General features: G+C 45.6%; 117 protein-coding genes, 3 pseudogenes and 3 riboswitches. Of the genes and pseudogenes, 78 read left to right on the plus strand and 42 right to left on the minus strand.

The features are described 5' to 3' along the window. A partial coding sequence (locus M3N64_RS06450) for a hypothetical protein (RefSeq protein ID WP_249099878.1) occupies nt 1-551 on the plus strand: 551 nt, incomplete at its 5' end. Between the two features lie 231 nt (nt 552-782). On the opposite strand, the gene M3N64_RS06455 is transcribed toward M3N64_RS06450, so the two are convergent. From M3N64_RS06455 to M3N64_RS06465, 3 genes are read right to left on the minus strand one after another with little or no spacing between them, the layout of a single operon-like run. Then, nucleotides 783-863: a hypothetical protein gene (locus M3N64_RS06455; RefSeq protein WP_249100281.1), complete on the minus strand. Its 81-nt coding sequence runs from the start codon at nt 861-863 to the stop codon at nt 783-785. Between the two features lie 41 nt (nt 864-904). Beyond that, the gene (locus M3N64_RS06460) at nt 905-1,084 is read right to left on the minus strand and encodes a type II toxin-antitoxin system RelE/ParE family toxin (RefSeq protein WP_249099883.1); all 180 of its coding nucleotides are present in this window, start codon (nt 1,082-1,084) and stop codon (nt 905-907) included. Then, a complete protein-coding gene (locus M3N64_RS06465) occupies nt 1,077-1,409 on the minus strand; it encodes a type II toxin-antitoxin system Phd/YefM family antitoxin (RefSeq protein WP_368389902.1) in 333 nt (110 codons plus the stop codon). Before M3N64_RS06465 ends, M3N64_RS06460 begins: the two co-directional genes overlap by 8 nt. An 883-nt stretch (nt 1,410-2,292) precedes the next feature. Between M3N64_RS06465 and M3N64_RS06470 the strand changes: the two genes are divergently transcribed. The 10 genes and pseudogenes from M3N64_RS06470 to M3N64_RS06515 all read left to right on the plus strand — a co-directional run bounded on the left by M3N64_RS06470 (nt 2,293) and on the right by M3N64_RS06515 (nt 10,965). Beyond that, nucleotides 2,293-2,703: a MerR family transcriptional regulator gene (locus M3N64_RS06470; protein ID WP_249099886.1), complete on the plus strand. Its 411-nt coding sequence runs from the start codon at nt 2,293-2,295 to the stop codon at nt 2,701-2,703. A gap of 4 nt (nt 2,704-2,707) precedes the next feature. Beyond that, nucleotides 2,708-3,886 carry an MFS transporter gene (locus tag M3N64_RS06475; RefSeq protein WP_249099890.1) on the plus strand — a complete coding sequence of 393 codons (1,179 nt, stop codon included), beginning with the start codon at nt 2,708-2,710 and terminating at the stop codon, nt 3,884-3,886. Between the two features lie 506 nt (nt 3,887-4,392). Further along, nucleotides 4,393-4,781 (plus strand): annotated as a pseudogene (tnpA, locus tag M3N64_RS06480) (IS200/IS605 family transposase). A gap of 532 nt (nt 4,782-5,313) precedes the next feature. After that, nucleotides 5,314-5,580 (plus strand): hypothetical protein, encoded by a 267-nt coding sequence (locus tag M3N64_RS06485; RefSeq protein WP_249099893.1) that lies wholly within the window; start codon nt 5,314-5,316, stop codon nt 5,578-5,580. 88 nt (nt 5,581-5,668) lie between these two features. Then, the gene (locus M3N64_RS06490; protein WP_249099901.1) at nt 5,669-6,532 is read left to right on the plus strand and encodes an McbB family protein; all 864 of its coding nucleotides are present in this window, start codon (nt 5,669-5,671) and stop codon (nt 6,530-6,532) included. Further along, nucleotides 6,522-7,334 carry a nitroreductase family protein gene (locus M3N64_RS06495; RefSeq protein WP_249099904.1) on the plus strand — a complete coding sequence of 271 codons (813 nt, stop codon included), beginning with the start codon at nt 6,522-6,524 and terminating at the stop codon, nt 7,332-7,334. The genes M3N64_RS06490 and M3N64_RS06495 overlap by 11 nt, the downstream gene beginning before the upstream one ends. After that, nucleotides 7,312-8,364, plus strand: coding sequence for a YcaO-like family protein (locus M3N64_RS06500; RefSeq protein ID WP_249099907.1), 1,053 nt, complete (start codon nt 7,312-7,314; stop codon nt 8,362-8,364). Before M3N64_RS06495 ends, M3N64_RS06500 begins: the two co-directional genes overlap by 23 nt. Nucleotides 8,365-8,377: 13 nt before the next feature. Then, nucleotides 8,378-9,481, plus strand: coding sequence for a YcaO-like family protein (locus M3N64_RS06505; RefSeq protein ID WP_249099909.1), 1,104 nt, complete (start codon nt 8,378-8,380; stop codon nt 9,479-9,481). A 16-nt stretch (nt 9,482-9,497) separates the two neighbouring features. Beyond that, nucleotides 9,498-10,262 carry a hypothetical protein gene (locus tag M3N64_RS06510; protein WP_249099912.1) on the plus strand — a complete coding sequence of 255 codons (765 nt, stop codon included), beginning with the start codon at nt 9,498-9,500 and terminating at the stop codon, nt 10,260-10,262. Between the two features lie 10 nt (nt 10,263-10,272). Further along, nucleotides 10,273-10,965, plus strand: a complete 693-nt coding sequence (locus M3N64_RS06515) for an ATP-binding cassette domain-containing protein (protein ID WP_249099915.1) — start codon at nt 10,273-10,275, stop codon at nt 10,963-10,965. A 128-nt stretch (nt 10,966-11,093) separates the two neighbouring features. On the opposite strand, the gene M3N64_RS06520 is transcribed toward M3N64_RS06515, so the two are convergent. The 3 genes from M3N64_RS06520 to M3N64_RS06530 all read right to left on the minus strand — a co-directional run bounded on the left by M3N64_RS06520 (nt 11,094) and on the right by M3N64_RS06530 (nt 13,785). Then, nucleotides 11,094-11,648, minus strand: coding sequence for a hydrolase (locus M3N64_RS06520; RefSeq protein ID WP_249099918.1), 555 nt, complete (start codon nt 11,646-11,648; stop codon nt 11,094-11,096). Nucleotides 11,649-11,650: 2 nt separating this feature from the next. Further along, complete coding sequence (locus M3N64_RS06525) at nt 11,651-12,871, minus strand: multidrug efflux MFS transporter (RefSeq protein WP_249099920.1); 1,221 nt, start codon at nt 12,869-12,871, stop codon at nt 11,651-11,653. Nucleotides 12,872-12,960: 89 nt separating this feature from the next. After that, nucleotides 12,961-13,785, minus strand: coding sequence for an AraC family transcriptional regulator (locus M3N64_RS06530; RefSeq protein ID WP_249099923.1), 825 nt, complete (start codon nt 13,783-13,785; stop codon nt 12,961-12,963). A 345-nt stretch (nt 13,786-14,130) separates the two neighbouring features. Between M3N64_RS06530 and M3N64_RS06535 the strand changes: the two genes are divergently transcribed. From M3N64_RS06535 to M3N64_RS06610, 16 genes and pseudogenes are all read left to right on the plus strand, one after another. Next, the gene (locus M3N64_RS06535; protein WP_249099926.1) at nt 14,131-14,502 is read left to right on the plus strand and encodes an iron chaperone; all 372 of its coding nucleotides are present in this window, start codon (nt 14,131-14,133) and stop codon (nt 14,500-14,502) included. Nucleotides 14,503-14,684: 182 nt separating this feature from the next. Then, nucleotides 14,685-14,831: riboswitch (cyclic di-AMP (ydaO/yuaA leader) on the plus strand. Between the two features lie 212 nt (nt 14,832-15,043). Further along, nucleotides 15,044-17,077, plus strand: coding sequence for a KUP/HAK/KT family potassium transporter (locus M3N64_RS06540; RefSeq protein ID WP_249099929.1), 2,034 nt, complete (start codon nt 15,044-15,046; stop codon nt 17,075-17,077). A gap of 829 nt (nt 17,078-17,906) precedes the next feature. After that, the gene (locus M3N64_RS06545; protein ID WP_249099931.1) at nt 17,907-18,716 is read left to right on the plus strand and encodes a pyrroline-5-carboxylate reductase family protein; all 810 of its coding nucleotides are present in this window, start codon (nt 17,907-17,909) and stop codon (nt 18,714-18,716) included. A 2-nt stretch (nt 18,717-18,718) separates the two neighbouring features. Then, entirely contained in the window at nt 18,719-19,489 is a 771-nt protein-coding gene (locus M3N64_RS06550) for a VOC family protein (RefSeq protein WP_249099934.1), read from the plus strand. 14 nt (nt 19,490-19,503) lie between these two features. Then, nucleotides 19,504-20,385: a transporter substrate-binding domain-containing protein gene (locus M3N64_RS06555; RefSeq protein ID WP_249099937.1), complete on the plus strand. Its 882-nt coding sequence runs from the start codon at nt 19,504-19,506 to the stop codon at nt 20,383-20,385. A 97-nt stretch (nt 20,386-20,482) separates the two neighbouring features. After that, a complete protein-coding gene (locus M3N64_RS06560) occupies nt 20,483-21,181 on the plus strand; it encodes an amino acid ABC transporter permease (protein ID WP_249099941.1) in 699 nt (232 codons plus the stop codon). A 14-nt stretch (nt 21,182-21,195) separates the two neighbouring features. Beyond that, entirely contained in the window at nt 21,196-22,011 is an 816-nt protein-coding gene (locus M3N64_RS06565; RefSeq protein ID WP_249099943.1) for an amino acid ABC transporter permease, read from the plus strand. Continuing rightward, nucleotides 21,977-22,717 carry an amino acid ABC transporter ATP-binding protein gene (locus M3N64_RS06570; RefSeq protein ID WP_249099946.1) on the plus strand — a complete coding sequence of 247 codons (741 nt, stop codon included), beginning with the start codon at nt 21,977-21,979 and terminating at the stop codon, nt 22,715-22,717. Before M3N64_RS06565 ends, M3N64_RS06570 begins: the two co-directional genes overlap by 35 nt. Nucleotides 22,718-22,756: 39 nt before the next feature. Then, complete coding sequence (locus M3N64_RS06575) at nt 22,757-23,500, plus strand: SDR family NAD(P)-dependent oxidoreductase (RefSeq protein WP_249099949.1); 744 nt, start codon at nt 22,757-22,759, stop codon at nt 23,498-23,500. Nucleotides 23,501-23,632: 132 nt separating this feature from the next. Further along, complete coding sequence (locus M3N64_RS06580; RefSeq protein ID WP_249099951.1) at nt 23,633-24,646, plus strand: uroporphyrinogen decarboxylase family protein; 1,014 nt, start codon at nt 23,633-23,635, stop codon at nt 24,644-24,646. Between the two features lie 360 nt (nt 24,647-25,006). After that, a pseudogene (locus tag M3N64_RS06585) lies at nt 25,007-25,816 on the plus strand (DUF896 domain-containing protein); the annotation flags it as partial. A gap of 54 nt (nt 25,817-25,870) precedes the next feature. After that, on the plus strand, nt 25,871-26,854 hold the full coding sequence (locus M3N64_RS06590; protein ID WP_368389903.1) for a ring-cleaving dioxygenase: 984 nt from the start codon (nt 25,871-25,873) through the stop codon (nt 26,852-26,854). A gap of 82 nt (nt 26,855-26,936) precedes the next feature. Continuing rightward, on the plus strand, nt 26,937-27,404 hold the full coding sequence (locus tag M3N64_RS06595; RefSeq protein WP_249099955.1) for a MarR family winged helix-turn-helix transcriptional regulator: 468 nt from the start codon (nt 26,937-26,939) through the stop codon (nt 27,402-27,404). Nucleotides 27,405-27,772: 368 nt separating this feature from the next. Beyond that, nucleotides 27,773-28,351 carry a DNA-3-methyladenine glycosylase I gene (locus M3N64_RS06600; protein ID WP_249099958.1) on the plus strand — a complete coding sequence of 193 codons (579 nt, stop codon included), beginning with the start codon at nt 27,773-27,775 and terminating at the stop codon, nt 28,349-28,351. 12 nt (nt 28,352-28,363) lie between these two features. Further along, nucleotides 28,364-28,735 (plus strand): WYL domain-containing protein, encoded by a 372-nt coding sequence (locus tag M3N64_RS06605; protein WP_249099961.1) that lies wholly within the window; start codon nt 28,364-28,366, stop codon nt 28,733-28,735. 19 nt (nt 28,736-28,754) lie between these two features. Further along, a complete protein-coding gene (locus tag M3N64_RS06610; protein WP_249099963.1) occupies nt 28,755-29,369 on the plus strand; it encodes a GyrI-like domain-containing protein in 615 nt (204 codons plus the stop codon). A gap of 182 nt (nt 29,370-29,551) precedes the next feature. On the opposite strand, the gene M3N64_RS06615 is transcribed toward M3N64_RS06610, so the two are convergent. The 3 genes from M3N64_RS06615 to M3N64_RS06625 are packed head-to-tail and all read right to left on the minus strand — an operon-like array spanning nt 29,552 to nt 31,417. Beyond that, complete coding sequence (locus M3N64_RS06615; RefSeq protein ID WP_249099967.1) at nt 29,552-30,142, minus strand: ferric reductase-like transmembrane domain-containing protein; 591 nt, start codon at nt 30,140-30,142, stop codon at nt 29,552-29,554. After that, nucleotides 30,114-31,058: an FAD:protein FMN transferase gene (locus tag M3N64_RS06620; RefSeq protein ID WP_249099970.1), complete on the minus strand. Its 945-nt coding sequence runs from the start codon at nt 31,056-31,058 to the stop codon at nt 30,114-30,116. Before M3N64_RS06620 ends, M3N64_RS06615 begins: the two co-directional genes overlap by 29 nt. Before the next feature lie 32 nt (nt 31,059-31,090). Continuing rightward, entirely contained in the window at nt 31,091-31,417 is a 327-nt protein-coding gene (locus M3N64_RS06625; protein ID WP_249099972.1) for a hypothetical protein, read from the minus strand. Between the two features lie 138 nt (nt 31,418-31,555). Between M3N64_RS06625 and M3N64_RS06630 the strand changes: the two genes are divergently transcribed. The 3 genes from M3N64_RS06630 to M3N64_RS06640 all read left to right on the plus strand — a co-directional run bounded on the left by M3N64_RS06630 (nt 31,556) and on the right by M3N64_RS06640 (nt 36,816). Then, entirely contained in the window at nt 31,556-33,988 is a 2,433-nt protein-coding gene (locus M3N64_RS06630; protein WP_249099975.1) for a Xaa-Pro dipeptidyl-peptidase, read from the plus strand. 13 nt (nt 33,989-34,001) lie between these two features. Continuing rightward, nucleotides 34,002-34,598 (plus strand): DJ-1/PfpI family protein, encoded by a 597-nt coding sequence (locus tag M3N64_RS06635; RefSeq protein WP_249099977.1) that lies wholly within the window; start codon nt 34,002-34,004, stop codon nt 34,596-34,598. 649 nt (nt 34,599-35,247) lie between these two features. Further along, on the plus strand, nt 35,248-36,816 hold the full coding sequence (locus tag M3N64_RS06640; RefSeq protein ID WP_249099982.1) for a Vga family ABC-F type ribosomal protection protein: 1,569 nt from the start codon (nt 35,248-35,250) through the stop codon (nt 36,814-36,816). 118 nt (nt 36,817-36,934) lie between these two features. Here M3N64_RS06640 and M3N64_RS06645 read toward each other — a convergent pair whose 3' ends face one another. Beyond that, nucleotides 36,935-38,647 (minus strand): AAA family ATPase, encoded by a 1,713-nt coding sequence (locus M3N64_RS06645; RefSeq protein ID WP_249099984.1) that lies wholly within the window; start codon nt 38,645-38,647, stop codon nt 36,935-36,937. A 420-nt stretch (nt 38,648-39,067) separates the two neighbouring features. On the opposite strand from M3N64_RS06645, the gene M3N64_RS06650 reads away from it, so the two are divergent. The 3 genes and pseudogenes from M3N64_RS06650 to M3N64_RS06660 all read left to right on the plus strand — a co-directional run bounded on the left by M3N64_RS06650 (nt 39,068) and on the right by M3N64_RS06660 (nt 42,452). Then, on the plus strand, nt 39,068-40,225 hold the full coding sequence (locus tag M3N64_RS06650) for a pyridoxal phosphate-dependent aminotransferase (RefSeq protein ID WP_249099987.1): 1,158 nt from the start codon (nt 39,068-39,070) through the stop codon (nt 40,223-40,225). Nucleotides 40,226-40,287: 62 nt separating this feature from the next. Further along, nucleotides 40,288-40,761 (plus strand): annotated as a pseudogene (locus tag M3N64_RS06655) (flavin reductase family protein). Between the two features lie 332 nt (nt 40,762-41,093). Next, nucleotides 41,094-42,452, plus strand: a complete 1,359-nt coding sequence (locus M3N64_RS06660; RefSeq protein ID WP_249099990.1) for an aspartate kinase — start codon at nt 41,094-41,096, stop codon at nt 42,450-42,452. 131 nt (nt 42,453-42,583) lie between these two features. Here M3N64_RS06660 and M3N64_RS06665 read toward each other — a convergent pair whose 3' ends face one another. After that, nucleotides 42,584-43,942, minus strand: a complete 1,359-nt coding sequence (locus M3N64_RS06665) for an MFS transporter (RefSeq protein WP_249099994.1) — start codon at nt 43,940-43,942, stop codon at nt 42,584-42,586. Nucleotides 43,943-44,127: 185 nt separating this feature from the next. On the opposite strand from M3N64_RS06665, the gene M3N64_RS06670 reads away from it, so the two are divergent. After that, entirely contained in the window at nt 44,128-44,559 is a 432-nt protein-coding gene (locus M3N64_RS06670) for a coiled-coil domain-containing protein (protein ID WP_249099996.1), read from the plus strand. Nucleotides 44,560-44,680: 121 nt separating this feature from the next. Here the strand turns inward: M3N64_RS06670 and pdxR are convergent, their stop codons facing one another. Then, complete coding sequence (pdxR, locus tag M3N64_RS06675) at nt 44,681-46,084, minus strand: MocR-like pyridoxine biosynthesis transcription factor PdxR (protein WP_249099999.1); 1,404 nt, start codon at nt 46,082-46,084, stop codon at nt 44,681-44,683. A gap of 108 nt (nt 46,085-46,192) precedes the next feature. Here pdxR and M3N64_RS06680 point away from each other — a divergent pair, with 108 nt between their 5' ends. Beyond that, nucleotides 46,193-46,741, plus strand: coding sequence for a pyridoxamine 5'-phosphate oxidase family protein (locus M3N64_RS06680; protein ID WP_249100002.1), 549 nt, complete (start codon nt 46,193-46,195; stop codon nt 46,739-46,741). Between the two features lie 385 nt (nt 46,742-47,126). Here M3N64_RS06680 and M3N64_RS06685 read toward each other — a convergent pair whose 3' ends face one another. Both M3N64_RS06685 and hemG read right to left on the minus strand, forming a co-directional pair. Then, nucleotides 47,127-47,285, minus strand: coding sequence for a hypothetical protein (locus M3N64_RS06685; protein WP_249100005.1), 159 nt, complete (start codon nt 47,283-47,285; stop codon nt 47,127-47,129). A 22-nt stretch (nt 47,286-47,307) separates the two neighbouring features. Next, the gene (gene hemG, locus M3N64_RS06690; protein ID WP_249100008.1) at nt 47,308-48,690 is read right to left on the minus strand and encodes a protoporphyrinogen oxidase; all 1,383 of its coding nucleotides are present in this window, start codon (nt 48,688-48,690) and stop codon (nt 47,308-47,310) included. A 144-nt stretch (nt 48,691-48,834) separates the two neighbouring features. On the opposite strand from hemG, the gene M3N64_RS06695 reads away from it, so the two are divergent. Then, on the plus strand, nt 48,835-49,680 hold the full coding sequence (locus M3N64_RS06695) for a pentapeptide repeat-containing protein (protein WP_438271007.1): 846 nt from the start codon (nt 48,835-48,837) through the stop codon (nt 49,678-49,680). A gap of 20 nt (nt 49,681-49,700) precedes the next feature. On the opposite strand, the gene M3N64_RS06700 is transcribed toward M3N64_RS06695, so the two are convergent. Further along, a complete protein-coding gene (locus tag M3N64_RS06700; RefSeq protein WP_249100012.1) occupies nt 49,701-50,510 on the minus strand; it encodes a ZIP family metal transporter in 810 nt (269 codons plus the stop codon). Nucleotides 50,511-51,047: 537 nt separating this feature from the next. Here M3N64_RS06700 and M3N64_RS06705 point away from each other — a divergent pair. The 3 genes from M3N64_RS06705 to M3N64_RS06715 all read left to right on the plus strand — a co-directional run bounded on the left by M3N64_RS06705 (nt 51,048) and on the right by M3N64_RS06715 (nt 53,745). Further along, nucleotides 51,048-52,103 carry a LysM peptidoglycan-binding domain-containing protein gene (locus M3N64_RS06705; RefSeq protein WP_249100015.1) on the plus strand — a complete coding sequence of 352 codons (1,056 nt, stop codon included), beginning with the start codon at nt 51,048-51,050 and terminating at the stop codon, nt 52,101-52,103. Between the two features lie 661 nt (nt 52,104-52,764). After that, nucleotides 52,765-53,484, plus strand: coding sequence for a YczE/YyaS/YitT family protein (locus M3N64_RS06710; RefSeq protein WP_249100018.1), 720 nt, complete (start codon nt 52,765-52,767; stop codon nt 53,482-53,484). 105 nt (nt 53,485-53,589) lie between these two features. Beyond that, nucleotides 53,590-53,745 carry a DUF1540 domain-containing protein gene (locus tag M3N64_RS06715; RefSeq protein ID WP_249100021.1) on the plus strand — a complete coding sequence of 52 codons (156 nt, stop codon included), beginning with the start codon at nt 53,590-53,592 and terminating at the stop codon, nt 53,743-53,745. Between the two features lie 98 nt (nt 53,746-53,843). Here M3N64_RS06715 and M3N64_RS06720 read toward each other — a convergent pair whose 3' ends face one another. The 3 genes from M3N64_RS06720 to M3N64_RS06730 are packed head-to-tail and all read right to left on the minus strand — an operon-like array spanning nt 53,844 to nt 54,858. Then, a complete protein-coding gene (locus M3N64_RS06720) occupies nt 53,844-54,206 on the minus strand; it encodes a DUF488 domain-containing protein (RefSeq protein WP_249100024.1) in 363 nt (120 codons plus the stop codon). A gap of 32 nt (nt 54,207-54,238) precedes the next feature. Then, complete coding sequence (locus tag M3N64_RS06725) at nt 54,239-54,514, minus strand: ferredoxin (RefSeq protein WP_368389900.1); 276 nt, start codon at nt 54,512-54,514, stop codon at nt 54,239-54,241. Nucleotides 54,515-54,543: 29 nt separating this feature from the next. Then, on the minus strand, nt 54,544-54,858 hold the full coding sequence (locus M3N64_RS06730) for a cupin domain-containing protein (protein ID WP_249100027.1): 315 nt from the start codon (nt 54,856-54,858) through the stop codon (nt 54,544-54,546). A gap of 233 nt (nt 54,859-55,091) precedes the next feature. Between M3N64_RS06730 and M3N64_RS06735 the strand changes: the two genes are divergently transcribed. Both M3N64_RS06735 and M3N64_RS06740 read left to right on the plus strand, forming a co-directional pair. Further along, nucleotides 55,092-55,751 carry a Crp/Fnr family transcriptional regulator gene (locus tag M3N64_RS06735; RefSeq protein ID WP_249100031.1) on the plus strand — a complete coding sequence of 220 codons (660 nt, stop codon included), beginning with the start codon at nt 55,092-55,094 and terminating at the stop codon, nt 55,749-55,751. Nucleotides 55,752-55,829: 78 nt separating this feature from the next. Further along, nucleotides 55,830-56,387 (plus strand): cysteine hydrolase family protein, encoded by a 558-nt coding sequence (locus M3N64_RS06740; protein ID WP_249100034.1) that lies wholly within the window; start codon nt 55,830-55,832, stop codon nt 56,385-56,387. An 86-nt stretch (nt 56,388-56,473) separates the two neighbouring features. Here the strand turns inward: M3N64_RS06740 and M3N64_RS06745 are convergent, their stop codons facing one another. Further along, nucleotides 56,474-57,106, minus strand: coding sequence for an NADPH-dependent F420 reductase (locus tag M3N64_RS06745; RefSeq protein WP_249100036.1), 633 nt, complete (start codon nt 57,104-57,106; stop codon nt 56,474-56,476). A 509-nt stretch (nt 57,107-57,615) separates the two neighbouring features. Here M3N64_RS06745 and M3N64_RS06750 point away from each other — a divergent pair. The 5 genes from M3N64_RS06750 (at nt 57,616) to M3N64_RS06770 (ending at nt 62,973) form a co-directional block, all read left to right on the plus strand. Next, entirely contained in the window at nt 57,616-58,605 is a 990-nt protein-coding gene (locus M3N64_RS06750; protein WP_249100039.1) for a glycosyltransferase family 2 protein, read from the plus strand. After that, nucleotides 58,580-58,921, plus strand: coding sequence for an EamA family transporter (locus tag M3N64_RS06755; protein ID WP_249100042.1), 342 nt, complete (start codon nt 58,580-58,582; stop codon nt 58,919-58,921). The genes M3N64_RS06750 and M3N64_RS06755 overlap by 26 nt, the downstream gene beginning before the upstream one ends. A gap of 2 nt (nt 58,922-58,923) precedes the next feature. After that, nucleotides 58,924-59,247: an EamA family transporter gene (locus M3N64_RS06760; protein ID WP_249100045.1), complete on the plus strand. Its 324-nt coding sequence runs from the start codon at nt 58,924-58,926 to the stop codon at nt 59,245-59,247. Between the two features lie 41 nt (nt 59,248-59,288). Beyond that, nucleotides 59,289-61,136 (plus strand): DUF6020 family protein, encoded by a 1,848-nt coding sequence (locus tag M3N64_RS06765; RefSeq protein ID WP_249100047.1) that lies wholly within the window; start codon nt 59,289-59,291, stop codon nt 61,134-61,136. A gap of 598 nt (nt 61,137-61,734) precedes the next feature. After that, entirely contained in the window at nt 61,735-62,973 is a 1,239-nt protein-coding gene (locus M3N64_RS06770) for an MDR family MFS transporter (protein WP_249100050.1), read from the plus strand. A 65-nt stretch (nt 62,974-63,038) separates the two neighbouring features. Here the strand turns inward: M3N64_RS06770 and M3N64_RS06775 are convergent, their stop codons facing one another. Together M3N64_RS06775 and nfsA are read right to left on the minus strand one after the other, a co-directional pair. Then, entirely contained in the window at nt 63,039-63,542 is a 504-nt protein-coding gene (locus M3N64_RS06775; protein ID WP_249100053.1) for a DUF2628 domain-containing protein, read from the minus strand. 100 nt (nt 63,543-63,642) lie between these two features. Further along, nucleotides 63,643-64,392, minus strand: a complete 750-nt coding sequence (nfsA, locus tag M3N64_RS06780; protein ID WP_249100056.1) for an oxygen-insensitive NADPH nitroreductase — start codon at nt 64,390-64,392, stop codon at nt 63,643-63,645. Nucleotides 64,393-64,715: 323 nt separating this feature from the next. On the opposite strand from nfsA, the gene M3N64_RS06785 reads away from it, so the two are divergent. The 4 genes from M3N64_RS06785 to M3N64_RS06800 all read left to right on the plus strand — a co-directional run bounded on the left by M3N64_RS06785 (nt 64,716) and on the right by M3N64_RS06800 (nt 68,387). Next, entirely contained in the window at nt 64,716-65,138 is a 423-nt protein-coding gene (locus M3N64_RS06785; protein WP_249100059.1) for a GNAT family N-acetyltransferase, read from the plus strand. A gap of 547 nt (nt 65,139-65,685) precedes the next feature. Then, nucleotides 65,686-66,885: a pyridoxal phosphate-dependent aminotransferase gene (locus tag M3N64_RS06790; RefSeq protein WP_249100062.1), complete on the plus strand. Its 1,200-nt coding sequence runs from the start codon at nt 65,686-65,688 to the stop codon at nt 66,883-66,885. Continuing rightward, nucleotides 66,882-67,892 (plus strand): D-2-hydroxyacid dehydrogenase, encoded by a 1,011-nt coding sequence (locus M3N64_RS06795; protein ID WP_249100065.1) that lies wholly within the window; start codon nt 66,882-66,884, stop codon nt 67,890-67,892. The genes M3N64_RS06790 and M3N64_RS06795 overlap by 4 nt, the downstream gene beginning before the upstream one ends. Before the next feature lie 30 nt (nt 67,893-67,922). After that, on the plus strand, nt 67,923-68,387 hold the full coding sequence (locus M3N64_RS06800) for a GNAT family N-acetyltransferase (protein WP_249100067.1): 465 nt from the start codon (nt 67,923-67,925) through the stop codon (nt 68,385-68,387). Between the two features lie 106 nt (nt 68,388-68,493). Here M3N64_RS06800 and M3N64_RS06805 read toward each other — a convergent pair whose 3' ends face one another. Beyond that, on the minus strand, nt 68,494-69,060 hold the full coding sequence (locus M3N64_RS06805; protein ID WP_249100070.1) for a biotin transporter BioY: 567 nt from the start codon (nt 69,058-69,060) through the stop codon (nt 68,494-68,496). Nucleotides 69,061-69,355: 295 nt separating this feature from the next. On the opposite strand from M3N64_RS06805, the gene M3N64_RS06810 reads away from it, so the two are divergent. Both M3N64_RS06810 and M3N64_RS06815 read left to right on the plus strand, forming a co-directional pair. Continuing rightward, nucleotides 69,356-70,861 (plus strand): aminotransferase-like domain-containing protein, encoded by a 1,506-nt coding sequence (locus tag M3N64_RS06810; protein ID WP_249100073.1) that lies wholly within the window; start codon nt 69,356-69,358, stop codon nt 70,859-70,861. Between the two features lie 91 nt (nt 70,862-70,952). Next, nucleotides 70,953-72,134, plus strand: a complete 1,182-nt coding sequence (locus tag M3N64_RS06815) for an aminotransferase-like domain-containing protein (RefSeq protein ID WP_249100074.1) — start codon at nt 70,953-70,955, stop codon at nt 72,132-72,134. A 51-nt stretch (nt 72,135-72,185) separates the two neighbouring features. On the opposite strand, the gene M3N64_RS06820 is transcribed toward M3N64_RS06815, so the two are convergent. After that, nucleotides 72,186-72,755 carry a helix-turn-helix domain-containing protein gene (locus M3N64_RS06820; protein ID WP_249100076.1) on the minus strand — a complete coding sequence of 190 codons (570 nt, stop codon included), beginning with the start codon at nt 72,753-72,755 and terminating at the stop codon, nt 72,186-72,188. A gap of 119 nt (nt 72,756-72,874) precedes the next feature. Between M3N64_RS06820 and M3N64_RS06825 the strand changes: the two genes are divergently transcribed. Both M3N64_RS06825 and M3N64_RS06830 read left to right on the plus strand, forming a co-directional pair. Then, a complete protein-coding gene (locus M3N64_RS06825) occupies nt 72,875-73,564 on the plus strand; it encodes an AzlC family ABC transporter permease (protein ID WP_249100079.1) in 690 nt (229 codons plus the stop codon). Next, on the plus strand, nt 73,557-73,874 hold the full coding sequence (locus M3N64_RS06830) for an AzlD domain-containing protein (RefSeq protein WP_249100082.1): 318 nt from the start codon (nt 73,557-73,559) through the stop codon (nt 73,872-73,874). Before M3N64_RS06825 ends, M3N64_RS06830 begins: the two co-directional genes overlap by 8 nt. Nucleotides 73,875-74,157: 283 nt before the next feature. Here the strand turns inward: M3N64_RS06830 and M3N64_RS06835 are convergent, their stop codons facing one another. Genes M3N64_RS06835 through M3N64_RS06845 form a run of 3 tightly spaced genes read right to left on the minus strand, consistent with a single transcriptional unit; the run spans nt 74,158 to nt 77,073 of the window. Then, nucleotides 74,158-74,583 (minus strand): MarR family winged helix-turn-helix transcriptional regulator, encoded by a 426-nt coding sequence (locus M3N64_RS06835; protein ID WP_249100085.1) that lies wholly within the window; start codon nt 74,581-74,583, stop codon nt 74,158-74,160. 9 nt (nt 74,584-74,592) lie between these two features. Continuing rightward, the gene (locus M3N64_RS06840) at nt 74,593-76,398 is read right to left on the minus strand and encodes a DHA2 family efflux MFS transporter permease subunit (RefSeq protein ID WP_249100088.1); all 1,806 of its coding nucleotides are present in this window, start codon (nt 76,396-76,398) and stop codon (nt 74,593-74,595) included. A gap of 18 nt (nt 76,399-76,416) precedes the next feature. Next, nucleotides 76,417-77,073, minus strand: coding sequence for an HlyD family secretion protein (locus M3N64_RS06845; protein WP_249100091.1), 657 nt, complete (start codon nt 77,071-77,073; stop codon nt 76,417-76,419). Between the two features lie 237 nt (nt 77,074-77,310). Between M3N64_RS06845 and M3N64_RS06850 the strand changes: the two genes are divergently transcribed. After that, nucleotides 77,311-78,300, plus strand: coding sequence for an asparaginase (locus M3N64_RS06850; protein ID WP_249100093.1), 990 nt, complete (start codon nt 77,311-77,313; stop codon nt 78,298-78,300). Between the two features lie 125 nt (nt 78,301-78,425). Here the strand turns inward: M3N64_RS06850 and M3N64_RS06855 are convergent, their stop codons facing one another. Beyond that, nucleotides 78,426-79,022 (minus strand): TetR/AcrR family transcriptional regulator, encoded by a 597-nt coding sequence (locus tag M3N64_RS06855; protein ID WP_249100097.1) that lies wholly within the window; start codon nt 79,020-79,022, stop codon nt 78,426-78,428. A gap of 168 nt (nt 79,023-79,190) precedes the next feature. Between M3N64_RS06855 and M3N64_RS06860 the strand changes: the two genes are divergently transcribed. Next, the gene (locus M3N64_RS06860) at nt 79,191-80,654 is read left to right on the plus strand and encodes a DHA2 family efflux MFS transporter permease subunit (protein ID WP_249100102.1); all 1,464 of its coding nucleotides are present in this window, start codon (nt 79,191-79,193) and stop codon (nt 80,652-80,654) included. Nucleotides 80,655-80,830: 176 nt separating this feature from the next. Here M3N64_RS06860 and M3N64_RS06865 read toward each other — a convergent pair whose 3' ends face one another. The 6 genes from M3N64_RS06865 to M3N64_RS06890 form a co-directional block, all read right to left on the minus strand. Continuing rightward, the gene (locus M3N64_RS06865; RefSeq protein ID WP_249100105.1) at nt 80,831-81,196 is read right to left on the minus strand and encodes a fluoride efflux transporter FluC; all 366 of its coding nucleotides are present in this window, start codon (nt 81,194-81,196) and stop codon (nt 80,831-80,833) included. Then, nucleotides 81,193-81,579, minus strand: a complete 387-nt coding sequence (locus M3N64_RS06870) for a fluoride efflux transporter FluC (protein ID WP_249100109.1) — start codon at nt 81,577-81,579, stop codon at nt 81,193-81,195. Before M3N64_RS06870 ends, M3N64_RS06865 begins: the two co-directional genes overlap by 4 nt. Before the next feature lie 56 nt (nt 81,580-81,635). Further along, nucleotides 81,636-81,700, minus strand: a riboswitch (Fluoride riboswitch). A gap of 49 nt (nt 81,701-81,749) precedes the next feature. Then, on the minus strand, nt 81,750-82,844 hold the full coding sequence (locus tag M3N64_RS06875; RefSeq protein WP_249100112.1) for a metallophosphoesterase: 1,095 nt from the start codon (nt 82,842-82,844) through the stop codon (nt 81,750-81,752). Between the two features lie 144 nt (nt 82,845-82,988). Continuing rightward, on the minus strand, nt 82,989-83,435 hold the full coding sequence (locus M3N64_RS06880) for a ferritin family protein (RefSeq protein ID WP_249100115.1): 447 nt from the start codon (nt 83,433-83,435) through the stop codon (nt 82,989-82,991). Nucleotides 83,436-83,525: 90 nt separating this feature from the next. Then, a complete protein-coding gene (locus M3N64_RS06885) occupies nt 83,526-84,572 on the minus strand; it encodes a DUF1648 domain-containing protein (protein WP_249100119.1) in 1,047 nt (348 codons plus the stop codon). Beyond that, complete coding sequence (locus M3N64_RS06890) at nt 84,569-84,958, minus strand: GntR family transcriptional regulator (RefSeq protein ID WP_249100122.1); 390 nt, start codon at nt 84,956-84,958, stop codon at nt 84,569-84,571. Before M3N64_RS06890 ends, M3N64_RS06885 begins: the two co-directional genes overlap by 4 nt. Before the next feature lie 374 nt (nt 84,959-85,332). Between M3N64_RS06890 and M3N64_RS06895 the strand changes: the two genes are divergently transcribed. The 5 genes from M3N64_RS06895 to M3N64_RS06915 all read left to right on the plus strand — a co-directional run bounded on the left by M3N64_RS06895 (nt 85,333) and on the right by M3N64_RS06915 (nt 90,083). Beyond that, the gene (locus M3N64_RS06895) at nt 85,333-86,256 is read left to right on the plus strand and encodes a ketopantoate reductase family protein (protein ID WP_249100125.1); all 924 of its coding nucleotides are present in this window, start codon (nt 85,333-85,335) and stop codon (nt 86,254-86,256) included. A 41-nt stretch (nt 86,257-86,297) separates the two neighbouring features. Next, nucleotides 86,298-86,834, plus strand: a complete 537-nt coding sequence (locus M3N64_RS06900) for a DUF1835 domain-containing protein (protein WP_249100129.1) — start codon at nt 86,298-86,300, stop codon at nt 86,832-86,834. Nucleotides 86,835-86,844: 10 nt separating this feature from the next. Next, entirely contained in the window at nt 86,845-87,321 is a 477-nt protein-coding gene (locus tag M3N64_RS06905) for a DUF3658 domain-containing protein (protein WP_249100132.1), read from the plus strand. 13 nt (nt 87,322-87,334) lie between these two features. Next, on the plus strand, nt 87,335-88,363 hold the full coding sequence (locus M3N64_RS06910; protein ID WP_249100135.1) for an NADH:flavin oxidoreductase/NADH oxidase: 1,029 nt from the start codon (nt 87,335-87,337) through the stop codon (nt 88,361-88,363). 277 nt (nt 88,364-88,640) lie between these two features. After that, nucleotides 88,641-90,083: an MDR family MFS transporter gene (locus tag M3N64_RS06915; protein WP_249100139.1), complete on the plus strand. Its 1,443-nt coding sequence runs from the start codon at nt 88,641-88,643 to the stop codon at nt 90,081-90,083. Nucleotides 90,084-90,132: 49 nt separating this feature from the next. Here the strand turns inward: M3N64_RS06915 and M3N64_RS06920 are convergent, their stop codons facing one another. Further along, on the minus strand, nt 90,133-90,468 hold the full coding sequence (locus tag M3N64_RS06920) for a MarR family transcriptional regulator (RefSeq protein WP_249100142.1): 336 nt from the start codon (nt 90,466-90,468) through the stop codon (nt 90,133-90,135). A gap of 104 nt (nt 90,469-90,572) precedes the next feature. On the opposite strand from M3N64_RS06920, the gene M3N64_RS14285 reads away from it, so the two are divergent. Together M3N64_RS14285 and M3N64_RS06925 are read left to right on the plus strand one after the other, a co-directional pair. Further along, the gene (locus M3N64_RS14285; RefSeq protein WP_497007933.1) at nt 90,573-90,776 is read left to right on the plus strand and encodes a hypothetical protein; all 204 of its coding nucleotides are present in this window, start codon (nt 90,573-90,575) and stop codon (nt 90,774-90,776) included. Between the two features lie 65 nt (nt 90,777-90,841). Next, nucleotides 90,842-92,215 carry an amino acid permease gene (locus M3N64_RS06925; protein ID WP_249100145.1) on the plus strand — a complete coding sequence of 458 codons (1,374 nt, stop codon included), beginning with the start codon at nt 90,842-90,844 and terminating at the stop codon, nt 92,213-92,215. Between the two features lie 136 nt (nt 92,216-92,351). On the opposite strand, the gene M3N64_RS06930 is transcribed toward M3N64_RS06925, so the two are convergent. Beyond that, a complete protein-coding gene (locus tag M3N64_RS06930; protein ID WP_249100147.1) occupies nt 92,352-92,945 on the minus strand; it encodes a cupin domain-containing protein in 594 nt (197 codons plus the stop codon). Nucleotides 92,946-93,026: 81 nt separating this feature from the next. Next, nucleotides 93,027-93,905, minus strand: a complete 879-nt coding sequence (locus M3N64_RS06935) for a cation diffusion facilitator family transporter (RefSeq protein ID WP_249100150.1) — start codon at nt 93,903-93,905, stop codon at nt 93,027-93,029. A 123-nt stretch (nt 93,906-94,028) separates the two neighbouring features. On the opposite strand from M3N64_RS06935, the gene M3N64_RS06940 reads away from it, so the two are divergent. Together M3N64_RS06940 and trpB are read left to right on the plus strand one after the other, a co-directional pair. Next, a complete protein-coding gene (locus tag M3N64_RS06940; protein ID WP_249100153.1) occupies nt 94,029-94,385 on the plus strand; it encodes a DUF2500 domain-containing protein in 357 nt (118 codons plus the stop codon). Between the two features lie 165 nt (nt 94,386-94,550). Then, nucleotides 94,551-95,726 carry a tryptophan synthase subunit beta gene (gene trpB / locus M3N64_RS06945; RefSeq protein ID WP_249100156.1) on the plus strand — a complete coding sequence of 392 codons (1,176 nt, stop codon included), beginning with the start codon at nt 94,551-94,553 and terminating at the stop codon, nt 95,724-95,726. 115 nt (nt 95,727-95,841) lie between these two features. Here trpB and M3N64_RS06950 read toward each other — a convergent pair whose 3' ends face one another. Then, the gene (locus M3N64_RS06950) at nt 95,842-96,288 is read right to left on the minus strand and encodes a hypothetical protein (protein ID WP_249100160.1); all 447 of its coding nucleotides are present in this window, start codon (nt 96,286-96,288) and stop codon (nt 95,842-95,844) included. Between the two features lie 293 nt (nt 96,289-96,581). Here M3N64_RS06950 and M3N64_RS14190 point away from each other — a divergent pair, with 293 nt between their 5' ends. Next, entirely contained in the window at nt 96,582-96,941 is a 360-nt protein-coding gene (locus M3N64_RS14190; protein ID WP_368389901.1) for a GNAT family N-acetyltransferase, read from the plus strand. Nucleotides 96,942-97,141: 200 nt separating this feature from the next. Here the strand turns inward: M3N64_RS14190 and M3N64_RS06960 are convergent, their stop codons facing one another. Continuing rightward, on the minus strand, nt 97,142-97,780 hold the full coding sequence (locus tag M3N64_RS06960; RefSeq protein WP_249100163.1) for an alpha/beta hydrolase: 639 nt from the start codon (nt 97,778-97,780) through the stop codon (nt 97,142-97,144). 135 nt (nt 97,781-97,915) lie between these two features. On the opposite strand from M3N64_RS06960, the gene M3N64_RS06965 reads away from it, so the two are divergent. The 5 genes from M3N64_RS06965 to htpX all read left to right on the plus strand — a co-directional run bounded on the left by M3N64_RS06965 (nt 97,916) and on the right by htpX (nt 102,561). Next, the gene (locus tag M3N64_RS06965; RefSeq protein WP_249100166.1) at nt 97,916-98,557 is read left to right on the plus strand and encodes an NUDIX hydrolase N-terminal domain-containing protein; all 642 of its coding nucleotides are present in this window, start codon (nt 97,916-97,918) and stop codon (nt 98,555-98,557) included. A 135-nt stretch (nt 98,558-98,692) separates the two neighbouring features. Continuing rightward, complete coding sequence (locus M3N64_RS06970) at nt 98,693-99,325, plus strand: MBL fold metallo-hydrolase (RefSeq protein ID WP_249100169.1); 633 nt, start codon at nt 98,693-98,695, stop codon at nt 99,323-99,325. Between the two features lie 155 nt (nt 99,326-99,480). Further along, the gene (locus tag M3N64_RS06975; RefSeq protein WP_249100172.1) at nt 99,481-100,260 is read left to right on the plus strand and encodes a tyrosine-protein phosphatase; all 780 of its coding nucleotides are present in this window, start codon (nt 99,481-99,483) and stop codon (nt 100,258-100,260) included. An 849-nt stretch (nt 100,261-101,109) separates the two neighbouring features. Continuing rightward, nucleotides 101,110-101,655 (plus strand): LemA family protein, encoded by a 546-nt coding sequence (locus tag M3N64_RS06980; protein ID WP_249100176.1) that lies wholly within the window; start codon nt 101,110-101,112, stop codon nt 101,653-101,655. A gap of 15 nt (nt 101,656-101,670) precedes the next feature. Next, nucleotides 101,671-102,561 (plus strand): zinc metalloprotease HtpX, encoded by an 891-nt coding sequence (htpX, locus tag M3N64_RS06985; RefSeq protein ID WP_249100179.1) that lies wholly within the window; start codon nt 101,671-101,673, stop codon nt 102,559-102,561. Between the two features lie 32 nt (nt 102,562-102,593). On the opposite strand, the gene M3N64_RS06990 is transcribed toward htpX, so the two are convergent. The 3 genes from M3N64_RS06990 to M3N64_RS07000 form a co-directional block, all read right to left on the minus strand. Then, the gene (locus M3N64_RS06990; RefSeq protein ID WP_249100182.1) at nt 102,594-103,163 is read right to left on the minus strand and encodes a TetR/AcrR family transcriptional regulator; all 570 of its coding nucleotides are present in this window, start codon (nt 103,161-103,163) and stop codon (nt 102,594-102,596) included. 2 nt (nt 103,164-103,165) lie between these two features. Then, nucleotides 103,166-103,879 (minus strand): MBL fold metallo-hydrolase, encoded by a 714-nt coding sequence (locus M3N64_RS06995; protein ID WP_249100185.1) that lies wholly within the window; start codon nt 103,877-103,879, stop codon nt 103,166-103,168. A 274-nt stretch (nt 103,880-104,153) separates the two neighbouring features. Next, a complete protein-coding gene (locus tag M3N64_RS07000; RefSeq protein WP_249100189.1) occupies nt 104,154-107,084 on the minus strand; it encodes an insulinase family protein in 2,931 nt (976 codons plus the stop codon). A gap of 772 nt (nt 107,085-107,856) precedes the next feature. Beyond that, a riboswitch (SAM riboswitch) is annotated at nt 107,857-107,963 on the plus strand. Nucleotides 107,964-108,125: 162 nt separating this feature from the next. Between M3N64_RS07000 and M3N64_RS07005 the strand changes: the two genes are divergently transcribed. From M3N64_RS07005 to M3N64_RS07025, 5 genes are all read left to right on the plus strand, one after another. Next, on the plus strand, nt 108,126-109,835 hold the full coding sequence (locus M3N64_RS07005) for a peptide ABC transporter substrate-binding protein (RefSeq protein ID WP_249100192.1): 1,710 nt from the start codon (nt 108,126-108,128) through the stop codon (nt 109,833-109,835). A 106-nt stretch (nt 109,836-109,941) separates the two neighbouring features. Beyond that, entirely contained in the window at nt 109,942-110,898 is a 957-nt protein-coding gene (locus tag M3N64_RS07010; protein ID WP_249100194.1) for an ABC transporter permease, read from the plus strand. Between the two features lie 10 nt (nt 110,899-110,908). Continuing rightward, nucleotides 110,909-111,823, plus strand: coding sequence for an ABC transporter permease (locus M3N64_RS07015; protein WP_249100197.1), 915 nt, complete (start codon nt 110,909-110,911; stop codon nt 111,821-111,823). Nucleotides 111,824-111,836: 13 nt separating this feature from the next. Beyond that, a complete protein-coding gene (locus M3N64_RS07020; RefSeq protein ID WP_249100200.1) occupies nt 111,837-112,841 on the plus strand; it encodes an ABC transporter ATP-binding protein in 1,005 nt (334 codons plus the stop codon). A gap of 23 nt (nt 112,842-112,864) precedes the next feature. After that, nucleotides 112,865-113,209, plus strand: a complete 345-nt coding sequence (locus tag M3N64_RS07025; RefSeq protein WP_249100203.1) for a hypothetical protein — start codon at nt 112,865-112,867, stop codon at nt 113,207-113,209. A 239-nt stretch (nt 113,210-113,448) separates the two neighbouring features. On the opposite strand, the gene hemH is transcribed toward M3N64_RS07025, so the two are convergent. Next, nucleotides 113,449-114,429: a ferrochelatase gene (gene hemH / locus M3N64_RS07030; protein ID WP_249100207.1), complete on the minus strand. Its 981-nt coding sequence runs from the start codon at nt 114,427-114,429 to the stop codon at nt 113,449-113,451. Between the two features lie 219 nt (nt 114,430-114,648). On the opposite strand from hemH, the gene M3N64_RS07035 reads away from it, so the two are divergent. Together M3N64_RS07035 and M3N64_RS07040 are read left to right on the plus strand one after the other, a co-directional pair. Continuing rightward, a complete protein-coding gene (locus tag M3N64_RS07035; RefSeq protein WP_249100211.1) occupies nt 114,649-114,840 on the plus strand; it encodes a nucleoside/nucleotide kinase family protein in 192 nt (63 codons plus the stop codon). Nucleotides 114,841-114,882: 42 nt separating this feature from the next. Beyond that, the gene (locus tag M3N64_RS07040; RefSeq protein ID WP_249100214.1) at nt 114,883-115,152 is read left to right on the plus strand and encodes a P-loop NTPase family protein; all 270 of its coding nucleotides are present in this window, start codon (nt 114,883-114,885) and stop codon (nt 115,150-115,152) included. Nucleotides 115,153-115,343: the final 191 nt, after the last annotated feature.

A 115,343-nucleotide genomic window follows, 5' to 3' on the forward strand; every position in this document is an offset into this window, starting at 1 on the left:
ATTTAACTAGAGAAGAATACTATAATTCTATTAATTCGTCCACGATTGAGTATAATACGAATACTACAGATAATTCCCCTGTCGATAAAAAAGGTAATAGTAATGCAATAACTCCTGCGGAAATTCCCATTGTGACAACCTATAAATACAAAGAAAAAAAGAGCACTAAATACTATGGAGATCGCATAAAAGTATCTGCATGGGTAAAAGCTGGTTCTAAATCAGCACTTATTAGTCATTCAGTACAATATTCTGTTACAATAAGCGCATCATATAGTGTTACGGCAGGAAGTCAACAATCAGCGATAAAGCATGGAGCATCTTTTACTATAACTTCAGCCAAGACTAATGCTAATACTTATGGGTTGTATGTAAGTGCACATCGTACGGGAGCAATTTATTTTAAGCCATATAAACGTAAAACATCAGGCACATTGACACAGTATAATAATTATGTAGGTAAAGTAAATAGTAAATCAGTGTACGCTCGTTCTGCCATTAAGTTGAAATCAGGGGAAGCTGATGGAATATATTATATAGTTTATAAATAATTACCAGCGTTTTATAAACACATTCGTTCCTTTATACCATAATGTGGTGTAAATCCAGTATCGCAGCATCAAATATTAGACAGGCTAAATGATAGTGTAAATAAATTTCGGTTTGTTTCTGAATACAAATCAAGCCTTCACTTGACAAGTGGAGTGAGTCCACTGGTGCCTTAAGCATAACTGGAAAAGGACTTTCGCATGACACTCCTTGCTTTTCATCCTTTTTCAGACTTAGTTCTGATCAAGATATAGATGAATATCACGGCTTCCGTGCAGAATACAGTGGATTTCGATGACATCGCCATCCACCATATAGAAAACGAGGTACTTGTCAACTGGAATCCGGCGGTATATCAGATGAAACTGCCCGCCGGTATGGATTCGTACATTTCCGGAAATTCGGCAAGCTCATGAATTTTTTCAATAATACGGTCGTATTGCTGTACCGCTGTCGATTCGTAGTACTGCATCAGATAGTCCACGATACCTTCGAGATCCCTGACCACGATGGGCAGCATAACGATCTTATACATTTTTACTTCCCGTTTGGTCTGTCAACTTTTTCCGCAACTTCCGCGAAACATCGGTAAAATCGTAACGGGTATGATCGCTTTCCGCCAGTGTTTCGGCTTCATGCAAGGCTGTTTCGATGCGCTTGGCTGATCGGATATCTTCATACTGTTCCAGACCCATGACAACCATATCGCCATGACCGTTTTTCGTCAGGAACACCGGCTCCGCCTCTTCATGAACAATGCGGGAAATTTCAGAAAAATTATTTTGTAAGTCTGAGATCGGTCGAATATTCGGCGTGATTAACTCACCTCCAATGATTTTATCGTAGTTATGATAAAATATCTATTCGAGCAAAATGAGGGAATGCTTCCAAAGCGGAAAAGTTGTCCGAAAAATATCGGTTTTGTGTGTGGTCTGTAGAAAGAACGATATTCTTTCATACCGTCCGGTAGGGCGCTTGACCATGGTAAAGATCTGCCGGCATGCTGTCATTCACCCTCTTGACACAGGACACTTCATGTTGGATACCCTATGTGCATCAAATCTAATAGAATTGGTTAAGAAAAAAGAGTGAAGCGATCTGATTGCAGACCCTCACTCTTTTTGCATACTTCTATGATGAAATTTAGACCTTAGTTATTGAAGGAGCGCCAGCACTTCTTCAGTCGTCCGTACTTTACCGATTCTCGGGAAATATGGGTGATGCAGTGGCTGTAAAAAGTAAATAGTTTAGTTTCCAAAAGCGTGGTCTAAATTCACCGTCTTTAGACGGTATCCGCTTTTTCAAAGACACAAACGTTAATGAATAAGTTTTCATACTTCGAATGTTATGATATATCTATATTCTCAAACATTTATGTACTGTTTATTATTGGTTTTAATTCTTCTCAATCACTTTGTAATTCTTTTACTTGTACCTTTAAAGATTCGATACGATCAACTATTTGTTCAATAAAGCAGCTTTGATATCATTGTTCATAATCACTATTATCACTAATTTTTCATTCTGGCTTAATTTCTCCCATGAACTTTTTTGTGATAAAGAACAAAGGTCTTTTTTCGGGGATGTTTTCCTTCTTTTCAAGTGACGTTGCTGCGTATATCAGGATAAACTGGAACCTCACTGGATTTGGGAAAATACTTTTGAAAGTTCAGTTAATGAAATTGGGTTGACCTTAACATCAATGTCAGGGTATATCATGTCACAGTGAAGGGAGGGTGTGGAATGAAAATTAGTGAACTTTCGAAAAGAACTGGGGTAAGTGCGCGATCACTGCGCTATTACGAAGAAAAGGAGCTGCTTCATTCTGCGAGAACGGATAATGGTTATCGAGATTACGATGAGTCCACTGTTGACCAAGTTCGAACGATTCAGCTTTATTTCAGTCTTGGATTGAATTCTGATCAAATCAGCCAGGTCGTTAACTGTGATCCTATTGTTTTTCCTTATGATAAATTAGTTTGTTCTGAAGTGATTGAGGTTTATAAGGAAAAAATTAGCGAGGTCAGTCAGCAGATTGAAGAGCTTAAAGCTATTCAAAGTCGGCTTGAAGAAAGAATGGTATTAACTCTCCGATCCTTAGAAGCAGAAAAAGAAAAGCATCAATTGGCTATTCGTGATGAGGGGCAGTGCTAAAATCATGAATTTAAATCGATCAAAAAGATTGAGTGCCCTGATCGCCCTGTATCTGAGTGTTTTCATTATCGGAACGGCTGAACTGCTTCCCATGGGCCTGCTGCTGCCTTTAGCTCAAGATCTTCATATCGGCCTTTCACTGACTGGAATGCTTGTCACCGGCTATGCCTTGGGTGTAGCCATCGGTGGACCGCCTATTTTTGTCTTGACAGGACGGTTGCCTCGAAAAACTCTGCTTTGTCTCTTTCTTCTTGTGTTCACTATTGGTGGTGCAATCTGCACATTCGCCACAACATTCTGGATGCTGTTGCTTGGCAGAATCATCAGTTCATTCGCGCATGGTATCTTTTTTGGCATGGCCGTCTTAACTGCCAAAGATCTTGCCACTGCGGAAAAAGGAGGGACCTATATCTCAATCGTGATGATGGGGATTACCCTGTCCGTGATTTTTGGCGCCCCGGCAGGAGCCTTCATTGGCATTCAATTGGGGTGGCGTGCGGCATTTCTGGTGATTACTTTGCTTTCCGTGCTGACTCTAATTCTTTTATTTGTCGGGCTTCCAGACCTGTCCAGGCTTGAAAAGGTGTCTCTGAAAGATCAACTGATGAAACTGGGAAACGGCCAATTCATTGCTGCGTTTCTCGCAACAACATTTTGTATCGGTGGTTTTTTTGCGGGATTCACTTACATTAGTCCGTTATTAGAAAAGATTACGGGTTTTTCAGCCCATTCCATTTCGATCATTCTTTTCATTTTTGGTATCGGTGCAATCGTTGGCAATCTTATCGGCGGCAAACAAGCGGACAAGAACTTGAGAAGAGCTATTTTCACAGGGACATCTTTACTTATTCTTTCCCTGATTATGCTGTTTGTTGTCAACCACATGAAGCTGGCCTCCGTGATTGCTATTTTCATCTTGGGTGTTGCTTCGTATGGAATCATGACACCTTTTCAACTACTCATGCTTCAGAAATCAGCAGGAGCTGAGGAACTTGCTGCAACAATCAATATCTCTGCTTTTAATTTAGGTAATGCCATCGGTCCTTTGATTGGCAGTCTTACATTAATCTGCGGATGGGGATTAAAAATAATCCCTCTGACAGGTGCAATAACCGTGTTCGTTGGTTTGTTGCTTAGTGTCTGGTGTCAGGCAAAAGAAGGGTCCAAACAAAAAAATGTATGAGCGGCTTGCTCAATACATATCAACCAGAGGAGTGTAAAACTGATCGCCGTTGATTTGAACTATTTTTCAGAACGGTGAGATTCTGAATGTTAATGGTGGATGGTTATTTGGAAGATAGCATACGGGACACTTTGCTGGAGATCCATGCGGATTAAATCCGGATGCTGATCCGCGATTTTTTAAAATAGAATTGATTAAGAAAAAAGAGTGAAGCGATCTGATTGCAGACCCTCACTCTTTTTGCATGCCTTTATAATGTAAAACTTAGACCCTATTACAGAACCGCCAGCACTTCTTCGGTTGTTCGTACTTTGCTGATTCGCGGGAAAATATGAGTGATGCAGTGGAGTGGCTGTAAAAAGTAAATAGTTTAGTTTCCAAAAGCGTGGTCTAAACTCACCGTCTTTAGACGGTATCCGCTTTTATCCTTATCTTTTCTGTCCATACTTTTGCTAGAGTTGAAAAGTATGGACGGTTATTAGAAAAGCGGCCATGCGGTCTATGATATCAAGTATCATGTGATCTGGGTGACCCAATATCGCTATCAGGTGTTGGTGGTCCAGTCGCGTTCGACTGCGTGAACTCATCCGACAGGGATGTGAATCCCGTGGAGTCACCATCCTGCAGGGGAACATAGGCAAGGATATCCATTTGCTGATTTCATATTCGCCGAGCCTTGCACCGAGTAAAATCATGCAGTATCTGAAAGAACGCTCATCCCAATTGCTTCAGGATGAGTTTCCAGAACTCAAAAAAAGGTACCAGGGGCAGCATCTATGGTCGAGAGGTTATTTCTGCGCGACCGTCGGCAACGTGACCGAAGAAATCATTCGAAAATTATATTGCGAACCAGTCGGATAAGGTCAAGAACGACATGTTCAAGATTGACGACTGAGTTCTCAGTCAGCATTCAGTATGCTATGAGCACAAGGTCTTTCAGAAGACTTCAGTCTTGAATGGCGACTTTAAGTCATTTAGTCAAATTTGCTTTATTGTATTGAAATACAAAATCAAAAGAAGATCTCAAAAATCAATTTTTTGACTATAAGATACCCCTCTTAAAAGGTAGAGATGAATACTAAATGATGAGATGTCACAATTTGCAGCAACTGTCCAATATTGAAAAGTTGTACCGATCATGAAGTCGGTCAGAAATGCTGATGTCCCTACCAAATTTGTATCTGGCATCGCGATCTGATTGCTAGTCGGATAATAAGAGATAGGACAGATTTCAATGCTTCTTTAACAAAAAATTTTTTAATAATGGGAAGAAATTTTGTTCAGTATTGTCGATACATTAAGAGATTAAATCTTTCATAGGTTTGGTATAAAAAATTTAATTTCATCGACATTAAACGACAACATTTTCAGAATAAGTAAAATATACTTAAAATGTAAAAAATATTATATTTTAAGGAGTGATAGATATGAGTCAACTGTTATCACTGGAGAAAAGCATAGAAGGAGTGCCTGAGAATGAACGCTCTTTACCTGTTCGTAACACGAAGACATCAGATAAACCTGGAATGAAGTCATTTAAACAACATGAGGTAAGAAGATTTGGCGTAGGGGGTAAAGTTGGGGAAATTCGTAATGCTAGTGGTGGTGGTGGAACAACTATTGTTCTTTGCTGTTCATGTAGCGGAAGTGCTTTTTATAAGGATGTTGAGGCTTTCCATCCTAAGAAATCCTAATAATATGATAAAAGTGACTTATTTCTGTATTGCATTTTAGAGTACAAGAATATAGTCACTTTATTTTACTTTATTGGAGGTATTATACATGGAATATGAAATACAACCATTTTTTCTATATAAGGGTAAGAAAAAAACTGTTTTACAAAATATTAATGGTGCTGTTGATTTAAATGATAGAACGTTGATAAATTTATTAACGAGTTGGGATTCTGAACAAAAAAAGGTAATTTCCTATGATGAATTGAGGATGGTTTTTACAGAATCAATTCAAGAGTTATTAGATTTTTTAGATGATAATGGGATTATTAAAGAGAAAATAAAAAAAGAGTACTCAATAAAACGTATAATCATTTTGGCAGATGACGCAGAAATTAGGCTGAATATAAAACAAATGCTTTTAGAATTAAATGCAAAAGAGATTAGACTTTATATTGTTGAAAAAAAGGAAATAATAGATTTAGTATTGTCTTCAAATGATCTATTAATAGTCTCGTTAACAAAATTTAAACCGCGCTTTGCTGATTACATAAAAGAAAGGGTTATAAAAAGTAACTCAGTATTGTTGATGGGATATTGTTATGCAAATAATTATTATATCGATAATTTATATAAACATGATTGGTATCTTCCGTGTCATACATGCAATTTCGAAAATTTAAAGAATCAACTGCGTATAAATAATGGCTCATCAATAAATTATCAACAACTACTAGATATAATATATAAATCAGACGAAGATACAACTATATCATATCCAATAAGTCATTTAAACAAAAATCTAATAAGTATAGAACTTTATAAAAAAGTGGCATCTTTCATTGGTGATGGTCAATTTACTTTTTTGTCACCAGATGAATATAACGATATTGAGATGATTCAATTAAAGGACAGCAACATCATCAAGGATAGTTCATTTCATTGGGAACTGTGTGATTGCTATGAAAAATAATGACAAAAAGATTGTAGCGGATCAATTGAAAAACGAAATTTATGATCGAAGTATGTTTAATTATGTAGAAAAATTTCATCAAAAGACTGCCTGGGTTACGCCGTTTAATTGGACTTTTAAAGAGTCAGTATTTGATTGGCAAAGGTTACTTGAATATACTGATGAACTGCCTGATAACTACATATCAAAAGTAGAACTGCCTATAGATAAAGATATTCCATGCTTTGACGGACCACGTTCAACAAGAATTTATAACAAAGAAGCTACAATCAGCAAAAAAAAATTTAGTGATATTTTATTTAACGCTTTTGGACGCTATAGAGGATTGGGATCCAAAAATTATCCCTCTGGTGGTGGATTATATCCAATTATCCCCATGCTTATTTTATTGGAGGGAAGTGCTATAGAAGGTGTTGAAAATCCTGGCATCTATGTTTATGATTCTTCAAAATTAGAACTACTATTAATAAAAAGAATTAATAACAAAAATAAACAAAATATTCTAGTCAATGTGAATTCAATAAATCCAGGATTTGCATTATCAAACATTGCTTTTATATATGTCATTGATATGGAAAGAGCGCTTATTAAGTATGGAGTGAGAGGATATAGGCATGCATGTATTGAGATAGGTTTAGCAATGGAGAGTTTAATAATGGCGTATCGAAATATTGATTCATCTTTGGGGGATTGTGTATGGTCAGGATTTAATGATAATGCTCTGACCGTTGCATGCGGATTGAATGTAAGACTAACGCCAATAGGGATGCTGCAATGGTTTGGCAAAAGAAAGGAAGTATAAAGTGTATTTTGAAAGGTTTCCAAGCGATAATTTTAATATTTGTGATAAAAAATTTTTCAATAATATTGATTATTTTGCTTATACAAAAATGGGAGCTCTACAAAATTTCGGCATGGAAAATCCTCTAGATTGTGGTTCTTTTGGAAAAACGAAAAAAGAGGCTTTGAACAAATCTATTTCAGAATCCATTGAAAGACGAAGCTTGCTGGCTTATAAGAATAGAGATTTCAAGACAGCTCTAAATGTTATGGATGGGTCACTAAAAAAAGTTCAATATGAAAATTACTTCTTTTCAAAGAAAAACATTACAGACACGACAGCAACTGCATGTGATACTGTACCATCTAGGGCGGTCATATCTGCTATTGCTGAACTTATTGAAAAAAATTCCACCTTTCTTTTTTGGTATAACAATGAAGGATACGAAGTTGATTCAAATCAAACGGAAAAATTTGTACTCCGATATGGATTCAGAGAGTTCAAGTATAAAATGTATATTAATTTATCGTTCTATCCTTTTATTGTTGCTTATGTTGTTTTGTATAAAAAAGAGCTACCTTTAATTATCGGGACAGGGTCAGGAACTAATTATACTAATGCTATCTACAAGGCGATGAGAGAAGCTAATTTTTTATTTAAAGTTGAGTCTAGCATGAATATTAAAGCTGAAATTCTTGGTATACAGGTTGATAAGTACACATTAGCAAAGGAAAAATCTTTAAAAAGTGTTGAAACACGATTAAAGTTAAAATCCTATCCTAAACGAAGTTTGAGTCTACATGAAATCAACTATAAAGATAAAAAACAACATTTATCAATTCTTAAAATGGCATTAAGTAAATATACTAATGAGGTCAATATATTTCCTATTAATTTATTTAATAATCGATTAACTTTTAAAATATATTCGCCGGATCTTATTAGCTATGTGCCCTTTAAATTCAATCTGAGGTTTGATAAGAAAATATATTCTAGAATTAAATTAAGAAAAGAGGACATATTAAACTTTCCAGAATTACCCATTATGTAAGGGGGAGAAGATTATGTACTTAATAAATAATCATAGTAATGGAATGCCCTTTTTATTATATTCCGTTAATATTGAAGATGCCAAATTCCCAAGTGTTGACACATATGAAACTTCAATTTTATCAGTAACAATTAAAAATGCAACAGGAAATTCGGTTGATTTTAATAAAAGAAACTCTCTGTTTGCAGCCTTCGGAGAATTTAACGAGAGACTTTCGATGTATCATTCGACACAAAATAGTATACCTAAAATACAGGCATTTTCCATGAATGAAACTCCCTCAACATTTATTGAGCCAACTAAAATCTATTTAAATCTAAATATGAAATCTTTGTCAGGCTATGATAAAGAGTTTCAAGATTCTTGCGGTGTTGCATCACAAATTAATTCAAACGCATCAATGCTTGCTAGTTTACTGGAATTTGCAGAGAGGCAATCTCTAATTGCAACTTGGTTAGGAAAGCAAAAGAGAAAGAGGTATAAATTTAAAGATATACTTTATCATTTGAATCAAAATGATATACTTTTTTCAAAGACACAAACGTTAATGAATAAGTTTTCATACTTCGAATGTTATGATATATCTATATTCTCAAACATTTATGTACTGTTTATTATTGGTTTTAATTCTGAACACTATGCACTTGGGTTATCTGCTGGTAATAGTTTTTTGGATGCGTATAGCGGGGCATTAAAAGAATTTTTCCAATGCTATTTTGCATCTCAAAGAATTATAGGCAATACAAGTGCGGAAAAAATAGATCTATATAAAGATTATTATTTAAATATCACGATTCAGGATTTTTATGATAGCTACAAGTTTTTAGAGGAAAGTGATACACTTTATTTACATGAAAATGATTTGTTTGATTTGACGGATAATCAATTATGCATACAAGCGATCCTTGAAAGTTTTAAAATGCTTGGTATTCACTCTTATATTGTAAGCATCCCCCCGCATAATAAACAAACTAGATTAAAAATCACAAAAGTTTATTCGCCTGATGCATTTCCACATATGTATGTACCCTTGTTAGAACCAGAAAGATACAGGATATGCAAACTGCTTAATATGAATAAATTTCCTAACAAAGGGAAGCAAATTCCTTTTCCTTGAAAAGAGGGTATAAAGAATGAACTTGAAAATAATATACAATTATTTTAAAGTATTCAATAAAATTATTTGGTCAGAAAAGATTCCTTTTATCTATACACTTGTTGCACCTGCTCTTTTTTTTGTTTTTTCTAATTTCTCATTGTATGGAGAAAAACACATTGATGGTTCCCATTTGGTACTAAAAGGAGCCAATTATTTTGGATATATTATTGTTAGCGTCATGGTAAACGGAATTTCATTACAATTGTTGAATTTCCGAGAAAATGGATCATTAAAAACATTCACCATGATTTCAGGTGGAAATAAACATCTAGTGATTAGTGGTTTAATTGTGAGTGAGTTATTTTTTGGGCTCATCTGCAGCACTATTTTTTCCACTTTAGTATCTACATTTGATTTTCATTCTTTCTTCTTTATTTTATTAACCTCACTTTTCATATACCTTATTTCAGGCATTCCGATTGCTTTTTTGGTGCTTTTTATGGCGGTTCTGAAAGTTAGGGCAAATACTATGGGAACAGTCTCAAATTTATTGGTTATTTTATTTATATGGATTGCAGCAGTTCGGAGAGATACGGGTAATTTCCTGGGGGAATATTTATATGGGTTAATCCCTAATGATTATGTGACACAAGTGGTTATATTTATTGTTCGCTCATTTCAAGGAACCTTCTCTTTAAGTGGGTTATATATATTAATTGCAGTTACAGTAACTTACATAGTTATTGGAACATGGTCTTTATCAAAGATACAAATAAATTCAATTTATATGCGAAATTAAGGTGAACTAAATGAAAATTGAATTAAAAGATATTAATTTTTCATATGCAGGAAGTCCTTTGTTTAAAGGCCTTGATATGGTTGTAGAACCCGGTAAGTTAAATTTATTGATTGGTTATAATGGAGCGGGGAAAACAACCCTTTTTGATATGTTGACAGGCATAATCACTCCTCAATCAGGTAAAATAGATGGACTTCCGGGAAAAGAAAAAATTCTTTATCAAACGCAAGCACCCGCACTTTTTGGAGTTTTATCGGGTAGGGATTTACAAAACTTTATTTTTGGTACATCTAACGGATATACTCCAATTGATATCACTTCATTGTCTGATCGGCTACAAGATTTATATGAGAAATTAATGAATAAAAAGATTAGCGTAATGTCTGTAGGGGAACGCCGTTGGTTATTAACTCTGATCGAAACGCATCTAGATAAAAAGTTGTTCCTGTTTGATGAACCAACGAGCGGTGTAGATCCGGTATCACGGCGTCAAATATTAGACAGGCTAAATGATATTGTAAATGGTTCCGACAGAATTGTAATAGCATCTACTCATGAATTAAGAGATTACGAGTCCGTAGCAAGTAATATTTTTTTATTAAACAAGGGGTGTATCCGAACTTTTCAGTCATTTAGTGACTTCGTTGAAATTTCCCCAAGTAAAGACCCAAATGAAGCGTTTGAACGGTATGTAGAAGATTGATTTAGATAAGCAACTATCAATAAAGCAGAATCAAATGATGCTGTTGATTAAGAAAAAAAGAGTGAAGCGATCTGATTGCAGACCCTCACTCTTTTTGCATGCCTTTGTAATGTAAAACTTAGACCCTATTACAGAACCGCCAGCACTTCTTCGGTTGTTCGTACTTTGCCGATTCGCGGGAAAATATGGGTGATGCAGTGATCATGTTCTTCCTTAGTCGACGCAGTCATCGCATCCTCGACAAAGATTTGATGATAGCCGTGCGCATACGCTTCCCGCGCCGTTGTATCAACGCCGATCCCGGTTGAAATGCCGCAGAGCACCAGGGTGTCGATGCCGCGGCGACGCAGCTGCAAGTCCAGGTCGGTTCCATAAAAGGCGCCCCACTGCCGTTTTGTGATTTGATACGTATTTTGAAAGGCATCCAGCTCGGGTACATAGTGATCCCACCCGTCAGGCAACCCCGACGCAGGCTGACTTGAATCCGTCTGGGGAACAAGCCAATCTTTTCCATCAAAGGAAGAGACTCGGACAAGTGCAACAAAGGATCCATTGGTTGTAAATGCGTGTACCAGTTTCATCGTCCTTTCAACCACTTGCGCACCAGTATATGGGGCGCGTTGACTGTTCACAATCCCGTTTTGCAGATCAATAACTACTAAAGCGGTCTTCTCTTTATTCATTTTTATCGCTCCTCATTCAGGTGTTGTATGCGAATGGCCTGCGCGTTGACTTGCCGGTAGACGCGCCAATAAACCCACAGGCCATTCATAAGCAGCAAGGCGGCAGTGACAAAAAATACCGCACGAATACTTAGCCATGCGGCAATCTGGCCGCCAAAAACAGATCCGCCGAAAACACCCAAATACATGGCGGACATACTAAATCCAAATACGCGGCCGGTCAGCGCGGCTGGCGTGATTTTTCGAATCATAATATTCACGGAAGGCATTAACCCGCCGGCAGTCAGACCGAACAGAAATCGGAGCGCGATCAATTGCCATGGCGCAGTGACAAAACCTTGCGGGATAAAAAGCAGTCCGGCCGTAAAAAGCATCATTACCATAACCTTATGTGCGCCAATCCGATCGGACAGCTTTCCTAAGCGTGGTGCAGCGATAATATTTGCGAGCCCCGAAGCGGAAAAAGCAAGTCCGGACAGCAGGGCGAGATGACTGCTGCTTGTCAGGTGCCCCATGAACACCGTCACAACCGGCTCAACAGAATATAAAGCGATGGTTAAGATAAAGGCGGTCACAAACAGGGTAACGGTTAGTCCTTTTTCCGGAATCTGATTCCAAATATCCTTAGCATGCCGAACTTTTTTATCAGTTCGCTTGAACGACTCCTTCACGAAGAAAAGCGTCGTGAAAAAGGAAACCATCATTAGTGAACCAGTCATAAAAAATACGTTTTGCAACCCAAAATGTTCGCTCAGAAACCCGCCGATCAGCGGACCGATCAGCGAACCGGCAATGTTGGCGGTTGACAGAGTGCCCAGCGCCCATCCGGCATGTTCCTGATCCGTCTGGGTCGCGATCAGAGTCGTACAGGCTGTGCTGTAACCGGTGATCACGCCTTGCAGCAGGCGAAGCCCGATCAGTACGGCGACATTGGGGGCAAACCCCATGCAGCCGATCACAACCGCCATGCCCAGACTGGCCCGAAGCAGCATAGGCTTGCGGCCAAACTTATCGGCCACCGATCCCCAGATGGGTGAGAAAATAGCGGACAAGATAAAGGTACTGCCAAAAGCAATGCCGGATAGCTGAGCGATGGCCGCTTCATGAGTCACACCAAGATGCCTGATGTACAGCGGCAGTACGGGTGCGATCTGGCTCATGCCAATCCCTGTCGCAAACATGCCAAACCAGCAAACCACTAAATTTTTTTTCCAAATCGGCATGATCCGCGCCTCCGAGATTCAAGTATAGGATGAATAATCACACCCAATAGTTTAAACACGGATTAGCGGCCGATCCATGGTTAATCCTGTTATCCATGGACATTTTTGCGGTAATATTCGATTGGACTGATCCCTTCTGATCGTTTAAAAAGCCGGCTGAAATAAAATTCGTCCGCAAAGCCAAGCAAATGAGCCACTTCCTTGACTTTGTAATCGCCGTCAAGAAGCAGCTCCTTCGCTTTGTCAATTTTCATCTGGTTAAAATAGGAAATGACCGAGTAACCGGTGCTTTCTTTAAAGATTCTGGTCAGATACGTCGACGACAATTGAACACGTTCGGCTAGCGCTTTCAAAGTGATGTGCTTCGACAGATTCCTTTGCATATAGGTGACGATTGTCTCTACCTTTAGTGAGCTTGAATAATTTTGATTTTGCCTTCTGACATTTTCTGCAATGGCAATGAGCAGTTGTTGCAGCAGAGTCCGTGCGGCAAAAGCGTATCCGGGTCTTTTTTTATCCCAATAGGTAGTCAAGCGTCGAAATAGTGCTTCGACTTCGTAGTAATCGATTAGTACTCTTGCCGTTTTTCGCATCAGCTTTTTCGTGCCCTCACGGATCGCCCATTGACTTTGACTCCATACGATCTCCGCGCAGCTGAAATGAACGGATAAGAAACCGCCAGGGCCCGCTTCGGCCGCGAACATATGATGAAATCCGGGAGGGATGTAGCAAAGCATGCCTTTTTTTATTGAATAATGCCGTTGATCAATGGTTATGGTTCCGGCCCCGCCGGTAAAAAGGATGAGTTCATGGTGGGACAGTGTGCGACTGATCGTTCGCGGTGCGTGCTCCTTATTATCGAAGGATCTGTGGTTGCAATAATGAATATGGAAAAAAAGCTGATCGGACAACATGGACTCACCCGCTTTTCGAAAGTAGAGACTTGCTCTTGCTTTCAGTTATTATAGCGCTTCATCTGAAAATCTGTACCATGATTACTTTTGCGTCTCACGAAGCGCGTCAGCACCCGAGCAACTGCGCAGTCATTTACCGGTGATAAAAAAGAATGTGATATTATTTATTTGATCAAGGTGTTTGATTTGCAAGTTATCTGAGCATGATCGATATCTAGGTCATGAATAATGAATGTCTTCAACGTAAAATGAATGAAAATCCGGAATGTACCGCCTGTTTTTTTTAATACTTATTTCGACGGACTTTTCATTTTCTGACAGAATATATATGAGAGGGTTGATGGGATGAATGTTTTTGCTGAATGTTTAGCGCATATTGATTCACCGCAAAATCGGGATCGGATGGACGAAGTGCTGTTCTGGGTAGCAAGGCAGTTCCCACAATTAAAACCGGAAATAAAGTGGAATCAGCCAATGTTTACCGATCACGGTACCTTTATCATTGGTTTCAGCACTTCCAAGAAACACATGGCTGTTTCACCCGAGCGCGCAGGGATTGTTCGGTTTTCAAAAGAAATTGTACAGGCAGGTTATGAATGTACCAAACAGCTGATTCGCGTGCCGTGGAATCGGCCGGTCGATTTTTCACTGCTTGAGCAAATGATTGCCTTTAATATAGAAGATAAAGCGGAGTGTTCCACTTTCTGGCGAAAATAAAAGTGTTCCGAGGACGCTGCCACTGTTTTAGAATGTTTTTAAGCTTAAGGACCATGTTGCTATTCTCATGGTGTTTAGCCTATGACTGAAGCAGAGCCTCACAGCAGACCGAACTCAGATCGATGTCAATTTTTTCTTTACAGAATGGCACTCAAGGCGTATAATTTCAACGAAAATTAATTCATTCTTATTCGCTGAATCCGCAAGGAGCGGGGGAACCAATGTGTGATGACTGACATCACTCGGGGTGAATCCTTCAACGCAAGGACGGGCTACTCTCATGGTCCGAATCCGACAGCTAACCTCGTAAGCGTCAGGAGAGAGGATGTGAACGAATGATCGAGAATTAATTCGACCACGAGGCTGATCCTCCGTGGTCTTTTTGCTGCTTCTTTTTGCGCAGTTAAATGTCTGCTGACTGAAGTTCTGCCCCGACCCGGAGGCATGTTGCTTAGTAACGGATTCCTGTCCTTTAATATGGATGGCAGATTCATCAGTCATTGATAGGTTAAAATTTTTAAAGAGGAGTTCACTAAAGATTATGGGCAAAAAAATGGTCCGGCCTTTGTCGCTTGGCGGCATGTTGGTAACATTGGGGATTGTCTACGGGGATATCGGTACTTCGCCGCTCTATGTCATGAATGCGATCATTTCTGATGCTGGAAAAATGCAGGATGCGATCCCTGAATATATTATAGGTTCCGTTTCACTGATCTTCTGGACCCTGATGCTCATCACAACTGTAAAATATGTATTGATCGCCATGCGTGCGGATAATAATCATGAGGGCGGTATATTTGCCCTGTATGCGTTGATTCGCGGGAGGGCGCGCTGGCTGATTTACCCTGCGCTTATAGGTGGGGCTGCATTGCTGGCAGATGGGACGCTGACTCCGGCCGTTTCTGTAACCTCAGCGATTGAGGGACTGAAGGGGCAGCAGATTGGTCCGCTGGCATTCAGTAATGACCAGATCGTGGTTGTGTTTATCGTGACGATGATTCTGTTGGGTGTTTTTTTAATTCAGCACTTCGGTACGGAAATGATCGGACGCTCATTCGGACCGATCATGCTTTTATGGTTTCTTTTCATTGGCGCCATGGGTTTTATGAATATGCTTGCACATCTGGAAATTCTAAAGGCATTTTCCCCATATTATGCGATTCAGTTTTTATTCAGTCCGGTTAATAAAGCAGGTCTTTTTATTCTTGGCAGTGTTTTTCTGGCAACGACCGGAGCGGAAGCTCTGTATTCGGATATGGGGCATGTCGGAAAGAAGAATATCTATGGAAGCTGGCCTTTTGTGTATCTGATGCTGATGCTGAGTTACCTGGGCCAGGGAGCCTGGGTGATCGGGCATTATCAGAATGCCGTATATCGCCATCTCTCTGATATCAATCCATTTTATGAGATGATTCCAGGGCAAACAAGGTTATTTGCTATTGTGCTTGCCACCTTAGCTGCGATCATTGCTTCTCAGGCTCTGATTACCGGCAGCTTTACATTGGTTAATGAAGCCATTGGCCTGAAATTTCTGCCGCGGATGCTGATTAAACGTCCGGGGGATATTCGCAGCCAGATGTATATTTCAACGGTCAATTGGCTTTTATGTGTCATTACTGTGGGCATCGTCTGGCTGTTTCAAACATCGCAGCACATGGAAGCGGCTTATGGATTAGCCATTACCATCACGATGCTGATGACGACACTGCTGCTGTTTGCATTCATTAAGGATCGGATGAATCTATTTGCTGCGTCCGGAATGGTTCTGTTTTTCGGTACGATTGAACTGCTTTTTCTGGCGGCAAGTCTGGTTAAGTTTGCCCATGGCGGCTATTTAACCCTCCTTATTACGCTGCTTATTCTTATGGTTATGGTCGTATGGTACTTTGGCAATAAACGGCGCGAGAAGTATGAACGTACAAGTGAATACGTTTCGCTGATGGATTACCGAAAGCAGCTTATTCAACTGAGCAATGACAATTCGGAGCCTCTCTATGCGGCGAACTTAGTCTATATGACCATCGTCGGCCCGCATTACAGTATTAAACGTAAAGTGCTGTACTCGATTCTGGACAAACGTCCGAAACGGGCCAAGGTGTACTGGTTTGTGACAGTTAATGAAACCGATGCACCCTATGAGAGTCAATATACCGTTGATATGCTCGGCACGCGAAATATCATCAGTGTACAACTCTATCTTGGCTTTAAAAATTCACAGCATGTCAATGTCTATGTCCGGCAAATTGTTAATGACCTTATTGACCAGAATATCATTGACTCACAATATCCAAAATATACAACACTTAAAAATCGGCGTGTGGGTGATTTTAAGTTTGTGGTCACGACGCAGCAGCTGATGGATTTGGCAACAGATCCGAAAATGAACCGTCTGGATCGCCTATTGATTGGCGGACGTATTTTTCTGCAGAACATTACGACGTCGCCGGCAATCTGGTACGGGCTAAAATTCAGCGAAGTAGTTGAAGAAGCAGTTCCGCTGGTTCTTTATGACCCCAAAGTTTTACATCTGAATCAAAAAGAAGTACGCCACGCGGTCCAAAATACAGATAAATAATTATAGGAAGTCTCGAAGCTTTAAAACTTTGAGACTTCTTTTTTATAAGAAAGTATATCATTTTGACCCATATGAAAACCAATAAACCAGTGTCTTATCGAGAATCAAAGCGGAGTCCGAGACGCTTGCGGAGCGTTCCTGTTGATCAGCGAGCCAGGGAAGACCCCGCAGGAATTTGCCAGCCTGAGGAGGCTTCCGAATCGCCCGCGGCAAGCGAGCAACTGAAGCGTCGATTCAGTACTGTAAAGACACGAACCCATTCGATTACACAGTGTAAAAGGAACTTCCACTAACTAATGTAAGGGAATTCTCAATAACTATAAGGAACTTTCGCTGGTTGAAAAGAAACTTCCACTAAAGACGTGCACGTCCTGTGCACAACGCGGAAGCCACCGCATTCTGCGGAAGTAAGAACCGGGCGCTTTTTGCCCGGTTTTTCTTAAAAACAATAGCAAAAAAATGCAATGAATTGCAGTATATAAACATTGATTTTTCGGCGAAATAATGATAAATTATATCTATTCATAGAATTCTGAAAATATAAAAGAGATGATTGATCGTTTACCTGTCTGTTTTACATAATGAATGAAACCGACATGTACTGACAAGGATAAATGGTGAATTTAATAGAAGGATCAAGGACACTATTAAGTTCATACTGACCGGATAAAAGTTAATTGACATTTCTAATCCATACTATTAGTATATGATATACAACTTTTATTTGTAATGCGATAATAGCTACATAATTGATTAAGAGATGCACAGCTAAGTTTCAGAAACTTAACTGATTTTTTTTCAAATAAGAAGAATTGGGGAGAAGGGGAAAATGACAAAGTCACTGTATGCCATTGGTGGCGGGCAAATGGTGGAAGCCATCATTCGTGCCTCATTAAAAAATCGGGCAATTGATTCTGAGACAACCTATGTCGTCGATATCAGTCCGAATCGGGTGCGCCATTTGGCGGAAACGTATCATGTCAATGCCAGCAGCGAATTTCATGCTGACGCTTTGGATGCAGCCGATCTGATTCTGCTTGGTGTTCGGCCGCAGGACGATTGGGCAGGCATTGCAAAAAAAATAGGTGTGAGCGGGAAAAAGAAAACGTTGATCTCAATTGTTGCCGGGGTCACCGTGAAACAATTGACAGAAGCACTTGGAGATGAGGATTATCCGATTGTCCGCATTATTCCCAATACGCTGACGGATACGGGATTCGGCGTTTCCGGCGCAGCATTGAACGGTGCAGCGAAACGGGAGAACGTTGATGAATTTCTAAGAAGTTTCGGGAAAGTCGATTATATTCCTGAGAAACAAATTGACATTTATACAGGGTACGCGATTGCGGGCCCAAATTACGTGTACAATTTTTATCTAGCCTTGACTAACGCAGGTGTGCTTGGTGGATTATCGAGAAAACAGGCGAACGATATTGCGCTTGAAAATCTGCAGGGTGCAGCAAAAATGCTGGAAATCACCGGCAAACACCCTTATGAGTTACTGGATATCAATAATTCGGCCGGCGGCGTCGGTATTGCAGCACAGCATGAACTGGATGCCAGCGATTTCGCAGCAGGCGTTCAGAACGCAGTGCTCGCCGCCATTAAACGGACAACCGAATTGGGGAAGGAGCATTGAGCATGGCCGCGTTGAATTGGGATCACACGATGATTAATGTTCAGGATATCGATGCGGCCGCGAAATTTTTCGGAGATCATGGCATTATTTTTGCACGCGGCGGCCGGCATGAGAAGTGGGGAACGGAAAACGCCCTGGGTTATTTTGGTTTAAATTATATCGAACTGATTTCTGTTTATGATAAAGGGCGAGCCGGTAGATTTTCGCGCTTCGATGCTTCAGCCGTCTATGATGCAGTTCAGGATTACCAGAGCGGGACCCAGCGAATAAACACGATTGCGATTCGTACGACCGATATTAAAGCAACACATAGCCGTCTGAAAAAAGCAGGGCTCAAGGTTAATGCTATCGAAGAAGGCCAGCGTCTGGACGAACAGGGCAATCTGATCACGTGGTCGATCTTTTTCATTGACAACACGGTTGACGGCTTGCCATATCCGTTTTTTATTCAATGGCAGGGCAGCGATCAGGAACGCCAGCAAAAGCTCAAGGAAAAAGGGCTGATCGTGCAGCATCCGGCCGGAGATCTTGTAGTCAGGCAGGCGCTTATTCATGTGCCGGATCCGGAAAAGGTTGCCAGAACCTGGGGAGAATTAACGGAAAAAGCGCCTGAGCATATAGCTGACGGATATCAGATTTTACTTGGTGATCGTCTGCTGCTTTTTAAGCAGGGGACGGAGAACCGAATCGTTCAACTGAATTTTGAAGGTGCGGAACATTCATTGAAGTATCAGATACTGACCTATGAACATATTAAATTTTTATTCATCTGAGGGGGATTCACAGCATGAAAAAACTGGACAAAATTATTATTAGTATTGTAGCTGCGGCGGTCATTATCTTTGCGATCATATATTTTGCTGGTAATCAAGGTTCAAATCAGGCAAAAAATACGGACAAGGCAAGCTCCGATCAGCCTAAAGTCATTAAGGTCGCTTATGCAACGACCAATTTCCCGATTACTTATCAAAACAGCAAAAAGCAGGGTGACGGTTATGACGTTGCCGTGATGCGTGAAGTGGACAAGTTACTGCCTCAGTACAAATTCGAGTATGTGGGGACCAGTGATGACGATGTTCTGATTGGTGTTAAGAGCGGCAAGTACGCGGTTGGTGTCAAAAACGTGTTCTACACCGCGGATCGTGCCAAAACCTATCTCTTTCCGAAAAATTACTTAGGTGTCAGTGATTCAGGTTTTGTGGTCAGAACGAAAGATAAGGATAAATTCGGCGGTTTGGCAAAGCTCGCAAATAATAACGGTAAATTGGTTCCGATTGCGCCGCAGAATGGTCAATATGCCGTCATCGCTGACTACAACAAGAATCACAGCCCTAAGATCGATCTGGGCAGTGCCGATACATTTGTCGTTTCGGATGCACTGAAATGGGTAAATGAAGGTCGCTATGATGCTTTCTTTGCCATCCGCCCAATGTTCGAAGCCAATGTGGAAAAGAAAAATGGAGCAAATGCAGATCTGAAGGGTAAGTTAACGTATGTGACATTAGGCGGAATTAAAACATATCCGCTGTTTAACAAGGATCAGAAAGCATTGGCTGCGGCTTACGACAAAGCAATTAAGAAAGTAATCAGCTCTGGCAAGGCATCTGAACTTTCTGAAAAATATTTTGGACAGGATAACTTTAAACTGCTGAATAAGCCTTTTGAATAATTTAAGTATCTTTTTTCTCACTGCGGGCTTTTCACCGCTTGCGACAAGTTACCAACGCTTTAATAGCATCAAGTAAAAAATGGGTGAGGTTGTGTAAATGGAGAATGTCAGACTCATCATTAATTTCTTAGGCCAGTTGCTCCCTGCCATTAACATTACCTTGGTTGTATCCGTATCGTCGATCATTTTGGGCAGTCTGCTCGGTTTAGGTCTGGCAGCGGCCAAAAAAAGTGAATCAGCTATTTTGCGCGTTATTTCAGCAGTCTATGTGAGTGTGATTCGTGCCACTCCCTCGATTATCATGATTTTTGTTGTGTATTACGGCATGCCGCTTCTTTTCAGCGGATGGTTTCATGTGAACATTGAAGGCTGGAACCGTATGTACTTTGTCATTATTGCGCTGACACTGCTCTTTTCAGCGCCGGTTTCGGAAATCATGCGTTCAGCCTATGAGTCGGTCTCAAAAGGACAGATGGAGGCGGGACTGATGGTCGGTATGACGCCGTTTCAGACCTTTTATCGGATTCTTCTGCCTCAGGCCTTTGTTGTTGCGCTGCCTAATTTTGCAAACTCGGTCATTAACCTTTTGAAAGAAGGCGCGCTGACCTTCACGATCGGGGTTGTTGACATGGTTGCCAAGGCGCAGATGATTGTGGCCAATAATTCGGGCGGTTATGCCTGGCAGACTTACTGTGCGCTCGCTTTAATCTACTGGGTGATTTCACTGGCGATTGATAAGGGAGTCACTTTGGTTGAAAAATCCTATCAGGCAAAAAGAAAGACGATTGCCGCTTAAGGGGAGCATCTTACATGTCATTAAATACAGATTTTATGGGTAAAGTTGCTCAGACAGCCATTCAGGGTGTTCCCGTCACGCTGCAAATTGTACTCGTTGCATTATTGATTTCATTGCCGATCGGTTGTCTTTTTGCCTTAATCAGAATTTATCGAATTAAAGGCCTGGAACAATTGGTAAAGCTCTATGTCTCTTTCGTCAGAGGGACACCGATTATCGCGCAGATTCTGATCGTCTACAGTGCGTTTCCAAGTCTGCTCAATATGTTCATTGGCAAGGTTGCCTTTAGCATCAACCCTATCTATTATGCGTATATTGTCTTCACTTTGAACAGCATCGCAACCTTGACGGAAGTATTCCGCTCGGCGCTGCAGACCGTTGATAAAGGACAGATGGAAGCCGGGCTGATGGTTGGTATGCAGCCGCGCCAGACGTTTTGGCGGATTATTTTCCCGCAGGCACTGATCTCGGCATTGCCCAATATTACGAATGCGGCGTTATATCTGATTAAGAATTCGTCACTGGCGTTCATTATGTCTGTTAAAGATATTACTGCGATCGCAAAAACTGAAGCGGCGTTCAACTATAATTTTCTGGAAGCCTATTTAGTGGTCTGGGTTTACTATCTGATTATCTGTTATAGTGCTGAAGTGATCTTTTACCTGCTTGAACGTTACTTCAGCAAATTTCGAAGATCGACGAAGAAAACGACCTTCTTTAACTGGAAACCGCTGAGTATCAGACAGCCGGACCTGTCAGCGGACGCGGATTTAGCAAAAGGCGGGAGGGACGAGCATGCTCAAAATAGACCATTTAAAAAAAGGTTATGAAGGCAATGAAATTTTAAAGGGGATCAGTCTGGATGTGAACAAAGGCGATGTTATTTCGATTATCGGCCCAAGCGGTTCAGGAAAAACAACGCTTCTGCGCAATATTACCACCCTGGAACGTGCGGATGGCGGACATATTCAATTTGCCGGCGTGGACAAAGACTTTCAAAAATTAAGCAGCCAGGACATTCAGACGATTCGCCGCAATGTAGGCTTTGTATTCCAGAACTATAATCTTTTTAATAATAAGACCGCTTTGCAGAATATCACCGAAGGACTAATCGTTGCACGAAAAGTGAAAAAAAGCGAGGCAGAGAAAATAGCATTGAAAGCGCTGGAACGTGTCGGACTTTCAGATCGCCAGAATCACTATCCGTCACAGCTCTCCGGCGGACAGCAGCAGCGTGTTGGTATTGCGCGGGCAGTCGCGCTGAATCCGCAGGTCATTTTCTTTGATGAACCGACTTCTGCGTTGGATCCGGAACTGGTGGGCGAAGTGCTGAAAGTCATGCGCGATTTAGCTGAATCGGGAACAACAATGGTTGTTGTCACGCACCAGATGAATTTTGCACGCCATGTCTCCAATAAAGTGATTTTTATGGCGGATGGATACATTGTTGAGCAGGGATCACCGGAAGAGGTCTTTGCGCATCCTTCAGAGACAAGGACCAAGGAATTTCTGACCGATATTTTAGCAAATGTGTAATCAGCTTTTGTAATCCACGATTAAAGGAGATATAAGCAGGTGGCAAACGAAGAAAAACAGGTCATCGTGACTGGCGCAAGCAGCGGCATTGGCCGCGCTGCCGCCATTGAACTGGCACAGAGAGGTTATACTGTTCATCTGATCGGCCGAAATAAAGAACGCCTGGCTGATGTTCAGACAAAAACAACGATTAACGGTGTTCAGAGTCAGGTTTACCCGCTGGAATTAATGGATAAGGATGCCGTTAAACAAACGTTTGATGAAATTTATGAAAAAGCCGGACGGATCGACGGTCTGGTGAATTCCGCAGGCATTTTTTATACGACGAATGTTCTCGATTACAGCGACCCGTCCTGGAAAGAAATCATGGATGTCAACTATTATGGCACACTGTATCCGAGCCTGGCATTGCTTCCAAAACTGCTGGATCAGGGCTTCGGCAGTATCGTGAATGTCACTTCGGTAGATGCTTTTGACGGCATCCGGAATTATGATGCCTACGCGGCTTCAAAAGGCGCGGTGACCAGCCTGACCAAAACACTGGCTCTTGAAGGCGCTTCAAGAAATGTACGGGTGAATGCGGTTGTCCCAGGCATTACCGATACGGAAATGACACATGAACGGCTCTTGGAGAATATTGAGAAATACCGTACAAAAGTGCCCATGCAGCGTGCGGCTCAGGCTTTTGAAGTTGCAAAGCCGATCGCCTTTCTTATTTCTGATGATGCCAGCTACATTACCGGTCAGAGTCTTCATGTCAATGGAGGCTGGCGTCTGGCATAAATAGTTCCGTATGCTTCGACTATATGGCTTTCGTCACCATGAGTTGGCTCATTCGCTATTTTGCTGATGATGAGCCATAAAATAAACAGTAAAGTTTAGCAGTGCCCATTCTATAAATGCAGGTGATTTCAAGTGGCAGAAAACAAGCATCAGGTACTTCTTGACACACTGGATAACAAACCGACAGATCGGATCCTGGCAAGTTTCTGGCATCATTTTCTGCAAGATGAACGGCAGCAGGTTCTTGGATATCGTGACCGGAACTCCATTGACAAAGTTATTAAGCTGCAGCAAAGTTTCTATGATCGCTATCGTCCGGATTTTACAAAAATTATGAGTGACAATTTCTTTTTACACCCAGGCGTCATTGACCATACATTCGAAAGTGCTGACGATTTAAAAAAGATTCAGCACATCGATCCGAAAGATCCGTGGATCACGCGTCAGGTTGCGGCGATTAAAGCAATTGTTGATCATTATGACGGTGAAATCGGGAGCTTTTATAATATTTTTTCTCCATGGTATCAGTTGCGTCTTCGATTCGAAATTTTTGAACACGATACTGAAAAGATTTACCGTTTCTTCAAAGAAGACGCCCAGACACTTGCCAATGCCTTTGAAATTCTGGCCGACGATTTGATTGTATTGAGTACACAATTAATTAAGGAATCAGGGATTGACGGCATCTATCTGTGCGTGCAGCAGCCCCAGGATTCGTTGATCAGTACAAAGCAATGGCAGCAGTACGTACAGCCGGCTGAAGTAAAGTTGCTGCGAGCTGTTCAGAAAGTTCATGATTACAATATGATTCATATTTGCGGCTTTGAGGGCAAACGTAACCGGCTTGGGGATTATAAGAATTATCCGGTCAAAGCATTTCACTGGGCTTCCTATGTCGAAAACGTCTCGCTGAAAGATGGGAAAAAATTTTTCGGAGATCGGGCAGTCATGGGCGGCTTTGAAAATACGGAAAACGGTGTTTTTTATAAAGGTACGAAAGAAGAGGTTCAGTCTGAAGCGAAACGGCTGCTCATTGACAACGGTCGTCAAGGCATACTGCTCAGTGCAGACTGCAGCATTCCTTTCGATACGGACGATGCACGCATTGCCTGGGTTTCGGAAGCAGCCAACCGTTCAGCAGGCTGACCGCGCGTTAAGCCGGTGAGGACAATGCGCCTTCTGATTAATTTAACAGCTAAAAGTGTTAAAAAATGGGACTGATTGAGGCGGTCTCATTTTTTTAATAAGAAAGGTGCGCCCGCGGTAAGCAAGCAGCCGCAGTGATGATGCCAATTATAGAAACAGATCAACGATTCATGCTGGGAACAGGCGATGACCGGTAATCGTGTTTAACCTTTCAGACCGGTAAATCCGCTAAATCATGATTGGAAATTAAAAAACCGGGTGCGGTCTCTCTGATGATGCAGGACACATTCTTGACAAAAATGTGACATTGTTATATTATTATCTCGAATTCGAGATAATAATGTGGGGGGGTGCAAAAAAATGACGTATCATTATTTTTTTAAAGAAGTTAAAACGAATGAAGTGCCCGTCCTCGTTCTTTTTCATGGGACGGGTGGTGATGAACATGATCTGGTTCCACTTGCAGAGGCAATGGCTCCAGAGGCCGCCATCCTCAGTTTACGGGGAAATCGGAAAGAGAACGGTATGAATCGTTTCTTCAATCGTTACCCAGATGGACGGATCGATGTAGATGATCTGACTCGGGAAACTGAAACGCTGGATCAATTTTTAACCGCATTCAGGGAAGAAAACAAGATGACTGACCGAACAATGATTGCACTGGGTTACTCGAACGGTGCCAATCTGATTGTCAGTTCATTCCATCTTCACCATCCAGTGTTTGACGGTGCCATCTTATTCCATGGAATGGATTACCGATCCGATGAACCATTGGCGGATCTGTCAGGAATCCCTGTTTTTACAGCATCAGGAGAAAATGATCCGTTTGTGCCGCAAGATGTGGCAAAAACGATGATTGAGCGATTCAAGACAGTCGGAGCGAAAGTGACCGATCACTGGTCGAGTACCGGACATCAATTGGCTGAAGAGGAATTTTATGCGGCGCGGGAATGGTATCAGTCACTGGCCGGAGAAACGGACGCGTTGAAGCATCTGCTTCGCTCGATCAACAGTCTTGCCCGGCTGTCACGAGAACGAGCGCTTACAAAAGATGAACTGGAAATGCAGCGGGAATTGCGGGCGCGGTATCTGAAGATTTTTCGTGAAGGTTTCAGGCAGCATCTCCTTAATGTGAAGTTCTATGATCATAAAGGAAACGAAATAACCCCTGATAAAGTCAAAACCATTCAAAACGGTCAGGATCAGTTAAGGGATCAGAAACGGATTGCAAAGCTATCGAATCTAAAGGAGGACGAATCCACGAGAAATTTACTAGGCCTGCATCATATATCCATGGTCACCAGCGATGCGAAGAAAAATATTGCTTTCTATACTCAGGTGCTCGGTATGCGGTTAGTCAAAAAAACGGTCAACCAGGATGATCTTTCGGTCTACCATTTTTATTACGCGGATACGAAGGGGACGCCGGGGACCACTTTGACTTTCTTTGATTTTCCCAATACATCGGCAACCAGAAAGGGAACCAATTCCATCTCCCGTGTCTCACTTCGCGTGCCAAGCGATCAGTCTCTTGAATTCTGGAGCCATCGTTTTGTTGAACTGGATGTCACGCATCATGAGATTACTTCTTTGTTCGGGCATAAAGTGCTGGAGTTTGAGGATTTCGACGGCACGCCGCTGCGGCTTGTTTCAGATGAAAAAGACAAAGGCGTTGCAGGAGGCATACCATGGACCGGCGGGACGGTACCGGTGGAACATGCCATTCTCGGGCTCGGTCCGGTCACGCTAACAGTATCTCGGCCTGAGCTGGTGCGTGCTTTTCTGGAAAAGGTACTTCACCTCAGAGAAACAGCAAGGGAAAATGACAAAATCCTGTTTGAAACGGGTGAAGGCGGTCACGGTGCACAGGTTATTCTACAGGAAGACAGCGTGCATGCACCGGAATTGCCGGGTTACGGAAGTGTGCATCATCTTGCATTCCGCGTGGTGGATCGGACTGCACTCGATGAATGGATCAGAGTCATTGAACAGACCGGTCTGCCGAACTCCGGCGCCGTCGATCGATTCTATTTTCAGTCCCTGTATGTACGTGAATATAACGGAATTCTCTTTGAATTTGCAACGGATGGTCCGGGATTCGCTACGGATGAAGATGAAGACAAGCTTGGCGAACGGCTGGCACTGCCATCTTTTCTGGAAGGCAGACGTGCGCTCATTGAAAAACAGCTGAAGCCGCTTGATGACTGACATATTCTGATTTAATTTGACATCTTGATATACCTGTCCGATAATATCTCTATCTCGAAATAATTAGTTAGGGTGAACGAAGATGGCGAAAGAAGGGCAGCAACAACCGATTGACGAAAGGGAGATCTCTTTGAAACTTCTTATCGTTCTGATGCGTGCAGCACAGTCTGTTCGAAAAGGCATTGAAGCGGATATCAGGCATCATGGACTAAATCTGACTGCGTTCTCTGTTCTTGAACTGCTCTATCACAAAGGAGATCAGCCGATTCAGCAGATCAGCGGTAAAATTCTGATTGCCAGCAGCAGCACCACTTATGTTGTTGATCAGTTACAAAAGAAACGGCTGATCATAAGGAAACCATGTCCGGGAGACCGTCGGGTGACATTCGCATCATTAACGGATGAAGGCCGTTCATTGATGGAGCGTATTTTTCCAAAACACAGAGAGGCTGTGCATGCATTGCTTGGCGGGCTGCCTGCGGAGGAGAAAAAGACGTTGATTGACATGCTGAAGAAACTTGGGCTTTTCGCGGCGGATCAATTGGGCTGACAGTGCGCAATGCAGCTGTGTGGCGTGTCGGTTCAACATCTCGAATTCGTAATAAATAGCGTATAAGTTCCAAATCCAGGAGATATCGATTCAAACGCATTCAGTGGAAAGCAAGGAATGATCAGTTGAATAGGGCGTAAAACAGGCATCCGTTTTGAAGCATTTTCTCAAAAATGGATGCCTGTTAACGTACGAGGATGAATGGAAAATCCAGTATGGTGCGAAAATCATCGAACATCAATGATTTTCATTGAAATATGACATACTGTTGTCTTATTAACTGAATTATAATAGAAACAGGCTTTCAGGAAGCAGAGCGCATGATCGCATGCTCCTGATACCGAAATTAAAATGATAAAGGAGCCATTATGGAATCTTCGTGCTCATGGGCAAGTCTGAACGAATGCATGCGTCTCTATCATGATACAGAATGGTGCAGACCTTCGCATGATGACCGCTATCTGTTCGAAATGCTTGTTCTGGAAGGTGCGCAGGCCGGGCTGTCCTGGTCAATCGTGCTGAATAAAAGAGAAGCATACAGAGAAGCGTTCAATCAGTTTGATATTTCTTATTGCGCGCAGCTAAGTGATTCTGATCTCGAACGGATAAAAACCGATTCAGGAATTATTAAAAACATGCTGAAAATCAGGTCTGTACGGAGTAATGCTTCTGCAGTACTTGCCGTTCAGCGCGCGTTCGGCAGTTTTTCCAATTATTTATGGAGTTTTGTCGATCATCGACCGATCATTTCACATTGGACAGATGAGCGTGAAGTTCCTGCCGAGAGTGAACTGTCGCGGAAGCTAAGCAAAGATTTAAAAAAGAGAGGCTTTAAATTCGTCGGGCCGGTAATTGTCTACTCGTATTTGCAGGCGATTGGTATTGTCGATGACCATAAGATAAGCTGTCCGTTCCATACGAGAAACAGATCAGAGAAGAACAGGTGACATGCTGTGCCAATGAACAGACTGTTTGGCATTGTCTATTGTTTACTGGAAAAAAGAAAGGTTACAGCCCGTGAGCTGGCTGACCATTTTGAACGGAAAATCCCGGAGAAAATCTGGGATCATCTGGATTGGGCAGAGGTACAGAAAGTTACGTTAAAGATTAAATTTGATCAGTCGGTTGCTTTCAGGGTTTTTGATGAGTTCGATCCGGACTGCATTCGGGAAGATAAAGACGGATATTTTACAGTCGAAACCACTTATCCTGAAAATGAATGGGTGTACAGCTATCTTTTGTCGTTCGGCAGCCATGCCGAAGTCATGGAACCCAGCTACGTTCGTGCGCGCATGAAGAAAAAATTCGCTGAGGGTCTGGCCCTATACTAAGATAGATAAGGAGAAAATAATGGATAAACTGGATTATAAAAAAGTGTTCAAAGACTTGTATCTTCCCAAACAGAAGCCGGTGATCGTGGACATTCCGTCCATGAACTTTGTGATGATTGAGGGAAGCGGCGATCCGAATGGTACGTTGTTTGCTCAGGCAACAGCCGCGCTGTACAGTCTTAGTTATGCGGTGAAAATGTCCTATAAAAACCATACGGTTCCAGATGGCTATTATGATTATGTCGTTTTTCCGCTTGAAGGTGTATGGGATCTTCTGGATCGCGCATTGCCGCCAACTGTGAAGAGTAATTATAAATATACACTAATGATCCGTCAGCCTGACTTTCTTACCGAGTCTCTTTTTAAACATTTCCTGTCAGAGGTCAAGAAGAAGAAACCCAATCCTCTTTTGGACAAATTAAGTTTTTCATCGTTTGAAGAAGGGCGTTGCTGCCAGATGCTTCATGTTGGGAGCTATGATGACGAACCGGCAAGCTTTGCGCATATGGAAGCTTTTTGCACAGAACAGGAGTACAAGCGACTGTCCAGAAAGCATCGCGAGATTTATCTTTCCGATCCGAGAAGGGTGGTTCCTGAGAAACGGAGAACGGTGCTTCGATTTCAGGTGAAATGAACACGTGCAAAAAGTTTTGACGGTCCGAAGCAAGTATATGTTTTAAGGATACAGTATGAGTACGCTGGCGCCCTTGCCAGAGACTTGGTGAAGTCAAGTTTGCAAGCAGATCTATGTTTTGTTTTGCAAGTAACAACGATTTGCAAAGGCAACCCAGATGCGAAAAGCTGCCGCATCTGGGTTTAGCTGCGCGTTGACTGCTCAATCGGTTTTGCCGGTATCGGTCTGGGCTCACGTATGGCGATTCGGAATGCCAGAGCCAGAACGGCAGTGGCTGCTGTCACAATGTAAATCGTCAGCATGAGTGGCTGATGTGTATCCGGCCCGAGCAGAATGCCGTGGAGGAAAGCGGCGGCAAACGCCGGGAAGGCAAGAAAGTGAATGGCCTTCCATGTCTTTCGCCCGAGCGCCTTCATGTAATCCGAAGTGACGATCAGCAGGATGAACGTATCCAGTGCCAGAACACCGATTCCGATTAACAGTGGATGCGTACTGGATGTGAACGGAATCAGGACATTCCAGATGGAGAAAGATTCATAAGTACTGAATACGAGTACCAGACCGTGAATCATGCCAAGCAGTATGCCGAACCAGCCGGCAGATTGATGAATGAGATTTATGCGGGCACGGGTGCTCGCTTTCATAAATGAGTAGTGGGCGCTCATCCCTGTGATGACTGAAGCAAAAAGCAATAAATAGGAAGTGATGCCGGCGGCACGGGATACGTTCCAGACCGGCATCAGTTCATTGACTGATGCAAGCAATGTGTTCATTTGTGCTCAATCCCTTCGACACGTAATCATGAAAGGCACCGGCAATGGCTAATGTACCGTCTGATTTAAGCCCGACCATGCCAAGTTCCGGGTGATTCTCCGCTGCCCACCGCACGCCTTCTTCCCATCCTAAAACAATCAGACATTTGGCATAAACTTCAGCATGCGTCAGATCTGGCGCAAGCACGCTGACCTGGAGCAGATCCGACTGTGCGCTTTGGTGGGTGCGCGGGTCGAGAATGTGATGATAAGTGCGGCCTTTTCTATCTTTCCAGCTGCGTCTGACTGTGCTGCTTGTTGCGATGCCTGCCGGACGATTCAGTTCGAAGGAAAACAGACGCTGATTCCAGGATTCAGGAGCGGAAATGGACACGGTCCATTTTTTTTCAGGCATTCCCCAGACAATGAGATCGCCGCCAGCGGCAATGCCTCCAAAGGCGATCAGTTGTTTTTGCAGTTGATGAACGGCCTGCTGGGCGGCCCATCCCTTGCCAATACCACCAAGATCCAGCGCTGCCCCGTGCATGGTAATCATTTTCATACGCGGATTAATGGAAGCGGGCGCAGTGGCTTCAGGTGAGGGATCTGAGCGCTCCGCCGGTTCCCATTCACTGGTGCGTATTTTTTCAAAGCTTCGGTCGTAACCGATGCGGCACAGGTCGCGGCCAAGATATGGGTTGAACAAACCATCGGTTTCATGATAAAAGTGGTCGGCGCAGGCCACAGCTTCAAATAAAAGCTCACTTGGCAGAAAAGGTATGTTTTTGGTTTGATTCAGCTGAGATAGCTCACTGTCCGCTTTGAAGCGGCTGAGTGTGCTTTCCGCATAACAGAACCATTTTTCTGTTTGAAGGCTCTGCTTCTCGTTTAAATAATAGGTGACAATGTCCGTATTCATCGATCGAAATCGGTACATAGCCATTCTCCTTTCATTTTTTGTGTGAATCATCAGGATGAATGTCCGTCTACATTGCTGTCCTGGCTGTTTTGCTCCGAATCCTCCTGTGCTCCGAATCCTCCGTTATTGCTGTTATCCTGCGGTGCTTGATCGCCTGGCGCCTGATCATCGGAACCATTTTCGTCATCTGAGAAAAACGGGGTACTCGCGTGATCTGAGTTCTGCCCGTTCTGAGCTGACTGGGAACCGCTGTTTGACTGATCCGTTGAAGATGCGGCATCTGCCTGGTCAAATTTTTCTGCGAGTCCGATAAAACCGGAAAAAAGAACAACACTTGAAAGCCCGACGATCCATTTGACTGCTTTGTTTTTTGCCATGAAACTCACTCCGTTTGTCCTTTAGAATGATTCAATAATAAGCTGTGTTTATTAAAAAACGCTTAATGTTTTGAACGCGGGTCAGTGCGGCGGGAATGATATAATGGCTGAAGTAGACTAATATGAGGAGCTTTGTTGATGAAAAATAATCAATTTGCACGGATAACAGCCGATCATCAGACCGTTATCGAGGAACTGCGGCGTATTCGTTTTCTGGATGATCTGATCGAGGATGAAGCCATGCCGGCAATGGTTTATCGTCTGCTGCTCAGGAAGGCATTTTTACAGGTCAGAGGTGAGCAGGACTTTTGTGATAAGATGAAAAATTATCTGGCGACTCCGGAGACCGATCTGAACGACTATTTGCACGCAAGCACGCCGATAACAGCAGAAGTTTTCTATCTGGTTGCTTTGCAGCTTTGCGGTTTTCTGGCGGAGATTGATTTTGAAATCAGTGATCCACTGGCTGCGATGAAGAAAATACAGCTTCCGGCGATTGTCTGCAACGGTGCGTGGAACAAAGATCAGGTTCTGGATGCCTGGTACCTGCTTTTAACGACGCATACGAAGAACGGGCAGACTTTCCTTGACCAGCTGACGAATCAAGGCTATTTTGTTCCGTTTTACAGCCTGGATGTACATGAAAAACCGCTTTTTTTCAATGGAAAAGCCCAGGCCGTGTTTGATACTTCGGAGCTGATTCGTGAAGTTGTCTATGTGGAGGCCGCGGTCGATTCAGATCATGATGGAAAACGAGATTTGCTGAAAGTGGAATTTATTCGTCCGGCGGATACTGAGCGCGGACTGAAGGTGCCTGCCCTGTTCACCGCCAGTCCCTATAGTCAGGATACGAATGACGAAGCGGGAGCCAAAGCGATGCACAATGTCCATGTTCCGCTGACTGAGAAACAGCCGAATGAGCTTAAATACGAGGATATTGCATATAAACACGAGGAACGGGCGCTTCCGGATCCCAGTCCGGTGTCTGGTAAAAGCAAATATGCAACGGAAACATTCCATCGCGAGTTTTCTTACACATTGAATGATTACTTTCTGGCACGTGGTTTTGCGGCCGTTTATGCGTCTGGTATCGGCACCCTGGACTCTGATGGTATCCAAACCTGCGGCGATCCGCAGCAGACGGCGGCTACGGTTGCCGTTATTGAGTGGCTGAATGGCAGGCGGCGCGCGTTCACCAACCGCACAGATCATATCGCGATCCCGGCATGGTGGTGCAATGGCAATGTAGCAATGACCGGACGTTCATATCTTGGTACGCTGGCAAACGCTGCGGCGACAACCGGGGTTGATGGCTTAAAGACGATCATATCGGAAGCCGCCATTTCTTCATGGTACGATTATTACCGCTGCGGCGGATTGATGGTTGCACCTGGCGGGTTTCCAGGAGAAGACGCGGATGTTCTGGCTATTGAGACATTGAGCAGAATGAAGGCACCTGCCGACTATCAGCTTCGGGTTAAAGCTTTTTTTGATGAACAAATGAAACAAATGCAGCGGGATATGGACCGTGAATCGGGGAATTACAATACGTTCTGGGATGCGCGCAACTATTTGAAAGATGTACCGAACATCAAGTGCGACGTGCTGATGGTCCACGGCCTGAATGACTGGAACGTTAAGCCGGGCCAGGCTGCGCAGCTGTGGCAGGCGCTGCGCAGTGTGCCGGTAACGAAGAAAATAATTCTGCATCAGGGACGGCATATCTATATCAATGCTTTTCGTTCGATCGATTACACGGATATGATCAACCTGTGGATCAGCCATGAGCTTTACGGTGTGTCAAATGGAGCGAAAACATTATTGCCGAATGTCATTGTGCAGGATAATATCACACCGGAAACGTGGACCGCATGTGAAGATTGGGAAAACCCGGATACGCCGAAGACCATTTACTATTTAACCCCGCAAAGACTTGTTGCAGCACCGGGAGATAGTGGCGTGCTGTCTTTTAAAGACAGTCTCGTGGAGGCGGCTTTTAATAAGTATTGTGCGCATCCCGATCAATGGGCGTGCGACATTTTGAATGAAGAGGCACATACGCTAAGCGATAATCGACTGATTTTTAAAATCGATTCGGCATCCGAAGATCGAATTATTGACGGTCGGGTTCGCGTGCGCCTGAAGGCAGCTTCCAATCGGCCGTTTGGCATGCTCAGTATTCAGCTCGTTGATTACGGAGAGGCCAGACGATTGAATCCGGTACCGACACGGTTTGAGATGAGGGGCATCGATTTAGGTTATCATTGGCGCGAAGAGCATCTCAATGAATTGACACGCGCCAGGTTTGCTACACCATTCAAGATGATAACCAAGGGTCATATCAACATGCAGAATCGCGAAAATACATGGAAAGTCAATGAATTAACGCCGAATCAATTCTACCCGATTACGATTGAGCTTGAGCCAACCTTTCATCGGCTGGCTGCCGGCCATCAACTGGGTCTTGTCGTTTATGCAACCGATTTTGAGATGACTGTACGCGGGAATCAGGATTTGCATTATTCCATTGATTTAAGCGGCAGCCATCTGACTGTCCCATTTCGCTCATGAGGAGGCAGACACTATGGATGTTAATATACTGCTTTTTCCCGATTTTGAAACACTTGATGCTTTCGGGCCGGTTGAAGTTCTGGGACACGTTTCAGACTATGTACCGCGCTATGTGTCACCAGGCGGCGGAATTGTGCATAGCAGGCAAAAGCTGCCGGTTATGACTGAGGCACTGGGAGATGCAGACACGAATGGAATCCTGCTTGTTCCGGGCGGCCAGGGGACACGCCTTCTGGTGACCGATCCGGAATTTATTAAGATGCTGGGGAATGCGGCTGAGCGGTCTGCTTTCTGCCTGACCGTCTGTACCGGCTCGGCACTTCTGGCAAGGACGTCGCTGCTGAATGGTCGCAGGGCAACGTCCAACAAGCGGGCTTTTGACTGGGTGCGCGGCCTGAATTCAGCTGTACACTGGGCCGAACATGCCCGCTGGGTCAGCGATGGGAAGTATTATACCTCATCCGGTGTGTCCGCAGGAATGGATATGGCGCTGGGCTTTATTGCCGATCAGTTCGGCACGCGGCGGGCACAGGATATCGCCCGGCACATTGAGTACATCTGGAACAGCGACCAAACTGCCGATCCTTTTTCACAAGTAAAGAAAGTATAAGATTTTCCCCATACCAAACCAGCAGCACAATATCATGGCTAAGCATCAAAGCGGAGGCGTTCCGGTTGATGCGTGCCAGCGAGACCCCGCAGATCTCAGTCTTTCTGAGAAGGCTCACTGTGCGCCCGTGGCAAGCAAGTAACCGCAGGATGATGCAACCCAGAGACATCAATCAGCAAACACAGGTCGAAAATTATAAAAAAGGGTTGATCGGTAAAATGTGACGAACGACCGGTAAATCGTGGTGCATGGCCGGTACGCTAAAACGATGATGTTGCGATCAGGAACCGCGCATTTTTATCCAGTTTTTCTAAAGTCATTGATGATGAAAGGACAGAGTTCCTTGATTTTATTTGCCATAGGTGCGCTTATGATTTAAACTGAAAGTAATCTGATGAACGGAAGGGTGAACCAAGGGCCGATGAAAAACTAATCCTATTTTTGAAACCGAGAATGAAAGCCAGTCGAAGAGAGAGCACAGTTCTGTCTTCATGGCCTTCAATCGGAATTTTCAGGATAGGATCGGTTTTTCTATAGCTGTACCCGAAAATCACATTTTCGTGTTCACCTATTTTATGCTCCCTATCCTGAAATACAGGCGGGGGCTTTTTTTATTTCCCCCGGATTAAGAAATAATGGGGATGATGCAATGGAATTGCTTGAAGCATTGAATGTGAAACATTCTGTAAAAGGCCGTCTGCTCTTTGAAACAAAAGAGCTGCGCGTGCATCGAGGTGACCGAATCGGACTTGTAGGGCGAAACGGCTGCGGAAAAACAACGCTGCTGAATATACTGGCGAAAAAGGTGACACCTGAAGAAGGAACCGTGATTCAGCGCGCGTCATGCACGCTGCTGCCGCAACTGAAGAGAACTGACACGACGAAGAGCGGCGGAGAGGTGACTCAGGAATATATTCAGAGGGCACTGAACGAGGCGCCGGAACTGCTGCTTGCCGATGAGCCGACGACCAATCTGGATCTGGAGCATATTGAGTGGCTGGAAAAGAAGCTTCGTGCGTGGCAGGGTGCGTTGATACTTGTCTCCCATGATCGTGCGTTTCTTGATGCGCTCTGCATGTCCATATGGGAAATTGATGAAGAAAAAATTAAACGATACACAGGCAACTACAGCGCCTACATTACTCAGAAAGAAATGAAGCGCGCCGAACAGCAGCGTGCTTATGAAACCTACGAAAAAAAGAAACGTCAGTTGGATGAGGCGCTGCGGCAGAAGGAACGCAAGGCGCAAAGAGCGACCAAAAAGCCGAAAAAACTCAGCGCATCAGAGGCGGGGATCATGGGCGCCAAACCCTACTTTGCGAAAAAGCAGAAAAAATTGCATCAGACGGCCAATGCGATGAAAACACGATTGGATCAGATGGAGAAAGTGGAAAAAGTGAAAAACATCCAGCCGTTGAAAATGGACCTTCCCAATGCGGAATCTTTTAAAAATCGCATTATTCTCCGTGTCGAAAATCTGTCGGCTCAGTTCAGCAGACGCGTGCTCTGGCACAAAGCAAATTTCATGGTGCGCGGCGGAGACAAATTGGCGATTATCGGCTCTAATGGCAGCGGGAAAACAACGCTTGTGAAAAAAATAATCAATCAGGCGGAGGGGATCACACGGTCACCGGCCATGAAGCCAGGCTATTTCAATCAAAATCTGACCATTGTGGATAAAAACAAAACGATCCTTGAAAATGTCCGCGCGACATCCAGACAGGATGAATCTTTGATTCGCACTGTGCTGGCGCGCATGCATTTCTTTGGGGATGACGTGAACAAGCCGGTTGCTGTGCTCAGCGGCGGTGAACGGATCAAGGTTGCGCTCACTAAAGTATTTTTAAGTGATATGAATACGCTGATTCTGGATGAGCCGACCAATTATCTTGATATGGAAGCCGTCGCCGCTCTTGAATCATTGCTCAGAGAATATGAAGGCAGTGTTCTCTTTGTGTCACATGATCGCCGATTTATTGAGCATGTCGCGACACGAATTCTGTCCATTCATGATCAGACGCTCCATGTTTTTGAAGGGACCTATCAGGAGCTGAAAAGTGAAAATCTAAAGAAGGCACGTGACCTGGAACAGGACAAAAGAATGGTGGTTGAAACGAAAATCACTGCCGTACTTAGCCGTCTGAGTCTTGAGCCGACACCTGAACTTGAAGAAGAATTTCAAAAGCTGGTGGAAGAGAAGAAGCGATTAGATAAATGATTGTGGTCAGGTTCGGCCTGCAATTATGAATGAACAATCAATGTCTCTGAACGGTCCTCTGGGCACATGAAAAAACCGACCATTGCGCGTCAAATAGAACGCGGTGGCCGGTTTTATTTTAGTCCGTCTCTGTCTCTTCCCCGTCGGCTTTTTTCATGCTGCCGGAATCTGGAGAAGCTTTGATTTGCGGGACTTCCGGGCGCGGATGCCCGTACAGGTTCACATAGATCGCATCGATTTCCTCACCGGTGAGATCACCGCGGTTCAGCAGTTCTCGAGAAATAGCGTGAACAAATTCGGTGTGGTTCTCGATCAGCGTTTTAACCTGATTCATCTGATCCTTGAGCAGAGCATTTATCTTCGGACGCAGCTGCTTAAGCGAATCCTGCGGTGATCCGGCAGACAAGAAGCTGAACAGTTCATCCCCCATGCCAACGGCGCCGATATAGGCACCGGCAAGCTGCGTCGCCTGCCGCAGGTCGGAAGTGACACCGTTCAGTTTTTTTCCTAAAAAGAGTTCTTCGGATGCACGGGACGCCAGGCAGACCTGAATTTCGGCCAGCATTTCACTGTCGCTTTGGTTATAACGTTCATGTGTCGGCTTTGTGGCGGCAAGGCCCAGAGCACTTCCGCGTCTGATGATCGTTACCTTCCAGACGCGTTCATGCGGTTTCAGTAAATATTGGGCGACCGCGTGCCCTGCTTCATGATAGGCGACATTTCGTTTTTCATCATCGTTCATGGAACGAAGCGGCTGTTTCAGGCCCCATTCGTAAGTTTCCATGGCGGCGCGAAAATCTTCATAGCTGGCTTTTTTCGCCTCACGCTGATGGGCGATGACGATCGCTTCATTCACAATATGTTTGATCTGAGCCGGACTGTAGCCGATCGTGTCCAGTGCCGCCTTTTTTGCCGTTAACGTTTCCTCATGATTTACTTTTTTCAGATAGTAATCAAATACATCGACACGTCCGTCATAGTCGGGCGGGTATACCCACAGCTTACGGTCAAAGCGTCCGGGACGTAGCAGCGCGGAATCGAGCACATCGGGCAGATTTGTCGCGCCAATGGTCAGGACGGCCCGACGCTCGGCTTTTTTATGGCGGAGACCGAGTGCACGAAACAGCTTGGCAAAACGGGAGTGGTCGATATTTGGCGGGTCCATTTGCAAAAGCAGTTCATTAAGCAGACCGGAGCCCCCCATTCCAAACATTGCGCCGATACCGCCACCTCCGCCGTTTGCCTGGCGGGACATGCCGATTGCATCGATTTCATCAATAAAAATGATGCATGCGCCATATGTTTTTGCAAGCTTGCGCGCCTTGCGATAGAGCTGCATGACTTTGAGATTTCCGATGCCGAAGAACATATTTTGAAAGCTTGGAGCCGATGCATAGGCAAACGGGACCTGGGCTTCATTTGCAATGACCTGAGCAAGGTAGGATTTCCCGGTTCCCGGCGGTCCACAAAGGAGCATGCCGCGTATGGCCTCACCGCCCATTTTTTTGAACGATTTGACACCTCTGAGCAAAGTAACAATACGTTTGGCATTCTCGACAATCTCAGGATTGCCGCGGTAATCATCCCAGGTCGAACCGGTTTCGCCCGGCATAATCCAATAGGTCCGCCCTCTGGCGAGAAACCAGAAGAGGGCAACGAATTGAATGATCATAAAGAGCATGGCAAAAAACAACTGGAATACAACGTTGAATACGGTGATCGCAACATTCTGCACGGTTGGGCCGCCAAACCAGATCGTTACCGTAATGATGGATGCAACCAAAATAAAGATCAGGACGTTCCGCCACATGATTCGGCGATACTTTTTCATGACCCCACTCCTTCGCGCGTTATGTCTGTCTGCGGGCTTGTTTCTCTGAAATGAAAAATGAAAACGTAAAAACACGAATGATCATAGCATTCTGAATGCTGCCTCGACAGACGACGACAAAAATCTCAAATCATAAACATAAATTTAATTATAGTCGCAAGTCTAATCATTCGCACAATATTGAAATCAAACACACAAATGTAAGTGAAGGCCAATTGTAACGAACAACACTGAAATCGTAACGAAGCGACAGGATCGTAACGAACAGACCAAAAATTGTCATCAAATGGAGATAATACGGGTGCTCAAGAAACGGTTGACTTTTTCATTCAACCAAGGCATTTGATATGTTATCTTAGTTTTAGACATGATCGATGTGTCGGTACAGCTTTTCAAGTGATGACATCAGGGGGTATGAAAGTGGAGTATTCAAAAAAGGTAACGGCGATCAAGCCGTCGCCAATAAGAGATATGATGGTGCGTGCGGCGCGTATCAGGGATGTCATCTCGTTTGCTGTCGGCGAACCGGATTTTATTTCGGCTCCGAATATTATTGAGGCAGCCAAGCGTTCGCTTGATGAGGGGGAGACCAAATATGCGCCGGGTGCAGGCATTACAAAGCTGCGCGAGGTGTATATCCGCTATCTTGAAGAAGCGATCGGTGTCGCTTATCAGGCAGACAACTGTCTGATTACCACTGGTGGTATGGGCGCGCTTTTTCTCGGCCTGACGGCACTTCTGAATCCGGGTGATGAGGTGATACTCAGTTCACCGTACTGGACAAATTACGGTCAGCAGATTGTACTGTGCGGCGGCACGCCAGTCCGTGTCGAAGTATCAGAAGAAAATGAATTTATTCTGACAGCTGATGATGTACGCCAAGCGTTGACGCCGAGAACGAAAGTAATTCTGCTGAATTCCCCGAGCAATCCAACTGGAAGTGTCATGGACAGGGAGTCACTTCAGCAAATTGCAGAAATTGCAAAGACACATGACCTTTTTGTGATCAGCGATGAAGTGTACCGCCATATTCTGTTTGACGGTCAGGAATACACGAGTATTGCATCATTCCCGGGTATGAAGGAACGCACGCTGATCGTGGACAGTTGCTCAAAAACACATGCAATGACCGGTTTTCGTGTGGGCTTTGCTACAGGACCGGATGATCTGATTCGCGAGATGACCAAAGTCACCGAAGATGTCTGGAGCTGTGTCAATTCCTCTGCTCAATACGCGGCGATTGAAGCGTTGACCAATGGAACCGCCTATCGGGAGATGATGGTGAAGGAATATGAAAAACGGCGTAACTATATTTATACGCGGATTAAATCCACTCCTTTGATTTCCTGTATTAAACCGATGGGGGCGTTCTATCTTTTTGCAAACATTAAAGGCACGGGGCTGTCTGCTAAAACATTCTGTGACCGACTTTTAGAAGAGCAGCATGTGGCTGTTGTGCCGGGAGACAATTTTGGATCAGGCGCTTCGGGCTATGTACGGATTTCTTATGCGACCTCCATGGAAAAGATCAAAGAAGGCATGGACCGGGTGCAGGCATTTGTCACGAATCTTAACTGAAAGAGGGTAGGGATAATGGAGCACCATTCAGTTACTTTAATATCGTTTCTGCCAGACCGCCGATGCTCTCTGTTGCGATACAGCGGTCAGCGGGGCGTTTGAAAGATACTGAACGAAACATTATTGAATCCGGGTAATTTGTCGTCCACGTTGTGAATGAACAGAATGTCGCTCAAGTCAACCAGACAGCAGCTCGCGTGGGACCAGATCAAAGTGAAATCGCTGCAGCTGGATTGACCCCTGCTTCAAGCAGTGAAATTGCTGTTCCGGGAATAAAAGAAGCCCGGATACGTTTTGAATGTGTACTCAAGAAAGCCATCGAACTGGGAGAAAACTTGGAACCTGCATGTGATCTCGTGTCGGGAGGATTGTCCGTTATCATATTCAGGATGATCTTTATGATCATGGACGCATTGATCCCAGAAAACTGGCAGCAGTTGGAAGACTTGCCGGTGCGAATTACGTCAAAATCGGTGATATTTTTACAATTGAACGGCCGGAATAAAGACATGTCAGGAACATGCAAGAAAGTATAATATTTTGCTCTTTGCCCGAAGAGACATGCGGTGCGCCCGCGGCAAGCGAGCAACCGTAGTGTCGATGCGATGCAATCGGGCAAGGTAAGATCAATATCATAGTCAGAAGATTGTAGAAAGGGCAATGGCCGGAAAACCGCGATTAATGATCGGAAAATCACACCGGCAAACCATACTAAATGACCAGTGCACTTAAGATTTCGCCTTTCCCCAAGGCCTGGCGAAACCAAATTTTCTAAAAATTTTATTCCTTCGAAAAAAGGTTTGCTTCTTTTCATGAAATAAGTAATACTAGTGTTACTTATTTCAGATAAGATATAGGGGTTGTAGCATTGAAAGTCGTTAAATTTGGCGGGAGTTCACTTGCTTCCGGCCGGCAGGTTGAAAAAGTGTATCATATTGTTGCATCGGATCCGGAACGAAGGATTGTCGTTGTATCCGCTCCCGGGAAACGTTTTTCTGAGGATATTAAAGTTACGGACCTGCTGATTGAATGTGCTGAAAAAGCGCTGCGTGGAGAGGAGACTGCCCCCCTCGTTAACACCATTGTTGGCAGGTATAAGAGTATTGCGGAAGAACTGCGTATGCCGATGGATGTCATTAGCAGGATTACCGACGATTTACTGTCATTGATCGCAGGCAATAAACTGAATCCAGCAGCATTCATTGAAGCAATGAAAGCCAGCGGTGAAGACAACAACGCAAAACTGGTTGCGGCAGCTTTTCGCTATAAAGGTCTGGACGCGCATTATGTCTCGCCGCGGGACGCAGGTCTCAGCGTCAGCAATGAGCCCGGCAATGCCAGTGTGCTGCCGGAATCCTATGAGCGTCTGGCCAGACTTAAGGAAGAACCAGGTATTGTCGTGTTTCCCGGATTTTTCGGCTATAACACGGACAATGAGGTCATCACGTTCTCGCGCAGTGGCTCAGACATTACCGGCTCTATTCTGGCCAACGCGGTCCAAGCGGAACTTTATGAAAATTTTACAGATGTGGATGCCGTTTATGCGGTTAATCCGCATATTGTCGCGCACCCGAAAGAAATCCGTGAACTGACATATCGGGAAATGCGTGAACTGTCATACTGCGGTTTTTCCGTTTTTCATGATGAAGCACTGATCCCTGCATTTCGTGCCGGGATAAAGGTAAACGTGAAGAATACCAACAATCCGGAAGCACCCGGAACGCTGATTATGAGTACACGTAAGAATACAGATGGACCGGTGGTTGGTATTGCCAGTGATGATAAATTCAGCAGCATTTATATCAGTAAATATATGATGAATAAAGAAATCGGGTTTGGCAGGAAGGTTTTGCTCATATTGGAGGATTTTGGTCTGTCCTTCGAACACATTCCCTCAGGTATTGACGACCTGACGGTTATTATCAGGCAAAATCAGATAGATACGGCGACGGAGAAAAAAGTGATTGATCGTATGATGCATGATCTTGATGCTGACGAAGTCCGAATCGAGCATGACCTGGCGCTGATTATGCTGGTCGGTGAAGGCATGCGGCAAGAGGTGGGTACAGCAGCAAGGGCTTCAAAAGCACTTGCCGAAGCAAAGATTAACATTGAAATGATTAACCAGGGTTCTTCCGAGACAAGCATGATGTTTGGTGTTAAAGAAGCGGTTGAGAAAAAAGCGGTTCAAGCATTATATCGCGAATTTTTTGGAAGGGCAGAATAGACACAATCGCGAATGTGGGTAAACACGATGTCCAATCGCAGGCCGAGTGGCTGAAATGGCTGATAAATCGTCGTCAGGCGGTCATTGTGGGCGATAATTGATAAGCGTTGCGTGTTTATTTTGTTGCCCATTCAACGGTTTGAAGGGAAAAAAATAAGGCTGATCAAAAATGCGGGGACACTGACGGCAGCAAGTATGAAGATGAGGATCAGAAGGTCAGTCGACGTAATCGTTGCGGCAAAGACGACGCCAAGTATGGCTGCGGCACCAATCGACCCCAGAAAACGGCAGGTCTGAAACAAACCGGCACTTGTCCCGATGGCCGTCTCTGGTGCTTCGCGGAGCATCATAGCCTGAAGAGCAACCGTACCAATCCCGTAACCGCAGCCGATCAGGAGCAGAATAAATCCGATCAGTAACAGCGAATGATTAAATGCCATGATTGTCATCATTAACGCGCCTGCGACAGTAAACAGGCTTCCGGTTTTAAGCGGCAGAACGGGACCGAATCGGCTGATCCATTGGCCGGTCATTAGTGACACGGCAGCGCCGGCAAGTGACATGCACAGCATCATCAATCCGCTTTCCCGAATGCCAAGATGCATTGCGCCCTGAAAAAACGAAGGCATACCGTAAAACAGACAATAGTTGATGATATTAAGCAAAATAAAGAGCAGGTAAACAAGAGACAGCCGGTAATGACTTTTCAGCAGGTGTATGTCGATAAACGGTGCGTGCGTATGACTTTCCCGGCGAACAAAAAAAACCGATGCAGCAATTGCCATAACAATTGCCGGCCAGCTGACTTTTTCACTGAGTTTAAGCAGAAACCAGAGCAGTCCAAGAATACTGACGGAGAACAGGAAGATACCCGGGAGATCCAGTTGCCGCACCAGATTTCTCAATCGAAAATCTTTACTTTTGACATCTTTAGGGAAGATGAAAAGAGCAAGCAAAAGACTGATAAAAATAAGCGGATAATTTACATAAAAGATACTGCGCCATCCACCCCAGACAATAAGAAAGCCGCCAATGGTCGGACCGAATGCGCTCATTACCGATGCACAGATAGCTAGAGAGGCAAGAGCGGAATCCTGTCTGCTGCGAGCAATCGACTGATGAATGAGCGCTACACCGGATGGATAAAGGGTACCGTTACCTACGGCCTGGAGCACACGCATCAGAAGCAGCACTGCAAAAAAAGGAGCCAGAGGCGCATAGAAGCAGGCAATAGCTGAAAGCAGCAGACCAGCGATGAACAGAGACTTTCGACCGATGAGGTCACCTGCCTTTCCGGCAACCGGCTGGCTGATGGCACTGACCAGATAAAAGACAGATACCAGCCAGGAAACTGTTGAGAAATTCAGATGATAATCCTGCTGAATGCTGTGAAGCGCTAAGGCAATCATTGACGAATTCAGAGGATTAAGCAACGTTCCGGATAAAAGAGCGATCATAAAAATCGAGTCATTTTTCTTCGGATGCAGCATGACTTTGCCTCCAGTCTCCTAACATCATATGTTTATAGCTGTTAGAGTAGTGACACGATTCTGCAAAAGGATTGTGAGCATGCCTATTTGCAGCACGTCGGGAGCATTTACTGGATGCAAAAGATGCTTCTTGCCGGACGGGAAATTATGTATAATGTTGATTACGGGCGAAAGGGGGTGAAATAATGGCCATTTCGGACAGTGACTTTCATCAGTTGTTTGAAGCAGTTACAGATACGCGGAGTATTTTGCTTGATTTTAAGCAAAGTGTGGACAAGCGATTCGAATTAGTGAATCAGCGTCTGGACACGATGGACAAACGTTTTGACGAAATTGACCGGCGTCTGGACGCGATGGATGAACGTTTTGACGGAATTGACCGGCGTCTGGACGCGATGGATAAACGTTTTGATGGAATCGACCAGCGTCTGGATGTGATGGACGAACGTTTTGACAAAACAGATGAGCAGCTGGATCAGCTGAATCACCGTCTTGGCAATTTGGAAACATCACAGATTGAGATCAATTTGCACATTTCAAGACTTGAAGGAAGCCAGAAGAAAACGAATAACGCACTGGTCGCGATTGCAGATGTGCTGAAAGAAAGTGTCACATGATGTTTCAGAAGTCCTTCTGTCCCAACCCTGCATTCACAATATTTTCAATTTTCCCTCTTACAATGCTTCAATGCCCATAATCGCACGCATCTTGTATGTCAGACAGTGCCTGCACATCGAATTATAAATAATAGGGCATCCATGTTTGATGAAGAAGTTTGATTCCTTCCCTGATTTCATCTATGGACAGTCCGCCGAAACCAATTAAAACCATCGGATATTTTGTTGACTGGCAGGCAGAGAGCTCATAGACGCGTATGCCTGACTTTATTGCATCTGAAATCAGCAGCGAGCGAGGACGCAAGGTTTTTACCTCCAGGACAATATGCAGTCCGGCATCCTGGCCGCTGATTTGAACATGGCCGTTCATGGTTGCTTTAATTGTCTCCAGAAGCGCGGCCTGCTTTTTCCGATAAAGAGTCCGCATTTTGCGAAGATGCTTTTCCCATTTGCCACTTTCCATAAAGCAGGCCAAAGTTTCCTGATGGAGGCGCGAGGCGGTCTGCCGCCATTCGAATTGATGATAACGTTCCAGCAGCGAAAGCGGGAGAATCATATAGCCGACGCGAATCGCGGGTATGAGTGATTTAGAAAAAGTGCCGATATAAATGACACGCCGGTTTTCATCGATGCTCTGCAGAGAGGGGATCGGTTTTCCATGATAGCGGAATTCGCCGTCATAATCATCTTCAATGATCCAGCACTTGTTTTTATTTGCCCACGTGAGCAGCTGCATCCGTCTGGCGATGGGCATCACCATACCAAGCGGATACTGGTGGGACGGAGTGATATACACAGCATCTGCCTGCACCTGATTCAGTGCATGAAGTGATATTCCGTCTTCTTCGACAGGAATCGGAGTTAATTGAATTTTCTCGTTCTGCAGTGATCTGTGCACCCCCTGATAGCCTGGCTCTTCCATTGCCAGGCGGTTATAACGCCAATTAATTAATGGATACAGGATAGAGAGAATCGTTTGCGTCCCGGCGGCAATGACCACTTGTTCCGGCCTGCAGCGTACGCCTCGGGAGCGGTGCAGATAGTCGGCGATTGCTGACCGCAACCGCTCTTCTCCCTGAGGAGCGCCATATTTAAGCACTTCACGGTGTGCCGCGCTTAACGCCTGCTGTTCGCATTTTCTCCATTCATTCAGCGGAAAATGTTCTGTATCAATGTCCGACATGAAAAAATCGTATCGGACCGGTGCCTGCTTCTCAGCGCGTTTTTTTTCAAAAAAAACAGAAGGGTCAGAGGCGGATGCCGGTTCAGCGCTTTCCTGATCAAGATCTGCGACGAAGAAGCCACTGCGTGCTTTGCTTTCAATGTAACCTTCAGCGAGAAGCTGCTGATAAGCCATCTGTACTGTTGTTTTGCTCACATTCAGCCGTTCCGCAAGATAACGGATCGACGGCAGACGGGCAGACTTCTCAAGTTTAGATTGGTCAATGGCTTGTTTGAAAGATTCGTAGAGCTGGATGTATAAGGCCTTTTTCATCCGTTCGTTAAGATTTGGGAAAAATTCCACTGCCTGTCACCTTCCTATCTGTACATGTAAAAATAGTCAAATCTGTATCTTTCCATCAATACAGATGATTTTATAATAAATGAAAACAACAGAAAAGGCGGGATGGGTATGCGTCCAATGCGACGAGCGGACAAGGTATGTACAGATCAGGGGAAAATTGACGATTTCTTAGCGCATGCACATGTTGGTTTCCTTGGACTTGCAGACAGTGAGTATCCTTATGTTGTACCGGTTAATTTTGTCTGGTACCGGAATAAGATTTATTTTCATGGTGCGGCGGAAGGAAAGAAAGCGGATTTAATGCGTAATGCAACAAGCGCAGCATTTACCGTCTGTGAGGAGTATGGAATTATGGCCGGACCGGTACCTGCGCATACAAGCACGGCTTACATGAGTGTTATGATTTTCGGAAAGGCAGGCTGCCTGATCGACAGAGACGAGGCAAGAGACGCGATGCAGCAGATGCTTGATAAATATGTGCCGGATTATTTTAATCGTCCATTAGCGCGTACTCATCTTGAAAAATATCGTTCATCGAAGGGCAGTGCAACTGCCATATACTGCCTGGAGCCGGACATGCTGACAGCAAAAGAACAGCCTTTAGATGAAGACAAGAAATATGTGCCGGGGATGAAGGCAGGGCGTAATGAAAAATAATTGTTCAATCATCTGGAAAAGGCCAGTGTAATCTAAAGGCGGAGCAGTATTGGTCGAATTTGAAAATGATATGGATTTTTGAAACCATTTGTTTTAAATAAGATGGTGATTTCACGCCATGCAAGAGGGATGCCACAAATAACGCCCACATAAATTATAGATTCTCTTAGTTAATTGTCCGATTTCGGATCGCCTTGCCTGATTCGTTTGAAAAAAAGACAACGAGTGCGGCTTTATTAATGCGTTTCTCTTTAGCGCAGTAATCGCAGCTGCAACTAATTGCTTTCCGGCTGGCTTGCGACGGTATTCAAGATCCACAGTTATGTGATAGATGTAGTCTCTTCATCCATCGTTCCCGCAGAGAATGACGCCTACAGTTTTGTTGTCACTTTCTGCAACAAAGTTTGTCGCCTGGATTGCGTTTTAAAAATTTAGCGATGCCAGACTGAGAGTCGTCTAAACGGCGCGTGCCCATTCCTTTTGTATGGCACCACAACTGAAAAGCTTCGGCATAGTCATCTATGTTCATTGGGCGAATTTTCATTGGGAGCGCTCCATTATATTCATTAAAAATCGATTGCCGTTTTTGCCTGAAGATAGGTAGCGGCCTGTTCAGCTGTGTGCAAGGCGGTGGCCGCGCAATCCGGGAGTCCGACGCCGTGTAGCAGGGCGCCGCAGGCAAAGACACCGTCTATTTTTGTTAATGCATCCTCAAATGCCTGAATCCGCTGATTGTGGTTGACCGTGTACTGCGGCATGTTATCCACCTGGCGGGTGATGACGGAAAACAGCGGGGTGCCCAATTTAATGATCGTTCGCAGATCAGCGAGGGCGATTTGCTCGATTTCCGCATCGCTTTTTTCGACAATCGATGAATCATCCGCAGTTCCGACATAGGTCCGGATCAGCACGTGATTTTCCGGGGCGGCAAATGCCCATTTGTGATTCATGAAACTGCAGGCGGTGATATGCAGCCCCTCCTCTCGAGCGACAACGTAGCCGTTTCCGTCAAATGCTCCCACATCTTCTTTTTTGAAAGCAAACGCAACAGTGGCCGTGGATGTGCGTTTATCGTGAGTCAGGCTCCAGGCTTCCGGGAAATCAAGCAGCGGTCCGTACTGTTTTGGCGAAGCGGCCAAAATGATGGCATCTGCGTTCAGTACCTCTCCGTTTCCCAAGGTTACTTGTCCAGATTGTATGCTTGCGACCGGTGTATTCAGTTTGATGTCATCCGGATATGAAGCCAGCCGTTCAACGAGGCCCTGCAGACCGCAGGACAGGGATAAAAATTGGCCGGTGGATTTTTTAGGTGTATCTGCCATTTTCGGTGATCGCAGGCTTTTCATGCCAAGGATCAGGCTGCGATGTTTTTTTTCAATGGCCGCAAATTGCGGCAAGGTCGCTTCAAGACTCATATCACTCAGACTTCCGCTGTAAATGCCGGACAGCAGCGGCTCAATCATATTGGACACTACTTCGGTGCCAAGACGCTTTTCGAAAAAGGTTCTCAGTGAAAGATCCTGACCATGGTAGACATGCGGGATCAACAGATCCATCAGGGCCCGAATCTTTCCAAACGGACTGATCAGGCTTGTGGTTGCCATGGGAAGGAGTTTGGTCGGTACGCCCATTACCGAACCTTTCGGCATTTTTCGGAGCTGTTTATTGACATAGATATAATTAGCCCCTGCTCCTGAATGAACAAGCTGATTGTTCAGACCGATTGCTTTGATTAATTGAGTCAGCGCTGGTTTTCGCGTAAGAAATCCCTCAGGTCCGCATTCAATAATGAATCCATCTCGATGAATCGTTTTGATTTTTCCACCGATCCGATCTGAAGCTTCCAGCACTGTGATCTGCACCTTCGGCAGCTTTTGTTTCATATAGCAGGCGGTGGCGAGACCAGAGATCCCGGCACCGATGATGATTACTTTTTGATGTTCTGTCATCATGAACCTCCGCACATCCTGGTTATTCGAGCTCAATTCAAATTTTTATCCATTTTTATATTAACACGTCTGCCAGGCATCGCTTACTTTTTTACGCTTATTCAGCTTCTCGTATTATATAATGGATAGAAATAAGCTTTGGAGATGAAAAAATTGCATGCAATCAATCACATGGCTGAGTTGCGCCCTGACTGCAGCCGTTGCTTCGGTTTATGCTGCGCTGCACTGCCTTTTACCCATTCGGCCGATTTTGCCATTGATAAACCTGCGAAGATGCCGTGCCCGAATTTACAAGCCGATTGTCGCTGCCTTATACATAGCTGTTTGAGAGAAAAGGGATTCAAAGGCTGCATTGCATTTGAGTGTTTTGGAGCGGGTCAGAAGGTGTCCGAGCAGACATTTGCCGGTGTTGATTGGCACGGGCATAAAAAAACGGCAGAAAAAATGTTTGCCGTATTTCCAAAAATGATCATGCTGCATGAATTGCTGTGGTATCTTAATGAAGCACTGATTCATCCAGCTGTCGGTCCGATAAGATCCGAACTCTCGCATGCATCTGCAGAAACAGAAAAGCTGACGCGGCTTTCGGCAGAGTCAATCAATGCGCTTGATCTGCACGCACTGCAGGCCAAGTTGAATCAACTGTTTGTTGAGACAAGTGGACGAGTTTGGCGTACATCACAATCAGATGGTGCAGGGCTGCGCAAAAAGAGAGCCGATTTCTGCAACGCGGATCTCATTGGCAAAAACTTTTGTAAGATGGATCTGTCCGGAGCAAATTTTCGAGGAGCCTATCTGATTGCTGCAGATCTGAGCCATGCGGATTTAAGCGGAGCCGACTTCATTGGTGCTGATCTTCGCGACGCTAACCTTTGCGGCGCAAACCTCACTGACAGCATTTTCTTAACGCAGGCTCAGCTCAATTCAGCGCAAGGCGATGCAGCGACCCGCTTACCCGTGCTGCTGGATCGCCCGATGCATTGGCACTGAATTGAGCAGGGCGGTGCTGCTCACCCCAGTGCAACATCCAGCACCATCATGACTGAAAATCCGATCATTGTTGCAGCAGTGGCCAGATCTGTTGATCCCTCATGCTGAGATTCCGGAATCAGTTCTTCGATAACTACAAAGATCATGGCCCCGGCGGCGAAGGCAAGCGCATAAGGGAGAATCGGAGACACATGGACGACTAAGTAAGCGCCGATAACGGCAAAGATCGGTTCGACGATCGCGGATAACTGGCCATACCAGAAGCTTTTCCAGCGAGTCAGACCTTCCCCGCGAAGTGGAATGGCTACTGCAGCGCCTTCAGGAAAGTTTTGAATGCCAATACCGAACGCAAGTGCCAATGCTGCCACAAGCAACTCTGTATTTCCAGCAATGATCGCTCCGAATGCAACGCCGACAGCCGCCCCTTCCGGTATATTGTGAATGGTAATTGAGAAGACAAGTAAGATGATTTTGCGCAGCTTTGTTTTCGGTCCTTCTTTTTCGGAAACTGAAAATCCAAAATGCAGGTGAGGGATGAATCGATCGACGACGCGTAAAAAGATACCGCCAAGCAGAAATCCGACGAGTGCGGGCACAAATGAGAAAGCCCCCATGCCAGAGCTCAGCTCGAGTGCCGGTGCAAGCAGCGACCAGAAACTGGCGGCGATCATCACTCCGGCGGCAAAACCAAGCATGACGTTTGCCATTTTCTGATCCAGATGCTTAAAGAAAAAAACGAGTGATGCACCAGCGGCCGTACAAAGCCAGGTGAAAAGTCCGGCAAGAAGGGCAAGCAGAACCGGATGGAGCAAGGACAGTTGATGAAGCATAAATCGACCTCCAGCAAGATAGTCTTTGGAAATTTATATACCTGTTTTAACTATACATACTTTTTTCACGCGGCACCACTACGAAATATGGAGTAACCTATTTGCGGAAGCGGGCATGCAAGATGAGAGGGATGACGTACGCATGTTTCACGGTCCTGCAGGCTTCTGATGATGAAAGCGCACAACAGATGACACGCACAGGAGAGCAGGTATCTGTACAGAACTGAGCACTCCATAGCAAATACTCCCTTATGTACAAGCCTTCTCAGAAAAATGAACGACCGCCTGATCAAAATAATGTCAGTCTCCTCAATATTAATGGTTATCCATAAATATCCATTTATGTGTCGCACTGCTAATCATGAAAATAAATAGAGTGATTTTGACTTTGTTCTGTTTTTTTGTAATCGAAATGTAGCGGTGCTGTCAATGGCGTGTTAATGTTTTGCAACGTCTGAGGACTAGGATAAGTGATGTTGATGAAGGTACATAGAATGTGGTTCAGGATTTTTGCAGTACACAATGGAGGGGAAAAAATTGAAAAAGAGTCTATTATCTGCGGCATTAATCGGAGGATTGGCCGTGTCAAGTATTGGAGCACATCAGGCACAGGCAGCATCAGGTACATCGATTGTTCAGGCAGCAGAACGAGGACTCGGCTCCGCGTATTCCTGGGGACAGAATGACTGCTCTGGATTTACACAGCAGGTGTTTGCACAATTCGGCGTTCAGCTGCCCCATAATTCGGCAGCACAGGCGGGCTATGGAACGAAAGTTGACCGTGCACATTTGCAGCCTGGCGATCTGGTTTTCTTTCACACATCAGGAAACGGCATTTCTCATGTTGGCATCTATGTTGGCAATAATCGTATGATCAGTGCGGAAACAGAGAAAACCGGAGTGCGCGAGACACAGATTTTTGACGGCGGAGCTTCCACCTACTGGGAACCGCGGTTTGTAACAGCCAGAAGAATCATTTCAGGAAATAAGAAGAACGTGAAACAAACGGTAAATGTGCAGCAGAAGCAGACTGCATCGTCTGTACAAGCGTCAGAAAAAGCAACGACGTCAGCAGAAAAAACATCAATGGCGCAGGCTTCGGCGGATGGATCAACGCAAAGTAATGCAGTTTCAAAGGTCGCTTCTTCTGACCAGCAAAAAGGGACAGGCACTGATCAGTCATCGGCAAACGTGACAGACTCATCATCTGCGTCGAGTGAAGCTTCAGCATCAAACGCAAATGATCCAAAGCATATCTCGGCATCGAGAGCTTCTAAAACGTCGAACTTAGAAACCGGAAAAGTCCATAGTGGTGTGTATTATGTCCGGGCAGGAGACACTTTATGGGAAATTTCCAATCAAAATGGTGTTTCTGTACAGAAAATCCAGCAAATAAACAAGCTGAAGAATACATTGATTCGTCCAGGACAGAAGTTATACTTGAACGATCCGTCAGCTGTCTACACCATCAAATCCGGTGATTCGCTTTGGGCAATTGCCAGAAATCATGGAACAACCGTGCAAAGCTTAATGAAGCTCAATCATCTTTCCTCAGACTTGATTTTTCCAAACGAAAAACTGACCATCCGTTAAAAGGGAGGACATGCAAAGTTTGCATGTCCTCTTTTTTTTAAGCTATAAGAAAGTATATCATTTTGATCCATATGAAAACCAATAAACCAGTGTCTTATCGAGAATCAAAGCGGAGTGCGAGACGCCTGCGGGATCGGCGAGCCAGGGAAGACCCCGCAGGAATTGGCCTGCCTGAGGAGGCTTCCGGATCGCCCGCGGCAAGCGAGCAACCGAAGTGACGATTCAGAACCTAAAGACACGAATCCAGTTCGATTACAGCGTAAAAGGAACTTCCACTAAAGGCGTGCACATCCTGTACACAACGCGGAAGCCACCGCATCCTGCGGAAGTAAGGACCAGGCGCTTTATGCCCGGTTTTTCTAAGGGAAAGAAAGTAAACTGTAAGCCGGATACGGAAGCGCGAGATGCCAGCAGAGCGCACCCACAGCAAACAGGCAACGTAGCGATGATGCAGGCATAAATCATGGCCGGAGATTAGAAATCAGATGTTTGGTCCGGCTTCTAATACGCAAAAGGAATTTTTTTCGTATCAATGCGAAAAAACTTGAAAAATAACTATTGAACAATTGTCTGACAGGGGTTAAAATGAAACAATTCGTAGCGATAAAGGTGCGTCTTTTTTTCGCCGATTTGATCGAACAGATGAATCAGAAGAAAGGGAATGTCCGTGCTTGCAAACCATGCTGCGGCGGTGCACACGCATCGCCACAATGAAAATTTATTTTATTTAGCGATCTCTATTTTCTTTAATGCATTCGGAAATGCGCTGACAATTTCACTGAATCTGGGAAGTGCGTTGTGGACGGCATCGGCCGTTAATTTCACTGCGCTGACAAGTATCTCGGTCAGTTGGATCCTGTTTGCCTCGGGCATCCTGGTGATTATTGCCAATGCACTGATTATCAGAAAAGTTGACTGGCATCGAATTCTGGGCAATTTGATTTTTATGGTTCCGTTCAGTTATCTGGTCGGCCTTCTCAGTACTTGCCTTGGAGCGTTTGGAATCAATGAACTGCCGCTTTTACTGCGTGTTGTTCTTGATGTTGCAGGAATCTGTTTCATTTCGCTTGCCATTTCCATTTATCAGCGTGTTAACCTGATGCTCCATCCGTGCGATGACTTAATGCAGATTATCCGGTTTAAATATTTTAAGGGAAATGCGACAATTGCACAGCTGGTGACCTTTATGCCGCCGGTTGTGATTACTCTGATCTGCTGGTTCTTTTTGCATCAGCTGTATGCAATTAATGTCGGAACGGTCTTTGCCTTGCTTTTTCAAGGTTCATTAGTCGGCGTTTTTGATAAGTTCGTATTTCCTTCGTTGAAGCATCAGCATATTGAGCCAGGAAAAACAGCTGCTCATCATGAACTAAGTTATTGACCCCAAAGTGACTGGAACATTTGGCCGACGCACATGCGCCGCGCGGCATGGCCGCATGACTCTCCTGCGCTTAGCTCATACTAGGTTCAGGGGAGGTGATCTGTGATGGCCAAAGACGTTCTTTGTGAAGTCAGCAATTGTACTTTTTGGGATGAAGGCAACCACTGCTCGGCCAATGCTATTTATGTGGTCAGCCACAAGGGAAAACAGGCATCGAAGCAGGAAGAAACTGATTGCAAAACCTTTGAACCGGAAAGATAATGTTATCTGGAAAAAAGCGGATGAGCATGAATCAATACTCACCCGCTTATTCCATTTGCTGTTTATGCCCGCGCAGTCATTCGCGGAGAGAAATAACTTCATGCTTTAATTGTGTGAATAAATTGAAGCAATACCCACGCATGATTGCACGTCGGACTTTTTGCTGCGTAAAGCAGAGTAACTGTCTGCGTGCGGCCGAGTTGAATGATCTGGTCAACACTGCGCTGTTTCTCTTCATCTTCAAATAATTCCTTTTGATAAGCTTCCTGAAAATGGGCAAATTTCGCTGGTTCATGGGTGAACCATTTGCGAAGCTCCGGGCCTGGTGCGACCGATTTCATCCAGTCATCGATTCGGGCGCGTTCTTTGGACATGCCACGCGGCCAGATTCGGTCGACAAGAATACGCCGACCATCCGAGCGCTGCACTGATTCATAAATACGTTTGATCCGAACGCTCATATTACGTCACGCCTTCTTTTCATCGCTCTTTCTTATTCATTATTATCGCCTGAATGAACAGCTGTATCAAACGGACTGTCAGAGATAAGAATCGATTCGGTCGGACATCCGTCATAAGCATCTTCAAGATCCATCAGCAGTTCTTCAGGAATCGGTCTGATGCCCTGATTGCCGTCAATGATTGAAAAGGCAAGCCCCTCATCATTGTGGTGAAAAATATCCGGAGCGGCCATTTCGCATGCGCCGCAGGAAATGCAGGTGTCCTGATCCACCCGTGTGTACCTGACTTCTTCCGGTTGATGGTCCACAGTGGTCACCTCCCCATGCATGATCCTTTTCAGCATTCACGTACAACGCCGGCAGCACGCGCCGACTTAACCAGAACGACATCACTGTCTTCTTCAGCGCGCAATGAATGGAGTTCCTGTGCATTCAGATGTACCAGTTTTCCAGGAACGAGAAGTTCTGCTTGACCGGATGCTGTGAAGACGATGGCACCGCGTACAGGGATCACCGTGACTTCTGCATTGCCGCCATGATGTTCGGGAATTTGCTGCCCCTTTTGAAGAGACAAATGCATGATTGTCTGGCAGTCATCCTGATAAAGCTGTTCCTTAAGTATTGACTGATTTTCACAAGTAAGTACCTGCATGAGTCATCACTCCTTAAATGAAAGACAGATCACTTTCTTTGATTGATAAACCATGTCATTTATACTAAATATAAATGGTGAAAATGAACATGACCCAGATCAAGTGACGGGTACTTTTTTGTACTATATAAGAAAGTTTAAAATTCAGCGGATTATCGTATAAGTGCAGGCGGCGGCTTCGCCCGTGTCAAAGGCTTGGCAAAGCCAAGTTTTCTAATGAAGGAGTGATACGAGTGTCCAGATTGGAAGCGATTGGCTGGTTTGAAGGGCTTTCTCAGGCAGCCCTGGATCGGATCACAAGCAGCGGGTCATTCAGAACGTTCCATGAAAAAGAAATCATTTTTTTGCAGGGCGACGCGCTGACCCATTATTTCTTTGTGGTGAGCGGTCTCGTCCAAGCGTTTCATCAAAATAAAGCAGGCAAGAAGTGGATCGTCAGTCTTTTTTCACAAGGTGATTTGTTCCCTCATGCCGGTCTGGCGGATTCGGCCACCGTGTATCCGGCAAGTGCGGATGCGCTGGCATCAGGCATGCTGTTTGCAATTAAAAAAGAAGCCATGTATACGCTCATGGATCGTTATCCTGTTATCCATCAGCATTTAACGCGCTTTCTGGCAATGAAAAGTCAGGAACTGATCAACCGATACTCTGATTCAGTCCTTGAACCGGCACGTGTGCAGCTCATTTCACTACTTAAACGTTTGGCGCAACAATCGGGTGTGCACGTATCGGACGGCTGGGTACTGATTCCGAGTCTAATGGCTGAACAGGATATGGCAGGGTACATTGGTGTTGCACCGGAGACAATCAGCCGCTTGATGAGTCGTTTGTATCGTGAACGACTCGCCAAATCAGCCGGCCGTGGAAAAATTTATATAAGAATTGAAGAGTGAGCAATGCGGACGGCGGATATTTGCTGATATAATTAATTGTGGGGCACGAAGCTGACCAGCAGAAAAGGAGAGTGACTGATGAATCAGGCTTTGCTTGTGATTGACGCGCAGCAGGCGCTTATTGATGGAGACGCTCAGGAACCCGGCGTATATAACAAAGAGGTACTGTTTGAGAAAATCAACAAGGTTATTGAGAAAGCGGTGAAAGCGGGAAGCCATGTCATTTTTATTCGTGACACCAGTGTCTCTGGCGGCGAAGGCAGCGGTTTTGATGTTCATCCGGCGATCCACCGGCCAGATGGTGCTCCGACTTTTAATAAAAGTGCAACCAGTGCTTTTTATCATACCCCGTTATTGCCGTTTCTGAAAGAAAGAGCGACTGAGCATTTGGTCATTGCCGGGTGCATGACAGAGTATTGCATTGATACAGCGGTCCGGATGGCAACGGTCAACGGTTTTGATGTGACGCTGGTCGGTGATGCCCATTCGACCGCGGATACTCCGGAATTATCTGCGGCACAGATTATTCAGCATCATAACCGGATACTGAATGGTTATGACAATGACGATCATTTTTCACTCGTCCGAAACGCTGATGAAGATCTGTTTCACCCGATTCACGACAACTATCGATAAGTGCAGGTGACATTCAGGAATGACCTGTAAGAAGGCTGGACAGGCATCGGGACTTGCCGATGTTTATCCAGCCTGTTTTGTTTCAGTTATTCCTTTGCCTGCTTCAGAAGTTCTGTCAATTGGGTGCGGTCCGCGTGTGCACAATAAGCGGGGGTTCCGTTTTCAAAACGGAATCCTTCGTGAAGCGGTCCGGCATCGACCGTATCAAAACCGATTGCATTAAGTAACTCAGCAACTTGTTGCCTGGCTTCAGGATCATCCCCGGCGATCGGAAGGGCACGCCGGTGCCGATCATCGCCAGATTTTCCGGTTGTTTCAATCTCCGATGCAAAAATGGAGTTAAAGGCTTTTACGACATGTGCGTCCGGAAAATGAGCGGCCGTCAGCTCACTCGTCGTTGTCGTGCCTTTATCGAGTGCTTCAATTCGTCCGTCCCGACCTGGATAATAGTTCATCGTATCAATGAGCGTCTTCCCTGCTGTTCCGGCCGTATTCAGTTCTGGCAGCGCGTAAAGAGGCACGGTGACAACGATGAGATCACCTTTCTGAGCAGCCTGTTCTGCAGTAGCCGCTTCTGCTTTCGGTCCCAGTTTTCGAACGAGACCAGCAAGTGTTTGCGGACCGCGTGAGTTGGACATCACAACGGAATATCCTGCGCGAATTGCATTGGCTGCAACCGCCTGCCCAATGTTTCCACTGCCGATAAATCCGATTTTCATTTTACTGCTCCCCTTCATCGATTATTGGAATCAGTGTAGCATGCACCAAACGCTGCGTCTAACTTTCTGACTCAGACTTATACCGTCCTTCCTTCTCTAAGATTAAATTGATGTTCTACATCCGCTTATGCTTGATTTGTGAAAATGAAGCGACTCAATTATCATTTTTCTTTTCAGAATGGTTCAGTGAAATAAAAAGCTTTCTTCATGCCTTTTTTACATTAGATTCACATTACGGCTGTATAATAAATAATCGGATTATTGATAATGAATCACAAAAATACTATTTCTTCCCTCTTGCTGATCTCCTCAGTTACATTTATCGAAGGAATTCCACGTTTTTCCAAAAAACCGATTAGTTCGTCGCTTTTTCAGCCGGAAATTCGCCATTTTTCATTGAAATTCCGAGAGGGTGTCAGGTAACGATGGTCTGTTTATTAAGAGTGAATGAGAGAGGGACAGCGTTGAGCATGGGGGTTTATAAACTGCATTAGCGGGGAGGAATTTTCATGGAGCACATCGCTGTTTTAATCCCTTGTTATAATGAATCGCTGACGATAGAAAAGGTGGTGACGGATTTCAAAGAAGCACTTCCTGAAGCCACGATTTATGTTTATGATAATAACTCAACGGACGGTACGGATGTTATTGCCCGTCAGGCAGGGGCTGTTGTCCGTTATGAGCAAAAACAGGGAAAAGGTCAGGTCATCCGTCGGATGTTTCGCGAGATTAATGCAGAATGTTATCTGATGGTCGATGGAGACGACACTTACCCAGCAGAGAGTGCTCGGGATATGGTGCAACCAATTTTAGATCGTGAGGCGGACATGGTGATCGGTGACAGACTGTCATCGACCTACTATACTGAAAATAAGCGTCCGTTTCACAATATCGGCAATCGTCTGGTAAGACAATTAATCAAAATGCTCTTTAAAACGGATGTCAGCGACATCATGACCGGCTACCGCGCATTCAACTATACATTTGTTAAAATGTTTCCTGTTCTGTCGAAGGGCTTTGAAATTGAAACGGAAATGACTATCCATGCTTGCGATAAAAATCTTGGTCTGAAAAATGTCACCGTGAGATATCAGGATCGAGCAGCAGGCAGCGTTTCAAAGCTGAATACATATTCGGATGGTGTGAAAGTGCTGATCACCATTTTCAGGCTTTTTAAGAATTATGATCCTTTTAAATTTTTCGGCACAATTTCGCTAGTATTGCTCCTGATCAGTTTTATACTGGCATTACCAGTGTTGGTACATTACTTTCAAACGGGACTTGTTCCGAGATTTCCAACACTGATTGTCAGCGGATTCCTGATGTTGGCGTCTCTTCTTTCTTTCTTCGGGGGGATGATATTAGATGTTTTGGTACAGAACGAACGTCAGAACTTTGAGATCAAGATGAACGAATACCTGCAGTTGCAAAGAATATTGAATTACGCTGCAACAGACGAAATGAGTGAACCCTATGATCAGCTCCTTGCGAAAAAATAAAGCGGGCATTGCATTGATGCTGCTTTCTTCACTATGTGCATGTTTGGGTCAACTTTTCTGGAAACTTTCAGCAACAGATACGAGTTTATTGTACCTGGCTATCGGTTTTTGTTTGTATGGCATGGGCGCAGCGATCATGGTTGTCGCCTATCGGTTTGGTAGTCTTTCTGTTCTGCAGCCGATGTTGAGCATGAACTATGTGCTGACCATTTTGTTGGCATTTTGGATCCTGGGCGAAGGCTTTACTTGGGTAAAGCTGATTGGCATCGCGTTGATCACAGTTGGTGTTATTTTAATTGGCGGTGGGGATGAATAAAAATGATGTTTATATCGATCCTGATCATGACGGTATTGGGGGCATTCGCCGGATTTTTTCTGAAAAAATCGACTGACGGAGATAGTTTCTTGTCAATTCTTTTCAGCAAATATTTCTATTTCGGTGTCATACTTTATGTGCTTGCTGCCATTTTGAACATCTATGTCCTGCGCTTTCTCCCCTATTCGGTCGTTCTGCCGTTAACTGCGATTACTTATATTTGGACGATGCTGATTGCCTATTTCCTGTTAAAAGAGTCTATTTCCGCAAAAAAAAAGATCGGCATCGTTTTGATTGTTATCGGTGCTGTTTGCGTTTCACTCTGATTTGTTAATTCATTGTGGTGCATAGAAAGAGGTTAAAAGAAGTGGAATTAGCGACTGTTCTCAAACGTAAAAAAGTACGGATGGCCATAACATTCTTTCTTGCGCTAATCACGACCATCGCCCTGCTGTTTTCTTCCGACTTTCGGCAGAACATTCGAGTATTGCGAACGGCGGGCATTGTGATGCTGATTGCACTCTGGTTATTCTATAATCATATTTTTATGAGAATCAAACCGGCAGGATGCCGAACAATTCTTGCAGCAAGCATTTTATTGGCACTTTTACAAGTTATCGGCCTGATCGAACGCTATAGCGGCACAATTGGATTTATCGGTGAGAGTAGCCATAAAATGGTTTACTCATTCATATTGTTCATCGGCTATGCAGTGTTGATTTACAGTGCTTTTCAGGCGTTTATCACATGGGTTATTCATCATCGGGCACAATTGAAATTGAAAGAAACGCAGTTTACGGCATGGTTCAGAAACAAGACGTTGCTGAAAAGCATAATATTCATTTTAATCTGCTGGCTGCCGATCATCATTATTTATTATCCGGGAGTCTCTACGTTCGATGGTATGCGACAAATCAATCAGGTTTTTGACCCTTCACAGCTGAACAATCATCATCCGATTTTGACGACGTTTATCATGGGTGGGCTTGCAAAGGCGGGTCGATTGCTGGCTGGAAACAATTTCGGATTGTTTTCAGCGGCACTTTATCAAATTTTGCTTGTTTCCTTTTGCTTTTCCTATAGCATTAGCTACTTAAATCGTTTTAAATGTTCTATCTATTTGCAGCTTGGGTTGTTGTTCTTTTATGCCTGCATGCCTTTATGGTCGATTGTGACGATGATGGTAATGAAAGATGTCAGTTACTTTGCTATCTTTTTACTTTACACAATAAAACTGATTGATTTTCATTTGAAGAAGGAACATCGAAAAAGAGATTATCTCTTACTATGGTTGCTGGCCTTGCTTGTTTGTTTCATCCGAAAAGATGGGCTTTATGTTGTTTTCGTGTCACTGTTGACACTGGGCTTTTCGTATCGGCACTGGACCAGAAGGCGGCTCTTAGGCGCGTTGGCAATTATTGTTATCTTCATCACAGTCATTAATGGAGTATTGTTACCGAAAATAGGCATTCCAAACGGGTATGGTAACAGTGATACGAGAGAAATGCTGTCGATTCCGTTCCAAGCCACTGCCAGATATGTGAAATACGCAGAGGATGATGTGACTCCTGCCGAAAAAAAAGCAATCAATGCTGTGTTGGATTACAGAAGCATTGGTGCGCGTTACACAGAAACAATCTCCGATCGTGTCAAGGAAACATACCGAATCAGTGCGACAAAGCAGGATCTGTTGGCTTATTTTAAGACATGGATCACCATGTCTGTGAAACATCCTGTTGTTTATTTGGATGCGATCGTCGCACAAACGAGCGGATATTATACGCTCACTGACGGCCTGAGGACTGATGTGGCAGGCAATGTCCGGCAGTTTGATCCACGTACAAAAAATTGGGCGGATAATCAGTTGAAGTTTTCTTTTAGCGATTCGATGCAAAAAGAACGGGAACTGGCGAATGCATCACGGGAAATCTATCGAAATATTCCTTTGATCGGTGACTGGGAAGGTGGAGCACTCTACTTCTGGTTAATTGTTTTATCATTTTTACTATTGACTGTTACTGGGCAAAAACGAAAAACAGTTTATTTATCAACAGTTGCGACACATATGCTGATTGCACTGTTATCGCCGGTCAGTGGTTCATTACGCTATCTGCTGCCAATTATTGCTACGCTGCCCTTCGTGTTCATTCTTTGCCTTATTTCTATTTCACAAGAAGAAAGCGTAAATAACGCATCTTTGAATGACAGTGACTGACATTAATTGTTTGGAATGGCACGGGAAATCAGAGCAACGTTTCTGGAATTCATGCCCGAAGAATATAAATAAGTTAAATCGATGCAGAGGGATAAGGAATACTTACAGTTTTGAGAAGACTTTGAGCAAGAAAAATCACTTCTGAATCATTCGGCATTTTATGCATGCAATAAGATGCTGTCCAGCATCGACCGCACCAAAACCGATTGCATCAAGTCATTCAGTGACTTGCCGCTTGGTTTCAGGAGTGTCCCCGGCAAGGGAAGAGCACAGATGAAAAAAGACATCTTTCAGCAGGGAAGATGTCTTTTGTATCTTTTTGCGAATATATGTTCGATTTGTACGGCAACCAAAAAAGAAAGGCTACCCCTCAACTTTTATATTAATAGTATAAATCACCTTGAAATATAAGTCTATATTTTTTGCACAAAGTCTTACACAATTAGGATAAAGATTTAGAGAAATTTAGTGCAAGGTTACTAATCCTTTGCTTCAGGCAAATTTTTATCGAAGCGGAGTGCTCTCATATCTTTAATTCGATCAAGGGCGCATAACACACATGTTTGTGCCTGCGCACCCGCAGAAAACGGGGAGTTAGATGATTATTTTTAAGTGGGATCACAATTTACAAATTCGTCTGCTTGGCGAAGCAGTGTTTCATTTGTTTTATTGGATGTATTTTCCTTTTTTAACGGTTTATTTCAGCCAGGAACTCGGGAATTCAACCGCGGGAATGTTAATGATGGTTCCGCCGATCATCAGCACGCTCGGCAGCCTGACAGGAGGCGGTCTGGCCGATCATGTGGGCCGCCGTCCAATCATGCTGCTGGGTGTTTCGATTCAAACGGCAATGTTCGCAGCACTGGCACTTTCACCGTCTGCATGGCTGAGTTATTTTTATTTCATTGGCGTCAGTCTTGGATCTGCGCTCTATTCACCGCCCAGCTCGGCGATGGTTGCCGATCTTGTCCCGGAGAACGAACGTCGTCATATTTTTGCAACGTTTACGACGGCGAACAATATTGGTGCCGTTCTCGGACCCGCACTGGGAGCAGTTTTGTTTTTCAAGTATCAAAGTGCACTTCTGTGGACATGCGCTTTAATTCTCTTTATCTATCTGCTGATTATGTTTTTCATGATTCATGAAACGAAGCCTCAGCTAAGCAATGAAAAAGGCGACGGAAAACGGCATCATCTGGTATTCCGGTCACTTTGGGACAGCTTGAAACTGGTGGCTTATGACAAGGTGTTCGGACTCTACATTCTTGCAGGCATATTTGTAATCATCCCCATGATGCAACTGGACTTGTACCTAGCAGTCTATGTGATCAATCATGTGCCCGCACAGTCGCTTATTTACTGGGGTGACCGGCGTTTCATGCTCTCAAGCTCAGAGGTGTTCGGCTGGTTGCTTGGATTGAACGGGCTCATGTTTGTTCTGCTCATTTTGCCGATCAGCAGCTGGCTGAAAAATTGGACTGAGCGGAACATTCTGCTGCTTTCCTGTGCGCTCTCGGGTTTTGGGACGTTTGCAGTCGGGCTGAACACGAATATTTGGTATCTGTTTACGATTACTGTTGTATTTACACTTGGTGAAATTGTACGTTCGCCAGTGACGCAAAGCTTCGTCAGCCACTATGCGCCTGCCCGTGCGCGAGCACAATATATGGGTGCATCAGGCCTGCAATTTACGATCGGGCGTTTCCTTGCGCCGCTTACGGTTTTTATCTCCGCCTGGGTACCGCCGATGGGTGTATTTTCACTGTTGCTTCTTTTTTCCATAATCAGCATGATCCTTTACATACGCGTATTCAAAATCTATGAAAAGAAAACATAAGACTTATATAAAGGTTTGTTTAAGGCAGTGACAGCTGGTACATACATTGTGCATGTGCTTTAAAATCAGGCATAGCTGAAGATCATTGATACAGCTATGTCAATGAAGAAGCAGATCCAGAAGGCAGGCCAGCTGTATCCGGGAAAGCTTTGCAGATGGTCGAGCCGGTCAATACGATCGGGAATGCGTGCTTTCAATTTTTGTAGCGCATTCAATGCTGTTAAAAAATACAGTTGATTACCGAATAATCCAGAAATAATCGAGAGAGGCAGGAAGATACATATGTAAAGACCCAAGGGCACATCGTTAAGCGCATAATCGAGAATGTTGGACAGAATCAAATAACCATATGCCCAAAGATACATTTTTCGATGCACTGCCCAATAACTAAAAAAGAAAAATGATGGCCAGTTCCATGAGATCAAGCTTTTTCGTTCGTCCATCTGCTCCCATCGCCGTTCATAGACATCGCTGTTTTTTCCGACATAAATGAGTAATTCTTCTTTTGTTTCGTCACTTAATTCTGAGAAACGCGTTTTCCATTCAGTGATTGTCGATTCCTCCCGCATGTATGATTGTTACAAAATAGTCTATAGCATGGCTGGCACCTCAAGACCGGCCAGGTCTGGTTTCCCGTCACGCCAATTATGACATGTGCAAAAGTGTGGATCAATATTGCAGCAGTTCCTGTGCTTTCAGCGTATCCAGTATCTTTTTCTTATTTTCCGACTGCGCGCCCGATACGGCCTTGGCAATTTGATTCGTAAAGGTATCGACACGACGATTCGCGTTGCGCAGATCATAATATTGATTGACTTCGTGATCATAATCTTTTAGAAAGTCCAGCGGTTGTTCCAGTGGATGATATTCATTTTCGAAATATACTGCTTCTTTTGGCAAACGTGGTTTGAGCTGCGGTGATTGATTTGGATGGCCAACGGCGACACCGAATGCCGGAAAGGTCAGCTTCGGCAGTTTTAAGAGATCAATCACTGCCTGAGGATCATTGAGAATACTGCCGAGATAAACTGCGCCGTAACTGAGACTTTCAGCGGCAACGACCAGATTCTGAGCCGCAATCACGGTGTCGCTGAATGCTCTTAAGAAGAAATCGGTCGAGCTGAGTACATCGACCGGCTTTTCTTTTGCCTCGGCGATCGCCGCATTGCGGTTCAGATCGATCACAAACACAAAAAGTCGGGCTGCTTCGGCAATATAGTGCTGGTTGCCGATTTTCGCCAGAGCCTTTTTCTTTTCTGGATCGGTAATGCCAATAATCGAATACTGCTGGAAAAAGTTGCTGGTGGACGCATGCTGTGCGGCATCGATCAGCAGATCAACCTGTTCCTGCGGAATTTTTTCATCAGTGAAGCTGCGAATACTGCGATGGTTCAAAAGCTTTTGGACTGTTTCGTTCATATTGACGGATACTCCTTTTTGATCAATAGTTCTTGTTTACAGCTGCTTTGATTATAGCATGCCTGATTGAGTCACCAGTGAATGTGGATGGAATTGTTGAACAGACCGAAAACTCTCGCAAAGAGACCGATATAATTCGCGAACAGACCGAAAAAATCTGCGATGAGACCGATAGAATTCGGAAACAGACCGATAAAATCTGTGAAGAGACCGAAAAGATTAAGAAGCGTACAAGATAAACACATTATTTGATCGTCATTTCATAAAAAGTATACTTATTTTATAGCAGGCTGATGGTAGATGAACAGAGGGGGTTCCTTGAAATGATTCGATTTGCTCAGAAAGAAGATGTCAGAAAACTGGCTGATTTATGCGGTCAACTCGGTTATGTCGCAACCGAACGCGAGATTGGTGAGCGTCTGCAGTACATAATGAAGGATACAACGCATGCTGTTTTTGTCTATGAGAACACCGAAAAGGAGCTGCGCGGCTGGGTGCATATTTTCGGCAGATATACTTTGGAAGGGGTCTTTGCGGAGATCGGCGGTTTGGTCGTCGACAGCCGATTCAGAAAGCAGGGGATTGGTCGCAAGCTGATGGAGCGATGTGCTGAATGGGCACGTGAACATAAGTATCCAAGAATCAGGGTGCGCTCAGGAGAAAGCAGAACAGGTGCACATAAATTTTACAATGAAATCGGATACAAAACCGTTAAATGGCAAAAAATATTTGACTTGTCATTGTGATGAATCAAAGCAGAGATTATATCGAATGGAGCCAGTCGGAAGACGCACAATTTTTGGATGAAGACGACCAGCGAGACAGCGGAAAGTTTTGGATAGAGCTGGATATGGGGGCGCCAATCCAAACAATTGCTGTACATCATCATGGACAATGAGGTTGATGTGAGTCGTGTAAAAAGGTCAGTGTGGTTGCTCAAATCACATTTAAAATAAGGTTGACACTTTTCTGATAATCTGATATAAATAATACCACCAACTCAAAAGGAGTTCTTGATCATGAAGCGAGCAGGCAAACTCCAATTGAATAATTTTTATTACTACTTTGGTTTCTTTCGTTAGTGTTTGCACTTGCTTCGCAGGATGCAAACACTTCTCCAGAAGGTTGCATCCATGCGGGAGCCAAGGTGGTACAGTTAAACTTGGGAAAATAACCACATGGATTTAAGATCAATAATCCGTGTGGTTTTTATTTGCATCAGGCGTTTCGAAGCACCCACGGCTTATTGATACCGTGGGTGTTTTTCACACATTGGGAAAAGGGGAAATCATGATGGCACATTCACTCATTCGCAAGATGAAAAAGGAATTAAGCCTGATTCAGCCGTCTGACATCCTGAAGTTCGATCAGGAAGCGTCGGAAATTCCGGGAATTATTAAGTTAACTATTGGTGAACCGGATTTCAACACACCGGAACATGTAAAGGAAGCAGGAAAGCGTAGCATTGACCGCAATCGCAGCCATTATGCACCGCCAAACGGCACTTCTGAACTGCGTCAGGCGATCAGCCGTTTTCTCGAGAAAAAGTATGGTCTGTTCTACAATGCGGATCATGAAATACTCGTCACGGCAGGTGCAACCGAAGCTATTTATACTGTACTTACCTCAATACTGAATCCGGGAGACAAAGTGCTGATGCCAACGCCGATTTTCCCGCTCTATATTCCGGATACACTGCTTGCTCAGGCGGAACCGGTATTCATGGATACCTCGAAAACAGGATTTGTACTTTCGCCGCAATTGCTGGAAAAAACACTTGCGGAACATGGCGATGCCATTAAGGCAGTCATTTTCAATTTTCCATGTAATCCAACCGGTGTCACCTATCGGCGCGAACAAATTGAAGCACTGGCAGACGTCTTGAAAAAGCATGATATTTTCGTCATCTGTGATGACATCTACAGTGAACTGACCTATGGTGAACGCCATGTGTCGATGGCCGAATACCTGCCGGATCAGGCAATCGTGATCAATGGCGCTTCAAAATCGCATGCAATGACTGGATGGCGGATCGGTTTTATCTGTGCGCCTGCCGTAATTGCGACGGAACTCGCCAAGATCCACCAATTCACGATTACGTCAACCGCGACGATTGCTCAGGATGCAGCACTTGAAGCCTTTGAAAACGGCATGGATGACGGTGCCCGAATGCGTGAAGAATACAGGAAACGGCGCGATTTTGTCTACGAGGCGATGACCAGAAGCGGTTTTGAATGTGTAAAGCCGCAAGGGGCGTTTTATCTGTTCGCCAGGATTCCCTCGCCAATGAATCAAGAAAGTATGGCCTTCAGCAGGGATCTGGCACATAAAGCCAAAGTTGCCGTCATTCCTGGCGGATCATTTGGCCCCGGGGGTGAAGGCTGGATCCGGATCAGCTATGCGGCAAGTATGGAACAACTTCAGGAAGCGATGCGGCGCATTGCCGATTACGCAGCAAAGTTCGAGGAAAAGCAGGGGAGTGTGCAGCAATGAAAATCATGATGTTCAGTGTTCGCAATGACGAAGAAGCAGCCATTCAGGAATGGGCAGAAAAAACCGGTGTACAGGTGGACGTGAATCAGCGGGAACTGGACGCGGAAACGGTAAAACTGACCAAAGGCTATGACGGCATTGTCATTCAGCAGCGCAATCATATCGGCGATCCTAACGTTTATGAAGCACTTGAGGAAAATGGGTTGAAACAGCTGGCAACGCGCACGGCCGGCTATGACATGATTGATCTTGACCAGGCATCCGCCCATGGCTTGATCGTCACCAATGTTCCCGCTTATTCGCCGAACTCGGTTGCTGAGCTGGCGGTTACTCAGGCCATGCGCCTGATCCGCAATCTGGAGCTTTTTGACGAACGGGGCAGGCAGCAGGACTTCCGTTGGGCAGGGCTGATGGCGCGGGAAATTCGCTCACTGACTGTCGGCATCATTGGTGCCGGACGGATTGGCGGCACGGCTGCGCGTCTGTTCAAGGGGCTTGGCGCAACGGTCATCGCAAATGATATCGCCACGCGCGATGATTTGCGTGATGTCCTCACCTACGTGTCGAAAGAAGAATTGCTTCAGACGGCTGATGTTGTGACGCTGCACGTTCCGCTTATGGAATCCACGGCGAATCTCATTGATGCGGAGGCATTCGCGCTGATGAAGCTGGACGCAGTGCTGATCAACGCTTCGCGTGGTCCGGTGGTCGATACTGATGCATTAATTACCGCCCTGAAAAACAGGCAAATTGCTGGAGCAGCGCTGGATACATTAAACGGTGAGGAACATTTTTTCAATCAGGATCTGCGTGGCAAAGAAATTTCGAACGAGCAGCTGAAAGCTCTGCGTGCCCTGCCCAATGTACTGATCACGCCTCATATAGGCTTTTATACGAATCTCGCTGTGCAGAACATGGTTGAGATCAGCTTAAATGATGTACTTGCGATTTTGAAAACCGGACGGAGCGAGCACCAAGTGAATCAAGTGGCGGTAGAAAATCGGTAAAAGAAGGCAGTACGGAAAGAAGGTCGATCCATGACGATCAGATTTACAACCGATGCCGCTCTGATTGCCAGATTGAATGAACCAGTACAGACTTTGCATGCGAAGCTGTATCCGGAACACTTCAAACCCTATCAGTTTGAGAAAATCAGAGATTGGTTTGAAAAGGTACTGATTCAGGATGAAGCATCCCGATTTCTTGTCACTGAAGATGAAGAAGGTCCTTGCGGCTATGCATGGATTCAAACGATTAATCAGAAGGAAAATCCCTTTAAAAAAGCGTCTGTATTTCTTGAGGTACATCAATTTTGTATTGCCTCACCCAAGCGAAGAAAAGGGCTGGGAACGGCACTGATGAACCGGATCTGCCAGTATGCCAGAGAACAGGAGCTCAACGAAGTTATTCTGGACTATTGGGCAAATAATGAAGCTGCCGAACAATTTTACAGACATCAGCAGTTTACGGTTTATCGGAATGTTGTGCACCTCCTGATTTAAAAACGACCGGATGAATCATCAAGTGAATCAACAGCAAAATAGGATGCAATTACAAAAACGCACATGACTCATTAACGGTCATGTGCGTTTTGGATTAAATCAGTGATCAGGCTGCCGATTGCTGTTTGCCGGTGGTCAGCAGTCCGAATCGGGTCAGACGCTGACGGACCAGAATACCGACAACGCTGGCGATGACGGCTTTCACAATGCCAACAATCAGGAATGGGTAAACACCGGCAGCCATCGCTTTTGCCCAGGAAAGATCGAGCACAAATTTTAACTGAATCGTACCGACTGCAAGTGTCACAAACATGCCGACAATATTGGCAACGAGCGCCATCGGTGTATTGAATTGAGTATGTTCAAGAATCAGTCCGGTCACCAATGCGGTCAGAATAAAACCGGTAATGTAACCGCCGGAAGGGCCGATAAGGACACCAAGCCCGCCGCTCATGCCTGCGAAGACCGGGAGGCCGATGGCACCCAGTCCGGCATAAACGATCATTGAGACCGTACCGTATCTGCTTCCCAGAATTGTGGCTGTTAAACCGACGGCCAGTGTCTGCCCGCTGATTGGAATGATCGGAAGCGGGATGGTGACTTGAGCGAGAATGGCGGTAATTGCAGCAAAAAGTGCGCAAAGAATGTAATTTTTTAATCGCGTGTGATTCATTCTAATAAGTCCCTTCGTCTTTTAGTTAACCCAAACTGTTAATAGGTTAACACAAATTTAAAAAATTGGCTATAATTATTTCATTAACAACAGCCGGATTGGAAGCGACGTGTCCTCGGTCAGCGTCATCCCTGGAAAAAAGATCAACAAAAGCATGTTTCATCAGATGTGCTGATTTCTCAACGCACACTTTTTTTGATATTGGACTTATAAGGATCGATCCAATTGGATCTTTTCACAGGACATTGGTATGGATATGATAAGGATAATTTAAATCCACAGAAGGAGGTATGTGATGAATCTGACGATTAACCGTGAAGCGGCGACGCCGGTCTATCTTCAAATTGCCAGCCAGATAAAAGGACAGATTCTGTCTGGGAACCTGCCGGCTGGTTTTATTCTTCCTCCGGAACGTAAACTAGCTGAGTTTAATAAGATCAGTCGGACGACTGTAAATAAAGCCTATGAGGAACTAAAAGCGCTTGGTCTTGTTGATGCGCAGACAGGCAGGGGAACAGTTGTTACCGAACAGAAGGTCCCTGTTTCTGCTCCGAAAAAACAGCAGCCAGTGCTGCCAATGTCATGGTATCCACTGTTTGATAAACGCATGGCCAGCTTAAACGATGCGGTGAGTGAGATTATGTATATGGGAAATCAAAATCGAGTCATCTCACTTGCAGCAGGGATTGGTGATCCGGATTTGTATCCAATTGCTGATTTTCAGCGCATTCAGCGGGAGCAGCCAATCACCAGTACACATCTTAACTTTAGTCCGGTTGAGGGCTATTATCCGCTTCGCGAAAGTATCAGCCAATTAATGGAGAGTCGCAATCTTGCTGTGACCGCAAAGGAAATAATGATTTTATCTGGTTCGATGCAAGGCATTGATTTTGCCGCGCGTGCGTTCCTGTCTGCAGGCGATGCCGTAATTGTTGAGGAACCGACTTTTTTACAGGCAATTGAGTGCTTTCGGGCAACAGGTGCTAAAATTATCGGCATTCCCATGGACCAGGAGGGCATGCGGCTGGACGTACTTGAAGCGCAAATTTCTCGTTATAAACCGAAGTTCATCTATACCATTCCCAACTTTCATAATCCGACGGGGATTACGATGAGCATGGCGAGAAGAAAGGCACTGCTGAAACTCGCCTATCGTTTCCAGGTTCCGATTTTAGAAGATGATCCTTATGGAGATATCGCTTTTGATCAGGAACATCCGCTTCCGATTAAAGCGCTTGATGCCTATGGCTATGTGATTTATCTCAGTACGCTGTCAAAGGCGCTTTTTCCGGGCCTAAGAATCGGATGGACCATCGCTCCGGAACCGGTGATGAAGAAGTTTTTGCTTTTAAAACAAATTACTGATCTTCATGTGAATACAGACAGCCAGATCCTTGTGGATCGCTACTTGCGGGACGGATGCTATGGCGGGCATCTTATGAAAATTTTGCCATTATATAGGAAAAAAAGAGATGCTGCCGCAGAATTATTGCGGCAGGAGCAATCGTCCATACATTTTGATTTTCCCGCGGGTGGCTTTTATCTCTGGTGCCGCCTCCCTTATTCAGTACCGCAGAAAAAATTGCTTGCATTATGCGGGGAACAAGGAGTGATCTATACACCGGGTAATGTATTCTATCCACAGGAAAGTGATGGCGAGCACTGGGTGCGGCTGAATTATACCTACGAGCGGATCGATCGGCTGAGGCAGGGATTAATGGTATTTATTAAGTCTGTGAAGAAGCTGAGTGAGTGGAATGGGACGAGAGGCGTGTCCACTGGCGCACGCCCAATTGTATAAACGAAGGAGCGGCTGAATCAATGACTCGCGCGTGATGCATAAGACCACGCACGTCCCTTGCAATTGTATAAACGAAGGAGCGGCTGAATCAATGACAGTTAACTATGCAAAGCGCGCCGAGCATGTTGGGCGTTCGGCAACACGTGAAATTTTAAAGGTGCTTGATCGGCCGGAAATCATTTCATTTGCCGGAGGACTGCCGGCGCCGGAACTTTTTCCTGTAGAAGCGATTAAAGAAGCCTGTTCGGCTGTACTTGATGAAGCGGGAGAGCAGGCACTTCAGTACAGTACAACGGAGGGATTTCTTCCATTACGAAAAGCGATTGTCAAACGTATGGAAGCGGTTGGTGTACCCACAGATGCAGATCATCTGCTTATTCTTACAGGATCTCAGCAAGGCCTTGATCTGACAGGGAAAATTTTTCTTGATAAGGGTGATACCGTCATCTGTGAAAGCCCGACCTATCTTGCGGCGATTCAAGCGTTCAAAGCTTATGAGCCGAGATTTGCTGAGGTGGCCATGGACGATTTTGGCATGCGGATGGACGAGCTTGAGCGAACACTTCAGCAGAATCCTGGTGCGAAATTCATCTATACGATTCCTGATTTTCAAAATCCAACCGGACGGACGATGGTACTGGAGAGGCGCAAGCAAATGGTGGCGCTTGCCAATCAGTATGATGTCGTTATACTCGAAGACAATCCGTATGGTGCGATTCGATTTGCCGGTGAAGCACTGCCGCCGGTCAAAAGCTTTGATACAGAAGGGCGTGTCATTTATCTCAGCACGTTTTCAAAAATCTTTGCACCGGGTTTTCGGCTTGGCTGGATTTGTGCAGAGTCTGATTTCATGAATCGTTATGTTTCTTTTAAGCAGGCAAGTGATCTCCATTCGGATGTGTTTGCTCAGCGCGTTGCAGCGAAGTATCTGGAGCTGAACGATCTTGACGCGCATATTCAAAAGATCAAGGCGGTTTACCATGCCCGGCGTGAAATAATGATGCACTGTATTGAAACCTGTTTGCCGGGTCATCTTAAGCACAGCGCCCCGGAAGGCGGTTTGTTTATCTGGGTTGAATTGCCTGAGTCAATCAATGTCCAGGCACTGTTTGATCGATGCCTCAAAAATAATGTCGCCTTTGTATCGGGAGACTCCTTCTACCCCAATGAGGCGAAACAAAATGCTTTTCGATTAAATTATTCAAACATGAGTGAAGAACGCATTAAAGAGGGGATGAAACGGCTTGGCGAAGCACTTTCCGAATATGCTTAAAAAAACAGCTTTTCAGGAGATTTCGCTGAAGAGCTGTTTTTCAAGGTGTGGTCACATTGAATGATAGGAGATCACAAAATGCAAGATGGCGAGCTCGCTTGAGGGATTAGTGTATTTATGGTCTAAGTCACCTTTGAATTTAATCGAATCGTATTCTTTCAGATAATAAGTTTTGTCGCCAACTTCGATGTTCAACGCGCCGGACATAACAGTCACATATTCACGAACACCAAATTGATGCGCTGAAGAGGCGTATTCGGCCTTTGGCTGCAGATAACCGCGGTAAAGTTCATAGAGCCCATGTGACTGAAAAAGCGGTTCAGCAACGAAAATCTGATCGGAGCTTGCCAGCTTTAATCCATCTTCCCTCCGCGCAATGGAAACATCTGATTCTATTGACAGAAGTGCGGTAACCGGAATATTTAAACCGTTGGCAATTTTCCAGATGACGGCCAGCGTCGGGTTGCCGTCACCGCGTTCGACGTTCATCAGCGTCAGTTTGCTGATGCCAATTTTATTTGCCAGATGTTCCATGCTCATACCGCGGCTGGTCCGAAACTGTCTCAGATTGGCTCCGATCCGTTTTCCGGCATTACCGTCTTCCCATGAATTTTGCTGCATCCAAAGTCATCCTTTCATTTTTCCAAAATTTATCTATACGAACAGAAGATGGTATATTATAATATTATTTAAACTTATTATATTATACTATTTTCAGTAAATCAAAAGGATGGAAATCAATGAATAGAAACAAAGGCACTTTTAAAAAGGCATGTGTGGAAGCATTACCGCTGGCGATTGCTATTGCCGCTTATGGGATGTCCTACGGTGTGCTGGCAACGCAAGTTCATTTCAGTGTTCTGACGGCCGTATTAATGTCGGTATTTGTTTTTTCCGGCTCCGCGCAGCTGGTCGCCGTCGCGATGCTGGCCGGTGGCGCGGGAGTGCTCAGTGTGCTTCTGACGGTTGTCCTGCTTAATCTCAGAAATCTGCTGTATGGAGCGGCGCTTGCGGAAGGGCTTGCTCCAGCGAAAAGGTGGACCCATGTGCTGGCGTTCGGTATTTCGGATGAACCTTTCGTGCTGGCAAGCGCGCGGTTTAAAATGGTGGGTCCGGATCCTTATTATTTCGCGGTTGTGGCGGGAATCTTCTATATTGCCTGGATTTTTGCCGCACTGTTTGGTGCGCTGATCGGCGGGCAGATGGATCCGCAAAAGTGGGGACTGGATCTTGCTTTTCCAGTTACCTTTGCCGCACTGCTCGTGCCCGGACTGAAAGGGAAGCCGGTGATTGGAACAGCTGTGACGGCAGTTTTTCTCTCACTTGTCTTTGAATGGATCCGTCCGGGAAACGAGCTGACGATTATTCTGACCGGATTGATCGCCCCACTTGCCGGACTCTGCATACATAGGAGGGAGCTCCGTGATTAACCAATTACTGTTTATCGGTGTGCTTGCTGCAGTCACCTATGCTTCACGACTGCTGGGACTGACTGTTATGGCAGGCAGAAACTTAAGTCCAGCTGTTCGCCTTTACTTCAACTACGTTCCGGCAGCGATCATGGTCGCGCTGATTATCAAACAGATTTTCGTACCTTCGGGTGGCGGTCATCTTGTTGTGTCACTACCTGTGCTGGCCGCCTGCCTTGCGGGAGCGGCAGCGATTAAACTGATTAAAAAGTTCCTGCCATCGATTGTAATTGGCATTGCCACTGGTTTACTGGTGCGTTTTTTGCTTTGAATGCTGCATCGTGTGCAGGAAATGGCGGATTGTGCAAGGCATAGTTTATTATTTTTATACTTTATAAGCGCAGGCGGCGCCTTCGCCCGTGTCAAAGGTTTGGCGAAGCCAAGTTTTCTTAACAAAAGGATGGAAGCCTGTTGCTGTTAAAAAGCCTCTGTTTCATTATGCTTTGAGACAGCCGTCGTGGTCCAGCAGTTCAAACTGAGCAGGCACAACCACTGAATGCCGCATATCGAAATATCAAATAAAAACAACCGTATCAATATCGATACGGTTGTTTTTAATGGATCAGTTTTGCAATCAGTTCGGAGAGCTGTGCCAGTTCCTCATCATCAAATTCCTGAAAGACTTTGTGCAGATAGTTTTTGCGTACGACATTCAGTTTTTGATAAAGGGCGGCGCCTTCGCTCGTTACTGTCAGCAAAACAATCCGCCGATCCGTTTCGGAACGTTTGCGTGCCACGTATCCGCAGCGGATCAGCTTATCAATTACCGTTGTTGCATAGCTTGGAGAAACCTCAAACTTTTTTGCGATTTTGGAAGACGTTTCCTGATGATGCTTGTAAAGATAAGATAGAAAAGAAAACTCATGAGCGGTCAGGGGACTACCCTGAAGCTCGTTCATGGAACGTTTGAAGCGTCGCACGAAAATCGCAAAATTATTTTCAATTGCATGGATTTTGGCTTCTCTGTCCGTAGAAGTCACCCGCTTCCATTAATCATTGGCCGGTAAATGTTTTGCCTGCCGCTTCAGCGCATCATGCTTTTTTCGTGAAGGCGTTGCGCGCTTAATAAAAAATGAGAGTACCCAGGCGGCGACGGTCAGCAATGTAGCAACAATAAATGCGTCATTAATTCCCTGAATGGTTGCCAGCTGCTGCACTTTCGTTTCAATCATCTGGATAACCGTCTGCTGCCCTTGCAGCATAGGTAAATGTTCGGCACTGGCAAGTGCTGCGCCTGAGTGCTGCAAATGCTGCAACAGAGGCTGATTGCCTGATGTAATCTGATTGGCATAGTTGCTCATGTGATCAGTTGCCCGGTTGGACATCACCGTAACAAGAAATGCGGTTCCAAGTGAACCGGCAACCTGGCGCATTGTATTGGACATGGCGGTCCCATGACTGTTCAAGGCTCTTGGCAGATCGTTCAGTCCTTCGGTCATAATTGGCATCATTAAAAGCGACATGCCAAACATGCGGGCTGTGTAGATAAACATAATGTGCCCGTAACTGGTTGCGTCACTTAAATGAGCAAAGGCCCATGTTGTAACAATGGTGACTGCGAGACCGACAACGGCCAGCGGACGTGAACCGATACGATCAAAAATGACACCGGTGATCGGAGACATCACACCCATTAATAGTGCTCCAGGAAGCAGCAAGAGCCCGGACTGAAGTGGCGTGAATCCACGAATGTTCTGCAAATAGATTGGCAGCAGGATCATTGCGGCAAACATTGCCATTGTCACCAGTATATTAACGATTGTGGTGAATGTAAATATTTTGTACTGAAAAACACTCAGATTAAGCAGCGGAGTGTCCGTACGCAGCTCGTGCCAGACAAAGAAAATCAGTGAGATGATGCCGATAACAAGCGTGGACAGAACGGTGACATCACCCCATCCATTGTTGCCAGCCTCACTGAATGCGTATAAGATACCGCCGAATCCGATGGTGGACAGGACGACACCGAGTGCGTCCAGTTTAGGGAATGACCGGCGTCCGACGTTTCGCAGATATGCGAGCGCAAGCAGAAAATCGAGCAGACCCAAAGGGAGCACAACCCAGAACAGAAGCCGCCATGTATAATGTTCAACGATATAACCGGAAAGCGTGGGGCCGACAGCCGGTGCGAAAATCATGGCAACTCCCATCAATCCCATGGCGCCTCCACGTTTTTCCGGCGGGAAAATGGTCAGGAAAACATTGGTCATCAGTGGCATGATGATGCCCGCGCCAATAGCCTGGACCACTCTGCCAACCATCAGCAGGATAAAGGTTGGCGAGATCGCGCAAATGAGTGTTCCAAGTGAAAAAAGAGCCATGGCTGAAAGAAACAGTTTCCGTGTCGTGAGTGTCTCCATTAAATAGGCGGTAATCGGGATCAGTACACCGTTCACCAGCATGTACCCGGTGGTGATCCACTGAGCCGTGTTTGTCGATATATTTAAATCGGTCATCATTTTCGGCAGTGCCACATTCATCAGTGTCTGGTTCAGCAAGGCCACAAAAGCACCAAGAATGAGCACCAGAATAATCGATAGATGGTGTTCGGATTCTGCGTGCGCATCTGGAACGGTATGAAGCGGTTGACCGCCATCAGACGAGCGTTTCAAATCGATATTCTGGATGCCTGCTTTGGAAGGCTTCGCAATGGTCTGCCGCGGTTTTGCCGTATCTGTATTTCGAGGCATGTCACGAACCGTTGCCTTCTTTTTACGCATGCGGCGCAGGACCAGATTAAAAAGTATAAGAAAAATAAGCGCACAGACGCTGTATGCAGAAAGGAATGAGGTCATCAAATCCCTCCTCTCAAATTAGATATGGATCTTCACCGTTACATTCATTCCCGGGAGCAGTTTTGCACCTTTATATCCGTCAAGTTTTATTTTTACAGGGACAACCTGAGTGACCTTAGTGTAATTGCCATTGCTATTTGAACTTGGGATCAGTGAAAAAGTTGAGGCTGTCGCAGTGCCGATCTGATTCACTTTTCCGGTGAACTCTGTATCTGGAAATGCATCAATTGAGATATCCACTTTTTGCCCCGTTTTTACATTTTCGATATCCGTTTCATCAACGTTTGCGACAATGTAGAGTTCATGCAGGTTATATGCCTGGGCAAGCTGCGTGCCTGCTGCAACAAATGCGTTTTTTGTGCCTGCATTTTCGGCAATTGTCGCTGTTTGCGGCATTTTGACCGGTACCTTGACAGGTTTGCCGTCCGTACCGGTTCCTTCAATCGTTCCAAGGGTATTGTCTGCAGTAAAACTTTTGCCTTGTGTGACGCTCCAGCTGGTCAATTTACCTGCCACCGGCGCGGCGATGGAAATGGCCTGACCGCTGACGAGTGCATTATCCGTTTTTACATAATTTGTGGCTTGATCGTAGTAATAATAACCGGCTGCACCGCCACCGACCAGCACGATAATGACAATGATGTTGATGATGAGCAGGCGAGTAAAATTATTCATGTACTGAACCCCTTCCTCCAGTAAAAAAATTAGTTAACTTAATTATTAACTTTATTAACTATTAATGTGCATTAGTCACTTTAACACGTCTTATTCGGAGAATCAATAGAAAATGAAAAATATTTTTTCAGGATGAAAAGGATCTGCTTTGTCCATACATTTCATAAAAAACGGGTAGGCGAACTGCAGGATCCTCGGTATAATTTTCATATCACAGCATAATTGGGGATCTCGTTTATGAAAAAAATATTGGTTCTCGCTACAGGCGGAACGATTGCGTCAACGCCACATCAGGATGGCCTGGCACCGGGGCTGGGTATCAATCAGCTGGCACGTTATTTTGAGCATAGCCAGGACGTGCTGATCCATTTCAAGGTTTTAATGAATAAGGATAGTACGAATATGCAGCCGGAAGACTGGGTGACCATGGCCCAAACGATTGACGAGAACAGCAATGTGTATGACAGTTTTATCATCACGCATGGGACCGATACGATGGCCTATACAGCAGCCGGTCTTTCCTATCTGCTGAACGGTTTGAATAAGACGATCGTGATCACCGGATCCCAGGTTCCGGTCAGTTTTAAACGCACGGATGCAAAGAAAAATATAAAGGATGCGCTCACATTTGCCCAAAAGGCAAATCTTCCCGGAGTCTTTATTGTTTTTGATGGGAAAGCCATTCTCGGTACACGGGCAGTGAAAATGCGGACTAAAAGCTACGATGCGTTCGCGAGTATCAACTATCCATATATAGCGTCAATCGATGAGCAGAATCTGCGCATTAGCAAACATCCGAAGCCTGAACCTTCACCTTTTCCAAATCATATCGGCATCTGCCCGAATGTTTTTCTGCTGAAAGTATTTCCCGGGCTCGCTCCTGAATTTTTTAGCTTTCTGAGGGATCATACCAAGGGTCTGATTATTGAAAGCTTTGGAAACGGCGGGCTTCCGTTTGAAAAAAGAGATCTGGCGACAGGTGTTGCCCGGCTGGTGCAGGCAGGCATTCCGGTCATCATTACGACGCAATGCCTTGAAGAGGGGCAGAACATGGCACTCTATGAAGTCGGCAAACGTGTGGCTGACGCGGGAGGAATCACAGCAGGAGACATGAACACAGAAGCGATCGTGGCGAAACTCATGTGGGTACTGTCGCAAACGAACAACCCGGAAACCGTCAGAAAAATGATGCAGACGCCGATCGCGCATGATCTGGATTACATTTGATGATGCATGCGCTTGATGAAGTGTGGACAATAGGAAATCCTGCGCCCATTGCTTTATGTGCAGGCACAGATGCGAAACCAAGGGATACATATCTCCGGAGTATCCGCGCACGTGAAGCAGCCAATTTAAAGGAACAGCGGATCAATGAATGACTGAGTGAAAAAAGATACAATTTCTTTTTCGCTGTACCGCTTTTTTTTACGCAAATAAAGATAGACCTTTGGATTGATGGAAGCAATCCATGTATGTGCGGTAAAATCCGTGTTCATCGGTTTTGCCGTCTTTGCTGTGATGGCTTCATTAAGAAGATCGCGCAGCACCTGGTGCAGAAACCGATATGGCCGGGATTCGTAAAAGGTCTGTTTCTTTCCTTCGCAGGTAGCCGCATCGTGGATTGCTTCAATATAGGAAACATGACTTTCAAGAAAATGAATCTGCTCACTAAGGACTGCTTTCAGTTTTTCATGAACGGTGCCCGGCTGTCCCACAATCTGGGCAGCGTGTTCCTGAAGCAGACGGAATTTCTCGTCCATCAGTTCCATACAAAGAGCCCCTTTATTCGCGTAGCGGCGGTAGATGGTTCCTTGTCCGACACCGGCAGTCTGTGCAATCTGATGCATGCTGACTTTGTCAATGCCATACCGATCGGCTAAAGCTTCTGTTGTTTTCAGGATAACTGTACTGATGGCATCCGTGCCATGCTTTGGCTTCTGCTCTTTCATGAGAAACTCCTTTCTGTTTTGGAGCTGAATGATTTGACATGCGGACAATTGTCCGATATTATTTTTTGAGCGGACGGACAATTGTCCGCGATGGTCTCTGTGATTTATTGTAAACACGATTGTCTTATGGGTCAATCATGAAAGAGAGAAGTAAATGGAGGATGGGCTATGGCATTAAAAAGTGAGTTCGACGGCCGCCCTGCACAGGCGGCGACAATCAGGGAAATCATTGCACCGCTTCTCGCGATCATTGTTGGGATGTTTATGGTGATTTTAGATGGCACGGCTATGAATGTTGCTTTGCCGGGACTTGTTAAAGATTTTGACAGTACTCTATCGGTTGTCCAGTGGGCAGTAACGGGTTATGCTTTGGCACAGGCAGCGGTTATTCCTTTGGCGGGCTGGCTCTCAGATCGTTTTGGCGCAAAGAGGGTCTTCCTGTTTTCGGTCATAATGTTTACGGTTGGTTCCGGACTTTGTGCGCTGGCAACTGGAATTGATCAATTAATCATGTTTCGGATTATTCAAGGACTCGGCGGGGGGATGGTCGCGCCTATCGCCATGGCATTCGTATATCGGCTCAGTCCGCGTGACAAAGTGGGCGCGGTCATGGGGATGATCGGTATTCCCATGCTGCTCGCGCCGGCACTTGGCCCGGTTTTGTCAGGCTGGCTGGTCCAATACGCCAGCTGGCACTGGATCTTCCTCATTAATCTGCCGGTCGGTGTCCTGGCGATTTTAATTGGTACACGGACACTGCCGAATCTGGCGCGGCAGTCCGTGCCTGCATTGGATATGCTCGGGATGATTTTAGCTCCGATCGCTTTTGCGGCTCTGGTTTACGGTGTCAGTGAGGGGGGATCAAGCTGGACATCCGTGAAGACGATTACCGGGCTGACGATTGGCGGCGTCATGCTGATCATTTTTATCATCACAGAACTTCGCCGCAGACAGCCTTTGCTGGAACTTCGTGTTTTTCGATCAGCGGATTTTTCACGCGGCATCGCGGTGCAATGGGTGACCCAGATCGCTTTGTTTGGTACGATGTTCCTGATTCCGCTGTTTCTCCAGCAGGGAAAAGGATTCACACCATTTGAATCTGGATTGTCGGTTCTTCCCCAGGCCATCGCGGCAGGCATCTTTATGCCGATTGGCGGACGCTTATTTGATCGTTTCGGTGCACGCCCGATCGTTATTACCGGCCTGATCTTTATCACGTCTGCCGCCTATTTGCTGTCGGGCATTTCGGCAAGTGACGGATCTCGGGCACTCATTCTTCCTCTTGCACTGCTTGGCGCCGGAATGGGACTTTCAATGATGCCCTTGAATACACATATTATCCAGTCAGCCCCCGAAGACATCGTCAGCCGGGTAACTTCACTGACCAATGCCTTTCAGCAGGTGATGATGTCGTTTGCGGTGGCAGGACTCTCGACTGTTCTCTCCAGCAGAATGGAAACACATTTAAAAGATGGTTTTCAGCCGCTTCACGCGTTATCTTCGTCATTCGGCGATACATTCTCTGTTCTTGTCGGGATTGCGGTCATCGGAATGATTTTGAGCTTTATGCTCAGAAGACCGAATAGAAAAGGAAACGGTACCGGCGCTGTGAAGGTTGCAGCAGAGCATTAAACGATTGCCAAAAAGATGAGGGGCTTTAAAAAGCTCGCTCATCTTTTTGTATGTCTAAGCATCGAAGCGGAGGTGCAAATGCCAACAGTATTGTTCCAGTCGCCCGAAGGCTCGCGCATGCGGCGGAGAGCTGAAGTGCCACACAGTCACAAAGGTTTGATGGCTTAATGCCGCATTCAGATCAACCACTTTCCCACAACCATGCCTGCATAAATCAGCAGAATACCGAAAATACAGGTACCGCCTGCATAGCGTAAAAACAGGGAATATTTTTTTTCGCGCAGAAAACGGACGTTTTCAACGTTAAAAGTAGAAAAGGTTGTAAATGTTCCGATCAATCCTGTAGCGAGCATGAGCAAAAACGGTGTGTTGATCGGCAGGGCGGCAATGATTCCGAGCAGGAAGCAGCCGATCATGTTGATGGTGAATGTTGCCATTGGAAATGCATGGCGTTTTTCTTTATCAATAGCCTTTGATAAAGAAGCGCGGCCGAGAACACCGAATACTGCGCCGATCGCCACCATAAAGCCATTAAGGATCATTGCCTCTCCCTCCTGAATGAAACAATCATGTGACTGACCCGGACGCCCAGCGCGCACGCTGCAAGTCCGCTAAGCATGGTTGCCATATAGTAAAACGCGGCAAGCAGCAGATGCCCATGATGAACGAGCGTAACTACCTCCAGAAGAAATGCGGAGAGTGTTGTAAAGGAGCCAATAAATCCGGTACTGATGAGATACCTGTATTCATCACTTAAATACCGGAAAAAACGCGATGATCGCGCAAAAAGAGTAATCGCGAAGCAGCCAGTGATGTTAATGAAAAAAGTGGCGAGCGGAAATGGCGCGCCTGGAATCAGGCACTCAACTGTATAACGCGAGAGTGCGCCGAGTATGCCAAATGCAATGAGCAGTAAATAGTGCAATGAAAGCCCTCCCGAATGACAGACGAAAACGCCTGCCTGATTACCTCATAAAGAGGCAAAAGACAGACGTTATCAGCTGATGTTTCAGCAGTTAAAGGCGAACGTCATCACCTGTTATGTCGATAAGAGAATCATAACGCTTATTTGCGGAACGGGCAACCTGTTCATTTTTACAAAACGGAATTCGGTATCCACCCGACTGTACCGTTCTTTTTGACGAGCGTATAGCCGCTGCAGGTGTCATCGATCACTGCTATACGGTCATGCGCGGCAACGGCAAGTCCGGTTGCACTGACATCATTTGAGGCAAAAAGACCGTCGTCTCTGCTTTCCAAATATTCATTTTTGATCCACTGCTTCAGGCCGAGATTGATATTTTCACAGAGACTGAAGTGTTTGCACGGCCTGAGCAATTTAACCTGATAGTTCGGATAGTTCAGCGTACCGACAAAATCGTTCGGCGGCTGATAATCTTTCTTGACGGAACGGTAATGATGAAAATGATCGACATAGGTCCATGTGATCTTGTCGCCCTGTGGATGGCGGTGAATGATCAAGGCATTCAGCTGCCCGTCGACGCGGATCTGGTTGCCGCCGTCTATGCAGATCATCCGTTTGTTCGGGTCAATGATCGGATTGTGACAGGTGACTGCTTCGCTGCGATAGTTGACGACCGGCCAGTGGCCGACAACAACGGTTTTCATGCATTGATGGCTGCCGGTATAAAAATGAGGAAGGGCCACTGCGGATTTGTGACTGGTTCTTCCCCAATCACTGCGATCCTCAATTCCTGCATGAATAAAGAGATAACGGTCAGTTTCAAGCGCGGCAGGAAAAGAGAACAGCCAGTCAATTTCAGCGCCGTATTGTTTCCTGTAAAAATCGCTCAATGCGGAGACCGAATCAAAATCGCCAGCTTTTTTCCCACGTTCGTGAAGCCATTCATTCATAATTGAGTGCGGGTTACGTGCCAGATGCTCGAACACCGTCGGATCCTGATCAAAAACATGGTGAATCAACCGATCACAATTTCCTTCAGTAATGTATGTATGGTTGCTCTCTTCTGTCAGTTTTTTTGCGAAACGAATGACGCCCAGGCTGTTTGGCCCCCGCTCACATAAATCTCCATTGATAATTAAAGTATCGTCGGGAGTATAATGAACCTGCTCAAGCAGTGCCTGAAGCAGCTGCAAGTCGCCATGAATATCGGAAATCACGATGACTCTGCCATTTTCCGGGAGTGCGATACTTTGAATGCGAAGCATAATCAATCTCCTTCTTCAGCGCCTTCCAAATTCTAGTGAAAGGCTTTGTATGTTTCTCCCCATTATAGCAGGTGGGAAGAACAAGAAAAAAACCTGACCGGATCTTATGAAGTCCGGACAGGCAATGAATTCGTTATGGTGAAATCATGACAGTGAGGTCGTCATCAGCCCGAAACGAATGGCATGCTTAATCTCATCAGTGAACGCTCTCAATAAGATGTTGCGAATGGTCGGATCCTGAGTCATCAAATAAAGATTGCGGTACGTTTCATAGTCTTTAAGTTCGTCATGATAGGCGATTCGCAGTCCTTCGGAAAACGATTGAAACCGGACCGGTGTCACCTGAAAGGCCGGCTGCGTACCGGTAAGCCGGATGTAGAGCCAGCTGAACAGCTGAAAGTGGTCCTGTTCATCCTGGCGAATGCCGAGAATGGCTGATTTCATGTCCTCACTGGGAGCTGCTTCTGCCAGCCGTCCGTAAAAGTCGATTGCGGTTGCTTCACCCTGAACCGCTTTGAGCACTTCAGCTGCAAAGTTTTCAGAAACCGCAGACGGATTCATTTGACGATCCTGTTCTTCATTGTAAAACATATACGCCACCACCTGATTTTTGTTCCCCAACAGTTTATGAGGGAGAAGAAATTAGGTGATTACACAGAAGCCAGCTGCTGTTGCCTGTGATCAATGATTCCAGACAGCAGCGATGCTGATGACAATGAGTGCAAGCAGAATGATCCAGGCACTCGGACGAGCCATATTGATTGTATAACCGATACCGACCCGTTTTTCAATAAAAATGGAAGGATCAGAACGATTGAAATAAAATAAACCGAAAATCCATTTTGTGTCGTCATCGAGAATCGGTCCGGTGCCTTTCCGGTTTCGAGCGAATCGAACATAAAAGATGAATAATGCGATGATCAGGCCGATGTTCGCCAATAAGACGATTGTGAGCCATAACTGCGGGATTGGTGTCAGAAAGCGAATGACGGTAAGCAGAAAGATCAGTTCGGTCAGAAGAGCAAAACCGAGCATCAGCAGACTCATCATTTTCCGATAACGTACATATCCTGGCGCCGCGTTTGGGTTACCTTTTACAGATGCGGGTGCGCGGCGGATAAACAGAATGACTGTGCAAAGCGCAAGCTCCAGAAGAACGGGTGTAAAAACGACTGTCCAGGATTTCGGCGCCCATCGATCCGGACCATAGATGCCGAAATGCGTCGGGATCATATCAGGCATATAGCGATAACCGAGTACAGTGACGGCCACTGTTGCAAGGAAAATCGGCAGCAGTATGAAGAGCCAGTACACGGAAAGCACGGTCTCGTGATCACTTTTGCCAAGTTCCACGATCATTTTATTGGCAGAAAGTCCGGGGTCCGGCTGCATCGTTTTCTTCAATCGCACCGTGCGACGATTGGCAAGTATAAATAGTAAGGTTTCAATAAAGACCAGTGCAACGATGGTGAAGGTATAAACAGATGTAAGAAAGGTCTCGTTTTTCATCATAAAAAAGAAAAGAAGATCAGTGAACAGTAAGAGGGCTGCACAACCTGACGCTTCGGCCAGATAACGGCGTTTAATCAACCAGGCAGACTTATTCCGTGTGACAGCGTCGTCTGCAAAGACCACACCGAACAGAACGTTTTTTCTTGAAAACCACGGCTGGGCAATAAACAGTACAGCAATAAAGATGAACGTACCCATCGAAACAATAACATTCATGACTTTGTTCCCTCCAATTCATCATACATATGATCAATCATTTGATGAAGTACGGCGCGATCGACGCGGCGTGTGACCGCTTCGGAAACGATGATTTTTAATGTTTTACCGTATTTTTCCAGAAAATCCGCTGCGTTTTTTGCGGTGCTGTCTGCCTTAATGAACGTCCCGCGTCTGCGCTGTATCTCAATAAAGCCTTCACTTTGAAGCAGCTGATAGGCCTTATTCACAGTATGGAGATTGACTCCAATCTCCGTTCCAAGTGTTCGAACGGAAGGCAGAGAGTCGCCGTCTTTCAGCGTTCCCGATGCAATGCCGGTTACAATGCTATCGCGAATCTGCATATAGATCGGCCGATCCGATGCAAAATCAATCTGCAGAAGCAAAATCATCATCTCCTTTGTTATATCTGTTATACATTAAATATAACAATAATTTTCGTTATTGTCTATATTAAGCTGAACAAGTTAGTCGTGTAATTTCAATGAATCGAAGATAATGAAAAGATAAGATGCCGGCAAGAACAGTGGAGAAGTGTTGAAAAGGAACACTCGGACGAAGCAATGGTTTGCCGACCTGCAAGCATACCGTTTTCCATAGTTGGCACTGAGCGTATATACTTAGCATAGACAGGCTTTTTTGTACTATAAGAATGTTTAAAACTTAGCGGATTATAGTATAAGTGCGGTGGCAGCTTTGCCTTCGCCAGAGGCCTGGCAAAGCCAAGTTTTCTAAAACACAGGGGACAGGGGGCGGTGGCATGGAGATCAGGACGGTCGCGATCGTCGGACTCGGCGCACTTGGCATTATGTACGGCAAACATTTAGCGGATCATTTGGGAAAGGATGCAGTACGTATTGTTGCCGATCGGAATCGGATTGAGCGGTACGAAAAGGAAGGGATTTTTTGCAATGGCGAGCGCTGCGATTTTCACTATGTGGATGCAAACGATCAGGCAGAACCGGCAGGCTTGCTGATTTTTACGGTGAAGTTCAACGGATTGCAAGGTGCCATTGAAAGTGCACGCAATCAGGTAGGGCCGAATACGATTCTTATTTCGTTTTTGAATGGGATCAGCAGTGAGCAGCTTATTGGTGAGGCGTTCGGTTTTGATCAGCTGCTTTATTGCATTGTCGCCGGGATGGATGCTTCAAAAATAGGCAATCAGTTGACTTATACGAAAATCGGTTTTGTCAGCTTCGGTGAGCGCGATGATACGCGCAGCGAGAAAGTGGCTGCGCTTCAACAGTTGTTTGAGCGAACAGAAATTCCATATGAAATCCCCGAGCATATCATGCACAAAATGTGGAGCAAGCTGATGGTTAATACAGGGGTGAATCAGTCGACGGCTGTCTTTGAAACCGGTTATGGTGGCATTCAGGTTCCAGGAAAGCCGCGTGATACGGTGATTGCAGCAATGAAAGAAGTAGTTAAAGTCGCCAATGCGGAAGGTGTACCCCTGCGGGAGGACGAGATTGCCGGATGGCTGAAAATAAATGACGAACTCAATCCGGAAGGCATGCCGTCGATGCGCCAGGATACGCTGCAGCATCGGAGGACCGAGGTAGATCTGTTTGCGGGTACTATACGCCAGTTGGGGAAGAAACATGGCATCCCGACACCGGTTAACGATTTCCTTTATGAACGATTACGGGCCATTGAAGCGAGCTATGCAAAGGAATGATTAGCGGCTGATTTTCCAATGATCATGAGAGGGGGAGGCGGATGTATGATAACTTTGTTGAGGCACTCGATCAATTAACAGAGCGGGAGGCCAAGCGTCTTTTGCTGCGTCTCTATACAGAAACGGCCGCCGCTGGCGACATGCCAGACGGCGAAAAAAGAGTTATCAGTTTGTTAAATCATATGTTCAGCGATATACAGCAGTTACAGACGGGACAGCCGCTGACGCAACAGGATTTGAATCAAGTGCACATCGTGTGCGGGGAATCAGCAGCCGGGAGCCTTCGTGTCGCATTGAGCGGGCTTGAGGTCAGACAGAAACGGGTGATTGCGCTTTCCTCCGATTTATCAATAGGACCACTGTCGCATTTGGACGATCAGAGCGGAATGGCAGAACGGGAAGCATGGATTCAGGAAACGTTCACAGAATTCAGTGAAGAAGGCGAGCACCCGATTTCTGAGAGCGTGAAGGCGATTCGTGCTATTCCTGATCATATCCCCATTATTATTTGGACTTCTGATAATGCATGCGAACAGACCGGTCTCTGCTTTATTCTTCATCTTCTACGGAACCCATGAAATTCGCGTCATGAATCAATCCAATCACTATAGACGATTATTTGAGAAGAATGGTGAGGGCATTCTTTACACATATACCGGCGAACTCGCTCCGCTAACCCTGGGGATGCTACTTAGAAAATATGTTCATCAGCCGCTGCTCAACGTTCAGGAGCGTCAACGCATGGAGCGGGAGTGGCAGCGCCTGGCCCGGGATCCGGCTGTTTTGCGGATTTGGACAAACGGGCGCATTCATCCTGTCGATGTGGATTATTTTGATCCGATCATTCTCGATACAGCCAAAAATCTGTTACGAGAAAAAGAAAATGAAAAAGGATTGCTTGGTATTCGGCTTGTTGGCGAGGTTATCGGAAGGACAATGGAGCAGCATTTCGTTAGAGATTCTTTTATCATGTTTCGAGTAAAAGAACTGATCCGGCTTGGAAAATTTTCAATACAAAAATCGCGAAATCAACTTTTACATGCAAAATTAAAGTTGAATAACTAAAGGAGTGACCCAAATGATTGATCTTTTTACACCATGGACATACAAGGGACTTGAACTGAAAAACCGTGTTGTCATGCCGCCGATGTGCCAGTATTCGGTTGAAAAAAAAGACGGCATTGCAACAGACTGGCATTTTGTTCACTATGTCAGCCGAGCCGTCGGCGGTACGGGACTTGTGATCATAGAGATGACGGATGTCGAACCGGATGGCAGAATATCGGATTATGATCTTGGTCTGTGGTCCGATGAGCAGATTCTGCCGCTTGCTCGAATTGTTGAGGCGTGCCACCAACACGGTGCCAAAGTGGCTGTTCAGATTGCCCATGCCGGCCGCAAAGCTGAGGATGCACCGACACCGGTTGCGCCGTCCCCAATCGCATTTAATGAGAAATACAAATCGCCGCGCGCGCTGACGACTGATGAAGTGAAGGCGATGCCGGAGAAATTTGCTCAGGCGGTCAAACGGGCTGTTCAGGCAGGGTTCGATACGATTGAACTGCACGGAGCGCACGGTTATCTCATTCATCAGTTTCAGTCTGCCTATACGAATAAGCGGACGGACGAATACGGCAAGGATCTCACCAAATTCGGAAGAGAAGTCGTGCAGGCGGCAAAATCAGAAATGCCGGCAGATATGCCGCTCATTATGCGTATTTCGGCGATTGAGTACGTCGAAGGCGGCTATGGGCTGGATCACAGCATTGAACTCGCGCAGGCTTATAAAAAGGCGGGTGTTGATATTTTTCATATCAGCGCAGGCGGAGAAGGACCGATTGCCGCAGCCGGAAAACCGGGAACCCATGCCGCCTATCAAGTACCTTTTGCACGTGAAATCAAGAAAGCAGTTGGTACACCGGTCATTGCCGTTGGCCGTCTGGATGATCCGGTGCTTGCAGATGCGGTCATCGGCAATGGGGATGCGGATCTTGTTGCGGTCGGTCGCGGTATGCTGAGGAATCCATACTGGACACTGGAAGCAGCCGCACAGCTGCGGAAAGAGGCCGGCGTACCACAGCAGTATATCAACGGATTCCGCCATTAATGGATCTTCTTGCAAGTGAGCTCTAAGAACGGATAATCGACCTTACAATAGAGAAGCAAGGCATCTACTATAAAAAAGGATGTTTTGCTTCTTTGATTTTTGCGCCTTTTTTTCGTTTTAAGCAGTTCCGTCCGGAAATAACTTTGGTCATTTTTAACTATCGCTGAATCTGTCATTCAAGATACACCTTCTGAAAATGAGTGGAGGGCATTAATTTGAGCCATACTACTAGCGATACGAAATTTGTGCAGATCTTTTATGAAGGAGAATGATGCCAATGAATAAGCGCGGAGTCGATTGCGACGGCAAACCGTACAATCGATTTTTTTTGATCGCCGTCTTGTTGCTCGGCGCTTTTTGTGTCGTTGCCAATCATACAGTGATCACGACAGCGCTTCCCGGAATGATGCATGATTTGCATATTGATGCTGATACCGGTCAATGGCTGACATCCGGATTTTTGCTGATGAACGGTATCATGATCCCGGTTACAGGCATGCTGATGCACCGGGTCAGTTCAAAGAAACTGCTGATCGCTGCAATGTATCTTTTCCTTACCGGCACGGTATTGGCGTCGGCGGCCCCGAATTTCTCATTGCTTCTGATCGGACGGCTGATTCAGGCACTTGCCACAGGAATAATTCTGCCCTTAATGCAGGCCGTTCTATTGCTCATCTTTCCAAAGCGGGAAAGGGGCGTTGCGATGGGCCTGGATGGTCTTGTGCTGGCGCTTGCCCGGGTGATCGCTCCGACATCAGCGGGGTGGACAATGGATCATTTTAACTGGCGCATTCTTTTCTGTTCATTTATTCCGCTCGCGCTGATTGTTCTGCTGCTTGCACAGAAAGGCATGAAAACGATTGTTCCGCTGGATGAACGCAGAATCGACAAGCTGTCGCTGATTCTATCGACGCTTGGTTTTGGCAGCTTGCTTTACGGATTCAGCAGTGTCGGCCGTTACGGATGGGTATCCGCGCCGGTGATAACCGGACTTGCAGCGGGCACTTTTGGTGTTGCCTGCTTTGTGTTTCGCGAATGCACGATCACGAGTCCAATGCTGAATCTTCGCGTGTTTCGTTCGCCGCTTTTCGGGTTTTCCGTTTTTGCCGGCGGCACACTGATGACGGTCATGTTCGGAGCCGAACTCGTTCTGCCGATTTACATTCAAACGGTGCGCGGAGAAAGTGCATTTTTCTCGGGTCTCGTTATGCTTCCCGGGGCGCTGGTCATGGGCATCATGAATCCGGTGACCGGTCTGGTGTACGACAGGGTAGGCATACGCAGACTGGCGATTGCCGGAATGGGGCTCCTGACTTTAAGTACACTTCCCTTTGTGTTTCTTACGATGACGACAAAGATCACCGCACTGGCGATTCTTTATGCTGTCCGCTTTCTCGGCATCGCGATGGTCATGATGCCGATAACAGCAGCAGGCATGAATACATTGCCTGACACTTGGATCAGTGACGGGACGGCCGTGGTTAATATGATGCGTACGGTGATCGGGTCCATCGGGACAGCCGTTTTGATCAGTGTCATGTCCGATGTAACCGAACGGGAACTCCCCGAAAAAGGGATGCAGGCTTCCGATCCGGCACTTGCACATGTACTGCGTACCGATGCGGCACTGAACGGTGTCAATGCCGCTTTTCTCGTTGCTGTCGGTTTCTGCGCGGTGACGTGGGCATTGACCTTTTTTCTTAAAAAGAAGAGTGGCTGATGATTTCTGAAGCAGGGTGCACCGTTCTCTTCATAAACCTTGATAACCTTCAGAGTTCATGCTTCATATCGGTTTCTCGCAGCGATGTTATTTTTTCAATAAATCCGGCAATCAGATCGAGCTCATTCGCACTGTATGTCTTTAACAGTTCAAGCCCCTTCTGATCAAACAGCTGATGCATTTGCTGATGGCAATGTGCAAGTTCCATACCGTCAGGAGTCGCCGTGAAGTAGATTTCCTTTTTATTATCCGGTCGTTTTTCTTTTCTGATCAAGCCGAATGCAACTAATTTTATCGTGATTTTCGATACTGCGCCTTTGGTAACGGTCAGGATTCTGGCAATGGCAGCTCCGTTAATTGGTCCCTGCTCGTATATAACATCCAATTGCCGATATGGACAGAAGCGTCACTTTTTTTTTGAGCTCCTGATTGCGAATATGGTGAATCAACCATTTTTTTCAGCATCGTCATTTGCCTCATAAGCATCTTTTGCCATTCGTTGCTTCATACGATCAAGTGACGGCAGCTTACTATCAATTGCGTACACGCAATCATCGAAAGATCACATGGTCTGAGAAAAATAGGCATATGCTGACCAAAGGTCTGCCGCTTGGGTTTGTGACAGAATATGTACACAGCAAGGGGCGGACATGCGATAAACCGTGCTTGACAGCTGTCTGGATTCCATTATAATGGAGAACATGTTCGCTTTACCGCTTTAAAGCGAACATACTATAAAAAGAGAGGATACGTAAACGATGGGTGCAACAGAAGAAAAGTCGGGTTCACTGAAACGTGGACTTCTGCCGCGTCATATCATGCTGATGGCAATGGCCGGCATGATCGGCACGGGCATTTTTAAGGGGAGCGGCGATACGTTATCAATTGCCGGTCCAAGTGTGACGATTGCCTATTTAGTCTGCGGTCTCATACTATTTATTGTCATGGTTGCTCTGGCGGAGATGGCCATTGCTTATCCGGGACTGAATCTTCAGCATTTAATGCACAAAGCCTTTGGTTTTCGTGTGTCGATCGTCATCGGATGGCTGTACTGGGTCAACTGGATGATTGTGACTGTTGTTGAGGTGCTGGCAGCAGGAAGCTTTTTGAATTATTGGCTGCCACATGTTCCGTTATGGGTACTCGCCGGTCTGTGCGGCTTGTTTATCGTTACCATCAATCTTTTTCAGGTCAGTCTTTACGGTGAGTTTGAATTCTGGTTTGCAGGGATCAAAATTGGTGCAATTATTGTTTTTATTATTCTCGGACTGCTGATCTTATTCGGCATTGTTCCGAGTCCTGCCGATCCGGTAAAAAATATTTTCGGCCATGGCGGTTTTTTTCCGAACGGTTTCGGCGGCACGGTCTCCGCACTTCTGGTTGTCATTTTTTCATATGGCGGTTCAGAGCTCATTGGTCTGACCGTAACCGAAGCAAAAGACGTTGAACATGTTCTGCCGAAAGTGATTAAAAGTGTTGTATCTCGGGTTGCCATGTTCTACATTTTACCAATTATCATTATCTGCGGTCTGATGCCGTGGAGCAGTGTGTCTGCTACCGAGAGCAGTCCGTTTATTCAAGTATTTGAAGCCGTTGGTCTGCCGGGCGTGCCGCATCTGATGAACTTTGTTCTGCTGACGGCAGTGCTGTCCGCAGCCAACTCCGGCATCTATGCGACGACACGAACATTGTACGCGATGGCTGAACGCGGCGAGGCGCCTGGCTTCGTTCGAAAACTGTCGAAAAGCGGCGTTCCGCTTGGTGGCATTGCACTGACCTCCACTTTTCTGGCAGTCGGTGTTGTACTGGCTTACCTTTCGCCGTCACAGATCATTAATCAATTAATGAGTATTCCCGGCTTCACGATTTGTCTCGTCTGGATCGCAATCTGTGCGGCTGAACTAAGGTTACGGCCGGCATATCCGAAGGTTCCGTTTTTCAAAATGGCCGTTTTCCCCTATATGACCATCATCGGAGCTGCTTCATTATCTTTGATCTTTGTGACGTTCGTGCTGAACCGGGCGAACCTGATCGGTACAGTGACCTGTCTCGTGATTATGGCTCTGCTGGTTTCCGTTTCGTTTTTGATAAAATCGGAAAAGAAACTGGATAAGGGCGAAAATCCGTTATAATTTGGTTGATGCGAATAGTTCCGATGTGCGGCAAAACCCTTGGACAGATCCCAAGTCAAAAGATTCATGAAAGATTCAAAAAAAAGAGGAGACCGGCAGGGTGTCCTCTTTTTTTCAGCTTGGGCGGCTGCCTGAGTCAGGCAAAATAACTATGATGCGGGTTCGGCACGATAGGTGATTCATTCTCAGTGTTCGTTGTATCTGTTTCCATGCATCCGATCGGCGGGCCGAGAATGGTTGATTGCTGAATCGGTGCCACTGCCTGAGCATAAATCTGCGGATTCACACAATAGGCTCGGTTCATGACTTCCGCAGGGGTAAAGCGCAGAAAGTCGGAACCGAAAACCACATCCGGAGTCGGCTGATCAAAGATGGTCAGCAGGTGGACATCATCGGTCAGTGCGATAATCCAGTGGAACCAGCCTTTTGGCAGCATCGATACCTGCCCCGGTCCGATCTGATTGCTGATCAGCTTCTGTGTAAACGGATTGAATACGGAGGTGATCACAGAACCGCTGATCATGAAAACCATTTCTGAGGCATTAGTGTGCCAGTGTGGTTGTATGATCACCCCACGGGTCATATGTGCGTTGAAAAAACCGTTCCTGATCGCCGAAAACTGCGGGCCAAACAGTTGCGTGATGTAATTTCGCGCGTCGCGGCGTTCTGCGACAAATGTCGTTGAATCGGCAGACAGCGTCAGCGAAGGAGCAGAGAGATTGGTTTGCATGCGCGTCATCCTCCATCTTTTGGGCGTAACGTAAACGCTATACTCTATGCAGAAGATGGCGATGGGTTCATGCAGGTCAGTTTATCTCTGTTCATCAGGCTCAACATGCACGTGGACATCGAACACATCATACTTTTCCGTGAGCACTTTTTCAACGCGTGTCGCTATTTGATGGGCTTCGCGCAGATCCATATCCGAGTTGACAAGGATAACCAGATCAATAATCGTATTGTTGCCATAGGTTCTCCCGCGAATATCGCGGACACCTTTGACGCCGGCTATTGAAAGCACGATCTGATTAAAGGAATGCAGCAAGCGATCATCGAACCCGTCAGATAAGTGGTATGAGGATTCTCTGAAAATCGTCCATGCCGTCCAGCAAATCAAAGCCCCAATCAGAAAAGCAGCGATCGGATCAAGCCAGGGGAGATGAATCTGCGCCCCAAGAATGCCCGCGCTTGCCCCGACGCTCACCCATGCGTCAGACAAATTATCTTTTGCGGCTGCAAGTACAGAGGCGCTTTTTGTTCTTTGCGCTAATCGCCTATTATATCCGTAAACGGCGAACATCACTGCGGCGCAGGACAGCCCGATCCAGGCCGAGAGAAGATCCGGAGTTTTGTCGCGGCTTGCGAAGATCGATTTTGCCCCATCGTATAAGACCTGAATGCCCACAGTCATCATTACAAAAGAAGCAAACAGGGAGGCAATGGTTTCGCTGCGCCAATGACCGTACGGATGATCACTGTCCGCCGGCCTGCGAGAGAGTTTCAGCCCAATCAGCACGGCGACCGAAGCAATGATATCGGTGACATTATTCAGTCCGTCGGCCAGAAGCGCGCGAGAACTCATGGACGTGCCGATAAACAGCTTCAGTGCGGATAAAATAAGATAGGCCGCAATACTGACGAGCGCACCCTGCTCACTCTGTTTTAAATTCACGTATTTATCTTGAATCACGAGTCCACCGGCTTTCTGTCGAATCCACGATCAGGAAATCATTTGTTATAATGAACAAATGCAGGATTTTCACTCAAATGCTTGTCTCTATTATATGGCAGTTCATCAGTCAGGGGGCTTTGAATGTTTGATGATTCATTTGGCGCGACTTTTCAATTAACGCAGATTTTTATTTTTGTCTGCTTTGCACTTGTCACAATTGGTGTTGCATTTAATTGGATCAAAAAAATGACGGCATTGTCATCAAATCAGCCGCGCATGAGTGTACCTGCAAAAATTGTCGGAAAACGGGCCGGGATGTCAGGTGGCAATGAAACTTTTGTTTCGACAAATTACTATGCAACCTTTGAAGTCGCGAGCGAAGGTCGAATTGAATTTCATATCAATGAAAATGACTATGGACAGATGGCGGAGGGTGATCATGGCATGCGCACCTTTCAAGGTACGCCTTTTGGGAATTTTGAACGTGATTTCGAGTAGCTCTGAGGAGGACGGCGGGAAGTGAGCGGATAAAGTATTTGAATATTTTATCTGGAAATAGTCCTTGACTTTACCGATTCTTTGATGGAAACTTATGGGGCAATACTATTTATTTTCGGCGTCTTCCGGAGGGAGGACGCGAAAGAGAACAGGAGCTGAGCAGAGATGAGTAAGAGTATGAGCACAGAAGCAGTAACGGGAAAATTCGGTGAATTCGGTGGAAGCTATGTGCCGGAAGCTTTGCAGCGTGTTTTAACGAAAATTGCAGAAGCCTTCGATCACTATCGCGATGATCCGGAATTCAACCAAGAATTTCGCCATTATTTGAAAGAGTATGTGGGGCGCGATAACCCGCTTACCCTTGCAAGAAACTTGACCGAACAGATGGGCGGCGCCAGAATTTATCTCAAACGGGAAGATTTAAACCATACAGGCGCCCATAAAATCAACAATACCATCGGTCAGATTCTGCTGGCAAAACGAATGGGTGCGAAAAGAATTATCGCGGAAACCGGAGCCGGGCAGCATGGCGTTGCGACAGCAACTGTTGCCGCTCTGTTCGGATTACCGTGCACCATTTATATGGGCAAATATGATACGGAACGCCAAGCATTGAACGTCTTCAGGATGGAACTGCTTGGCGCTAAAGTCGTGCCTGTAGAAAAGGGCCAGGGCCGCCTGAAAGACGCGGTTGACGCCGCTCTTGAGGATTTAGTGGAAAATCACGAAACGACTTATTATCTGCTTGGATCGGCAGTCGGACCCCATCCGTATCCGACCATGGTTCATTACTTTCAATCGGTGATCAGCGAGGAATCCAAACATCAGATTTTGGAAAAGGAAGGCAGGCTTCCGGCCGCTGTGATTGCCTGCGTTGGCGGAGGCAGCAACGCAATCGGCGCCTTCGCACATTACCTTGATGAACCGAGCGTCCGTCTGATCGGCGTGGAGCCGGCAGAAGCGGCAAGCATAGCCGAAGGTGTTCCTGCCGTCATTCACGGTTTTAAATGCTACGCGCTGATGGATGAGCACAATAACCCTAAGCCGACTTTTTCTATTGCCGCCGGGCTGGATTACCCGGGTGTCGGACCTGAGCACAGCTATTTGAAAGCTTCCGGTCGTGGTGATTATGTGACGGTCACCGGTAAGGAAGCACTCGATGCTTTTCTGACGCTTTCCAAGATCGAGGGCATCATTCCGGCGCTGGAGAGTGCGCATGCGGTCGCTTACGCGATGAAATTTGCCAGAACATTACCGAAGGATGAGAGCGTTATTGTCAATCTTTCCGGCCGCGGCGACAAAGATGTGAAGCAAGTGTTTGATATGCTGCAAAAACAGTGATTCAACATTAGATAAGAAAAAGGCGTGCAGACCGAAATAGTGCTGCGCGCCTTTTGACATACATACAATTTTCGTTCTTACCGATTAACATTGCCAGCTGACGCATGTGAATCGATTAATGCGTCGTGACACGAACGGAAAGCACATAATACGCATTGCCGCGCATCCAGCGTGCATGAAGCAGGATCACGTAATTGCCCTCTTTCTTGGGCAAGGCAAGCTGCTTGTCGCGGATTGGCAGTTCTTCGCGCTCTCTGTCATTTTTCCAGACATGTGCGGAAAGCCGGGGATTCGAACGATTGGAAAATGTGATTTTTGCCTTCGCTTTGGGCCTGACGATCTGCGTCTTCATTTGTCGCGCGATATGTGAAGGTGAACTTGAATCGGCGACAACTTTTTCTGTATTGAGAAAGCCATAACTCCATTCATAAGTGCTCTTCAACGCTCTGACCTGTGTGTCACCAAAACGCGCAAAGGCATTCGGTGGTTCCTGATCTGAAGAACAGCCCGAAAGGATGAGCAAGACAATAAAACTAAACGTAAGCATCCATTTCTTTTTCATAGTCATGCTCCGATCATTATTTTTGCTGCGATAGGCTTTATATGATCTGTTTGTCTGTTACTACATTGCAAAAGTTGCTTATAAGGAACTGAATCAATTTGTGGCAGAACGTGCGCAGGTATGGGGCGGGTCTGACTGAACAGCTGAGTGCGCGTGCGACAGCAAACGTTCCTGCCCACTTCTCCAAAAGCTGTCTGCACTCAACTAAAGCAAGCTTTCTTTTATTTTAACAGATCATTTTCATTTTATGAATCAGACAAATGGTACAATAGTAAAAAATATGGGAGGATGCCATGTCTATTTACAAAGTGGATGAGGAACTGTCTTTAAAGCGCATTGAACTACAGGACGCGAAGCAAGTTTTCAAACTTACGGAAGCCACACGGAGTGCCTTGCGCAAATGGCTGCCCTGGCTTGATCTGACGCAAACGATTGAAGATACGCGGCACTTCATTCGAGGTGCGCAAAGAGGGTTTGATGAAAAACGCAGCCTGACAATGTTAATTCTCTTTCGCCAGACTGCCGTGGGAATTGTTGCTTTCAATGAGCTGAATGCCCAGAACAGGATCGGACAAATCGGTTACTGGCTTGGGACGGACTTTCAGGGACACGGCGTGATGACACGTGCCGCCTCGGCAATGACTGAATATTGATTCCAGACGCCTGGTCTGCATAAAGTAGAAATTCGCGCTGCTTCAGGAAATAAGAAAAGCCGAGCAATTCCCGAACGGCTCGGCTTTAAGAAGGAGGGCTGCATCCGTCAGGCGGAGTGGCTCTACGATCATTATGTCGATCATGTCGTCTACGGGATGCTCGCATCTGATTGGGCAGATCCGCATAAGAAGAAACAAGATCAGGCTTCGAATTGCTGATTAAGCCAGTTCCGTATGTCAGCAACTTCATCCTGGCTGACACCGTGAGCGACTGAATATTCTTTATAGGCGACCTCAAAATGGTGCTGCTCCAGAAATTGTCTGGTTGCGCGGCTGATCTGAGTCGAAAAAAGCGGATCAAATTGCCCATGACCGATGAAAAAGGCAGCATGAGTTTCGTCCCCTTCCATTTTGGCTGTCGCGGCAACATAATCAGGCAGCCGTCCGCTTAAAATGACGGCACCACATGACTTTTCCGGATACAGAAGGCTGTACGAAAGGCTTAAAATAGCACCCTGACTGAATCCGAGAAAATATCTCGGCTGTTTGTCCGAAAGTTTTTCTTTTTGGATGACTTTATCAAAAAATGCATCGAGATCACGTAATGTATGATTAATGACCTGTTCTTCCGACTGCTCTGAGAAGTCAGGTATATAATACGTGAATCCGGAAAAGTACGGCAGATTGCCTTGCACATCAATTTGTACAAAATGTTTGTCAGTGGTTCCGGGAATATCGCTTAAATCGTGATAATTGGAACCGACGCCATGCAGTGTAAAAAGAATCGCAGTCTGCGCGTTCACCGATGCTGGTTTGCTGATTTTATACAGGTAGGTCATGAGTCCACCTCATTTTCTTTGATGTTTTCAGTATACTCATGTACTGAAGTATGTCTAATCATTGTTCTCGCCAATGCGGCGATTTGCGGAGCGGTGCCGGCGAGATAAAAACACTTACTATAATGGAGGGTAATGATGGAGAAAAGACACAATCAATTTAGCAACAATGAGTCTTGGCTTAACTGGGCGGTCGAGCTTCAGGCATTGGCTCAGGCGGGGCTCGCGTATTCTAATGACCGGTTTGACCAGGAGCGTTTTACACGGATTCGGGAAATCGCAGCAGAAATGATGAGCGTTAAGACCGGGCTGTCACTTGACCAAGTTAAAAATCTTTTCTGCAATGAAACCGGCTATCAGACACCGAAACTGGAGACAAGGGCGGCCATCTTGGATGAAAACCGTATTTTGCTTGTCAGAGAAAACGCGGGGACCTGGTCGCTGCCCGGTGGCTGGGTGGACGTTGATCAGTCTGTTGGCTCGAACACAATCAAGGAAGTCAGGGAAGAAGCAGGACTTGATGTGCGTCCGCTACGACTGATCGCTGTGCAGGATCGCAAGGCACATAATCTCCCCGCATATGCTTATGGCGTATGCAAGATATTCGTACTTTGTCAACGTATCGGAGGAACATTCATGCCGAACATTGAGACAACTGAGAGCAGGTATTTTGCGTATAGCGAACTGCCACCGCTTTCTGAGGAAAAAAATACCCGTGAGCAAATCGGTCTGTGCTTTCAAGCCGCAAGTGATCCAGATTGGCGTACACTGTTTGACTGATTATATCGATGCTCCGGGTGGCATTGTCAAAGTTTTCAATTCTGTAAAAGAACGAAAACAGTGCATGTCTGAGGATTTATGATAAAATAAAAGACAAAGTATTTGAAATCTTTTATGGAATTGAGGATTCGAATCATGCGCGGGACGCTCGAGAAAATTATTGATCTGTTGCCCGGGCTGTGGCTGTGGCGGACGCGTCATCCGCATTGGACGGATGACGCGGATTGGGATCCGGTCGTTACATCAGTGTGTGTGCACGCAGGGGAAGAGATTGCCCTGATCGATCCGATTGCTCCGGATCAATCGGCGGACGTATTCTGGAAAAGAATGGACGCCGAACCGCCAACGCTGATTATCGTATTGAAGCCGGATCATGTACGTGATGTCGATTTTTTTGTTGAACGTTATCATGCGACTGCCTACGGACCTTATCTATTCTGGCGTAATGATATTCCCAAAGTGCGTATTGAGCCTATTGAACCCGGGAATACATTGCCTGGAGGCATGGTTGCGCTCTATGACGGACGTGGACGCAATGAAACGCCGCTTTGGCTGCCTCAGTATCAGGCGATTCTTTTTGCTGATGCATTTACAGAGCGGCAAGGGAAATTACGCGTCTGGTCAACACCATGGCATAAGGAACGGGTATTATCCGCGCTGCACAAACTACTGGAACTGCCCTTTCAATTCATCATTATCTCACATGGCCAACCTATTCATGATCGAGCTGAGTATGAGCACGCGCTCGAATGCCCGCCATGGCCGTAACGATAACCCGATCGGTGGAATTTGTTAAATCATTCTGAATTTTTTTGCCGGACTGACCAAATTTGACAGAAGTTTAGCATTGGCTCCATAAAATAAATAATATATTAATGCTATGATAAGTGGAAACAACAGGCTGACGAAAAGAGGAGAAGTCTTTGGAAACGAATGTACTGATGAAACGTGTACTCCCGCTTGAAGGTATTTATAATTTCCGTGATATGGGCGGAATTAAGACACGTGACGGAAGAAGAGTGAAGAAGGGTCTGCTCTTTCGTTCGGCGGATTTAACCGGAATGACGGTTAATGATCAAAGCCGGCTGAAATCGCTCAACCTCAAGCTCGTCTATGACTATCGGGACAAGACGGAGGCAGACCAGAGGCCTGATCCGCAAATCGGTACGGAACGCCATGAACGCATTGCGGTGAACGGAGAGGATAAAACAACCGCCAAAAGCGAGTGGGATCCGGAGACCTTCTATAAGACATTTTCAACAGAGCAGTTTACACAGGTATATCGTAAAATGCCGATTCAGAACGCTTCGTATCAGCGACTGATGGATCTGCTGAAAAACCCGGAGCGAAATCTGCCGGTGCTGCATCATTGCGCGGGTGGCAGGGATCGGACCGGTGTCGGTGCCATGCTTCTGTTGCGGACCCTGGGCGTATCATTCGAGACCATTATGGATGATTACCTGCTTTCGAATAAGACGCTGCAAGTCTATCATCAGGAACTGTTTGCTGAGGCTGCACAGTTTGTCTCTGGTTTGCAGCTCAAACGTTTTGAAGAAGGCTTTCTGCTGCGTGAAGAATATCTGGATGCGTCGATTGGCGCAATTTTTGGAGCCTATGGCAAGTTCGGTCATTATCTGGAACGGGAATTTGGCATCACACCCGCCGATCGTGAGCGGATCAAAAATTACTGCTTAGAGGGATGACCGCCATTTCAAGGCTCTCAAAGAAATGCAAAGTGGTGTATTATAAAGACCTCAATCGATGATTCATGGGTAACGATCAGTGATCATGTGCCATATTTTGTTCCAATGAAGTTTTGAGCGGTTCGGCGTAACTTATCCATAGTTCGGTTGAAGTTTTGCGGAGTTCGGTGTAACTTATCCGTAGTTCGGTTGAAGTTTTGAGCGGTTCGGTGTAACTTATCCGTAGTTCGGTTGAAGTTCCGAGGTTCGGCGTAACTTATCCGTAGTTCGGTTGAAGTTTCGAGCGATTCGGTGTAACATATCCGCAATTCGGTTGAAGTTTCGAGAGGTTCGGCGTAACTTATCCGTAGTTCGGTTGAAGTTTCGAGAGGTTCGGCGTAACTTATCCGTAGTTCGGTTGAAGTTTTGCGGGGTTCGGCGTAACTTATCCATAGTTCGGTTGAAGTTTTGAGCGGTTCGGCGTAACTTATCCATAGTTCGTTTGAACATTTGCGGGGTTCGGCGTAACTTATCCGTAGTTCGGTTGAAGTTTTGAGCGGTTCGGCGTAACTTATCCGCAATTCGGTTGAAGTTCCGCGGTTCGGCGTAACTTATCCATAGTTCGGTTGAATTTTTGCGGAGTTCGGGGTAACTTATCCATAGTTCGGTTGAATTTTTGCGGAGTTCGGGGTAACTTATCCATAGTTCGTTTGAACATCTGCGGAGTTCGGGGTAACTTATCCGTAGTTCGGTTGAAGTTCCGTGGTTCGGCTGAATTTTCTCATACGCGATCAACATGTCGATGCATCAACCGCGGGACGCAATCAAATGATATACTTGAGTGAGTATGAAGCAAAGGAGCTGAATGATATGGTGACATGGATTATTATTGCCGTTGCAGCCATTATTGTGCTTTATTTTATCGCGCAATACAACGGGTTGGTTAAGCTGCGCAATTGGGTGCAGGAGTCGTTCAGCCAGATTGACGTTCAGCTGAAAAGGCGCCATGATCTGATCCCCAATCTCGTGGAGACAGTCAAAGGATATGCCAAACACGAAAAGGAGACATTGAATCAGGTTATTGCCGCGCGCAACGGTTTGATCAGCGGGACACCGCAGCAACGCATCGAGGCGGATAATCAGATCGAGGGTGCGCTGAAATCAATTTTTGCTTTAGCGGAATCTTACCCGGATCTGAAGGCGAACCAGAACTTTCTCAATTTGCAGGAGGAGCTGGCAACGACTGAAAATAAAGTAGCTTATTCGCGCCAGCTGTATAACAAAACAGTGAAGGACTACAACATCAAACGTGAATCTTTCCCATCGAACATCATTGCGAACCTTTTCAATTTTCAGCGCGAAGAATTGCTTTCCATTCCTGAGGCTGAGCGTGACGTACCTAAGGTTGAATTTTAACGGAGGGGCCAAGGTATGCTGTATCAGCAAATTCAGCAAAATAAACGAAAAACGCTTGTATTGCTCAGCTTTTTCTGCCTGCTTGTTCTGGCAATCGGCTGGGCGGTCGGCTATTTTCTGAATGGCGACATGATCACGGGGCCTATCATCGCCGCGGTTGTGCTTGCCTTTTATGTGCCGATCACATTTGCCAGTGCGCGTGCGCAGGTTCTGAGCATGGCGGGTGCCCGCGAAATACAGAAAAGCGACCATCCGATGGTGTTTAACGTGGTCGAGGAACTCGCGCTCGCTGCCAATGTCCCGATGCCGAAAATTTACATTGTCGATGATCCGTCGCCGAACGCGTTCGCGACCGGCATGAAGCCGGAGTCCAGCGTGATCGCTTTTACGAGCGGCTTGCTCAAACGTCTCAACCGAGAGGAGATTGCCGCGGTCGCGGCGCATGAATTTTCACACATCCGCAATTATGATATTCGTTTAATGACGCTTTGCATTGCGCTGGTCGGTGTCATCGTTGTCATTGCCGATATCGGTCAGCGTATGTTTTTCTGGGGCGGCGGGCGAAGCAGTAAGCGTGGCAACGAAAAATCGAATCCGATTTTCATGATCATTGCGCTTGTATTGATTATTCTGGCTCCGCTTGTCGCGCAGTTTGTCCAGCTCGCCGTATCGCGCAATCGTGAATATCTGGCAGATGCTTCGGCTGTTGAGTTAACCCGCGATCCCCAGGGCCTGATTCAGGCACTGACCAAGATCAGCAGTGATCCGCAGGGAATGAAACATGTCAAAGATGCGACAGCATCGATGTATATTTCCAGTCCCTTTGGCAGGAAACGCAGGAAAACCAACTGGTTTGCAACGCATCCGCCTATTGAAAGCCGAATTGAACGGCTTCGCGCGATGTAAAAAAACAAACAAGCGCCTCTGCATGGGGCGCTTTATTTTTGTTTATGCTTCATGTTTAGTCCTTCAAGATAAGTGGCAAGAATCCATTTCAATGATTGCTCACGATCATAGTCCATGTTAAATCCATGGTGCATCTGCAGGCTGACAAAACCGTGAATAATGCTGCGCAGTCCGCGAATAGCATGGACGCGTTCGGCACCGCTCAGGGCATAGCCTTCCAGAATCTGAAACAGCGCAGCGAGCACACGATCAGAAATTTCAGTAAATGTGGCATCTAACGGGTCAGACGCATAGATGATGGCAACGTATAAATGAGGATGCACCTTGGTGAAATCAAAATAGGCTTCGGCAACCGCAAAGAGCGCATCATCCCGTGCTTTTCCCAGCGCGGCATGGATCAGCCGCTCCGCCAGTAACTCCAGTCCATAATTGGCGATTCTGATTTTCAAGTCTGACAGATTTTTAATGTGATTATAAAGTGACGGTGTTTTAATTTGCAGCCGTTCAGCGAGCGAGGCAAGTGTCAGCTTTTCCAGCCCCTTTTCCTCAACCAGTCTGGCGGCCTGTGCGACAATTTGCTGTTTTGTAAGTCCCTGCCGCATGGTCAGGATGCCCCCATTTTTTGCTCAGCTTTTGTAATGGCCTGTGCCATTTGCTGTGCAGGATTTTTGAACACACGTCCGTGGCCGACTGCCAGATAAGCTGGTTTTAAGTCGAGCAGTCTTTTTGCACTTTGGCAGGCAGTCTCTTTACTCCAGGTGGCCAGCGCGGGAAAAGGAAACAGCAGGCGCAGCTGACCGCCCACGGCAATGCCGGCTCGTGTCTGAAAGGCGTCTCCGGCAAACAGAGCCCCGTTTTTTTGGTCGAAAAGAGCTATGTGACCAGGGGTATGTCCGGGAGACGCAACGACAAGAAGGTCTCCGATCCGATCACCATTCTGAACCAGGTGCTCCGGAACGATCTGAATATTTTTAGGAATGCCGCCGCGAATCGGTGTCTGATGTTCATCAGGATCAAGATCTGTCTTCCCGGCCAAAAGCCGTGCATCGCGTTTGGACACGGACACAGTAACGTTTTTCATTTCTTTTGCCAGTGAATCAAGCGCGCCGACATGGTCGTCATGTGCATGCGTCAGAACAATACGGGTAATCGGTTTGCCAATTTGACTGGCAGCCTGCGTGATCGCACGTGCGCTGAAAGGGAGAGCGCAGTCAATCAACGTCAGCGCCCCTTCGTTCTCAACCAGGTAGCAGTTAACGGGAAACAGGTTCGGGAAAAAAGTCAGTTGATAAAAGCGGTCGAACTGCAATAAACGCATGAGCCATTCCTCCGTAAACTAATTATATTAGTATTATAACTTATATCATTAGTTTTGTGAAGAATAAATGCCAGATTCGCAACGAATACGTTAAATCAGCGGCATTCAGCCGCATTAGAAAACTTGGCTTTGCCAAGCCTTGACACGGGCGAAGCTGCCGTCGCACTTATACTATTTTCCTTAAATTTTATATACTTTCAAGAGTATAAAAAAAACTGTGCGGCATTAACGCGCACAGTCTTTTGACTATGGATTTGCTTCATTGTGTAAAAGATCAGTCGAATACGTGTACACATGTTTTAAACAGATCTTTGTTCTCCTGAATTTTACTTTCATTTCCAAGCACACATACCAAGCCCTGATCAGTGACGGATTTTAAAAGTTTGGCAAAAGCTTTGATATCCGCAAGTGCTGTATCCAGTACGTGATCACGTGTTTCCTGGACATCTGCCTGTGTGATGTGCTTGAAATATTGGGCATCAGCCATGCTCCCTTTCCCGCGCGGGGTAAGCGGTGTGTCAAGATCGGCCAGAGTGCCGATAATGTATTTGGTCATTTCAAAATCATCCGCGTTGAATGATTCGGCGAAAGTGGCGGCACCATCATAAATCGTCAGAGTTTCCTTCAAGTTCGGATCGCGGTACGACCAGAAAATCAGGTTGCCCGCCGACTCGAGCGCAATGCCGCACCCGTATGCACCGCCCATCACACGGACTTTATTCCATAAATAATCCAGTGTCAGCACCTTCTTCAGTACCTGAAGTTTCCCGGTATAGGCATAGCCAAGCGATTTAAAATTGGCTCCTTTTGCCGCATACTGCACTTTGCTTGAGGTCATCAGGCCTTCATTCCTTGCTTCCGGAGCCGGCAGGACTGCCGTACCACGATCAAAAACAGTCTGCTCCTGAAGTTTCAGCGTGCTGAAATGCCGCTGAACGGCAGTCAGAATCTCAGTATTTCCGGTAACGCTGGCGATCAGTGCCTTTTTATTGAACAACTGTGTCGTTAAATCGGACAGTGATTCGGCGAATACGGCAAAGCGTGCATCCCAGTTTTTATCCAAGTCAGTCAGAAAACGGTAAAAATCAAGACCGCGCAGCTGTTCTCCGTATGCAGCCGCATTGGAAAAATAAGAGCCGAGCCGGCGGACGACAACCGATTGTCCGTTTTGGTTAAAGGACATTTCAACCCGGGACCTTACTTCCTTGATGATTTCCCGGATACGCGATGCATTGTCAAACTTGCTGTGATAGAGGATCTCATGAATAAGCGCGAATGCCTGAGCTAGTTTATCTTGGAGAACTTTGGTCTTTACCGAAAATTTCGGCGCGTAGGCATCATCATCGGATTTATCACTGAAGGTCTGATTATCAAATCCAATGCCGCCGGTCTGTATATTGATCTCATTAACAAGATCTGAATACGCATAGTTTTCCGTGTCAACTCTTCCAAGTATCTCCTGAAGAAGCGACAGATACGGAAGCTTATCAGCAGATACAGAAGACGCATCGAAATACAGGCTGACATAGGCAATTTTATTTGTCTCCAAATCATGATAGAGCGTTTTCACACCATCAATCTCTGTTTCCTTAAGTGGAAGTTCTTCTGCCTTACGCGCCACGTCAGACAGTGAAAGCATTGGAATTTTCCGCAGATCTTCCGGGTTGTCAGCCGATGCCTGTCGCTCTTTTAATTTCCGGGTTTCTTCGATCACCTTGCTGATTCCATCTGCATTCAGCTGCTTCTTCACATCTGCAAGCCTGGCTTCAACCTGTTTCGCTTCTTTTTCGGCGATTGTCCGAGACGGCGCGATGGTCACGAAGGTCTGATGATTGCTGTTTAGAAGATAGCGATCAATGAGTTTTTCGAAGTAATCAGTCGCCAGTGCCTGTTTTATTTTTGTTAACGTGGTCTCAAATTTCAGATGCAGCAGCGGATTCTCATCGTAGAGCCAGCTGTCCATGGCCATAATGCTGTAGATCAATCCTTTAGGCATGGATCCGTAGTCGGCTTCGCGCAGCTGAAATTCTTTGACAGTGATCGCGGCTTCAATCTGTTTTTTATCCAGTCCGTCGTTAACAAACGCGCGCAACGTATCGAAAACAACTTTTTTTAAGGCTTCTTTCTGATCTTCATTCGCGTTTTTCACGTTGATGGAAAAAAACGGCTGCAAAATACTGTTGTCATATGAACCGAACACATCCTGACCGATGCCTGCGTCGAGTATGGCTTTTTTCAGCGGCGCCGCCGGATTGTCGAGAAGCAGATAATCAAGAATATCAAAAGCCAGATAGGTTTCCGGGTTCGTGGAGGTGGATACGGCAAAGTTCATGCTCAGATAGGTTTTGTCCTTCAGTTCCGAGTCAGGGAGTACCGGATATTGTCTGATCACTTCATTGATTTTGCCGATCGGCTTTTGAATGGCGATACGTGAATCGACGTTTATACGCTCATAGTTACTCAGATATGCCTGGTCGAGATAAGCAAGCTGATCCTCAATGTTCAGATTGCCGTAAAGATAAATGTAGCTGTTTGCCGGGCTGTAATACTTTTTATGGCATTCAAGAAAATAATCGTATGTGAGATCGGGGATATAGAGAGGATCACCGCCGGATTCGTAGCCATAGCTTGTATCCGGAAACAGTGAATTCTGATTTGCACGCATCAGAAGCCCTTCAGGGGAAGAAAAAGCCCCTTTCATCTCATTGTATACGACGCCCTTATAGTTAATCGGATCATCGGCATTTTCCAGCTCGTAATGCCAGCCTTCCTGCTGCAGAATTTCTTTGTATTTGTAAATGTTTGGATGGAAGACGGCGTCCAGATAAACATCCATCAGGTTTTGAAAATCTTTGTCATTTTTGCTGGCAACCGGATACATCGTTTTATCACTGAACGTGAATGCATTTAAAAATGTATTCAGTGAACCTTTGAGCAATTCAACAAACGGTTCCTTGACCGGATATTTGTCGGAACCGCATAGAACGGAGTGCTCAAGAATGTGAAAAACGCCGGTATTATTTTCCGGAGGCGTACGGAAACTGATCGAGAAAACTTTATTGTCATCATCGTTTTTCAGAAACAGCAGCCGAGCACCGCTTTTTTCATGCTCGAATACGTATGCTTCTGAATGAATATCCTGAACTTTGTCGGTTTGGAGCAGGCGAAATCCATGGATTACTTTTTTTTGCGTACGTGTTTCCATTAACGAACCTCCTCGTTTCTTATTTTTTCGAAGGGCCGTCAAAACCGCCCATCAAAAAATGGCAACACATTTATTATACAGTATTATCTAGAAAAAAATGCCTTTGACAAAACGTGGCTGTCATGATTTCGTATCCTTGATTAAAGTGTACAGAGAAGAATTGTTTCATTCAAAAAAAGAATGAAACGTGGAAGCTGCTGCTTAGAATACCCATGTTTTACAGAATGGATAATCAGCGTTTCTTTTGTTCTATTATATAAATGTTAAAGAAAATAGTATAAGTGGTCCGAAAAAACGCCGCGTCCTGCGGCTTATCGGACACTAGGCCGTCCATGGCCGTCGCGACGGCGGTTTCGCCCGTGTCAAAGGCTTGGCGAAGCCAGGTTTTCTAAACAAGATAAGAAAGTATATCATTTTGACCCATATGAAAACCAATAAACCAGTGTCTTATCGAGAATCAAAGCGGAGTGCGAGACGCCTGCGGGATCAGCGAGCCAGGGAAGACCCCGCAGGAATTTGTCTGCCTGAGGAGGCTTCCGGATCGCCCGCGGCAAGCGAGCAACTGAAGCGTCGATTCAGTACTGTAAAGACACGAACCCAGTTCGATTACAGCGTAAAAGGAACTTCCACTAAAGGCGTGCACATCCTGTACACAACGCGGAAGCCACCGCATCCTGCGGAAGTAAGGACCGGGCGCTTTTTGCCCGGTTTTTCTAATAAATACATGTTTACAGGTAGGAATAATGATGATAAACTGTTTCTAGCTTAATATTTCTTATCAAGAGTGGCGGAGGGACTGGCCCAATGAAGCCCGACAACCGGCCTGAGTGCAAAGGTGTCAATTCCAGCAGACGGATTTCACTGTCTGACAGATAAGAAAAACGGTATGCGTATGCAGGCTGCTTTTCTTACTGAGAAAAGCAGCTTTTTCTGTGCAGAAAAGCTAAAGGAGGGTGGCGGTTCATCGCGAAGTCGTTCTAAACATCCAGGACGCTTTCTGCAACCTGGGATTTATAAATGATAAAAACGGGGGGAAACGAGATGCACGCTAAAAGATTAACTGCATCTGTATGTACGGTATTGCTGATTATTTCACTAGTACTAAGCGCATGCGGATCAAGCGAATCATCACAAAAATCAGGGGAACAGAAACTAGATAAGGACCAGACGCTCAATTTATTTTTTGAATCGCCAACCACACTTGATGTAAATGACGTTCGTAATTCAAGTGAATTTCAGCTTCTGACTCAGGTTCAGGAAGGACTGGTACGGACGTATACTGATAAAAACGGGAAAGAAAAAATTGAACCCGCTGGTGCAAAAAGCTGGAAAATTACGGATAACGGCAAAGTTTACACGTTCAAGCTGAGAGATTACAAATGGTCGGATGGGAAAAAGGTGACCGCACAGAATTATGTAGATTCTGTGATTCGGCTTCTTGATCCAAAGAAAGCCTTTGCCTATGCATTTTTTGCTTACGATATCAAAAATGCCGAGAAGTACAATGCGGGGAAGGCAAAAGCTGGTGATGTCGGGGTAAAGGCACTTGATGATAACACACTTCAGATTACTCTGGAAAAACCAACGCCGCAATTCAATAAAAAATTCGGCTTCGTTGCGCTTTTTCCGATCAGGCTTGATGTGATCAAAAAAGGTGGCGAAACCTATGCAACGGATTATAAAGCTCAGGTTTTCAGCGGGCCGTTTATCATTAAGAGCTGGGTTAAAGACAATAGTCTTGTCCTGAAAAAAAATCCGAAATACTGGGATGCAAAAAACGTTCATCTGAAAACCGTGAATTTCAAAACCGTTGAAGAGACATCCACGCAGGCCTCTCTTTTTCAATCGAAGCAGACAGACGTGATCGCAGGTACCCAGCAATATATTAAAAAATGGGCTGCAGAAGCAAAGCAGGGAAAAATTCAATACATTCATGGCAACACACCGCTGACCAGTTATATCGTGTTTAATCAAAAAACAGGCGGAACTTCCGGACTGCTGAAAAACGCAAAAATTCGTCAGGCCCTGTCTCTTGCCATTAACCGTCAGGATCTTGTCAAACTGGTTTTTGGCCGATACCGCCCGGCATATGGCCTGATTCCAAACGGAATTCAAGTAGGCGATAAAGATTATCGTGATGATGTGGCTCAGCCACTGAAACCTCTGTATGACAAATATAATGGGAACAAAAGTGAACTTCAGAGATTGTTTAAAGAAGGTTTAAAGGAATTAGGCGTGAATAAAAAGCTGGGTGATGTCACTCTGACCTTGATCACAACCGGTACAGACGCACTCTCCAAATCAGAACAGGAATATTACCAGCAGGAATGGGAAAAGAATCTGGGCATTAAGGTTAAGTTGAATATACTTGAGTCGAAATTGTTTGTCGCAGATCGGAATGCCAATAAGTATGACCTGCTTCTTAATGGATGGTTTGGCGATTACAATGATCCAAGCACATTCGTTGACATGTGGACGACAAATAATGGTTTCTCGAAGTTCTTTGGCTACTATTCAAGCAAAAAATATGATCAGCTCTATCAATCGCTTGATGGTGTAACTGATGATGCACAGCGTGAGAAAATATATGCGGCACTGGAAAAACAGCTGATTGCTGAAGATGCAGGTGTGGCGCCGATTTATTACGGAGATTCTCAATACTTTGTTCAGAACTACGTTAAGAATATCAGTTTCCCGCTGTTTGGGACGCCGATCGACTTCAGTCGTACTTATATTTCCGGAAAACAATAATTCGGATGAATGATCATCTATTCACCGTATTTCAGGGAGAGAGGCATGTGAATAACCATGTTCTCTTTTTCTGTATTTATTAATCTTAGAAATAGGGGCTACGTTTATGTTAAGCTATTCGATTCGTCGGTTTGCTGAAATGATTTTAACTCTGTTTATTATTGCAACGGCGACTTTTTTTCTGCTCGCAGCAGTTCCCGGTGATCCACTTACGGAACGGGTAGAGAAGCTGCCGCCGCAGATCAGGCAGAATTTATATGAAAAATATGGTTTGAACAAACCATTGCTTGAACGCTATGTCATTACGATGAGAGGGCTTGCGGTTGGTAACTTTGGGGAATCCATTGTCTACCCCGGACAAACGGTTCAAAGTATCCTGCAAGAGAAATTGCCTGCATCAGCTCGGTTAGGTATTCAGCAGATGGTGCTCGGAATCGGAATTGGCATGATACTTGGCATCATCGCAGCAATGAAAAAAAATACATGGCTTGATTACGGTATTATCACACTGGCCATTTTATTTATTTCCATTCCCCATCTGATTTTCGGTCTGCTGCTCCAAAAGATATTTGCCGGGGAACTTGGCTGGTTTCCAGTGATTGGCTGGCCAAAAGGAAAAGATCTGTGGACGGGTGGCTGGCAATATACAATTCTTCCGACACTGGCCGGCTGTTTTTCCTATATTGCCGCTTATTCTAGACTCTTAAAAACGTCGATGCTGGATGTGGTCAATCAGGAATACATTCTAACCGCCGAATCGAAAGGCCTTTCAAAAATGCACATTGTTTTAAAGCATGTCCTGCGCAATTCACTGATCCCGGTGATTACCAATTTACCGATGAGCATCGCCATGTGTATTACCGGTTCTTTTTTTATTGAACGTATCTTCTCGATTCCAGGTGTTGGCATGTATTATGTCCTGTCAGTGAACGAAAGAGACTTACCGCTAATCATGGGACAAACGGTCATCTTATCGATTATCTATATCGTTGTCATTTTTATAACGGATATTCTGTATACAGTTGTAGATCCGCGAATCAGTATTCAGGGCGGAAGGAGGTAAACCGGCTGTTATGGAGTTAACGAATATTAGCTTTAAAAAGTACAGGGGACGGAGACTTGACCCTGACCAGCTGGCGGGACACTCTGTGACGTATTGGAAGGATGTCTGGCGCAGAATCAGAAAGAATCCTACAGCGGTACTGTCTCTTGCTGCACTGATGATCATTCTGACTCTTTCCGTGATCGGGCCCATAATCAGCGGGCATGATCTTTCAACGATTAATCCGAAGAGAGCCAATATGAATCCGTCAGCGGAAAACTGGTTCGGAACGGACAATCTGGGAAGAGATTTGTTTACCCGTGTGTGGTACGGAGCAAGAGCTTCTGTAATTGTTGCTTTGGTTTGCACGCTGATTCAAACGGTAGTCGGCTGTCTGTACGGAGGGATCATGGCCCATTTCGGCGGATGGGTCGATGAGGTCATGATGCGCGTAATCGAATTGATCACGTCAATGCCGACTTTGTTGATTACAATCCTGACGATGATGGTACTGGGAAACGGGATGACGGCGCTGCTGGTTGCCATGAGTATTACCTCCTGGTGCGGGACGGCACGCCTGATTCGCGGACAGATCATGCAGCTCCGTGAGTCGGAATACGTGCTGGCTGCGGTTGCATTAGGCGCATCACCGTTTTGGGTTATTCTCAGACATTTGATTCCCAATACGTTTGGCCTGCTGATGCTGACGATTGCAACCAGTATTCCTGATTATATTTTTACGGAAGCCGGCCTTAGTTTCCTTGGCATCGGATTACAGCCGCCGAATACAAGTCTTGGTGTCCTCATTTCAATCGGCCAGCAGACAATGGACTTTTTCCCGATCCAGTTGCTGTTTCCAGCATTGATTCTTTGCGTGCTTGTGCTTGCCTTCAACCTGCTTGGTGATGGACTGAGAGATGCGTTGGATCCGAGACTGCGTCAGTGAGGAGTGACAGAAATTGAAAAAATTATTGGAAGTACGCAATCTGCATGTATCCTATCATACATATGCGGGCGAAGTGCAGTCTGTACGTGGTGTGTCCTTTGATGTTCACGATGGAGAAACGCTGGCTATTGTCGGCGAATCCGGATGCGGGAAATCGGTCACTGCCCGTTCAATCATGGGCCTTATTAAAGCACCGTTTGGTGAAATTAAGACAGGAAGTGAATTGCGATACTGCGGAGAAGATATGCGCGCCTTTGACGCAAAAAAATGGGCGCATTATCGGGGCGGCGAGGCGTCAATTATTTTTCAGGACGCGCTGGCAGCTCTGAATCCAACGATGAAAATCGGAAAACAGATTACAGAAAATATTACGGTGCATGAACATATCAAGAAAAAAGAGGCAAATGAGCGGGCGGAAAGTCTTTTACATCAGGTAGGCATACCTGACGCGAAGCAGAAAATGAATAGTTATCCACATCAATTGTCAGGTGGCATGAGACAGCGTGTTATGATTGCGATTGCTTTTGCATGCAATCCTAAATTACTGATCGCTGATGAGCCGACAACAGCGCTTGATGTGACCATTCAGGCACAGATTCTTGATATGATCCGTTCTCTGCAGAGAGAAAAAAATACGTCCGTTATTCTGATTACACATGATCTCGGGATTGTCGCCAATATTGCAACGAGAATTTTAATTATGTATTCAGGAAAAGTTGTCGAAAAAGGAACCAGCGAAGAAATTTTTTATCATCCGGTACATCCCTATACAAAAGCTCTGCTTCGAGCCATTCCTAAGCTGACCGATCCGTCAAAGGGACCGCTGTACTCAATCAGCGGGCACCCGCCCGATCTGATTGATCCGCCGCAAGGTTGCCCGTTCGCAGCCAGATGCCCACACTGTATGAATGTTTGCGTTGAAGCGCACCCGGAGGATTTTGATTGCGGCGCGGGACATACAGCTGCCTGCTGGCTGCTTCATCCGCTGGCACGCCACATTGGTTCAGAAGTTGAGTGAATGGTGTGATAGGGGGAATCTGCATGCGCTTAATCATTGATTATCTGTATGATTTTTTAAAGGCAACATGGATCAGTATCATTTGCAGTCTCTCAGCACTGCTTGTGTTCACAGGTCTTGGCCTGCTTCGTTCTAAAAGAAGCGTTCACGCGCTTTTGATATGGGATCAGCGCTGTCTGCTTATTATTTCTGCTTTGGGGCTGTTTGTTGTGTCCGGGCTGCTTCTTAAAAGATCAGATGCAACGAGGCTTGTCAACGAAGCAAGCTGGCGGGAACATTTTAAACGCTTTAACTTTAATGGCGTTCTTGCAATTATTTTTGCTGGTTTTATCCTTATTGCAGGATTATTTGACTATTTATTGCAATGAGGCATGGAAAATAAAGGCACACTAAAAAAAGAAAATTTCAGATCACTGGGTGCTTATTTTGGATCTGGAGGATGTCCCATCATTATAAAGTAATGATGCTGATATCCTCTTGTTTCATATTAAAACTATAAACCAATATACGTAATGTGCAGTACGGGCACAGGAGATGCTTTTGAATAAATGCTGCTTCTGAGCGGCCACCATTATTAAAGACTATTATCTGATGTAATCAGCGGCAATCATTTTACTGGTTTGCTCGTCAATCCGAGCCTGCGGCGTGCCAGGTCCTCCAGACAGCTGATAAACCTTGCGTCATCATTAACGGCAGGAATATAACCGAACCTTTGCCCGCCCGCTTCGTAAAAGGCGCGCGCATTTTCCTGTTTCAGTTCCTGCAGCGTCTCCAGACAATCCGCGCTGAATCCGGGGGCAAGCACGGCAATGTGCGGCACACCGTTCTGAGCCAGGGCACGTACTGTGTCGATTGTTGCAGGGGCAAGCCATTTTTCTCTGCCAAATTTTGATTGGAACGTTTCGAGAATGGTAAGATCCGGGAAATGCTGCTCGATTGCATGAGTGGTGAGCCGGCAGCGCTGAGGATAATCATCTCCTGATTCCGCATAGCGAACGGGGATGCCATGGTAGGAGAGAATCAGCCGATCCGGAATGCCATTTTCAGAAAGATAGTCACGGATGCGCTGGATCAGAGCAGCAATATACTGTGGATGCTCCGGATAATCGCGTATAAAAATCAATTCGGGCATGTCTCGCCAATGCGCCAGTGCCTGCTGCGTACCGTCCCAGACGGACCCGACAGTCGTTGAAGAATACTGCGGATAAAGCGGCAGCACAAGCAGCCGCCTGATGCCCCATTGATGCAGCCTGTCTAATTCACAGGCCAGATTCGGCTTGCCATAGCACATTGAAAGCACAACTTTTATCCCTGTTCCGGCAAAACGTGCCTGGAGTGCCTGCTGCTGCCGAACACCATAGACGAGAAGCGGCGAACCGCTGTCTGTCCATATGGATCGGTACAGTTTTGCCGATCGTCTTGGACGCACGCGAAGGATGATACCGTGGAGAATGGGAAGCCACTTCCAGCATGGAAGATCAATGACGCGTGGATCGCTGAGAAATTCAGCCAAGTAGCGGCGCACGGATTGCGTATCCGGTGCATCCGGTGTCCCGAGATTGACAAGCAGTACGGCCGTCTTTTCCATAATCAAGCTCCGTTCACTACAGAATACTTTAAGTGTATCAAAAAATATCATGCATCAATGACGCGATGATAAGAAAATTTGGATTCAACAGGCCGTGGGCGAAGGCACCGTTGCACCTACAACGATCTGTCGATTCTATTTTTCCGATTGTACGAAAATTACATGGCTGATCCAGTGCGAATTCGCTAAACTAGAGGAAAGAAAACGAGTGGTGAAGCAATGAAAATCTATATCACTGGATCAGTTGGAAGCGGGAAAACAACTCTGGCCCGGAGAATTGCTGACACATCGGGTACGAACGCCTACGAACTTGATAACGTAGTCTGGGAGCGGCATCCTGGGGGAGACAGACACCGAACGCCGTGGGAACGTGATGCCATCCTGCAAGACATATTGAAAAGGGACGCGTGAATTATTGAGGGTGCGCAGCATGGCGATTGGGTGCTGCCTGCAATGGAGAGCGCCGATCAGATCTTTTTTCTTGATCTTCCGAAAAGCATCCGACGGTATCGGATCATCAAACGGTTCATTCGCCAGAAACTGCGTTTAGAAAAATCCAACTACCGGCCGAGTCTGCATATTCTGCAGAAAATGTTTGAATGGAACGATCGATTTCAGAATCAGGATCGTAAGCAACTTTACCATCATCTGGATTTATTTTCGGAAAAAACATTCATATTAAGAACAAAGCGAGACGTTAACCGCAGCATAGATCTGATATAATGGGTGCATTAAAAAACAGGGGGAATCACTTGCGCGCAACAACAGATCTGCCGCAGGTACCCGGTTTCTTTTCAGTCAATGCGTGATGTATCTATCCATCCCTGATGCCGATTTTAATCCGGATTTATGCACGAGATTCGCGTTATGATTCATTTGACGCTCCAGAAGGAAGAAGATTATTGACAGCTGTA

The sequence above is a fragment of the Sporolactobacillus mangiferae genome, from assembly GCF_023336505.1.
GTDB lineage: Bacteria > Bacillota > Bacilli > Bacillales > Sporolactobacillaceae > Sporolactobacillus > Sporolactobacillus mangiferae.

Coding starts and splice junctions, on each gene's coding strand:
- M3N64_RS06755 (WP_249100042.1), top strand. CDS start 58,580: ATGATCAGCTCCTTGCGAAAAAATAAAGCGGGCATTGCATTGATGCTG.
- M3N64_RS06495 (WP_249099904.1), top strand. CDS start 6,522: ATGAAAAATAATGACAAAAAGATTGTAGCGGATCAATTGAAAAACGAA.
- M3N64_RS07040 (WP_249100214.1), top strand. CDS start 114,883: ATGGAGAGCGCCGATCAGATCTTTTTTCTTGATCTTCCGAAAAGCATC.
- M3N64_RS07005 (WP_249100192.1), top strand. CDS start 108,126: ATGCACGCTAAAAGATTAACTGCATCTGTATGTACGGTATTGCTGATT.
- M3N64_RS06980 (WP_249100176.1), top strand. CDS start 101,110: ATGGTGACATGGATTATTATTGCCGTTGCAGCCATTATTGTGCTTTAT.
- nfsA (WP_249100056.1), bottom strand. CDS start 64,392: ATGAACGAAACAGTCCAAAAGCTTTTGAACCATCGCAGTATTCGCAGC.
- M3N64_RS06900 (WP_249100129.1), top strand. CDS start 86,298: ATGTATGATAACTTTGTTGAGGCACTCGATCAATTAACAGAGCGGGAG.
- M3N64_RS06860 (WP_249100102.1), top strand. CDS start 79,191: ATGGCATTAAAAAGTGAGTTCGACGGCCGCCCTGCACAGGCGGCGACA.
- M3N64_RS06545 (WP_249099931.1), top strand. CDS start 17,907: ATGACAAAGTCACTGTATGCCATTGGTGGCGGGCAAATGGTGGAAGCC.
- M3N64_RS06850 (WP_249100093.1), top strand. CDS start 77,311: ATGAAAAAAATATTGGTTCTCGCTACAGGCGGAACGATTGCGTCAACG.
- M3N64_RS06810 (WP_249100073.1), top strand. CDS start 69,356: ATGAATCTGACGATTAACCGTGAAGCGGCGACGCCGGTCTATCTTCAA.
- M3N64_RS06915 (WP_249100139.1), top strand. CDS start 88,641: ATGAATAAGCGCGGAGTCGATTGCGACGGCAAACCGTACAATCGATTT.
- M3N64_RS06695 (WP_438271007.1), top strand. CDS start 48,835: ATGAAAAAATTGCATGCAATCAATCACATGGCTGAGTTGCGCCCTGAC.
- M3N64_RS06565 (WP_249099943.1), top strand. CDS start 21,196: ATGTCATTAAATACAGATTTTATGGGTAAAGTTGCTCAGACAGCCATT.
- M3N64_RS06905 (WP_249100132.1), top strand. CDS start 86,845: ATGAATCAATCCAATCACTATAGACGATTATTTGAGAAGAATGGTGAG.
- M3N64_RS07015 (WP_249100197.1), top strand. CDS start 110,909: ATGGAGTTAACGAATATTAGCTTTAAAAAGTACAGGGGACGGAGACTT.
- M3N64_RS06595 (WP_249099955.1), top strand. CDS start 26,937: ATGGCGAAAGAAGGGCAGCAACAACCGATTGACGAAAGGGAGATCTCT.
- M3N64_RS06880 (WP_249100115.1), bottom strand. CDS start 83,435: ATGTTTTACAATGAAGAACAGGATCGTCAAATGAATCCGTCTGCGGTT.
- M3N64_RS06550 (WP_249099934.1), top strand. CDS start 18,719: ATGGCCGCGTTGAATTGGGATCACACGATGATTAATGTTCAGGATATC.
- M3N64_RS06615 (WP_249099967.1), bottom strand. CDS start 30,142: ATGAACACATTGCTTGCATCAGTCAATGAACTGATGCCGGTCTGGAAC.
- M3N64_RS06855 (WP_249100097.1), bottom strand. CDS start 79,022: ATGAAAGAGCAGAAGCCAAAGCATGGCACGGATGCCATCAGTACAGTT.
- M3N64_RS06790 (WP_249100062.1), top strand. CDS start 65,686: ATGGCACATTCACTCATTCGCAAGATGAAAAAGGAATTAAGCCTGATT.
- M3N64_RS06995 (WP_249100185.1), bottom strand. CDS start 103,879: ATGCGTTTATTGCAGTTCGACCGCTTTTATCAACTGACTTTTTTCCCG.
- M3N64_RS06605 (WP_249099961.1), top strand. CDS start 28,364: ATGAACAGACTGTTTGGCATTGTCTATTGTTTACTGGAAAAAAGAAAG.
- M3N64_RS06520 (WP_249099918.1), bottom strand. CDS start 11,648: ATGAATAAAGAGAAGACCGCTTTAGTAGTTATTGATCTGCAAAACGGG.
- M3N64_RS06750 (WP_249100039.1), top strand. CDS start 57,616: ATGGAGCACATCGCTGTTTTAATCCCTTGTTATAATGAATCGCTGACG.
- M3N64_RS06670 (WP_249099996.1), top strand. CDS start 44,128: ATGGCCATTTCGGACAGTGACTTTCATCAGTTGTTTGAAGCAGTTACA.
- M3N64_RS06645 (WP_249099984.1), bottom strand. CDS start 38,647: ATGAAAAAGTATCGCCGAATCATGTGGCGGAACGTCCTGATCTTTATT.
- M3N64_RS06515 (WP_249099915.1), top strand. CDS start 10,273: ATGAAAATTGAATTAAAAGATATTAATTTTTCATATGCAGGAAGTCCT.
- M3N64_RS06610 (WP_249099963.1), top strand. CDS start 28,755: ATGGATAAACTGGATTATAAAAAAGTGTTCAAAGACTTGTATCTTCCC.
- M3N64_RS06825 (WP_249100079.1), top strand. CDS start 72,875: ATGAATAGAAACAAAGGCACTTTTAAAAAGGCATGTGTGGAAGCATTA.
- M3N64_RS14190 (WP_368389901.1), top strand. CDS start 96,582: ATGTCTATTTACAAAGTGGATGAGGAACTGTCTTTAAAGCGCATTGAA.
- M3N64_RS06490 (WP_249099901.1), top strand. CDS start 5,669: ATGGAATATGAAATACAACCATTTTTTCTATATAAGGGTAAGAAAAAA.
- M3N64_RS06710 (WP_249100018.1), top strand. CDS start 52,765: ATGTCCGTGCTTGCAAACCATGCTGCGGCGGTGCACACGCATCGCCAC.
- hemG (WP_249100008.1), bottom strand. CDS start 48,690: ATGACAGAACATCAAAAAGTAATCATCATCGGTGCCGGGATCTCTGGT.
- M3N64_RS07010 (WP_249100194.1), top strand. CDS start 109,942: ATGTTAAGCTATTCGATTCGTCGGTTTGCTGAAATGATTTTAACTCTG.
- M3N64_RS06455 (WP_249100281.1), bottom strand. CDS start 863: ATGGTGGATGGCGATGTCATCGAAATCCACTGTATTCTGCACGGAAGC.
- M3N64_RS06685 (WP_249100005.1), bottom strand. CDS start 47,285: ATGAAAATTCGCCCAATGAACATAGATGACTATGCCGAAGCTTTTCAG.
- M3N64_RS06925 (WP_249100145.1), top strand. CDS start 90,842: ATGGGTGCAACAGAAGAAAAGTCGGGTTCACTGAAACGTGGACTTCTG.
- M3N64_RS06775 (WP_249100053.1), bottom strand. CDS start 63,542: ATGCGGGAGGAATCGACAATCACTGAATGGAAAACGCGTTTCTCAGAA.
- M3N64_RS06715 (WP_249100021.1), top strand. CDS start 53,590: ATGGCCAAAGACGTTCTTTGTGAAGTCAGCAATTGTACTTTTTGGGAT.
- hemH (WP_249100207.1), bottom strand. CDS start 114,429: ATGGAAAAGACGGCCGTACTGCTTGTCAATCTCGGGACACCGGATGCA.
- M3N64_RS06530 (WP_249099923.1), bottom strand. CDS start 13,785: ATGTTGTCCGATCAGCTTTTTTTCCATATTCATTATTGCAACCACAGA.
- M3N64_RS06700 (WP_249100012.1), bottom strand. CDS start 50,510: ATGCTTCATCAACTGTCCTTGCTCCATCCGGTTCTGCTTGCCCTTCTT.
- M3N64_RS06895 (WP_249100125.1), top strand. CDS start 85,333: ATGGAGATCAGGACGGTCGCGATCGTCGGACTCGGCGCACTTGGCATT.
- trpB (WP_249100156.1), top strand. CDS start 94,551: ATGAGTAAGAGTATGAGCACAGAAGCAGTAACGGGAAAATTCGGTGAA.
- M3N64_RS06815 (WP_249100074.1), top strand. CDS start 70,953: ATGACAGTTAACTATGCAAAGCGCGCCGAGCATGTTGGGCGTTCGGCA.
- M3N64_RS06460 (WP_249099883.1), bottom strand. CDS start 1,084: ATGTATAAGATCGTTATGCTGCCCATCGTGGTCAGGGATCTCGAAGGT.
- M3N64_RS06760 (WP_249100045.1), top strand. CDS start 58,924: ATGATGTTTATATCGATCCTGATCATGACGGTATTGGGGGCATTCGCC.
- M3N64_RS06740 (WP_249100034.1), top strand. CDS start 55,830: ATGAATCAGGCTTTGCTTGTGATTGACGCGCAGCAGGCGCTTATTGAT.
- htpX (WP_249100179.1), top strand. CDS start 101,671: ATGCTGTATCAGCAAATTCAGCAAAATAAACGAAAAACGCTTGTATTG.
- M3N64_RS06785 (WP_249100059.1), top strand. CDS start 64,716: ATGATTCGATTTGCTCAGAAAGAAGATGTCAGAAAACTGGCTGATTTA.
- M3N64_RS06875 (WP_249100112.1), bottom strand. CDS start 82,844: ATGCTTCGCATTCAAAGTATCGCACTCCCGGAAAATGGCAGAGTCATC.
- M3N64_RS06990 (WP_249100182.1), bottom strand. CDS start 103,163: ATGCGGCAGGGACTTACAAAACAGCAAATTGTCGCACAGGCCGCCAGA.
- M3N64_RS06555 (WP_249099937.1), top strand. CDS start 19,504: ATGAAAAAACTGGACAAAATTATTATTAGTATTGTAGCTGCGGCGGTC.
- M3N64_RS06805 (WP_249100070.1), bottom strand. CDS start 69,060: ATGAATCACACGCGATTAAAAAATTACATTCTTTGCGCACTTTTTGCT.
- M3N64_RS06820 (WP_249100076.1), bottom strand. CDS start 72,755: ATGCAGCAAAATTCATGGGAAGACGGTAATGCCGGAAAACGGATCGGA.
- M3N64_RS06540 (WP_249099929.1), top strand. CDS start 15,044: ATGGGCAAAAAAATGGTCCGGCCTTTGTCGCTTGGCGGCATGTTGGTA.
- M3N64_RS06795 (WP_249100065.1), top strand. CDS start 66,882: ATGAAAATCATGATGTTCAGTGTTCGCAATGACGAAGAAGCAGCCATT.
- M3N64_RS06970 (WP_249100169.1), top strand. CDS start 98,693: ATGCGCGGGACGCTCGAGAAAATTATTGATCTGTTGCCCGGGCTGTGG.
- M3N64_RS06630 (WP_249099975.1), top strand. CDS start 31,556: ATGAAAAATAATCAATTTGCACGGATAACAGCCGATCATCAGACCGTT.
- M3N64_RS06770 (WP_249100050.1), top strand. CDS start 61,735: ATGATTATTTTTAAGTGGGATCACAATTTACAAATTCGTCTGCTTGGC.
- M3N64_RS06950 (WP_249100160.1), bottom strand. CDS start 96,288: ATGAAAAAGAAATGGATGCTTACGTTTAGTTTTATTGTCTTGCTCATC.
- M3N64_RS06560 (WP_249099941.1), top strand. CDS start 20,483: ATGGAGAATGTCAGACTCATCATTAATTTCTTAGGCCAGTTGCTCCCT.
- M3N64_RS06505 (WP_249099909.1), top strand. CDS start 8,378: ATGTACTTAATAAATAATCATAGTAATGGAATGCCCTTTTTATTATAT.
- M3N64_RS06885 (WP_249100119.1), bottom strand. CDS start 84,572: ATGAATGTTATTGTTTCGATGGGTACGTTCATCTTTATTGCTGTACTG.
- M3N64_RS06485 (WP_249099893.1), top strand. CDS start 5,314: ATGAGTCAACTGTTATCACTGGAGAAAAGCATAGAAGGAGTGCCTGAG.
- M3N64_RS06965 (WP_249100166.1), top strand. CDS start 97,916: ATGGAGAAAAGACACAATCAATTTAGCAACAATGAGTCTTGGCTTAAC.
- M3N64_RS06730 (WP_249100027.1), bottom strand. CDS start 54,858: ATGCAGGTACTTACTTGTGAAAATCAGTCAATACTTAAGGAACAGCTT.
- M3N64_RS07000 (WP_249100189.1), bottom strand. CDS start 107,084: ATGGAAACACGTACGCAAAAAAAAGTAATCCATGGATTTCGCCTGCTC.
- M3N64_RS06625 (WP_249099972.1), bottom strand. CDS start 31,417: ATGGCAAAAAACAAAGCAGTCAAATGGATCGTCGGGCTTTCAAGTGTT.
- M3N64_RS06910 (WP_249100135.1), top strand. CDS start 87,335: ATGATTGATCTTTTTACACCATGGACATACAAGGGACTTGAACTGAAA.
- M3N64_RS06510 (WP_249099912.1), top strand. CDS start 9,498: ATGAACTTGAAAATAATATACAATTATTTTAAAGTATTCAATAAAATT.
- M3N64_RS06680 (WP_249100002.1), top strand. CDS start 46,193: ATGCGTCCAATGCGACGAGCGGACAAGGTATGTACAGATCAGGGGAAA.
- M3N64_RS06940 (WP_249100153.1), top strand. CDS start 94,029: ATGTTTGATGATTCATTTGGCGCGACTTTTCAATTAACGCAGATTTTT.
- M3N64_RS06960 (WP_249100163.1), bottom strand. CDS start 97,780: ATGACCTACCTGTATAAAATCAGCAAACCAGCATCGGTGAACGCGCAG.
- M3N64_RS06640 (WP_249099982.1), top strand. CDS start 35,248: ATGGAATTGCTTGAAGCATTGAATGTGAAACATTCTGTAAAAGGCCGT.
- M3N64_RS06800 (WP_249100067.1), top strand. CDS start 67,923: ATGACGATCAGATTTACAACCGATGCCGCTCTGATTGCCAGATTGAAT.
- M3N64_RS06745 (WP_249100036.1), bottom strand. CDS start 57,106: ATGAAAATCGGATTTATCGGCAGTGGAAACATTGGGCAGGCGGTTGCA.
- M3N64_RS06930 (WP_249100147.1), bottom strand. CDS start 92,945: ATGCAAACCAATCTCTCTGCTCCTTCGCTGACGCTGTCTGCCGATTCA.
- M3N64_RS07035 (WP_249100211.1), top strand. CDS start 114,649: ATGAAAATCTATATCACTGGATCAGTTGGAAGCGGGAAAACAACTCTG.
- M3N64_RS06865 (WP_249100105.1), bottom strand. CDS start 81,196: ATGATCCTTAATGGCTTTATGGTGGCGATCGGCGCAGTATTCGGTGTT.
- M3N64_RS06840 (WP_249100088.1), bottom strand. CDS start 76,398: ATGACCTCATTCCTTTCTGCATACAGCGTCTGTGCGCTTATTTTTCTT.
- M3N64_RS06720 (WP_249100024.1), bottom strand. CDS start 54,206: ATGAGCGTTCGGATCAAACGTATTTATGAATCAGTGCAGCGCTCGGAT.
- M3N64_RS06525 (WP_249099920.1), bottom strand. CDS start 12,871: ATGCCGATTTGGAAAAAAAATTTAGTGGTTTGCTGGTTTGGCATGTTT.
- M3N64_RS06570 (WP_249099946.1), top strand. CDS start 21,977: ATGCTCAAAATAGACCATTTAAAAAAAGGTTATGAAGGCAATGAAATT.
- M3N64_RS06535 (WP_249099926.1), top strand. CDS start 14,131: ATGAATGTTTTTGCTGAATGTTTAGCGCATATTGATTCACCGCAAAAT.
- M3N64_RS06845 (WP_249100091.1), bottom strand. CDS start 77,073: ATGAATAATTTTACTCGCCTGCTCATCATCAACATCATTGTCATTATC.
- M3N64_RS06635 (WP_249099977.1), top strand. CDS start 34,002: ATGGATGTTAATATACTGCTTTTTCCCGATTTTGAAACACTTGATGCT.
- M3N64_RS06620 (WP_249099970.1), bottom strand. CDS start 31,058: ATGTACCGATTTCGATCGATGAATACGGACATTGTCACCTATTATTTA.
- M3N64_RS07025 (WP_249100203.1), top strand. CDS start 112,865: ATGCGCTTAATCATTGATTATCTGTATGATTTTTTAAAGGCAACATGG.
- M3N64_RS06470 (WP_249099886.1), top strand. CDS start 2,293: ATGAAAATTAGTGAACTTTCGAAAAGAACTGGGGTAAGTGCGCGATCA.
- M3N64_RS06600 (WP_249099958.1), top strand. CDS start 27,773: ATGGAATCTTCGTGCTCATGGGCAAGTCTGAACGAATGCATGCGTCTC.
- M3N64_RS06665 (WP_249099994.1), bottom strand. CDS start 43,942: ATGCTGCATCCGAAGAAAAATGACTCGATTTTTATGATCGCTCTTTTA.
- M3N64_RS06475 (WP_249099890.1), top strand. CDS start 2,708: ATGAATTTAAATCGATCAAAAAGATTGAGTGCCCTGATCGCCCTGTAT.